This is a genomic window from Salinispora goodfellowii (assembly GCF_059570675.1).
In genome coordinates this window covers 1-107492 of sequence record NZ_JCANTD010000017.1, presented here as the reverse complement: position 1 = coordinate 107492, position 107492 = coordinate 1, and the positions used below count along the sequence as shown (strand labels likewise).

The following is a 107492-nucleotide window of genomic DNA, read 5'->3' as shown; positions in this document are numbered from 1 at the left end:
TTGATGGTGAGGATGCGGAACTGGTTGGTGGTGGCGGCGCGTTCGATGGTGGTGTGTTTGTTGCCGTTGAGGGTGATGGGGGTGGTGATGGCGGGCAGGCCGGCGCCGTCGAGGTCGGCGGTGAGCAGGTAGGTGCAGTTTTTGGTGAGGTTGAGGGTGGCGCCGCCGCGGGCGTTGGCGAGGGTGATGGCGGCGATGAGGGCGTCGGCGCCGCAGGGGACCGGGATGCCCTTCTCCGTCTTCTCTTTGTCCTTGCTCTTCTTCCCCTGGTCTTTGCTGTCGCCTTGGTGGTTGTTGGGGGGTTGGTTGGCGTTCTGGGGGTGGTCGCCGGCGGTGGTGGTGCGGGGTCGTTCGACGGCGTTGGCGTTGTTGTTGTTGTTGTTGCTGCTGTTGCTGCTGGCGTTGGCGGCGGGGGTGAGGCCGGCGGTGGTGAGGGCGAGGCCGGTCACGCCGGCCAGGCCGACGGCCCACCGGCGTCGTCGTCGCGCTGCTGCCTGGCTTGCGCCAGGAGATCTGGTGTGGTGTTGGTGCTTCATCGCGGTGTCGATCTCCTTCCCCGTGTGGTGAGGAGCTGCCAGCGCCGGGGCGGACCGGGCATGGTGCTTCTCGGCTACCAGGCGGGTGGTAGCAGCCGATTCGGACGTTAGGGCTAGGAAAGCTGCGAATGAACATGAACACGAAAAAACCCACGAAACTGGGTGAAAGGGACGTGTGTTGGTCCGGGGGAGGGGGTGCGTAGTGTCCGCGAGCTGCCGGACCTCGGCAGACCGGGCGGAGATCGCTGGCTAACCCGGGTGGAACTCGGCGTGGCTAGGCTCGGCGAGCATGAACGCATCCCCCGCTTTCGCCGCGCCCCTGACCGGGGCGGCCGGCCGATTCTTCGCCGGTGTCGGCCTCTTCCTGCGTGGCATCGGCCTCTACCTCCGCAACCCCGGCCTGATGCTGCTCGGCGTCCTACCAGCCCTGATCTCTGGAGTGTTCTTCGTCGCCGCGTTCGGTGCGCTCGTCTACTTCGTGGACGATCTGGCCGCGGTGATCACGCCGTTCGCCGACGACTGGTCCGCCGCCGGGCGAGGTCTGACGCGGGTAGCCGCCGGCTTGGCGCTGCTCGGGCTGGGTGGCCTGCTCACGGTGGTCGCGTTCACCGCCGTCACACTGGTCATCGGGGACCCGTTCTACGAGAAGATCTCCGAACGGGTCGAGGACGGCCTCGGCGGTACGCCCAACGCGGTGGACGTGCCGTGCTGGTCGTCGCTGCGGCACAGCATTGTCGACTCACTGCGGCTGGTGGGGTTGGCGGTGCTGCTCGGCGTACCCCTCTTTGTCGCCGGTTTCATCCCGGTGGTCGGTCAGACCGTGGTGCCGGCACTCGGTGCGACCATCGGCGGCTGGCTCCTCGCGGTGGAACTGGTCGGCGCCCCCTTCTACCGGCGTGGGCTGCGGTTGTCCGACCGGCGGGCCGCCCTCCGGGCCGACCGGCCGACCGCACTCGGCTTCGGGGTGGCGGTGTTTGTCAGCTTCCTGATCCCGCTCGGCGCCGTGCTGCTCATGCCGGCGGCCGTCGCGGGCGCCGCTCTGCTGGCCCGCCGCGTGCTCGGTCAGCCGATCACCGTCGGGCTGACCGGGGCCGACCAGGACGGCGGGAACGCGCCGTCGCTCAGCTCACCTCCCGGAGACAACTCCACTGGGTGGCGACCGGCCGGTAGCCGAGACGTTCGTTGATCGCGAGCATCGGCTTGTTCGCCTCGTCGTTGCCGGTGTACGCGACCGTCACCCCGCTGGCCGCGGCCCGGTGTAGGGCACCCAGCTTCGCCGCCGTCGCGAGCCCTCGCCCCCGGTGCTCCGGCCGGGAGGCGGTGAAGTCCGACCACATCCGCGAACCGTCCCGTTTGACCAGGCTGATCGCCGCCAGGACGCCGTTGACCTCGACGCCGGTGCTGGCCTCCCGATCCAGGCCGACGTTGTCCCAGGTGTCGGCCCGCCAGTGCTCGTAGCTGAGAGCGTCGACGGCGACGTCCCCCGGCTCGTCGGGGCTGGCGTCGTGCTCCACCTCGTACACCTGGTGTGGGTCAACCTCGGACAGCGGCACCAGCCGAGCGCCCGGGGGGACGGCCGGGAGCGGCAGGTCGGTCAGCCCGAGCACGGAGAAGCGTTCCTCGCGGCTGGGTAGGAAACCGCGCCGCCGAGCGTATGGCAACGACTCGGGTAGCACCCGCCCGCGCAGCAGGGGAAGCCGGAGCGGGGCGAGATGGTCCAGGACGGCGGTCAGCAGCCCACTGCCGAGGCCGTGTCCCCGATACTCGGGGTGGACGTGCAGCAGCGAGATCTCGCCGACGCTTCGGGAAGAACTGGCGTTGCGGAAGGTCGAGACCCAACCGACGATCTCGTCGTCCACCTCGGCGACGAACGCGGTCCAGTGCTGGCCCGGGGCCGGTTGGGAGAGCATCTGGCGGGTTGACGCCACCCCGCGAACCAGGTGCGGAAGTACTCGGGTGCGGAGCGCCACCACGGCGGGCGCGTCGTCGGGCTGCGCGGCGCGGATCCTCACGCGGCGCTCACGCGGCGACCGCCTCGACGCTGGCGTACGCGTACGCGTAGGCGTACGCGTACTCGGCCTCGGCGAGGGCGGAGACGTGGCGGAGTTGGGGCACGAGGTGACGCTAGTACAGTCCCGACGGTTGTTCGATTTGGTTTTCGTCGGTGGGCTCAGCCAGAGTCGCGGAGGATCAGCTCGGTGGGGAGCACCACCGCCGGTTCGATCGGCTCACCGGCCGCGAGACGCAGCAGCTGGCGGGTCATCCGCCGGCCGATCTCCTGGATCGGCTGGCGGACGGTGCTCAGGGGCGGGTCGGTGTATGCGGCGGTTTCGATGTCGTCGAAGCCGATCACCGCGACATCGTCGGGCACCCGTCGCCCTGTCGCGCGTAGTGTCCGCAGGGCGGCGTGTGCCATCAGGTCGGAGGCGGCGAAGATCGCGTCCAGGTCGGGGTGCTCGGCGAGGAGCCGCCGGGTCGCGGCCACCCCCGACTCGCGGGTGAAGTCGCCGTACGCCACCCACTCCGGCAGCCCGGCCGGGGCCATCGCGGCCTGGTAGCCGGTCAGCCGTTCGATCCCGCCCACCATGTCCTGTGGGCCGGCGATGGTGGCGATGCGCCGCCGGCCGCTGTCGATCAGATGTTGGACGGCCCGGTTCACCCCGCCGATGTGGTCAACGTCGACGTAGGGGACCGGGGTGCCGCCGAGCGGCCGGCCGCTGCACACCACCGGAATGCCCAGCCGGGCCAGCCGGCCGGGGAGCGGGTCGGCGCCGTGCAGCGAGGCGAACAGCACCCCGTCGACGTGCCGGCCGGTGGTGTACCGCTCCACCCGCTCGTGCCCGGCCGGCGAACCGGCCAGCATCAGCACCAACTGTTTGTCGGCCGCCTCCAACTCCTGGGCGGTCCCGCGGATGATGCCGGGAAAGTACTGGTCGTCGGAGAAGACCCGGGTGGCCGCCTCCGGCATGACCAACGCCACCGAGTCCGTTCGCTGGGTTACCAGGCTGCGCGCGGCCAGGTTCGGTACGTACCCAAGTTCCGTGATGGCTCGGCGGACGGCCTCGCGGATCGGCTCGGCCACTGTGGTGGAGCCGTTCACCACCCGGGAGACGGTGGCTCGGGAGACACCGGCGCGGCGCGCCACCGCCTCGAGCGTCGGTCGTTGCGCCGTCGTCATCGCCCTCCCCCCGGGGCAGCGCCCGTTCCCGGTTCGACCTCCCGCTCAGAGCCCGTTCCGGGAGATCACCTGGTGGTACCAGCGGGCACTCGCCTTCGGGGTGCGTCGCTGGGTCCGGTAGTCGACGTGGACGATCCCGAACCGTTTCCGATAGCCCTCGGCCCACTCGAAGTTGTCCAGCAACGACCATACGAGATAACCGCGTAGGTCCACCCCACGGGCGATGGCCTCGTGCGCGGCGCGGAGGTGCCCGTCGAGGTAGGCGATCCGGTCGGTGTCGAATACTCCGCTGTCCCCCTCCGTCGCCGGCCGCTCCGGGCCGCCCGGAGGCGTGGCGTGGTCCGGGAAGGCCGCCCCGTTTTCGGTGATCATCAGCGGCACGCCCGGGTGGTCGGTGGCGAGGCGTTCCAGCAGCCGGGTGAGCCCGGCCGGCTCGATCATCCAACCCATGTCGGTCAGCGGTCCAGCGGGCGGCAGGAACTCCACCGCCCCGGCGGTGCCGGGGAACGCCCCGCCACCGCCGGCGCCATCGGGCTTACCAGCGACGTAGAGGGGGGCGTAGTAGTTGACGCCGAGCAGGTCGATCGGGGTGGCGATTACTTTCTCGTCGCCGTCCCGGAGGAACGCCGGCGGCACGATTCGGGCGACGTGCTCCAGCACATCCGCCGGGTACGCGGCCCGGAACAGTGGGTCCAGGAAGATCCGGTTCTGGAGCCCGTCGACCAGGCGTACCGCGGCGGCGTCGGCGGCGCTGACCGCGTCGGCGGGGCGGACGTCGGCCGGGTTGAGCGTGATCCCGACGGTCGCCGCGCCGGCCGCGTGCAGCGCCCGGGCCGCCAGGCCGTGCCCGAGCAGCAGGTGGTGTACGGCGGTGAAGGCGGCGCCCGGGTCCGCGATGCCGGGAGCGTGCACCCCGTTGCCGTAGCCCAGGTACGCCGAGCACCACGGCTCGTTGAGGGTGGTCCAGGAGTCCACCCGGTCACCGAGCCGACCGTGGACGGCGGCGGCGTACCCGGCGAAGTGCTCCGCGGTCTCCCGGGCGGTCCAGCCGCCCCGGTCCTGCAGGGTCTGCGGCAGGTCCCAGTGGTAGAGCGTGACCATCGGGTCGATCCCCCGGGCCAGCAGGGCGTCCACCAGGCGGTCGTAGAAGTCCAGCCCGCGCCGGTTGACCGGGCCGGTGCCGTCTGGCTGGACCCGGGGCCAGGACACCGAGAACCGGTACGTCTGGATTCCCAGCCCGGCCATCAGCTCCACGTCGTCGGCGTACCGGTGGTAGTGGTCGCAGGCGACATCGCCGGTGTGGCCCTGGTAGACCTTTCCCGGTTTACGGCTGAAGGTGTCCCAGATCGAGGGCCCCCGGCCGTCTTCGCGGGCCGCGCCCTCGACCTGGTACGCCGCCGTGGCCGTGCCCCAGCGGAAGTTCGCCGGAAAGTGAAGCGCGCTCATTGGACAGCTCCCTCCGTTCGCGCAGCGTCTCCCGAGGCGTCACCGAATGTCAAGAGAGCGCTCTCCCCGGCCTCAGCTGGTCCGGAGACCAGCCAGGAGCGCGCGTTCGCCCGTCACCGCCAAGGTGTCGAAACTGACCCGCCCCCAGAGCGCGAGCAACAGATCGCTGGCGGTGCCGACGACCTGGACCCGGGCGTGGTGATCGTGGTCATCGAAGATCGTGGCGGTATCCAGCAGGGCGACCCCTTCGCCGCGCAACCGCAGGAACCACTCCTGTCCGGCGTCGGAGGCCGAAAGGTGTACGACTCCGTGCCACTGCCCATGATTCGGACGCCGTCCGGCCGGCAGGCAGGTGTCGAGCACCTCGCTCACCCCGTCGGCAGCGAGTTTCGTCTCGATCGGGTCACCCGCACCGATGGCGAGCTGGGCATCCCAGCGGTGCAGCGCCGTCTCGTGCGCGATCCGGCGAGGCCAGAAGCCGGCCTTCTTCGGCTGCGGTGCCCAGTTCCACGCCGGCGCCTCCACGTCCAGCGCGTCGAAACGCACCAGCAACTCGTCGTACGCCTGCTGCCACAGCTGAAGGTCCGTCTCGCCCGGATCCGGCTCCACCAGCTCGGAGCGGAGGGTCGGCGGGGTAACCGAATTTGCGGACACAGTCCCGTACACCCAGCGGTAGACACTTGCCAGGTGCCGGGTCAGGTCGGTCACCGTCCAGCTGGGACAGGAGAGCACCGGAGCGTCGGCGGGTGCTTCGGCGATCGCCGCGGCGAAGGCCGGCCCTTCCGCCCGCAGCGCCCCGATCCAGAAGTCCTTCGTGCCATGCGTTCTGTTCATCGCCATCCTCCCGGGGGTGACCGGGCCACCAGTGGGTGCCACGGCTACCCCTCAGCTTAGGGTGATGAGCGTGGCAGAGGTTCTCCAGTCGACATCCGGCACCCAACACGACGCCGAGTGTCACTTGTCGCGATACACGACACTGCGCCTCGGCGGCTGGGCGACCCGCGTGGTCACCGCCACCAGCGCGGACGACCTCGTCCGCGGGGTGCGGGAGGCCGGGGAGCGCGGCGAGCAGATCCTGGTCCTCGCCGGGGGCAGCAACGTGGTGATCGGCGACGCGGGCTTCCCGGGGACAGTGGTGTTGGTCCGGTCCCGGGGGCTGCAGGTCGTGGAGTCCGACCCCGACACCGTCACGGTGCGGGTCGAGGCCGGCGAGCCCTGGGACGACCTGGTCGCCCGCACCGTGGCCAACGGGTGGTCCGGCCTGGAGTGCCTGTCCGGGATACCCGGCTCCACCGGCGCGACGCCGATCCAGAACGTCGGCGCGTACGGGCAGGATGTCGCCGAGACCATCACCGGGGTGCAGGTGTACGACCGGGAGGCCGGCACCACCGGTCGGATCGAGGCCCGCGACTGCGGGTTCAATTACCGGTCCAGCATCTTCAAGTACAGCGACCGGTGGGTGGTGCTGTCGGTCGACTTCCGTCTCGCCCGGTCGCCGCTGTCCGGCCCGGTTCGCTACGCCGAACTCGCCCGGGCGCTCGACGTGGCGGTCGGTGACCGGGTACCACTGGCGAAGGCCCGGGCTGCCGTGCTGCGGCTGCGCGCGGGCAAGGGCATGGTGCTCGACCCGAACGATCCGGATACCTGGTCGGTGGGCTCGTTCTTCACCAATCCCGTGCTGGACCGGGCCGACTACGAGCGGCTGCGGGACCGGGCCGGCGAGCTCGGCGAGCCGCCGTCCTGGCCCGGTGCCGACGGCACGGTGAAGGTCAGTGCCGCCTGGTTGATCGACAAGGCCGGCTTCGGCAGGGGCCACCCGGGCCCGGAAGGCGTCGTCACCATCTCCACCAAGCACACCCTGGCGCTGACCCACCGCTCCGGCACCGCCCGGACCGAGGACCTGGTGCGCCTGGCCCGCGAGATTCGCCACGGCGTGCAGGCCCGCTTCGACGTGACCCTGCACCCCGAACCAGTCCTGATCAACTGCGCCCTCTGATCCGGCCGGGGCAGCGGTCAGCGGGGGAGTGTCGCCACCCAGCGACGGCCCGCGGGGCACCACCGCCGCTTAGTCGCCGGGTCAGCGGGGAGCCACCGCCGCCCAGTCAACGGTGACCAGGCCCTGGCGCCAGCGCCGGGGCTGGTACGCCAGCGGCCAGCCCGCGGCGCGGACGGCGGCCACCGTACGCAGCCAGCGGTGGCGGGGACCGAAGGGAGCGTAGGGGGCGGCTGCCCGCCAGGCGTTCTCCAGGGCCTGGAGCAGGGCGTGGATCGGTTCCCCCGCGATGTTGCGGTGGATCAGGGCTTTGGGGAGCCGTTCGGCGAGCCGGGCCGGGCTTTCCAGGGTGGCCAGCCGGGCACCCAGGGTCAGGGTGCGGGGGCCGCCCTCGTCGAGCAGCACCCATCCGCCGAGCCGCCCCAACTCGTCGCAGGTCCCCTCGACCAGCAGTCCGCCCGGGGCGAGCGCGCCGGTCATCGTCGCCCAGGCGCCCGCCACCGCACCCTCGTCGTACTGGCGTAACACGTTGAAGGCGCGGACCAGGGCGGGGCGGAGCCCGGCCAGCTCGAAGCCGCCCCGGGCGAAGGTGAGCCCTGGTGGGTCGGCGACCGGTTGGGCGGCGGCGACCCGGACCGGGTCGATCTCCAGCCCGACCACGCGTACGTCGGGGCGGACCGCATGGGCCAGTCGGGAGCGCAGCTCGACGGCGGTGACCCCGGTGGCGCCGTAGCCCAGGTCCACCACGAGCGGGTCCGCTGCCGTACGCAGCACGTCCCCGCAGGTGGTGGCGATCCAGTTGTCCACCCGGCGCAGCCGGTTGGGGTTCGTCGTCCCGCGGGTCACGACGCCGAGCGGACGTCGTGCCGGCACCGCCACCACCTGGTTCAACCGGCCCGGTGGACCTTGTGCTGCGCGGCCTGCGCCAACGGCCGGACCACCAGCCGGTCCACGTTCACGTGTTGCGGGCGGGTCGCGCACCAGGCGACACAGTCGGCCACGTCGTCGGCGACCAGCGGCTCGGACACCCCGGCGTAGACGGCGTCCGCCCGGTCGGCGTCCCCGCCGAAGCGGACCAGCGAGAACTCTTCGGTCCGTACCATCCCGGGGTCGATCTCGACGACCCGAACCGGCCGGCCGCACAGCTCCAGCCGCAGGGTGCCCGCGACCGCGGTTTGCGCGTGTTTGGCGGCGGCGTAGCCGCCCCCACCCTCGTACACGGTGAAGCCGGCGGTTGACGACACCACGACGATCGTGCCGGCTCCGGAGGAGACCAATGCCGGCAGGAGCGCCTGGGTGACCCGCAGCGTGCCCAGGACGTTCACGTCGTACATCCACTGCCAGTCACCGACCGCGCCGGTCTCCACCGGGTCCAGGCCGCGTGCTCCCCCGGCGTTGTTGACCAGCAGGGTGACCGGACCGGGGGCGGCCGCCGCCGCGGCGGCGAGGCGGGCCACCGACTCGTCCGAGGTCACATCGCAGCCGACCGCGGTGGCCGAGCCCCCGTCGGCTTCGACCTCCCGGACCAGGTCGGCGAGGCGGTCGGTACGCCGGGCGGCGGCCAGCACGTGGAACCCCTCGGCGGCGAGGCGGCGGACGGTGGCGGCCCCGATCCCGCTGGATGCCCCGGTGACGACGGCGACGGAAGTCATCCGCCCATTCTGACCCCGCGCCCGAGCACGGGGGCGATGAGGTCCGTCACGCCCGGGGATGGCCGGGAGGAATTACCGATCCCCGATCGGGAAGATGACACTCGGCGTGGAGGTTGACCGAGAAGCGCCGGTCGTGCGGGACGGCAACCGTGACAGAGGGAGCGGACGTGGCGGAACAGCACACCGGTGTCGGTCGTCAGCGAGGTGCCCGTCCGTGGCCCCGGCCCCGCCGGATCGCGACCCTCTCCGTGCACACGTCGCCGCTGCACCAGCCCGGCACGGGTGACGCGGGTGGGATGAACGTCTACATCCTGGAAGTCGCCCGGCGGTTGGCCGAGGCCAACGTGGAGGTCGAGATCTTCACCCGGTCAACCGCCGCCGACCTGCCGCCGGTGGTCGAGATGGTGCCGGGCGTGCACGTCCGGCACATCATCGCCGGACCGTTGGGTGGGCTGACCAAGGAGGAGCTGCCCGGCCAGCTCTGCGCGTTCACCGCGGGGGTGCTGCGGGCCGAGGCCGCCCGGGCCGCGGGGCACTACGACCTCATCCACTCGCACTACTGGCTCTCCGGGCAGGTCGGCTGGCTGGCCAAGGACCGTTGGGGGGTTCCGCTGGTGCACACCGCGCACACCCTTGCCAAGGTCAAGAACGCGCAGCTCGCCGCCGGGGACCGGCCGGAACCCAAGGCCCGGGTGATCGGTGAGGAGCAGGTGGTGGCCGAGGCCGATCGGCTGGTCGCCAACACCAAGACCGAGGCCGGTGAGCTGATCGAGCGGTACGACGCCGACCCGACCCGGGTCGAGGTGGTCGAGCCGGGGGTGGACCTGGACCGGTTCTGCCCCCCAGCCGGTGATCGGGCCCGGGCGCAGGTCCTCGCCCGTCGTCGGCTGGGCCTGCCCGAGCGTGGGTACGTGGTGGCCTTTGTCGGCCGGATCCAGCCGCTCAAGGCACCCGACGTGCTGATCCGCGCGGCGGCGGCGCTGCGCCAGCGGGACCCGGCGCTCGCCGACGACATGACGGTGGTGGTCTGCGGTGGCCCCAGCGGCAGCGGGCTCGAGCGGCCGACTCGCCTGATCGAACTGGCCGTCGAGTTGGGGATCGCCGATCGGGTTCGGTTTCTGCCGCCGCAGACCGGCGACGACCTGCCGGCCCTGTACCGGGCGGCCGACCTGGTGGCGGTCCCGTCCTACAACGAGAGCTTCGGACTGGTCGCGTTGGAGGCGCAGGCCTGCGGCACGCCGGTGGTGGCGGCCGCCGTCGGCGGTTTGATCACCGCGGTACGTGACGATGTCAGCGGGGTCCTGGTGGAGGGCCACGACCCGGTCGCGTGGGCCCGTTCGCTGGGTCGCCTGCTGCCGGACGTCGGGCGGCGCGCGACCCTGGCCCATGGCGCGCAACGCCACGCCCGCAGCTTCTCCTGGGATCGGACGGTGCGCGACCTGCTGGAGGTCTACGGCGAGGCCGTCGCCGAGTACCAAACCCGATCGTCTGACTTCGCCACCTGTGCCCGGTGAGGACCGCCACCGATCGCCAGCGACGGACGGAGGCCGGACCGGCGTGGGCCGTGGCGGGGCGGGAGCGGTCGTAGAGTGGGGCGGTGAACGGGAGAAGCGAGCTCGGGGCGTTGATCGAGTCGGTCTGCGCGGAGCGGGACCTGGCCTGGGAGGCGACCGGCCCGAACTCGTACGCGGTGACCCTGCCGGGCACCCACAAGCTGCGGACGATCTGCAACCTGATCATCGGCGAGTACGCGCTGCGGGTCGAGGCGTTCGTGATGCGCCAGCCCGACGAGCGCCGCGAGGAGTTGTGGGCGTGGCTGCTGCAGCGCAACGCCCGGATGTACGGGGTGTCGTTCTCCATCGACGCGGTCGGTGACGTCTACCTGACCGGTCGGGTGAATTCGGCGGGCGTGGACGCCGACGAGTTGGATCGGCTCTTCGGGTCGGTGCTCACGTACGCCGACGAGTCCTTCGACACGATGCTGGAGATCGGCTTCGGTAGTTCGATCCGGCGGGAGTGGGAGTGGCGGGTCAGGCGGGGCGAGTCGACCGCCAACCTCGCGGCCTTCGCCCACCTGGTCGCGCCGGCTGACGGCGGGTCCGCGCCGGCTGACGGCGGGTCCGCGCCGACGGCCGGGGCGTCTGCTGCCGACAACCCGGGCGCGGCCGGGACGCCTGTTGCCGGGAACCCGACCGCTGCCCGTGGGGATTCGACGCTGTCCTGACGGGTACGCCCCGGTGTGCGGTGCGGTACCTGGGACCGGCCGCGCGCCGAGGACGGACTGGCGGAGGAGCGTTCCATGGCTCAGCGAAGCAGCGCAGGCCGCGGTGGTACGGCGACCCGGACCGCACGCCGGCCAGGAAACCAGACCCCGAACACGCCGGAGGTGTCCGAAGCCGCGATCTCCCGGATGCGGGTGGACGAGCTCCGGGGGCAGTTGCGCGAGCACGGCGTTTCCGGCACCTCCGCGCTGCGCAAGCCGGAGCTGGTGCGGACGCTGGTGAAGACCTTGCGGGCGGAGCGCCGATCGGGCGGGACGAAGGGGCCGGGCCGCCGGGCGGCGTCCGGCGGGCGGTCGACGGGTGGCGCCGCGGTGCGTACCGGGCCCCGTACCTCGCGGTCGGTGCGGTCCTCGCAGGTCATCGCCGCCCTGACCGATCGGCCGGAGCGTCCGGGCCGGAGCCTGGTCACCACGAACCACGAGGTGATCCGGCGGTGGGCGCGGGAGCGCAACGCGAAGCCGGCGACGATCCGGGGCACCGAGCGGGATGGCCGAGCCGGGGTGCTCACCTTCAACATGCCGGGGTATCGGCAGAGCCCGCGGGTGCGTGAAATCACATGGCAGGAATGGTTCCGGACTTTTGACCTGCGGAAGCTGAACTTGATCTATCAGGAGCGGCTGCGGGACGGCAGAATGAGCAACTTTTTCCGTACCGAGTCACCCGATCGGGAGGACGGATGAGTTGTTTGCCGGAGTTGCCGGCGGGTAGACCGCTGGTGGCCGGAGGGCGGGCCGGACCGCGGGGCAGCCGGTTTGTGACCGGTGAGACAGCCGGTCGATTTGTATCCGCATTCTGGGCGAACTAACTTTATTGCACCGTGCAACGCTCGGTTCCGTTCGGGGGAGCGGAGGATCAATCAGATCCGAGCATCGAGTGTGGCGCGGGGACGGGTGGAACAACACCGTTGGGGGACGGTGTCCACCTGTTGACCGGCGGCGTGAGCGGGCGCCGCTTACGGGGGTGAGTGTCGCCCGCCGCCGCCGGTCGTACATAGCGAAACGCTCACCGTGACGAACTCACGTTGGTCGTAGCAGTGAAACGCCCATCGTGACGAACTCGCGATGGGCGTTCGCGTATTCCGGTGGCCGCGGCACCCGGCTGCGGGAGCTCACCCCACCTCTGTGGTCTGCTGCTGCCCGACCGGGGTTGGCGGCGGTTGGTTGACTGCCCGCAGCGCGGCGGCCCGGCGCTCCCGGGCCGGTCCGGAGATCAGGTGTGCCGCCGCCACCAGTCCGCCGAGCAGGGCGCAGCCCAGCCAGAGTATGGCGTTGCCGGCCCCCTCCCGGACGAGCCCGCCGAGCACCGGTGCCGCGGCGCCGGCGATCTGCCAGGAGAGCGAGAAGACCCCCTGGTATCGACCGCGTAGCTCACTCGGGGAGAGCTCGGCGATCAGGGTGGCGTTGGACGGCGAGTTGAGCATCTCGCCGACGGTCCAGATCAGGACGGTCAGCCCGTAGAACCAGGCGGTCTCGGCGAACGCGGTCAGCCCGAACCCGGCCCCGAGTACCACCGCCGACAGCGCCAACACATGAGACCGGCTACGACCCCTGATCAACCGTGGTACGAGGAGCTGGCCCACCACGATCAGCACCCCGTTGAGTGCGATCACCGAGCCGTAGGTGGCGGGAGTCAGCCCCGAGTCGGCCATCGCGATCGGCAGCATCGAGATGTGCTGGAGCATGACTATCGCGGCGAAGAGGTTCAACGCCACGAACCCGAGGTAGATCCGGTCGGTCAGGATGGTGCGCAGCGCCCCGGTCGGGGCCTTCGGCCCGCCGGTGACGCCCACCGGTTGGCGGGTCTCGCCCACCTTGAGAAAGATGATCAGCGTCATGATCAGGGTGGTGACCGCGTCAACCACGAAGAGCAGCAGGTAGCCGGCCCCGGTCGCGAACCCCGCGAGGATCGCGGCGCAGGCGAAGCCGAGATTGAGTGCCCAGTAGTTCAGGCTGAAGGCACGCAGCCGGTCCTTCGCCGGCACCACGTCGATCATCATGGCGCCGAAGGCGGGCCGGGCGGCCTCGGCGAAGAGCCCGAGTAGGAGGGCGCCGACTGCGATGGACCAGATGCCCCGGGCGAAGCCGAGGGCGAGCATCATGCTCGCGGCGCCGAGGTGTGCGGTGAGCAGGGTGGGCCGGCGGCCCCACCGGTCTGCGAGCGTGCCACCGACGGTGGTGCCCACCGCGCCGCCGACTCCCCACAGCCCCAGGACCAGGCCGGCCTGGGCGGCGGAGAAGTCCCGCTCCTGGGTGAGGTAGATGGCGAGGAAGATGAGGATGAACGAGCCGAGCCGGTTGATCAGGGTGCCGGTCCAGAGGTACCAGAAGGAGCGGGGGAGGCCACCGGCCGTCTCGACTAACCAACCTCGCATCGTTCGCACCCAACGCCCCGCTTCCGTAATGATCAGTGTCCGCGCAACGCGTTACAAACTAGTGCTGGGGCGGAGCCGAGCGGAGGGTCGGGGTGGGCCCGCCGCCGCCCGGTTTCCGGTGCTGGTCAGCACCCCTTCCCGCGCGACGGTTAGGCCGGTGGGGGAGGATGGCCGACATGACTGCAAGTGAAGGGCCCACCATCGGGACGCTGGTCCTGCTGCGACACGGCGAGAGCGACTGGAACGCCAAGAACCTCTTCACCGGCTGGGTTGACGTGGACCTGACCGCCAAGGGAGAGGCCGAGGCGCGTCGTGGCGGCGAGCTGCTGCGGGAGCACAACCTGTCGCCGGACGTGGTGCACACCAGCCTGTTGCGCCGGGCGATCCGCACCGCGGAGCTGGCGCTGGACACCGCGGACCGGCACTGGATCGCGGTGCGTCGGTCATGGCGGCTCAACGAGCGCCACTACGGCGCCCTCCAGGGCAAGAACAAGAAGCAGACCCTCGACGAGTACGGCGAGGAGCAGTTCATGCGCTGGCGCCGCTCGTACGACTCGCCGCCGCCGCCGATCGCGGACGGGGACGAGTGGTCGCAGGTCGGTGACCCGCGCTACCGGCTGCTGCCGACCGAGCTGATGCCGCGGACGGAGTGCCTGAAGGACGTCGTCGAGCGGATGCTGCCGTACTGGTACGACTCGATCGTGCCGGACATCCTGGCTGGCCGGACCGTGTTGGTGGCGGCGCACGGCAACTCGCTGCGCGCATTGGTCAAGCATCTGGACCAGGTCAGCGACGAGGCCATCGCGAAGCTGAACATCCCGACCGGGATCCCGCTGCGGTACGACCTCGACCCGCAGCTGCGCCCGATGACGCTCGGCGGCACCTACCTGGACCCGGCGGCGGCGCAGGAAGCTGCTGCGGCGGTGGCGAACCAGGGCCGCTGACGCGGGTCGAGTGATCCCGCGGCGCCGGGTCCCGGAGGAAACGCCCTGGTGAACGGGGCCGGACGGGGCGGTGAATACCCGCGAAAGTGAGGATGTTTCGTCCTGGTCTGTTCGGGTGCTGGGTTAACCAGGACCTAGGATCGCCCGGTGGAGTGGGTAGTGGTGGTCGTCGCGGTGGCTGCGGGACTGGCGGTCGGTGTGCTGCTGACCCGGCTCGTCCTGGCACGCCGAGGTGGATCGACCGGGTTCGGGAGTCACCAGTCCGGCTCTCCTCGACTCGGTGGGAGGCACGCGATCAACGATGGTTCACCGTCCGGCCTCGGTCGCCGGACGATCGACTCCCTCCGGGTCGGCGTCGTGGTGCTCGCCGACGACGACGGTCCCGTCCTGGTCAATCCGGCAGCCCGGGCGATGGGGCTGCTCCGCGCTGGCGGCACGCCGGGCACGGTCGTTGCCCATCCGTTGATCCGGACCCTTGCGGGGCAGGTGCGGCGGACCGGCGTACGGCGAGAGATCCAGCTGGACCTGCCCCGGGGGAGCGACGGCGTCGCCGCGGAGAATCCGCTCGGCGTGCACCTGCGGGCGGTCGGCCTCGGCGGCGGCCACGTTGCCGTGGAAGCCGTTGACGTGACCGAGTCGCACCGGCTGGCCCGGGTCCGGCGAGACTTCGTGGCCAATGTGAGTCACGAGCTCAAGACCCCGATCGGGGCGCTCCAACTCCTCGCCGAGGCGTTGCTGGACGCGACCGAGCCGGTCGACGAGGAGGAGTCGGAGCTCTCCGAGGATCTGGTCGCCACTCGCCGGTTCGCCGAGCGGATCCGGCATGAGTCGACCCGGCTGGGTCGGTTGGTGCAGGAGTTGCTGGAGCTGACCCGGCTCCAGGGCGCAGACCCGCAGCCCGCGCCGGAGCCGGTCGCCGTGGACGGGGTGGTCGGCGAGGTGGTGGATCGGACCCGGACCGGTGCCAGTGCCCGCCGGATCGACGTGGTGGTGGACGGTGAGCGGGGACTGACGGTGTACGGCAGTGACACCCAGCTGGCCACCGCCGTGTCGAACCTGGTCGAGAACGCCATCAACTACTCGGGTGAGGACACTGCGGTCCGGATCACCGCCCGGCGCGACGACGAACACGTCACGATCTCCGTCACCGACCAGGGCATCGGGATCGGCCCGAGCGACGTGGACCGGATCTTCGAGCGTTTCTACCGGGCCGACCAGGCCCGATCCCGCGCGACCGGCGGTACCGGTCTCGGGCTCGCCATCGTCAAGCACATCGCCAGTAACCACGGCGGACGGGTGGAGGTCGCGAGCACTCCCGACGAGGGCTCGACGTTCACCCTCCGGCTCCCCGCCCGCCCCCCGGACGACCTTTTGGTGATACCGCCCTCGGCTGAGATCGAGGCCGAACCGGCCGAGTCCCAGCAGACGTGACAGTTGAAAGGAAACCTCCGTTGAGCCGCGTTCTGGTGGTCGAGGACGAGGAGTCGTTCTCCGATGCCCTGTCGTACATGCTCCGTAAGGAGGGCTTCGAGGTTTCGGTTGCTGCGACTGGCACCTCGGCCCTCACCGAGTTCGACCGGACCGGTGCCGACATCGTGCTGCTCGACCTGATGCTCCCCGAGATGTCCGGCACCGAGGTGTGTCGGCAGCTCCGGCAGCGGTCGCACGTGCCGATCATCATGGTCACCGCCCGGGACAGTGAGATCGACAAGGTGGTCGGGTTGGAGATCGGCGCCGACGACTACGTGACGAAGCCGTACTCGCCGCGGGAACTCGTCGCTCGGATCCGCGCGGTGCTGCGCCGCAAGAGCGTCGAGACGGTGGAGACCGGCGCGGCAACGTTGGCCGCGGGCCCGGTTCGGATGGACATCGAGCGGCACGTGGTCACGGTTGGCGGCGCCCCGGTGCAGCTGCCGTTGAAGGAGTTCGAGCTGCTGGAGTTGCTGCTGCGCAACGCCGGTCGGGTGCTCACCCGGGGCCAGCTGATCGATCGGGTCTGGGGGGCCGACTACGTCGGCGACACGAAGACCCTCGACGTGCACGTCAAGCGGCTGCGGTCCAAGGTCGAGCCGGAGCCGTCCGCTCCCCGTTACATCGTCACCGTGCGGGGCCTGGGCTACAAGTTCGAGCCGTGACCGGAGGTCCGCGCTGAGCCCCGGCCCGCGCCTGGGTGGTGCGTGGTCAGTCCGGGTCGGCCGGGTGCGGGGCGACCAGCCCGCGGCGGGCGCGGGCGGCACACAACGCGGCCAACTCGGTGTACGCGGGCGCACCGATCAGGGCGGTCAGCTCGGGGGCGTACGAGACGTACATCGGTTCGGCCGCCACGTGCGCGTCCCGGGACGAGGTGCACCACCAGTCCAGGTCGTGCCCGCCGGCGCCCCAGCCGCGGCGGTCGAACTCCCCGAGTGTGGAGAGCAGCACCTTGGTGCCGTCCGGGCGCTGGACCCATTCCTGTTCGCGGCGGACCGGCAGCTGCCAGCAGACATCCGGCTTGTACTCCAGCGGGTGGGCGCCGTCGCGGAGCGCCTGGGCGTGCAGGGCGCAGCCCGCCCCGCCGGGAAAGTCGGTGTCGTTGAGGAAGACGCAGGGGCCGTCGGGCCGGGTGGCCGTTCGTCGGCCGGGCGTCTTCTCGTCCACCGTGTCGGTCTCGGTCCAGTTCTGGAAGCCCCGCCGGTGGTGCTGCCAGGTCTCCGGGGTCAGCCGCTTGACCGCCGATCGGACCCGCTGTTCGTCGTCGGAGTCGGTGAAGAACGCGCCGTGTGAGCAGCAGCCGTCAGCGGGACGGTCGGCGTCGATGCCGTGACAGCCACGCCCGTAGACGCAGGTCCACCGGGATAGCAACCAGGTCAGGTCGGCCCGGATCAGGTGGGTGTCGTCGGCCGGGTCGCCGAATTCGATCCACTCCCGGGGGAAGCCCAGCGGGATCTCCCGGCCGCGTGGATCGTCCGGCCGGGTCCGGAGCTCGATCTGCCCGCTCACCTGACCAGCGTACGCGTCAGCGGATGGCTGGCCCAGCGCGCCGCGGCTGGGTGTTGCCTTTAGGGTTTGCCTCATGCGGCTGGGCGTCCTTGATGTTGGATCCAACACGGTGCATCTGCTGGTGGTGGACGCGCACCGGGGCGCACATCCCTGGCCGGCGCACTCCAAGAAGGCGGTGCTGCGACTGGCCGAGCAGATCGGCCCGGATGGCGCGCTCACCACCGCCGGTGCGGATTCCCTGGTGCGGGCGGTCGCGTCCGCGAAGGAGTCCGCGTTCGGGCTGGGCACCGACGATCTGATCGCGTTCGCCACCTCCGCGGTTCGGGACGCCACCAACTCGGTGGCGGTGTTGGCCCGGGTCCAGGCGGAGACCGGGGTTCGTCTGGAGGTCCTCACCGGCGCCGACGAGGCCCGGCTGACCTTTCTCGCGGTGCGCCGCTGGTTCGGCTGGTCGGCCGGACGGCTGCTGGTGCTCGACATCGGCGGGGGATCGCTGGAGATCGCCGCGGGCATCGACGAGGATCCGGACGCGGCGGTGTCGTTGCCGCTGGGCGCTGGCCGGCTCACCCGCCGCCAGCTCCGGGTCGCTGCGGGCAGTACCACCCTGCCCGGGGCCGAGCAGGTGGAGCGGCTGCGGGCGTACGTGGACGGCGAGCTCGACGCGGTGGCCGGGGAGCTGAACAAGGTGGGCTGGGAGCGCCCGGTCGCCACCTCGAAGACCTTCCGGACCCTGGCCCGCCTCGCGGGGGCGGCCCCCTCCGGGGCGGGCATCTGGGCCCGCCGTCGGCTTACTCGGTCCGGGCTACGGCAGGTGCTCGGGTTCATCCGGCACATTCCCCCGGCGCAGCTGGTCGAGCTGGGCGGGGTCAGCGCCGGCCGGGCGCATCAGCTGTTGGCCGGTGCGGTGGTCGCCGAGGCGGTGATGCGCCGGCTGGACATCAGAACCCTGGAGATCTGCCCGTGGGCGTTGCGGGAGGGGGTGATCCTGCGCCGCCTGGATCAGCTCGCACCGATGTGACACTTCCTCGACATCCGCGGTATTTGCTAAGGTTCATCCGGAAGATCCCTCTCGGTGCCCGCTACCCTCGATACCGTGCCCTCCCGAGTTCCGGTTCTCCTATCCACCTCGTCGGTCTTCCCCGAGCGGACCGCGGCGGCTTTTCAGCTGGCTGCGACGCTCGGCTACGACGGCGTCGAGGTGATGGTCTGGACCGATGCCGTCAGCCAGGATACGGACGCGCTCGCCGGACTGGCCAAGCACTACGGCGTGCCGGTGCTCGCCGTCCACGCCCCGTGCCTGCTGGTTACCCAGCGGGTGTGGAGCGCCGACCCGTGGGAGCGGTTGCGCCGTTCCGGTGAGCTGGCCGAGACGCTGGGCGCGCCGACCGTGGTGGTGCACCCCCCGTTCACCTGGCAGCGGGACTACGCCCGCAACTTCGTCGAGGGCCTGGCCGAGGTCGCCGGGCGGTTCAGCGGCATCAGCTTCCCGGTCGAGAACATGTATCCGGTGCGGATGGCGGGGCGGCAGTTCGTTCCGTACGCCCCGGGGTGGGACCCGACCGGGACGGGATACCCCACCTACACCCTTGACCTGTCGCACTGCGCCGCGTCCCACACCGACGCGCTGGAGCTGGCCGACCGGATGGGCGCCGGCCTGGCCCACGTTCACCTGGGCGATGGCACCGGTGAGGGGCGCGACGAGCATCTCGTCCCCGGGCGAGGGACCCAGCCCTGCGCCGAGCTACTGCGCTCGCTCGCCGGCCGAGGCTTCACCGGCTCGGTGGCGGTGGAGGTGTCAACCCGGCGGGCGAAGAGCCGCGCGGTCCGGGAGACGGACCTACGGGCGGCATTGGCCTTCGCCCGTCAGCACCTCGACCTCCCGGCCGCAACCCGCACCGGGCCGGAACCGACACGGCGGGGCGACCGGGAAGCCGATGCCTAGCCGGCGGAGCGTCCCCGGCGGAAGGCCGACGCTCAGCTGATCGCGGTCAGGTTGTCGGCCGGGGCGGTGGGCTGCGCCGCCACCGTGACCCGGTCGCGGATCGCGGCCCGCTTGCGGGCCCGGTGCGCCGCCACATGGGAGCGGGTGGCGCAGCGCTCCGAACAGAACCGCCGGCAGCAGTTCGACGAGGTGTCCAGATAGACGTTGCCGCACCGCTCGTCCGCACAGACCCCGAAGCGGGCGCTGCCGTATTCACAGAGCCACACCGACAGTCCCCAGACCGCACCGGCCAGGTACTCCGCACTCACCGAGGCGCCGCGGCTGGTGACGTGCATGTGCCAGTTACTGGAGTCATGCCCGGAGATGCGCGGCTGCACCGGATACGCCTCCAGCAGGGCGTTCAGCTCGGCGACCGCGTGCATGTCCCGTCCGGAGGTGCCGTACTCGAAGACGTCGCGAAGTCGCTTCTGTGCCCGTCGGAAGATGGTGAGATCTCGCTCCGACACCGCGTCCCGCATCCACGAGATGTCGTCGGGGAAGAGCGAACGGAGGGCGTCGAGGTCGTCCAGCCGGATATTGATCAAATCAACTCCGGTCCGGGCGTACGCGTCGAAGTTCACGTCACCCACCGTAGACGACTTCCTGGGCATCCGGCGTGTCGATGTAGCGCGATGTGACGGCACCGCCCTTTTGCTGCTATGAGCGCTACTCTTCGACCCATGCTTCGTACCGTCATTCTCGCTGCGGCCCGGTCATCGCGGTGCGAGCGGCTCGTCGCGACATCCCCTTTCACTCGGAACGTGGTGCACCGGTTCGTCGCCGGCCCCCGGCCCGAGGACGCGTTGCGGGTCACCCGCGCCCTCGTTGCCGACGGGCTCACGGTCACCCTCGACAACCTCGGTGAGGACACGGTCACCCCCGAGCAGGCCAGCGCCGTTCGCGACGAGTATGTGGACCTGCTGGCGGCGCTCGCCGCCGACGGGCTCACCCCCGCCGCGGAGGTGAGTGTCAAGCTCTCCGCACTCGGGCAGACCTTCGACGAGCAGCTCGCCTACGACAACGCCCGGGCGATCTGCGCTGCGGCCGAGGCCGGGGGCACCACGGTCACCCTCGACATGGAGGACCACACCACCACCGATTCCACCCTGGACATACTCGACAAGCTGCGCGCGGACTATCCGTCCACTGGGGCAGTGCTCCAGGCGTACCTGCGCCGGACCGAGTCCGACTGCCGGCAGCTGGCCGGCGCCGGTTCCCGGGTTCGGCTCTGTAAGGGCGCGTACCGGGAGCCCGAGTCGGTGGCCTACCAGTCCGCTCGGGACGTGGACCGGTCCTACGTACGCTGCCTGAGCATTCTGCTGGCCGGGACCGGCTACCCGATGCTCGCCACGCACGACCCCCGCCTGATCGCGATCGGCGAGGACCGGGCCCGCTGGTTCGACCGCGGGCCGGACCAGTTCGAGTTCCAGATGCTCTACGGCATCCGCTCCGCCGATCAGGCCCGCCTGATCGGTGACGGATACACCGTGCGCACGTACGTGCCGTACGGCGAGGAGTGGTTCGGCTATTTGATGCGTCGTCTGGCCGAGCGCCCCGCCAATCTGGGGTTTCTCGCCCACGCCCTGGTGGGCCGGTAGCCGAGCCTGGTGGGCCGGTAGCCGAGCCTGGTGGGCCGGTGGCCACGCCCGCGGCGGAGGTCATGATCTACCGGTGTCGGGCCCCGCCGAGCACCCTGACACACTGGTGCCCGCTCCCAGCACGGAGTCCCGGTCCGCGTCCGGAAGCGGCTCGGGGCGCTCGTCCGGTGGCACCGGTGGCGCCACCGGTGCCACCGGGCTCCGTGGAGTTCGACGTCCTCCGAGGCGCGCAGCTTCTCGTCGAAGCCGCCGAGGCCGAGCGGCGCCGCCAGGCGGCTGGGGCGGGCCCACCAGGACTCCGCTGGTGTGAATCAGTACGGTTTGTCCGAAGGGATCGCGCCGGTCACATCGGCCCCGTTACCGTACTGATAACACGCGCGTCGCCGGTCCGTCGGAAGCCCCGTCGGGATTGCACGCGCCGGGCATGGGATGGGTCGGTGAGCCATGGCCGGGTTGCGGTCCGACGGTCAGCTGTCGGGGGTCAGGTTCCTCACCGTCGCCGAGGTGGCGACGGTGATGCGGGTGTCAAAGATGACGGTCTACCGCCTGGTGCACAGCGGCGAGCTCGCCGCAGTCCGGGTCGGCCGGTCGTTTCGCGTCCCCGAGCACGCGGTGCACGAGTACCTGCGCGGCGCCTTCCAGGAAACCGCCTAAGTCGGCGTTCGCGGGCGGGAAGCGGCCGTGACGACCCGCATCGAGGGGCCGCGTTGGTCCTGCTAATGCCTCCCGGCTACCCTGGACCCGACCGTGACCACAGATGCGCTCCGCCGCCCGTCCCGCAGGTCCGGTCCGTTGTCCGCAAGCGGACGCCGGTGTCATCCGGTCCGCCCCGCACATTGCATCGAAAGGCTGTCGTATGGGCTCGGTGGTCAAGAAGCGCCGCAAGCGCATGGCTAAGAAGAAGCACCGCAAGCTGCTGCGCAAGACCCGCGTCCAGCGTCGCCGTCTCGGCAAGTGATGACGGTGCCGGGCTGGTCCCGGCACCGTCATCGCGTGCCAGCTGTCGACCCTCGGAGGCTTAGGTGTTCAAGCCGCGGATGTTCCGGCTCGATCCCGCCTGCCGGGGACGGTGTGCGGCATGACCCCCGGTGGCCCCTCCGGTGCCCCGGGGGTCGTTGTCGTGACCGGGGTGAGCCGCTACCTCGGCGCCCACGTCGCCGCGCGGCTCGCCGCCGACCCGCGGGTCGGGCGGGTTATCGGAGTCGATCCACCCACGGCGGGTGGGGAGCTCACCGACCTGCTCAACGGGGTCGAGCGGGTCCGGGTGGACGCTGGTTCGATCGGTGGCCTCCTCGCCGACCTCGACGTTGACGCCGTCGTGCACCTGGCCCTGGTCAGTGCTCCCGATCCACAGCACGGGGGCCGCGCGGCCATGAAGGAGCAGAACATCATCGGTACGATGCAGCTGCTCGCCGCCGCGCAGCACGCGCCCCGGCTGCGCAAGCTCGTCGTCCGCTCCTCGACCGCCGCCTACGGCGCGTCCTTCCGTGACCCGGCGGTCTTCACCGAGGAGACCGAGCCGCGGGAGGTACCGCGCGGTGGCTTCGGCCGGGACATCCTGGACATCGAGGGGTACGTGCGAGGTTTTCGCCGCCGCCGCCCCGACGTCACCGCCACCGTGCTGCGGTTCGCGCCGTTCATCGGCTCGACCGCCGACACCACGCTCACCCGCTACTTCGCCCAACCGCTGGTGCCCACCGTGTTCGGCCGCGACCCGCGGCTGCAGTTCCTGCACTTCGAGGACGCGCTGGAGGTGCTGCACCGCTCGGTCGTGCGGGACCATCCCGGCACCTACAACGTCGCCGGCTCCGGGGTGCTGGCGCTCTCCCAGGCCATTCGACGGGCCGGCCGGGTCGCGGTGCCGGTGCTGGAGCCGGGCCTCTCCGGGGCGGCCGCGCTGGCCCGTACGCTCGGCTTCGGTCGCTACGGGTTGGACCAGGTCGACCTCTTCGTGCACGGTCGGGTCGTGGACACCAGCCGGCTCCAGCGGGAGTACGGCTTCACCCCACGCTCGACCGCCGCCGCCTTCGACGACTTCATCCGCGCCCACCGCAACGGGATCGTGGTGACCCGGGAACGCCTCGCCGCCGCTGAGCAGCTGGTGCTCGACGGGGTCCGGCAGGTCCGCTCCGCCGCCGCCGGGGAGCGGTCGTGAGCGGCGGGCTGGTCTCCGAGCAGCCCGGCGACCACTGGGACCGGAAGGTGGCGAGCGGGCTGGCCTTTCTGCGCGGACGCCTCGCCGGTGACTATGAGGTGGACGAGTTCGGGTTCGACCCGCAGCTGACCGAATCCGTCTTTCACCCGCTGCTGCGGCTGCTCTACCGCGACTGGTTCCGCACCGAGGTCACCGGGCTGGAGCATGTGCCCGACGCGGGAGCCGGCCTCGTGGTGGGCAACCACTCCGGCACCGTGGCCCTGGACGCGCTGATTCTCTCGGCGGTGCTCCACGACCAGCACCCCCGGCACCGGTTTCTTCGCCTGCTCGGCGCGGACCTCGTCTTCCGGATGCCGGTGGTGTCGGCGGTCGCCCGCAAGGGCGGCGGCACGGTCGCCTGTAACCCGGACGCCGAGCGGCTGCTCGACTCCGGTGGGTTGGTCGGCGTCTTCCCCGAGGGCTTCAAGGGCGTCGGCAAGCTGTACGCGGAGCGCTACAAGCTGCAACGGTTCGGTCGGGGCGGCTTCGTCTCCGCGGCGTTGCGGACGGGAACCCCGATCGTGCCGGTGGCGATAGTCGGGGGCGAGGAGACCTACCCGATGCTCGCCGACGTGAAGCCCCTCGCCCGGCTGCTGAAGCTGCCGTACTTCCCGGTCACGCCGACCTTCCCCTGGCTCGGCCCGCTGGGTATGGTGCCGCTGCCGAGCAAATGGCTGATCGAGTTCTGCCCGCCGATCGCCACCGAGCACCTGACCGACTCGGCCGAGGACCCGCTGGTCGTGTTCAACCTCGCCGACCAGGTGCGGGAGACGATTCAGCAGACCCTGCACCGGCTGCTGGAGCAGCGGCCGGACCCGTTCGGCCCCTGACGGGGCGCCACCGGCGGCGAGCCGGCGGGCGGGCGGAATTCGGTTGCGATCGACCGGTGCCCTCGTACGGTGCTCGGTGTGCGGAGAGTCGTCGAGGCGGTCGCGCCAGCTCGGTTGGGTAGCGGGTTCCGTTGGTTGCTGGCCTCGTCGTGGGCGACGAACCTGAGCGACGGGATCGCGGTGGCGGCCGGGCCGCTGCTGGTGGCGTCGTTGACCACCAACCCGCTCCTGGTCGCGCTGGCGGCCCTGCTGCGCTGGGCACCGCAGCTGGTGTTCGGCCTCTGGGCCGGAGTGCTCTCCGACCGTCTCGACCGGCGGCGCATCGTGCTGGTGGCTAACGCGGTCCGAGTGGGCGCCCTCGGCGTGTTGGTCGGGGCGTTGGTGACCGACCGGGTGTCGGTGCCGGTGGTGCTGCTGACGCTGGCACTGCTCGCCGCCGCCGAGGTGTTCGTGGACAACACGACGGGGACGCTGACGCCGATGCTGGTGCGTCGGGAGGACCTGGCGGTCGCCAACGCCCGCGTCCTGGCCGGGGTCATCACGCTGAACAAACTGGCCGGCCCGGCGCTCGGGGCCGTGCTCTTCGCGGCCGGTCGGTCCTGGCCCTTCGCCACCAACACGGTTCTCCTCGCGGCCGGGCTGCTGTTGGTGTCCCGGGTGTCGCTGCCACCGCGGGAGCGGGAGTCGGCGGGTCAACACCGTGATCTGCGGCAGGACATCGTGGCCGGGTTCCGCTGGACCGTTCGTCATCCGGCCGTTCGTACGCTCTGCCTGACCGCCCTGGTCTTCAACATCACCTACGGCGCGGCCTGGTCCATCCTGGTGCTCTACGCCGAGGCGCGGCTCGGCCTCGGTGCCGTCGGTTTCGGCCTGATCAGTACGGCGATGGCGGCCGGCGGGCTACTCGCCACCGTCGGGTACGGCTGGCTCACCCGCCGGGTGAGCCTCGGGGACATCATGCGGGCCGGGCTGATCATCGAAACCCTCACCCACCTCGGTCTCGCCGTCACCACCTCGCCCTGGGTCGCCTCGGCGATCCTCTTCGGCTTCGGGGCGCACGCCTTTGCCTGGGGCACCACCGCCCTGACCATTCTGCAGCGGGCGGTTCCGATCTACTTTCAGGGTCGGGTCAACAGCATCTACACCATGAGCGGGTTCGGCGGGCTGGTGGTCGGCGCGGCGCTTGGCGGCCCGCTGGTCACCCTGCTCGGGATGACCGGTCCGTTCTGGTTCGCCTTCGCTGGCTCGGCGCTGCTCGTCGGGGGGCTGTGGCGCCAGTTCGGTCACCTCGCCCACGCCGACGAGCCGACGCCAACCCCGGTTCCGGCCGGATCAACCGCCCGGTGACGGCGACGGGAGCGCGGTGGTGGGGGATCATGGCCGGACGGATGAGCGGCGGCGGTGCCGCGCCAGCCCCGCGGTGACCGCTCCGGCGACCAGCCCGACGGCGGCGGTCGAGGGGACGGCGATCTTGACCGCCCGACGTCCGGTACGGAAGTCCCGTACCTCCCAGCCGCGCCGGCGGGCCTCGCGGAGCAGCGCGGAATCCGGGTTGACGGCGACCCCGCGGCCGGCCGCGGCGAGCATCGGTAGATCATTGGCGGAGTCGCTGTAGGCGGTGCAGCGGGACAGGTCCAGCCCTTCCGCCGCGGCGAGCCGGGTCACCGCCTCCGCCTTCGCGGGCCCGTGCATCAGGTCGCCGACCAGCCGCCCCGTGTACGCGCCGTCCACCACCTCGGCGACCGTTCCGATGGCACCGGTGAGCCCCAGCCGGGCGGCGATCACCCGGCCGATCTCCACCGGGGCGGCGCTGACCAACCAGACCCGTTGCCCGGCGTCGAGGTGACTCTGGGCGAGCTGGCGAGCGCCGGCCCAGATCCGGGGCGCCATCAGCTCGTCGAAGATCTCCTCGGCGAGGCGCTCCACCTCCTCCACCCGCCAGCCCTCGACGAACGCGAGCGCGGCCTCCTTGACCTGGGACATGTCGCCGACATGCTCGGTGGCGAGTACCCGGAACCGCAGCTGTTGCCAGGCGAATCGGAGTAGGTCGCTGGTGGTGACGTAGTTGCGCGCGGCGAGTCCGCGGGCGAACCAGTAGATCGAGGCTCCCTGCATCAGGGTGTTGTCCACGTCGAAGAAGGCAGCCGCGGCCCGATCCGGCGGCGGGGTCGGTGCAGCGTCGGCCGAACCTCCCCCGGAGCTGGGACCGCGGGTGTCGGTGCTTACCGGCACCTTCCGACTGGCCACGCGCGCCCCCTCCGTACGACCGGCGCACCGTGCGCCACCTGGCGAGGGTAGCCGGGTGGCGCACCGGGGCGGGACCGCAAGCAGGCAATCGACCCAGGTGTGCGGCGGGCCGGCGGTGGTCGTTGGCTCCGATGCGAAGCGGTGCCGGCCCGCCGTCGGTATCAGCCCTGGTCGGGGCAGTTCGCCGGAGTGGGGCCGAGGTCGTCGCTGCCGCTCGGCGCGGGCAGGCCACAGTCGATGGCGGCGCGCAGCGCGTCCGAGCGCCCAAGGGCGTCATCGAGGAGCGCGAGTGAGTGCCCGGTGCGGTCGCGGTCGGCGCGGGGCCGGTCGCCCACGAGCTCGCGGACCGCCGTCCGCTGCGCGGCGACGAAGGCGTCAACCACGTCCAGCGCGGTCCGGTCGGAAGCCTGCACTGCGGCGGTGGTGAGCAGGCGTACGCCCTGGCGGGTGTCGGCGTCCATATCGTCCAGGACCCCGCTGTAGCCGGCCCGGTCGTCGCGCAGTTGGGCCGCCTCGCTCAGGCGGGTCCGCGCGAAGTCCAGGAAGAGCTGCCCGCGACTGTGGTCCGAGCCGGTCAACGCGAGCTGAGCACGCTCGGTCGACCGCTTCATCCCGTACAGCGCGTCGCCCGGCACCGCGTTCTCACTGGCCGCGGAGATGCCGGAGACGGCGATGGCGCCGGTCGCGACGCCGATCAGGATCGCGCCGCGGGCCCGGGCTCGCCGCGCGGTGACGGCGGGGAGGGGGAAGGAGCGGTGTGGCGTCGGGCGGTTTTCCGTCTGGTCGGTGGTGGCCGCCGGGGCGGGTCGGCCGAGGCCCTCGCGTTCGGCGGTGGCCAGCAGCATCGCCCGTAGGCCGGTCCGGAACTCGGCACTGACCTCGACCGTCGGGGCGGCGGCACCGAGTTGCTGTCCGACCGCGACGAGGTCCGTGAGCTCTTCGTCGATTCGGGATCGGACGTGGTGTCGTCGACCGCCGTTTGCTTCGTCGAGTAGTTGCGCGAAGCGCTCGGCGCGCCGACGGGAGAAAAAGAGGTCGCTGTTCACCGCTGGCACCTCCCTCGCTGGGCGCGGCCGGTCGGCCGCGATCGTCACCGACGACCGAGGACGGTGGGCGTCGCGGGAGGCTCGGGGCCGGCAGTGGAGCCGGACTCGAGAAACCCGGGGGACGCCGGGACTGCATCGGTCGCACCCGGATGAACGCGCCGCGCCGGGTCGGGGTTACGGGGCCAGCGGCGGAGAAAGCACGGAAAGTGACCGATTTCATCGGAGTTTGATCTCCCCGGCTTCGCCGCCGCTGCCAGCGTGGCTATGCCCGGAAGCCGTCCGGGAGCAGCCGGGCGAGGGCCCGAACCGCCCGGTACTGCAGGGCCTTGATGGCGCCCTCGTTCTTGCCCATGGCCCGCGCCGTCTCCGCCACCGAGAAACCTTGGAGGAAGCGGAGCACGATGCACTCCTGCTGTTCCGGGTTGAGCTGCTTGACCGCGCCGAGCAGGGTGACGTTGGTGATGTGTTCGACCACGGCCGCCTCCGGGCTGCCTTCCGGCCCCCGGTCTTCGCGTTCGGCGTCGAGGACGTCGCCGGTGGTCACCTCGAGCCGGTAGCGGCCGGACTTGAAGTGGTCCGCCACCAGGTTGCGGGCGATCGTCACCAGCCACGCCCCGAGGTCTCGGCCCTGCCAGGTGAAGCTGCCGATTCGCTTCAGCGCCCGGAGGAAGGTGTCGGAGGTGAGGTCCTCTGCCAGCTGGCGGTTGCCGACCCGGAAGTAGACGAACCGGAAGACGGTGTCCACGTACCGGTCGTAGATCAGGCCGAAGGCCTCGGCCTCCCCGGCCTGTGCGCGCTCGACCAGCGTCCAGATCTCGATCGCCGGGTCGGACGGGTCCGGACGGCTCGGAAAGCCGGTGGCGGGTGTGCTGGCGGGCAGTGCGGGCAGTACCGCCGTGTCGGTGCCGGCGGAGTCGGTGCTGGCGGGTGGGTCGGTACTCCGGCGGCCCTGTACGGGCATGGCCGGCCGGGCTGGCGAGGCGACCCGGGCCTCGATCGGTTTGGCGTTCGCGCCCGGTGTCCCGCTCCGGGCGGGGGTTTCGTTGGGGTGCGGACGGCTGCGTACCCCGTTGTCGCTCCAGGCGGCGAGCCGGCCGTCATCCCGGGGCCCGCGGGGTGCCAGCCGTTCATTCGTCGCGGATCGAGCGGGCGGGTCACCCAGGCCGATTGGCCGCTGCGCGTAGCCGAAGGTCGTCATCGGGGCACCTCCGTCCCGCGGCCCCGGTCCCCGGCGAGTTGGGGTCGGTCGGGCACGCATGGTGTGGCTAGGGGGTTTGCCGGCGCGCGGCAGCTCCCCTTGAGGTGCTGGTCCAATGCGCTGTCGGGCACGGGGGCCTCCTCGGGCTGAGGGGTTGTCGACTCACGGAAAACGGGGTGAGTCGACCCGAGTGATGATAGGGGTCAACGTCACCCGCGCGTGGCAAGTCCGTTACACAGGGCCAAAGTATTTCCGGTCGTGTCGCACTGCTGCCGGACCAGTTGTCCGTCGTGTGCGGTTGACTTTCGGATTCCTCAGTGTTTGGGGGAGACGCCCAGGTGGGTCGGGGTGTGGATGGTCGCGGCATGGTGGGTGCCGGCCGGCCGGAGGGGACGAGACGGCGGCAGCGGTCGCCTGCGGTGGCAGGTGGAGAGTGCCTTTGCGCTCACGGCAGGTGACGGTTCAGTCCCATGGGTAGGACGGGCCGAGAGAGGTCGCACCGCCCGGCGCGCCGCCGATGGACGCGCCGTGCGCGCTCTTTCGGCGCCGGTGCGGGCGGTCGTTGCCCGCTGTGCCAGACTCGACGGTTGGGCAGGAGGTGGCCGGCGCCGGTGCGAACGCTTCCGCGCGTGCGGGGAAGCTGGTGCCTGCCGGATCACCGAGGTGTGGCGCAGGGCGGTACTGGGTGTGCCGCATCCCGCCAACGGCGAAACTGTCCACGCGTACGCGCCGCTAGACCCTGCTCCGGTCGTCGGGCCGGGGCCGTCCCCACGGAGGAGACCGATGCGTGAACCCCGCCTCACCCTGCTCACCCGGCCTGGTTGCCACCTCTGCGAAGACGCGAAGGCGGCGCTGGAACGGGTGGTGTCGGTCACCAACGACCGGTGGGTGGAGAAGGATGTCACCGACGATGCGGAGCTGGAGCGCGAGTACGGGGACCGGCTGCCGGTGGTGCTGCTCGACGGCAAGGAGCACGGTTACTGGCGGGTCGAGGAGGAGCGGTTGCTCCGCGATCTGACCACTCCGCAGCTCTGAGGCCGCCAGGTAGGGTGCGGCGATGAGTTCTGCGCACCCGCACCTGGTCTGGGACTGGAACGGAACCCTGCTCAACGATCTGGATCTGATCGTGGCATCCACCAATGTCGCCTTCGCCAGCGTCGGTGGGCCGGCGGTGACCGCCGACGAGCATCGGGTGCGGTTTCGTCGACCGATCGCCGACTACTACGCCGAGGTGCTCGGGCAGGCCGTGGACGAGGCGGCGTTCGGCCAGCTGGACAAGATCTTCCACGAGGCGTACCTGGACGGGTTGACCACCTGCGGGCTGGCGCATGACGCGGTGGATGCGATTTCGTCCTGGCCCGGAAGCCAGTCGTTGTTGTCCATGTGGTTCCACGAGGATCTGGTGCCGACCGTGCAGACCTACGGACTGACCAGGCACTTCCTGCGGGTGGACGGGCTCCGGACCGAGGTGGGTGGGGACCGGAAGGCCGAGTCACTGACCCGGCACCTGGCCGAGCTGGGGCGGGACGGCCGGGACGTGGTGCTGATCGGCGACTCGCTCGACGACGCGGAAGCGGCCCGATCGGTCGGTGGCCGCGCGGTCCTCTACGCCGGGGGTCTCACCGACCCCGCCCGGCTGCGGGCCTCCGGCCATCCGGTCGCGGAGACCCTCACCGAGGCGGTCGCGCTGGCCCACCCGTATTGATCATGCGCTCGCCTCAGCCGCGGAGGTAGGCCAGGACAGCGCGGACCCGGCGGTGCTGCTCGACGTCCGGTGGGAGGTCGAGCTTGGTGAAGATGTTGCGGACGTGCTTCTCGACCGCGCCGTCGGTGACCACCAGCGTGCGGGCGATCGCGGTGTTGGAGTGGCCCTCGGCCATCAAACCCAGTACCTCGCGTTCGCGCGGGGTGAGGTCCCGCAGTGGATCGTCGCGGCGGCGGCGGGCGAAGAGCTGGGTGACCACCTCGGGGTCGAGGACGGTGCCCCCGGCGGTGACCCGGTCCAGCGCGTCGAGGAACTCGCCGATCGCGGCCACCCGGTCCTTGAGTAGGTAGCCGACCCCGGCCCCGGTGGCCAGCAGGTCGTCGGAGTAGGAGACCTCGACGTACTGGGAGAGCACCAGGATCGGCGTCGCTGGCACCAGCGCACGTGCCTGCACGGCGGCTCGGAGCCCTTCGTCGGTGTGGGACGGCGGCATTCGTACGTCAACGATCGACACGTCGGGGCGGTGGGCGACCACCGCCTGCACCAGGGCGTCGCCGTCACCGACGGCGGCCACCACCTGATGGCCGCGTTCGGTGAGGAGCCGGATCAGCCCTTCTCGGAGCAGGACGGCGTCATCAGCGATCACGATCCGCATGGCTGTGTTCCTACCACTTTCCGGTCGTCGCGGGGAGTTCGGCGTGGATCTCGGTGGGGCCGCCGGCGGGGCTGGTCACGTGGAGTTGCCCGCCAGCGGCCCGGACCCGATCCGCGATGCCGACCAGCCCGTGCCCCTTGGCCAGGTGCGCGCCGCCCTGGCCGTCGTCGTCGATGCCGACCCGCAGGCGCCGTCCGGCCCGTTCCACGAACACCCGGCACCCGGTGGCCCGGCTGTGTTTGGCGACGTTGGTGAGCGCCTCGGCGACCACGAAGTACGCGGTGCTCTCCAGGGCCGGGTCGAGCCGGCCGCCGGGTTCGCCGAGCCCGGCGTCCACCTGTAGCTCGATCGGGATCAGCCCGCGTCCGGCCAGCGCCGCGAGGGCGCTGGGTAGCCCGCGGTCAACCAGGATGGGCGGTGCGATGCCCCGGGACAGCGCACGCAGCTCGGTGAGGGTCTCCCGGGTTTGGCCGACCGCCTCGTCGAGCGTGTTCCCGGCCGCTACCGGATTGCTGGTGAGCTGCTCGCGGGCCCGGCTGAGATCCATCGCGAGTCGGACCAGTCGTTGCTGTGGCCCGTCGTGGATGTCGCGCTCCAGCTTGCGCAGCGCGTGCGCCTCAGCGGAGGCGAATGCGCGTTTTTGTTCCTCGAGGGTGGTGATCCGGTTGCGTAACTCGGCCACGCCGGTGAGCAGGGCGCGGGCCAGGCCACCCTCGGTCCACGCGCAGGCCCGGGCTACCAGCGGCAGGGTGAGCAGGGCGAAAAGACCGATGGCGGTGTTCAGGAAGATCCGGGCGTCGGCGCCGTCGCCCATCCCGAGGAACTCGCTGAGGGACGAACTGTCCGGACCATGCGGGAGGTAACGGTCATATACCGCGTAGGACACGCCGGCGAGCGCCAAGGCCCACCAGATGACCAGGATGACGAAGGCCGGAGCCGCCACCAGTAGCTTGCTGAACGCGTGGAGCAGATCGAGCCAGGACTGCGGATCGCGTACCGGCGCCAGGGCTCGGCCCCAGAAGCCGGCATTCGGATCGGGGCTCCGGTAGACCGGGCGGATCCGGGGCATCCTTAGCACCGTGGGCAGCCAGAGTCGTTCGAGATCGGCCAGGACCCGTACGGCGTAGAGCGTTCCGGTCAGGATCGGCAGGCCCAGCGTGGTCACCAGCAGGCCGAGGCTGAGGGAGAACCCGGTGGTGGCCACCACGATGCCGACCACGGCGAGGGGCAGGCCGGAGAGGACGTAGCTGGAGTCGCGCAGGAGCTGGCGGAGCAGGTTGCGCAGCGGGCCGGAAGCGGGGGTGGCGGCCCCGCGTGCAGCGGTCATGCCCCGAGGCTAGGCAGTCAGACCGAAGCCGCCCATCCTGCCCGCCGCCGAAAGTCTGGAGGTGCTGGCGCTACCACTCCGGGGCAAGGCGTGGGTGCTACCACGCCGGGGGAAGTGGGCGACGCGCCCCCGTGTGATTGGTCAGGGAAGTCGTAATTGAGCAATAATCGCCGGACGGCGTGGGCGGAGTCGAGACATTGATCTTGTGGAACGGGGGGACGGGTGAAGTCGCGTCGTGGGCGACCAAGATCGCGATTTGTGCGTGTCTTCACAAGCGCTTACTCTGTAGTTCCGACCCGCCCCGCTAGCACAGCCGGTCTCCTCGGTGGCCAGCGGGAGTCCCGACCCGGCCCGGCGGAGTTGGCCCAGGATCCCACTGCACGGAGTCTCATGAGTCAGCACCGTCCGCCCGGCGCGCCCGAACGCCCGGTCGCCGTGCCGGCGTTGCCGGACCTGCCGGAGGCGACCGTCGCCCGGCTTCCCGAATACCTCCGCGCCCTGCACAACCTGGCCGAAAACGGTCACGAGACGGTTTCCAGCGAGTGGTTGGCCACGGCCGCGGGAGTCAACTCCGCCAAACTCCGCAAGGATCTGTCGCACCTCGGTTCCTACGGCACCCGGGGTGTCGGCTACGACGTGGCCCTGCTGATCGATCAGATCGAGTACGTCCTGGGGCTCACTCAGCGCCGGTCGGTCGCCCTGGTCGGGGTGGGTAATCTCGGTCATGCCCTCGCTGGCTACGACGGGTTCGCCACCCGCGGCTTCCGCATCGCCGCGCTCTTCGACGCCGACCCCGTACGGGTCGGTGAGGAGATCAACGGTCTGGTCGTCCGGCATGTGGACGAGCTGTCCCGGGTCGCCACCGAGGAGTCGATCGCGATCGGCGTGATCGCCACCCCGGCCGCCGCCGCGCAGCGGGTCGCCGACCGCCTGGTCGCCGGCGGAGTGACCAGCATCCTGAACTTCGCGCCCTGCGTGCTAACCGTGCCGGACGGGGTTGACGTCCGTAAGGTCGACCTCGCCATCGAGCTGCAGATCCTGTCCTTCCACGAGCACCGCAAGGCGTCTCGGACCGCACTCCCCGCCGCCGGTGAGGCCGCCCTCCCCCCATTGCCGGGTAGCCTCGCCGCCACCAACCCCCAGGAGGCGATCGGCACGTGAAACTGCTCGTCGTCGGCGCGTCTTACCGCACCGCCCCGGTCGCCGCCCTGGAGCGACTCGCGGTCGCCCCCGCCGACCTTCCCCGTGTCCTGACCCGCCTGGTAGCGCAGCCGTACGTGAGTGCGGCGGTGCTCGTCTCCACCTGTAACCGGGTGGAGGTGTACGCCGTCGTCTCCGGTTTCCACGGCGGTCTGGGTGACATCTGCGCTGTCCTAGCCGAGTCGACCGGCTGCCAGCCGGCGGCCCTCGCCGACCACCTGTACGTGCACTTCGACGTCGCGGCGGTCAACCACGTCTTCCGGGTCGTCACCGGGCTGGATTCCATGGTTGTGGGTGAGGCCCAGATCCTCGGCCAGCTCCGCGACGCATACCACCGGGCAGCTGAGGCCGACACCGTTGACCGTCTGCTGCACGAGCTGATGCAGCAGGCGCTCCGGGTGGGGAAGCGGGCCCGCTCCGAGACCGGCATCGACCGGGCCGGGCAGAGCGTCGTCACGGCCGCGCTCGGCCTCGCCACCGAGCTGCTCGACAGTGACCTGGCCGGCCGTCCCGCGCTGGTCGTGGGGGCGGGAGCGATGGGCTCGCTGGGCGTGGCCACCCTCACTCGGTTGGGCGCCGGGCCGGTCGCCGTGGCCAACCGGGGCGCCGACCGAGCCGCACGGCTGGCCGGCTCGTACGGCGCGACCGCCGTACCGATCGCCGACCTCACCGAGACGATTTCCACAGTGGATATCGTAGTGGCTGCCACGGCCGCCCCCGAGGCGGTCCTCACCCGCGCGGTGGTGACTGCGGCACTCGCTGGTCGGGACCCATCCCGGGGGCCGCTGGTCCTGCTGGACCTGGCTGTCCCGCGGGACGTCGAGCCCGGGGTGGCCGACCTGCCCGGCGTCCAGGTGATCGACATCGACCGGATGGCGGCACTGGTCGCCGACGGCCCCGTCGCCGCCGACGTCGCCGCGGTGGAGCAGATCGTCGCCGCCGAGGTCAACGCCTTCCTCACCTGGCTACGGGGAGCTGACGTCGCGCCGACCGTGGCCGCCCTGCGGGGCCGTGCTGACGACGTGGTCACGGCCGAGTTGGGCCGGCTCGCCCAGCGTTGTCCGGACCTGACCGACAACCAGCGGGCCGAGGTTACCCGGACGGTGCACCGGGTCGTCCAGCGGCTGCTGCACCAGCCGACCGTACGGGTCCGCCAGCTCGCTGCCGAGCCCGGCGGCGACCAGTACGCGGCGCTGCTGCGTGAGCTCTTCGACCTGGAGGTGCCGCAGACCTCCCCGGTCGGCACCGTCCCCGACGTGATGGCGCCCGACGTTGACCCCCAACTCGGCGGCGACGCCGATCCGCTCCCCACCGGAGGTGAGTGATGAAGGTCCCCCTACGCCTCGGCACTCGGGGCAGCGCCCTGGCGATGGCCCAGTCCGGGCAGGTCGCGGCGGCCCTCACCGCGGCCACCGGCACCCCGGTGGAGCTGGTCGAGGTGGTGACCACCGGCGACCGCTCCGCGGCCCCGGTGCACCAGCTCGGTGTCGGCGTGTTCGTCTCCGCGCTGCGGGACGCCCTCGCCGCGGGCACCATCGACCTCGCGGTGCACTCGTACAAGGACCTGCCGACCGCGGCGGCCCCCGGCCTGTACGTCGCCGCCGTCCCACCCCGGCAGGACCCCCGGGACGCGCTGGTGGCCACCGGCGGTCGGACCCTCGCCGAGCTGCCGCCCGGCGCGCGGGTCGGCACCGGTGCGCTGCGTCGCATCGCCCAGCTGCACGCGCTCGGGCTTGCGCTCGAGGTCCAGCCGATCCGGGGTAACGTCGGTACCCGGCTGGCGCGGGTGCTCGGCCCGGAGGCCGACCTGGACGCGGTGGTCCTGGCGCGGGCCGGGCTGGCCCGCCTGGATCGCACCGACACGATCACCGAGACGCTCGACCCGATGCTGATGCTGCCCGCTCCCGCCCAGGGAGCGCTGGCGGTGGAGTGTCGGTCCGACGATTCGGCTCTGGTCGAGCTGCTTGCGGTACTCGACCATGCACCGTCCCGCGCCACGGTCGTCGCGGAGCGGGCGCTGCTCGCCACCCTGGAGGCCGGGTGCAGTGCCCCGGTCGCCGCCTACGCCGAACTCGCCGAAGGCGACGTCGGTGAAGAGATCTACCTGCGCGGGGCGGTGATCAGTCCGGACGGCACTCGTGACCTCCGGCTGTCCCGCACCGGAACGCCCGCCGACGCGGTGGAGATCGGTAAGGCCCTCGCCACTGATCTGCTCGACCTCGGCGCCGACTCGATCCTCGGCCAGCAACGGAACCTTGGCCCGGGGACCCAGCAATTTGGGAGCACAGTATGACCCGCACCCGTAAGCCCGTAGGCCGCATCGCGTTCGTCGGGGCCGGTCCCGGCGATCCGGGCCTGCTGACCCGCCGGGGATACGACGCCCTGGTCAACGCCGACCAGGTGGTATACGACCGGGGAGTCCCCGAGGCGTTGCTCGACGTCGTCCGTGCCCAGGCGAAGCAGGAGGCTCAGCTGACCCTGGCCGAGGGCGGATCGGGCGACGTGGCGAAGGCCCTGATCTCGGCGGCCCGCTCCGGGCTGAACGCGGTGCACCTGGTCGCCGGTGACCCGTTCGGCCACGCGGCGGTGGTCCGGGAGGTGCAGGCGGTCGCCCGGACCGCCGGCCAGTTCGAGGTGGTCCCGGGCGTCGGCCAGGCCGAGGGAGTGGCGACCTACGCGGGTGTGCCGCTGCCCGGAGTCCGGACGGCGGCCGACGTCGAGGACGTCACCACGCTCGACTTCGAGGCGCTGGCCGCCGCCGTCGCCCGGGGACCGTTGGCCCTCGCGGTGGACGCCGGGGATCTCGCCGCGATCCGGGACGGGTTGCTCGCCGTCGGAGTCAATGATGCGACCGTGGTCGGCGTGACCGGGGACGGCACCGGCGAGACCCAGTACACGACCACGTCAACGGTGGACTCCTTCGTCGCGGCGGCGCTCGGGTTCACCGGCCGGGTGGTGCTCACCCTCGGCGAGGGTGTCGACCAGCGGGACAAGCTCAGCTGGTGGGAGAACCGCCCGCTGTACGGCTGGAAGGTGCTCGTCCCGCGGACCAAGGAGCAGGCGGGGGTGATGAGCGCCCGACTGCGCGCGTACGGCGCGATCCCCTGCGAGGTGCCGACCATCGCGGTTGAGCCGCCGCGTACCCCCGCGCAGATGGAGCGGGCGGTCAAGGGGCTGGTCGACGGCCGGTACGCCTGGGTGATCTTCACATCGGTGAACGCGGTCCGCGCGGTCTGGGAGAAGTTCGCCGAGCATGGCCTCGACGCCCGGCACTTCGGCGGCGTGAAGATCGCCTGCATCGGCGACGCGACCGCCGACGCGGTGCGCGCCTTCGGGATCCGGCCGGAGCTGATCCCCGCCGGGGAGCAGTCCTCGGAGGGGCTGCTGGCCGAGTTCTCGCCGCACGACGAGGTGCTCGACCCGGTCGGTCGGGTGCTGTTGCCGCGCGCCGACATCGCCACCGAGACGCTCGCCGCCGGGCTCACCGAGCGCGGCTGGGAGGTTGACGACGTGACCGCCTACCGGACGGTTCGGGCGGCGCCGCCGCCGGCCGAGATCCGCGACGCGATCAAGTCGGGTGGGTTCGACGCGGTGCTCTTCACCTCCTCGTCCACGGTCCGGAATCTGGTTGGTATCGCCGGGAAGCCCCACGCGCGTACCGTTGTTGCGGTTATTGGGCCCAAGACGGCGGAGACGGCTACCGAGTTCGGCCTTCGGGTTGATGTGCAGCCACCGCACGCCTCGGTCCCCGACCTGGTGGAGGCGCTGGCCGGCTACGCCGTCGAGCTGCGCGAGAAGCTCGCCGCGATGCCGGCGAAGCAGCGGCGCGGATCGAAGGTGCAGGGGCCGACCGCCCTCCGGTTCCGCTGACCCTGGAGGACCCGTGCCGTATCCCGAGCATCGACCCCGGCGGCTGCGTCGCAGCCCGGCCCTGCGGCGGCTGGTCGCCGAGACCCGGGTCGACCCGGTCGAACTGGTCGTGCCGCTGTTCGTCAAGGAGGGGTTGACCGAGCCCCGGTCGGTGCCGTCCCTGCCGGGGGTGCTCCAGCACTCCCGGGAGTCGCTGCGCAAGGCAGCGGTCGCGGCGGTCCAGGCCGGGGTTGGCGGGATCATGCTCTTCGGGGTACCGGCTGACCGGGACGAGCTCGGCTCCGGTGGGGCCAGGCCGAACGGCATCCTGAACGCCGCCATCCGGGACGTCGTCTCCGAGGTGGGCGACGCCACCGTGGTGATGAGCGACCTCTGCCTGGACGAGTTCACCTCGCACGGGCACTGCGGTGTGCTGGCGTCCGACGGGTCGGTGGCGAACGACGCCACCCTCGCCGCGTACGCCGAGATGGCGGTGGCGCAGGCGCAGGCCGGGGTGCACGTGGTCGGGCCGTCCGGAATGATGGACGGTCAGGTCGGCGCGGTCCGGCGGGCGTTGGACGCCGCCGGCCACCAGGACGTGACCATCCTCGCCTATGCGGCGAAGTACGCGTCCGCGTTCTTCGGCCCGTTCCGGGACGCGGTGGAGTCGACGCTGGACGGCGACCGTCGGACCTACCAGCAGGATCCGGCGAACCTGCGGGAGTCCCTGCGCGAGGTGGCACTGGACGTGGCCGAGGGTGCCGACATGGTGATGGTCAAGCCGGCGCTGCCGTACCTCGACGTGGTCGCCGCGGTCCGCGCTGCCGTTGACGTGCCGGTCGCCGCCTACCAGGTCTCCGGCGAGTACGCGATGGTCGAGGCGGCTGCCGCGAACGGCTGGATCGACCGCGAGCAGATGATGCTGGAGACGCTCACCTCGATCCGGCGGGCCGGGGCGCAGCTCATCCTCACCTACTGGGCGGTCGAGGCCGCGCAGCTGCTGCGCCAGCGCTACTGACGCCACCGCGCCCGGCCGGCCCGCCGCCGGCAGCCGGGTTCGCCGCACCGCAACGGCCCGCCGGCCCGGTCGAGTACCGGGCCGGCGGGCCGTGACGCTTCCAAGGTCGCCGGTGGCGACTTCTTGAGTCGGCCGGTCGCCGGCGGCGACGTCGGTGGCGGCCGAGGTCGCCGGTGGCGACGTCAGTGGGCGGTCAGTCGTCGTTGACGATGGTCCCGGTGCCGAACGGATCGGCGACCTGGAGCCCCGGGCTCCCCACCACCAGCAGAGTCAACCTCTCGTCGGTCTCTCGTTTCCGGTCGCCGTACACCGACACCGGGAAGGTCAGCGTTGTGTGGCCCGCCGGCAGCGTCTGGCAACCGGCGTACGACCGGTAGTCAACGCCCGGCCGTGCGCTTCGACCCAGGGTCAGGGCGCAGACCAGGGCCGGCTCGGAGCGGGGACGCGAGACGGTGACGGTGAAGGCCAGTTCGCCGCGGCCCCGATCGCCCTCGACCACCGAGGCGTCGGCGACGGTCAGTATCGCGCGGGACCGGAACCGGGCCACCTGCGGATCGTGGTCGCTGGCGCCGCGTGAGCCGTCCCCCGCGTACTCCGCCGGCCAGTCGGCGTTGATGTGCGCGGCCCGCATCTGCACCAGATCAGCGTGGAGCGCCGCGGTGACGAAGAGGTGGTCCAGCGTCTGGGCCTGGCCGGCGAAGCCGTACGAGTATGCGGACGACGGCGCGTCGGCGAGCAGGTCATCCCAGAGGTTGCGCAGCCCGGCCTCGTACAGGGGAGCGAGCTGGTCCGACGGGGTCGGGTCCGCGGCCGTCGCGATCGGATCGTCGGGACGGGGAAAGACGTTCAGGTCCCCACCGAACACCACTCGGGCGTCCGGGTCCGCCGCCGTGACCGCGGAGACGATCGCAGCGCCGTACGCCGCCTGCTCCCGGCGCTGCCCCACCCGGCGGTCGGGGCCGGACGAGTAGTGGTTGCTGGCCGCCCAGAGCGTCAGCCGTTCTCCCGAACCGGGGGCGGCTTCGATGGTGAACCGGCCGAGCTGCGGCGCGCGGGTGAAGACGTTGTCGCCGTCCTTGCCGGTGCTGGTGTCCACGTCGGGCGGCAGGACCGCGTTGAGTGCCTTGGGGTTCTGCACGTCGGCGTTGGACGGCAGCCCGGGCGCGCGGTACTCGACGGTCGGGGCGGCGCCGAGTAGTGGATCGTCGGCGGTCGCCTCGGCCAGTGCGACCCGGTCGGTGCGGTAGAGGAAGGCCGAGGTGATGCCCCGGTCGTCGGCGCCGCTGCGGTCGTAGGCGGCCGCGTAGGCCGGGCCACCGTTGTCGGCGATGGTCAGCGCCAGCTCCTGGAGTGAGTCCGGAGCGCCGTCGGCGTCGTCGGTGTCACCGCAGACCAGCGTGCCGCCGTCCACCACGCAGATGTCCTGGTCCTCGGTCTCCTGGACCAGGATCAGGTCGGGGGAGTGCAGGTCGTTGGTGATCTGGTCGGCGAGCGCGGCGAGTTGGTCCCGGTACTCCTGCTCGCTGCCCGGCACGTAGTCGAACGGCGGTCGTACGCCGGTGCAGCCGTCGTTTCCGGCGAAGTCGCAGCCGTCGAAGGGGTCGTCGCGGAAGTCGTAGAGGTTCTCCACGTTGTACGCGGCGACCGCGTACTCCGTCGACCGCTGGGCCGGCTGCGGCGGGTGGTTCGTCGCCGGGTCGGTTCCGGCCGCGAACGCCGCGGACTCGACTTGGACGCCGTACTTCTGGAACGAGTAGTAGAGGCCGCCCACCGCGTCGGCGGTCAGCCTGTCGAAGGTGCGTGCCGGTGCGAGCAGTGTGGTGTTGTCGCCGCTGGCGGCCTTGACGCCCAGGCTGCCCAGCATGATCCGCTGGCCGTTGCCGTCGTCGAAGAGCTGGGTGGGGTCGTTGTCCAGCGGGTGGGCGTCACGGAACACCCGGCGGGTGTCCGGGTCGCTCCGGTCCAGCAGCGGGTCATCCCGGTCGACCAGCCAGGTCTCGGCGTCGGCGCTGGAGGCGAAGACGTTGCGCCCGCTCACGGTCTGACTGTCCGCGCGCACCCGCAGCCGGGCCCCCTCGTGTCGTTCCCAGAAGCGCTGCGCGTCGGCCAGGTCGGCCGGGGGTACCGCGTCGGTCACCGCGACCACCCGGTCCACGTCCAGCCCGGTGGAGATCCGCCGGACCAGCGAGGCGCTGGAGAGCTGCGTCATCTGGTAGTACTCGGAGACCCGGGCGTGGAGCACCACCTCGTCGCCGATGGTCGGCACGTAACCGCCGATGAGTGACGTGTTCGAGCCCATGAAGACGAAGATGCCGTCGGAGCTGGTGGGGTCGCCGTCGGTCGCGTCGGCGCGGCTCTGGAGGAAGAACCCGTGCTGGTCCCGGCCAGCGAAGTCGCGGGCCAGGGTGCGCTGGGTGACCACTCCGCGGACGTCGTACCGCGCGCTGCTGGATCCGTTGCCGCTGGCCGGCGCGAGCGGCGAGCGGTCGGTGTCACCATCCTCGGCGTCGGTGGTCGGGCCCTGCACCTCGCCGACCGTCAGCTCCCGGGTGGCCTGTACCGGCAGGGTGCAGGTCGCGGTGGTGCCGTCGGTGTCGGTCGCTGTCAGGACCACCGAGTACGCCCCGGCGGCCAGGTCGGCGCTCGCGCTGACGGTGGCCCGGGCGGTGCCACCGACCGCTCCGGCCGGGGTGAACGCCGTCCGGCTGATCGCGCCGGTGGCCGGCGTCGGGGAAACTGACGTGACCGCCAGGTCGGCGATCTCATCGTCCGGGTCGGTCGCGGTGACCTCCCGGGACGCCGCGGTGCCCGCCGGCGTGACCAGGGGATCGCCGCAGGCGATGGTGGCGGGGGTGTCTCCCGGATCACCGCCGAGGCGGTGCGCGCCGAGCCCGTCCACCGTGTCGGTGTCGAAGCCGGCCCACTCGGTGGCCGGGTCGAAGCTGTCGTCGGGGTTGGTGTCACCCGAGGCGACGCTGCCCAGCCGGCGGAGGGTGTGGTTGGCGGTGCTGGTCAGGCCGGTGCCCCACCCGCTGCCCGGATCAACGCCCACCTGGCCGATCGCGTCGAGCACGGTGCTGTCGCGGCGCAGCACGACCGCGTCGTCGCCGTTGAAGAGGCCGGCACCGGTGACCTGGTCGGCCTGGGCGAGGATCGCCGCGTTCGCCGATGAGTGGGCGAAGACGAAGACGTCTCCCGCCGCAACCGTGCCGGTCAGGGTGATGGTGGTCGGCGTGGTGGAGCCGTTGAAGTAGAGCAGCAGTTGATAGCCGCCGGTGGCGAGGTCGACCGCGGCGCCGGTGCCGTTGAAGAGCTCGATCGCCTTGTTGTTGGACGAGCCCTCTACGTACTCGGAGATGAACAGGTCGGTTGGGGCGGCGCTGGCGGTGTGGGGCGTGACCCCGACGGCCGCGAGGCTCGCGGTAGCGGTGACGGTGGCGAAGACGGCGAGTGCGCGACGCGGGCGCATGGAGCCTCCACGGTGGGTGGATGGGAACGAGCGAAGGTTTATTGGCGCGTGGCGTCGCGCCGGTGCACCAACTCGGCAACGTCAACGCTGTACTCGTACCACTCCCGGTCGGGGCGGTAGCCCAGCTCGGCGTTGACCTTCAGCATCGCGTCGTTGTCCTGCGCGTTCCAGGTCTGCACCTCGGTGAGCGTCGGCTCGGCCGAGCGTAGCTCCAACAGCATGCGGGCCTTCATCGCCCGGTCGATGTCGTGCCCGCGGTGCGCCGGTACGACGATCGTGTCGTACTGGTCGGCCCGGGTCGGATGCTGCGCCGGCACCACCACCTCGGTCAGGCCGGCCACCTCCCCGGTCTGCTTGTGCAGCGCGAGGACGATGTACGGGGTCATCCCCCGTCGGTGCAGGCAGTCGAGGCTGTCCCGGAGCCGCTGCGGGTCGTAGGAGCTGGGGCGGAGCTCGCCCTCCTCGACGTCGCGCGCCTCCGCCTTGGCCCGCGCGTACGCGTCGATGAGCTGGTCGGGCAGCCCACCGGGGTGGAACTGGATCTCGTACCCCGGACTGATGCCGTCGGCGGTCCTGCCCAGCTCCGCCCAGTCCACTCCGGCCAGGTCGAGCACGCTGCGGGTTTCGACGAACTCTCGGGTGAAGCCGAGCGCCTCGAAGAAGGCGACCGCTGGAGTGTCGCCGACCACCTCCACGCCGATCGCCTGAAATCCCTCCTGGTAGACCCGGCGGGCAGCGGTCAGGACCAGCTCGCGGCCGAGGCCGCTGCGGCGTGCCGACGGGTGCACCAGCACCTCGAGCACGCCGATGCTGCCGAGTAGCAGCACGTTGACCATCCCCGGTATGGCCACCCCGCCGGGCTCGACCGGGTTGGCCTCCGCCACCCAGGCGATTCGTCGCTCGCCCGGCATCATCTCGGTCAGATACTCCCGCAGGAAACTCCCCTGCCAGGGCGGGTCCTGCGGCAGATCGGCGGCGAGGACCGCGTTCAACGTGTCCAGCAGGGACACCATCTCGGCGGACGACGCGGCCTTAAGGTCCCATTCGCGCATCATCACCCGTCTAGCTTGCCGCCTACCGCTGCTCGGGGGAAGTAGGGGAGTCCCCGGAAACGTGGATGATCATGTCAGCTCCGGCTTGCCTGCCCGTACTGGTTGGCCTTGTCAAAGACGTCCTGAGCGTACTGCCGTACGTTGTTGTACGACAGGATGGAATTCCACCAGTCGGCGGCGGAGGTCAGATTCCGGCCGCCCTTGCACAGGTAGTTGGCGGCGGCCAGGGCGGCGTCGTCGATGTCGTGTGGGTCCTTGCGGCCGTCGTTGTCCGCGTCGGCCCCGATCTCCTGCCAGGTGGTCGGAATGAACTGCATCGGCCCGATCGCCCGGTCGTAGGTGGTGTCCTGGTCCAGCGTGCCGCGGTCGGTGTCGCGAATCAGCATCCGCCCGCCCTGCCCGTCCAGTGGCAGGCCGATGATCTCCGGGGCCGCCCGCCCATCCGCGCCGAGCCGGGCGTTGTTGGCCTGCCCGTGCGCCGACTCGACGTGCCCGATCGCGGCGAGCGTGGTCCAGCTCAGGCCACAGCTGGGGGTGGTCTGGGCGAGGACCAGCTCGGCGTAGCCGTAGGCCTGTAACGCGACCGGTGCGATGTCGACCTTCGCGCCGGTCTGGGCTGCCCAACTCGTGAGCGTGTCGGCGGGGCGGCCGAGGTTGGGGGGTGGAGCGGTCAACGTGGCGTCGGAGGGGGGCAGGGCGCCGGCGGATGGCAGTCCGTCCGGCGCGGAGTCCGGCGCGCCGGTGGTGGCGGTAGCGCTGCCCGGGCCGGAGGGCACCACGGCGGGCAACAGCAGAGCGCCGGCCGCCACGGTCGCCGCGACCAGGAGCAGCAGGAAACCGCCAGGGAGGGTGAGCTGGCCGCTGGGGCGGCGCGACCAGCGGTGGATCGATCGGGCCGCGCCGACCGCCAGTCGGTTGGGCGTGACCCGGAGGGCGTGCGCGAAGGGGATCCGGCGGCGCCGGGTGCTCGCGGCCCGCGCCGGCTCCGCCGGTTCGCTGGGACTTTGCGGCTCGTTTGTGTTGGTCGGGTCGGCGTCGGTGGGACTGGACGGCTCGTTTGTGTTGGTCGGGTCGGCGTCGGTAGGGCTGGACGGCTCGTTTGTGCTGGTCGGGTCAGCCTCGGGATGGGTGGGCGCGTGGGAATCGGTCGCCGTTCCGGTGGGGTCGACCCGCGTCGGCTCTGCCTCTGGGGCCGTCGGCGGTTGCCGCCACGGTCGGCGCGGCCGGGGCACCGGCCCGGGCCGTCGACCGGCGGTCACGCCGGATCCACCCGGTGTTCCCCCGCCCGGTGCAGCCGGACGCAGGGGCGGGATGGTCTGGTTCTCCTCGCCGTCCACCACCTGTCGAGTATTACCCATGTTCGGTTGGTCGTCCGGAGCGGTCGTAGGCTGGAAGCATGCCCCGGTACGAGTTTCGTTGCCGCGTCTGCGGCGGCACCTTCGAGGTCAGTCGACCCATGGCCCAGGCCGCCGAGCCGGCTCGCTGCCCGCAGGGGCACGACGAGACGGTCAAACTCCTGTCCACAGTCGCGACAATCGGCCGTAGCGGATCGGGCGGGACCGCTCCCGGCGCAGGTGGGGGCTGCTGCGGCGGGGGCTGCGGCTGCTAAACCGGTTCGATTCGTCAACGTCTCATCCGCGCTTGCCGACGTCGGCGTGGAGTGGCACGTTGGAGCAAGGACCGGGCCGTCATTCTCGCGATATGTGACGGGCTGGGTTCAGGCAGCATGAACCAGACGTCCTGGGCGGAGGTTCCACGCATGTCGCCACGGATCCACCTCCCGACCGGGTGGGTGACCTTCGTCTTTACCGACATTGAGGGCTCCACCCGGCTGGCCCAACTGCTCGGGCCGGACTACCGGCCAGTGCTGCGGGAACACCGGCGCCTGCTGCGCCGGACCATCGTCGCCACCAAGGGGGCGGAGTTGCTCACCGAGGGCGACTCGTTCTTCCTGGCCTTTGCCGACGCGTCCGCCGCGCTGACCGCCTGCCTGGCTGCCCAACGCGCCCTGACCAGCCACGACTGGCCAACCCCGGATGCCACCCCACGGGTGCGGATGGGGCTGCACACCGGGTGGGCGGAGCCCCGCGACGGCGAGTACGTGAGTGCGGAGGTGCACCGGGCCGCTCGGATCGCCGCCGCCGCGCACGGTGGACAGGTGCTCTGCTCGGCGGCGACCGCACGGCACGCCCATCCGTTGCCCGGCGGCGCCTCCCTACTCGACCTGGGCCTGCACCGACTGCGTGGCTTCGACGACCGGGAACGACTCTTCCAGCTGTCCGCCAACGGTCTGGAGCGGCAGTTCCCGCGTCCGCGTACCGCGGACGCGGTGGCGCACAACCTGCCCACCCCGATCACCTCGTTCGTTGGCCGGCAGGCCGAGTGGGCCGAGCTGCGCCGGTTGGTGGAGAGCTACCGCCTGGTCACGGTGGTCGGCGCGGGGGGCTCCGGCAAGACCCGGCTGGCGGTGGAGCTCGCCGCCGACCTGGTCGAGTCCCATCCGGACGGTGTCTGGTTCGTTGACCTCGCCACGGTGGCAGAGCCGGGGCTGGTGGCGTACGCGGTCGCCGCCGGGCTCGGTCTCCGTCCGGAGCCGGGCCGTTCGATGGTGGACACCCTGGTGGAGTACGCCGCTGCCCGCCGGATGCTGATGCTGCTGGACACCGGGGACGCCCAGCTGTCGGCGTCCGCCCAGGTGATCTCCCAGCTGCTCGCCGGTGGGGTGGGGGTGCGGGTGCTCGCGACCAGCCGGGAGTCGTTCGGACTTCCCGGCGAGGTGGTGTGGCGCATTCCTCCACTCTCGGTCGACCCACCGGTGGCCGGAGCGGAGAGCGACGCGGTTGCCCTGCTGCTCGACCGCGCCACGGCGGCGCGGGGTGGCCGGCGGCCCGACCCGGCGGAGTGGGTGGACCTGCGTCGGGTCGTACGGCGGTTGGATGGCCTGCCGCTCGCCATCGAACTGGCCGCTGCCCGGCTGCGGGTGCTCTCGGTCGGGCAGCTCGCCGACCGGCTCGACGACGTTCTGGGTGCCCTCGACGCCGGCCGGGGTGATTCCGAGGCCGGGCTGGTCGTGCGGCATTACAGCATGCGGGCGAACCTCCGCTGGTCGTACCAGCAGCTGGGCCCGGGGGCGGCCCGGCTGCTGCGCTGGCTGGCGGTGTTCGCCGGGCCGGTGGATCTGGCAGCGGTGGAGTGGCTGTTGGACGGCGACCAGCTCGATCCGCTGTCGGTGCTGGTGGAGAAGTCGATGGTGTTGGCCGAGCCGGAGGGCGGTGGCAGCACCTATCGGTTGCTCGACCCGATTCGCGCCTACGCGGCTGGCCGGTTGGTGTCGGCGGGTGAGGAGCAGGCGGCGCGGAATCGACACGTGGCCTGGTCCGCACACGCGCTACAGCGGTTGGGCTTGGGGCCGGACGGCCGGCCGGTAACGCTCTCGCTGCACGCGTTCGACCCACTCGCCGGGGAGCTGCGAGCGGCGCTTCGTTGGTGCGCGACGGGCGGTAGCGCCCGGGCGGGGCTCGCGCTCGTCGTCGGGATGGACCAGTGGTGGCGGGAGCGGGGCCTGGCCGGGAAGGGCCGACTCTGGTTGTCCCGGCTGTACGACCGGAGCGTCGAGACCGATGAGCGCATCCCGGACCCGGAGCTGGCGGCGGCGCATCACACGCATTCCTTGCACGCGGGGGCGGCCGGCGACTTCGGCGCGGAGCTGCGCCTGTCGCAGCGGGCGGAGACGGTGGCCCGCCGGGCCGGCGACGCCGGACTGCTGGCCCGGGTGCTGGCCAGCCGGGCGGCTCCCCTGGTTGACCTGGGGCAGTTCGCCGAGGCGGAACAGGTGTGCCGGGAGGTCATCGATTGGGCGCAGCGGCAGGACGTGGTGGAGGACGCCCTCTTCGCCGTCCTCAGCCTGGCGGAGTTGCTGTGGCGTCGGGGTGCCTTGGACGAGGCGGCGGAGCTGCTCGGCGCGGCCCGCCCGGTTGAGGCGGGACGCCCGGTGGAACGGGGCCGCCGGACGGTGGACATGCTGCTCGGCCTGGTGGCGCTCGCCCGGGGCGACCTGATCGCCGCGCACGAGCATCTGTTGGCCTCGCTGCGGTCCCGGATGGCGCACGGTTTCCACCGCCGTGCCTGTGACACCATGCAGGCGATCGCGGTGCGCTGTGCCGCGGGTGGTGATCCGTTGACCGCCGCCCGTCTCTTCGGCGCGGCACAGGCGCGGGGGGCCGCCCTGGGCGCGGCGCCGGGCATCAACGGCGACTACCTTGCGCGGTGGCAGGCGCAGGTGCGCGCGGAGCTCGGCGATGTCAGCTTCGACCGGACGTACGGCGAGGGCGCGGGGTTGGGCATTCGGGAGGCGGCGGCGGTTGCCCTCGGCGTCGAACACCCGGACCTGGCCGCTGATTCGACCCGTTTCGCCGCTGGGGTCGCCCCATCCGCGCTCACCAGCCCCTTGGAGCGGCCACTGCACGCCCCGAGCACGCCGGATCCCACCCGGGTCGGTCCCGAGCCCGACTGAGCTGTCGGTCCCGAGCCCGACTGAGGTCAGGCGAAGAAGCGGGCCAGGTGGGCCTGGGTGGGGGCGGGCGCACCGGGCGGTAGGAGGGTCAGGTCGGCGAAGACGCTGGCCCCGTCGCAGCCGGCGTGCAGGGGGTACCAGCGCGGCGCGTCCGGCGGGCGTTGGAGGCAGATGCCCTTGATGGTCTGGATGTCGAGCAGCCGTACGTGGGTGGGGTCGGCGACCGCGTTGACATGCCCCCACCAGGGGCTCATCACGTGCAGGACGCCACCGGGTCGGAGCACCCGGTGCGCCTCGTCCACCAACGGTAGGAAGTCGATCAGGTGCTCCAGGATGTGGACGGCGAAGAAGACGTCCACCGAGTTGTCGGCCAGCGGCAGGGTGCGCGACAGGTCGGCTACCGCGTCCACCCCGACCGCCGGAAAGATGTCCAGGCCCAGGTTGTCCGGCCACTGCTTGGTCCCCCCGCAGCCCAGGTCCACCACGACCGGGTCCCGGTCCCCGACCCGGACCCGGGCCCAGATGGCCAGGACCCCGGCGAGCCGGCCGACCTGGTCCCGCACCAGACGTAGGTCCTCCGGCTCATCGACCTCTCCGGTCAGGTGGGCTACTCCCCGGTCGAATTCCACCCCGACGGCGAGATCCCGCAGCCGGCTGTCGTGCCGCGCCTGGTCTGCCCAGGCATCGGCGAGGAACTCGTCAGCCGCCCGCAGCCGTTGGGCTGAGGGCGGGTTCACTGTCAGCGCGACCATGGCACACCTCCGGCCGCCCGTTACCCGGAAACCCGCCCGGTATGCCCCCGGTTTCGGCGCGCTGAATCCGGCCGTGGGTCGCTTCGGGTTCCCGCCCTCGGGCCGGTGAACCTATTCTCAACCGGTAGGCCGGCTGGCTGCCGCCGCCGGTGCAGCGCGCCCACCGTGCCGGTGCCGGTGCCGACACGACATGAGGGGTGGGGCGGATGGATCTGCTGGCCGAGTACCGACGGGCGACCCGCTGCTTCGAAGCTGGTGACCCGTCCGAAGCGGCTCGGTTGCTCGAGCCCATCCTCGCGGCCGAGCCCGGCAACACCGCCGTTCGTCAACTGCTGGCCCGGGCGTACTTCTCCTCGGCGCAGCTCAGCCGCGCCGAGGAGCAGCTACGCGAGCTGGTTGATCGGGACCCGAGTGACCACTACGCCCACCACGTGTTGGGTCGGACGCTGGAGCGGCTGAATCGACCGGTGGACGCGCTGCGGCATCTGCGGATCGCGGCGGCGATGCACCACGGCAACGCCGACTACCAGGCGGCGCTGCGCCGGGTGCAGGCCCGGGTCGGTCGCTGACCCTTACCGGGCGGCTCTTCGCCCGCCCCGACACCTACGATGGTGCTGGCAACGGAATCGACCCGGCGGAGGCCCGGCGGTGAAGCTGAAGCTGGACCTGCACGACATCTACAACCGGGGCACCGACATCGACCGGGCCCTGCGCGGAATCATCGACGAGGCGGTGGCGAAGAAGGCCACCCTGGTGGAGATCATTCCAGGTAAGGGGTCCGGCCAGCTCAAGAAGCGGGTGCTGCGGTTCCTTGATCAGAAGGACGTCAAGGTGCTCTACCACCGGGTGGAGAAGGACTCGAAGAACTTCGGCCGGGTCTTCGTGCACTTCCGCTGGAAGTAGGGTGTTCGGGTTCCGCTCGCCAGCACCAGTGCACAAACCTTTCTCTGAGGTCGGGCCTGGTGCCGTTGAGCTGGGATAGCTGATCAGATGCCTCGGCGAGGAGCTTGCCTTGGTGGGCCAGGAGGGCTGACCTCCGGCCGCGATACTCGGCCAGCAACGCGAGCCGCGCGGGCTGGCAGGGCCAGTCGGCGCCGCAGGCCCGGCACCGCCACAGCGGGCGCATGGGGTCGTGTGCCCTTCTCACCACCGCCGGCTCCCACGCGTGTCGTGGTCACGTAGGCAGCGCTTGAGGTCACCACAGCGGGGGCACCAACTGCCCGAGCGGCTCTTGGTCACCAGGCCCAGGATCACCCCAACGGCGAGCCCAACGACGACGGCAATAGCAGCGACAACCATCGACGTCTCCTCAGTCTCGCCTGTCGGCGCTCTGGACGGGCGGCTGGTGCGCGGTCACCAGCGGCCTCCGTTGGCTCGCCACTGCTGGGCCGGGGTGAGCCAGCCGACGCGGCCTACCTGGGGGGTGGCGACGGTGGGCTGGGTCATCCACGCCGGCAGATTGACCGGCCTAGCGCGCTGCGCCAACGCAGGGCTGCGAGATGTGTTAGCGCAGCGCGCCAGCGCCGGCGGGTTACCCCTTCGACGGCGGAACCAGCGAATTCGCATTGAGTCTCCTTGATGGTGTTGGAGGGATCACCCCTCCGGTTCCAATGAGGTGGGCGGTCCGACAGCGCATCCGGACTGATGGGCGTGGGCTGTCGCTTCGCGGAGGGGTGGAACGAACCTGAGCCCGGTCTACATCCGGGCTTGCGCCCGCAAGAACTCCGTCACACGAGCGGCCGAATCAACAGCCTGCTCGACTGCGGTGCGCAACGGGGAGTACGCCAGATTTCTCAGATCCCGCGCGCTGTCGGCCTGGTCAAGACCAGCCAGCAAGACAGCGGTGTTGGCGAGTACGCGGTTCACGCCTTCCATCTCCCGGGAGAGTTCTCCCGCCTGAAGGTTGGTCGGCGTGACCTGCCTACCCTCACCGTTCATGCCTGCTCCCTCGGTGATAGTCACCCGACAACGCGTAACGTTGGTTTCATACCAACCATTCCAGCGTGCTGGAGCGCAGTCAAGCCCATTCGTCCCACTCGGTTAGATTGGTTGGGACCAAACCAGGAGGGTGGGAGCGTGGCGCAACCCAAGTACCGTCAGATCGCAGATGCCCTCCGAGCACGCATCGTCTCCGGAAATCTTGAGGTGGGCGATTGGCTCCCGACCGAGGCTCAACTTCAAGAGCAGTACGGCGTTTCGCGTAACACGGCCCGTGACGCCACCGCACTGCTCATCAATGAAGGGCTGATCGAGCGGATGCCGGGACGCACCGGCGGTATGCGGGTCCGCGAGAAGATCACGCTGACCTTCCACGCGCACCGTGCGGAGATGCCCAGCCCATGGGCCGAGACGGACGCGTGGCGCTCGGAGGTGGAGCAACAGGGATACGAGGCCAGGCAAGAGTTCCGGCTAACGATCGAGGTCCTGCCCGCGGACGTGGCCAGGCGCCTCCAGGTGGAACCTGAGTCCGCCGCAGCACTGCGCCGATGCGTCCGGTACGTCAACGGCGAGCCATCCTCGGTGCAGGACACCTACTACCCCATGGACCTTGCCGAACAGGTGCCGGAGTTGTTGTCACCCCGGGACATCCCGCAGGGCACCACCAGACTGCTGTCCGAGCTCGGATACCCGCAGGTGGCCTACTACGACGAGTACGCCGCGCGGATGCCCACGCCGGAGGAGGCCACGCTGCTACGGCTACAACCTGGCACGCCGGTGCTGCACTACATCCGCACCGGATACACCGCTGACCGGCCAATACGTGTGTCCGTCACCCCGTTCGCTGGCGACCGGAACCGGATCGTCAGTACCCATGGCGACGCCGACATCATCGCGCGCTTCCGCCCAGAAGAAGCACACAAATGATCATCACTCCTGCGCGGATGAGCGATGTCGACGTCATCATGAGCTGGCGACGCGAACGCGTGGCATGGCTCGCCGAACGAGGTGAGGAGCAGTGGTCGATCCCCCTGCCACGGTCCGGCGTGGCATCAACCGTTTCAGCCGGACAGACATGGATGGTCCGGGATGGTGACACCCCCATTGCCACGGTCACCCTGACCGCGTACGTTGACGTGGACGGACTGTGGAAGCCGGATCGAGACCCCGAGGCGCTGTGGTATCCGGAGGACGACCCCGCCGACGCGCTGTATGCCGCGAAAATGATGATCCCGCTGATCCACTCGGGCAACCACCTGGGCGGCGAAATGCTGGACTGGGCAGGCGGTCGGGCCTATGACGCCGGCCTGACGTGGCTACGATTGGACGCCTGGACAACCAACATGCGGCTACACGACTACTACCGCAGGCAGGGATTCCGCCATGTCCGCACGATTTCCTCGCGAGTGTCGGGGGCCTGCTTCGAGCGGCCAGCCCAGCCCTACGTAAACGGCAAGCTCAAGACTGAGGACGCCTAACGGACGCTTGGCGCACTCCGGCACGGGCACGCTGCCTGGCGGCAGTCGCTCGCTGGTGGCATGACTACACGGAGACGGGGCTACCTCAGTTCTTCGGGTTGTACGTGTCACTGGAGGACAGCGCGGAAACGATCCGACAGTACGAGGTCGAGTTGATCCCTGGCCTGTTACAAACGCGGGCCTACGCAGAGGGCGTCCGGGACAGCAAGGACCCAACCGGGCCGGCGCTGGTGTTCGGTCCGGCGGCGTGGCAGGCGTTCGTAGAGCACGCCCGGCGCTGACACGCAAGCACTTAAGCCCTCCGGCGCTGACGGGCTGGAGGGCTTAAGCATGCCCGGTCCCCGATGTCAGGTATCACCCCCCAGATGGCCGACAGGGGCTTCGAACCCGGCCGGGCGGCTCGGCTGGGATTCCAGGGGCCGCACCCGGCGGGCACCGCGCGATCGTTCTGGGGGGTGTGACTGATCGCGCGGTGCCCGTCACGTCAAGGTGGGTCAGGACACCTTCGTGAGGGTGGCGTGCATGAACGGAACCCAATTGCCGTCCGGCAGCGGGAAGTCGCAGTCGTAGCTGATGGAGCCGTCCTCGTTGAGCTTGCGGACGTACTTCGCCGGGCCGACCAGGACGAGCTTGTCGTCCTCGAACCCGCCGATGTAGTGACTCTGCTGCTCGTTGTACGGCCCGAAGCTGCTGAAGTAGTGCGACCGGAACTTCTGGGTCTCCGGGTCGAAGTCGAAGAACTCGTACCCGACGTCCGGCATCTTGCCCGCCGGCCCCATGTCGATGGCGCAGTTCCACCGGTGGACGAGGAAGAAGCCGCCCTCCAGCCACTCGAAGGTCTCGGTGCCCGACAGTTCGGCCGGTGGGCCCATGGGGCCGGCCTCGGTCTTGCCGCTGAGCTTCCAGGTGCCCACGAGGAAGTCCAGGCGCCGCAGCGCCGGGTCCGGCTGCGGCGGCGGGGGCATCTGCTGCTCGTTCTCAGACATGATCGCTCCTTGGCTTCTAGCAATGCGGATGGGCTATGGCGTGGCACCGGCGCGATCACGAGATCGGGCCGGTGCCGGGTGCACCACTTGACGCGGGCCACGGCCGCAGCCCACCGAATAGCGTGGTGCCGCGACGGTCGCGCCCGTTGACCGACTGGCGCACCTGCCACGTCACTTATGACGTCGGCGCCGCCGGCAACTCATCGGTTTCGGAAGCGATCGTGCAAAGATCGGCCATCCGTCCACCTGGTTGGTGGGGGATCGGTGGGATGAAACGCTGGCGTAGAGCGGGGTCGGCGTCGAGGTCCCACCCGCCGGATAGCGTGCCGCGTATATTTATTCTCCCATGGAGAAAGAGGGACAGATGGCGACCCTTGGTGCAGACGCGTCACAGCCCGGCGCAGAGCGGTCCACCGCCATCCTCGACGACGAAGACGACTTCGCGGCACTCGTCGAGAGGCATCGACGTGAGTTGCACGTCCACTGCTACCGCATGCTGGGGTCGTTCGAGGACGCCGAGGACCTGGTCCAGGAAACCTACCTTCGGGCGTGGCGCAAACGTGAGACGTTCGAGGGACGCTCCAGCGTCCGAGCATGGCTCTACCGCATCGCCACCAACGTCTGCCTCGACTTCCTCCGACGCAATGCCCGCACACCAGTTCCGTACCGCCAGCCAGCCCTGGGCGCCGGACCGTCCACTCCGCCGCCTCCGACGGACGAGGTTCCCTGGCTGCAGCCCTTCCCCGGCCACCTGCTTGAACCCGTCGCGCCGGCCGAGCGGCAGCCCGATTCTCAGATCATGGCGCGAGAGACGATCGAGCTCGCCTTCCTCGTGGCGGTTCAGCACCTACCCCCGCAGCAGCGGGCGGTGCTGATCCTGCGGGACGTCCTCGATTGGCCCGCCACGGAGGCCGCCGCGATGCTGGACATCAGCGTCGCGTCCGCCAACAGCGCACTGCAACGCGCACGGGCGACGCTGAAGGACCGCCTGCCCCCTCGGCCGAGCGACTGGGGCCCTGCGGCGGATCCGGCAGCGGCCGAGCGAGCCCTCGTGCGGCGCTGCATCGAGACGCTGGAGAACGCCGACGCCGAGAACTTCGCGAAGTTGCTCCGCGAGGACGTGCGGGTAACGATGCCACCGGACCCGTTCTGGATCGTTGGCCGGGATGTCTTCGTCGCAGGTCTCGTCGCACAGTTCGATCCGGCCTCGCCGGCGTTCTTCGGAACGTGGCGAGCCCTGCCGGCGCACGCCAACGGGCAACCGGCCGTCGCCGGCTATGTGTGTCGTCCCGGGGAGTCGGTCTACCGTCCGCAGGTGCTCAATGTCTTCCGAATCGAGGACGGCATGATCGCCGAGATCACCGCCTTCTCCCCCGAGGTCTTCGCCTCGTTCAACCTGCCCGAGTCGCTCTGACCTCGATCCGTCAGAGGGTTATGCTCCCTGCCTGACCGTTTCGGCTTGACCGTTTTGTCCGGGGCTTCCAGGCGGTGAATCACCACGTGTCGCTGTGGACGCGCGAGGTCTCCGGTCCTCGGGAACGCGGCCTTTCTGCTGGTAGGTGCTGGGATCTGCTGGTTAGGTGGCTGTTGGTAGCTGGGTGAGGCGTTGCCAGTAGAGGGGTCGGCGACCGGCGGCTCGCCGCGAAGGTGCAGTCATGAGGGACACAGCGATGCTCGATGTGGAGGAGTTGGCTCGCGTCGTGGCCGGCGCGGCACGCGGGCGCCCCAGGGTGCTGGTGGGCATCGACGGACCGGGGGGCTCGGGCAAGAGCACCCTCGCGGCTCAGCTCGGCGAGGTACTCGTCGGTGCGGCGATCGTGCACGTGGACGACTTCTATCTTCCGCCGGAACAGCACGGCAGCCGGGGGGATGCGGTCGGACCGCTGTTCGACCTGCCCCGCCTGGACCGGCAGGTCGTGACACCCGCGGCGGCCGGTGAAGCGCTGCACTATCAACGGTATGACTGGGACACCGCTGCGCTGGCGGACTGGATAGACGTCCCCGCCGAAGCCCCGGTGATCGTTGAAGGTGTGTTCTGCCTTGCGACGGAACTGCGGCAGGCCTACTCGTACACCATCTACTGCCGTGCTGATCCGGCTGTGCGACTTCGCCGCGGTCTGGACCGTGACGGTCCGGAGGCCCGGGCGCAGTGGGTCGATGAGTGGATGCCGGCCGAGGACGCGTACGCCAGCACGCAGGCGCCGGAGAAATTCGCACAGGTCGTGGTCGACAGCACCCTCGGTGGGGACGGCATCCCCCGTTTCCATCTCGTTCGCGGCATGTGACTCGTCGGAGGCCCTGGCTACGGAGCCAGGGCCTCCACGGCGAAGCGCGGGTCCAGCGGGGCCATGATGATTGTTGACGGCGTCTTCACATATAGTGATGAGCGCTACAATGGCGGGCGTCTAAAGCTGACGCAGTAACTGTGGCCGTTGCTGGTGTAGGCGGAGGAGCGGCTGGCGCCTGGGCAGGCGCGTACGTAGGTGGCGCGATGGGAATCGGGAGAAGGATTGGCTCATGGTTCTAGTCCTCCGAACTGCTGGTCCGCATGAAACGGAGGAAGCGTGACCGTGATCGCTGACACGGCAACTACCTACCGTGCCTCTAGTCTCGCTCTTACCCTTGGGCTTTTAATCGCAGCCGGGTCATGGTTCGTCGCCCTCGCATCGTGGTTCAATTGGAAGAATTACTTCGCGGGTGGACACGAGGGTAGAAGCGTAGCTGCAATTGCCTTGGCGTTTACCCTCGGGGCGGCATTCATGGGGACAACCTGGATCGAGCCCACCGCCAGCCTGTCGACGAATCTGATCGACGTTGTCCAGAATGTGTTGGTAGCCCTCATATTGCTGTCGGTGGTCTCAGTCGCCACGATATATTGGTTCAATCGACCTCAATTTCTGGTCCCTGGCCGCTACCGCAACCACCGTGGCCGGTGGGCGGAACGTGCATGGCGTGGACGCTAGGTTCGAGGATGAACTAGCGGATCTAAAGTTGCCGTAACTCATTGCCCCAGTAATGCTTGAGTAATGGAGCAGGCACGCCTATCAGTCTCGCTGCTTGCTGTACATGTACCCGGAGGTACGGCATTATAGTCGGGAGGCCGGCCTCGTGAGCAAAGTCGTCAAGAACTTGATCTGGTGGCTTGTTCACTGGTGTAGTCAGGTCGAATATCGCCGCAACGTCGACCTTGATCAATGCTTTGTTTCCGCGTAGCTCTATCTGCGCACGGAAGATGAACTCACCGTTTGATAGTGCCTGCTGGACATGCAAATCTGAGGAGTCACCGTCGACTGATATCTCTTTCATGTCAAAGCCGTCACGTCGCCGTGCTGACACCTCGTAAACGCGCACGTTCTCGAGGCTGAGAAGCGAGGTGAACTCTGCGGCGGTGGTGACAGTTTTTGAGGTCATGAAGAAAGTTCGATCACGGGGCGCAATTCGGCGGGAGTTTCCATCTCGTCACTTTCGCTGTCGACGGATGCTGGTATGTGGTAGCTCGCCTTCCAGGATGCGGCAAGGCCAGAAACCTCTACTATCAGTCGCACTCGGCCGCCCGACGCCCTCGCGTAGCGTTGGACGGTGGAGATTCTTGGATCCCCACCAGCTCGTTCGAATTTCGAGACGGCCGACTGAGTTGTCTCCATCTCGCTGGCCACGTCCGCCTGGGTAAGGCCTTGACGAACCCGCAGACCGACGAGTGTGTCGATCAGGCGTTCGACGTCTCGGGCGTCTTCCAGGGCTGCTTGAATGTGAGGATTGTCCGAATCTAGGCCGAGTAGACCGAAAAGTTCGTTTCCCATGTCTTGGCTCCCCTTGGTTGCCGCCCCAGCGTATCGCCTGGAAGCGATAATGACACTACTTGTCGTGTCGTGACTTCCAGTCACGGAAACGATCTACCGCGATGTCGACGTGGCGACTCTCGTTCTGGCGCTGCTTCTGGAAGAAGTGGAGCGCCAGTAATACCAGGTTGCTCGCCCCCTCGCCGTAGGCCAACCTCAACTGCCGTTCGCCTACCCGTATGCGCACCTCGAGTACCCCATCGCGCAGCGGTTTGACGTCGCCAGGTCGGGTGCGCCCTTCGGCAACCCGGTCCATGATCGTTTGGAGCTTGGCGATCTCCGCCTTCGTGAGCCTGGCTTTAAGGATCTCGCGGCGCACAGGATCACCCCCGCCGGGCGCCTCGTAGAAGTCCCAATGTCGGCTCATGCACCAGGCTCCGGTGGCCTGGTCAACCAGGCCTGGAAGTGTGAACCAGACCACGTCCGAGGCATAGCCGACAGCTTCGTCGATAGAACGCTGAGTGTCCAACTCGGTCCTGTCGGGCGACGTAGGCAAAGGTCAGGGCCGTTACCGCCGTCAAGGCAAAGATCGGGGTCGTGGTGTTCCCGCCGCCTTGAGCCAGCCCCTAGGCGGCACCAGCTCGGCGGCGCAGTCACCCGATTCGACCGGATGTGCCCGGTACTGGATCAATACCGCTGTAAGTAGCACCGGCATGCTCCCTGACCTGCGTCGCAAGTCGTTCAGAGGGGTCTTTAGGCAAGATCGTGTCGTTCCCCGCCGTCTACGGGCTCCGAAGGGTCGTCGTCCTTTTGGTGCTCGCCCAGCGCCTTGTCGATGGCTCCTCGGGTGCGGTCCTCGCTCGTCGGCAGCAGGTGCGTGTGGGTCCGGAGGGTGAAGCCGGGGTCCGCAGGCCCTACCCACTCCACAGATGCGCGGACGAAGGCCGACGGGATGGCCGAGGCGGTGCCTCTGGTGGTCGACGCGCTCATGCAGAGGTGCCGAAGATGCGGCGACTGAGGCCGTCGAGGGACTGGCGGCAGCGTAGCGATCTGGAACAGTGCCGGAGTGATCGAACACCAGGAACTCGGCTTTACCGACTTTCGGCGGCGGCAGGATGTCCCGCCGATGCTCAGGCAGGACCTAATCGACTGCTGGGTGGAAGTGACCAACGCGGGTGGGGCCGCTGGCTTCCCATTCCCGCCGGTGACGGCCGTCGAGGTCGCGGCGGCCACCGACGCCATACTTGCTGAACTCCAGCCACAGCGTGGCCGGCTATTGATCGCCTCCTGCAAGGGTGCGCTCACCGGATGGGTGCTGCTCCGTCGCGACCCGAGCCCCTTGATCCGTCATTGGGGAAGCGTCCACCACCTACAGAGCCGTCCTGGTTATCGCGGCCGGGGGATCGGTGTGGCCTTGATGCGCGAACTGCGCTGCGTCGCCCGTGACGAACTCGGGCTGGAGCAACTCCACCTGGCCGCCCGGGGTCGGATGGGGCTGGAGGACTTCTATTGTCGGCTCGGGTGGCGCAAAATCGGCCGATGGCCGAACAAGCTGCGCTTGGCACCCGACGACACGAGAGACGAAGTGCTGATGACGCTCAACCCGCTGTGACGATGGGGGGACAAGGTCCAGACTGTCCCCATGGGACGGCGACTTCATGACAGAATCTCCTCCGTGGAAAGCTTTCGCTCCTATGACGGCACCGAGCTGGCTTATCGGTCAGTCGGCTCCGGTCCTCCGCTGATCTGCATCCCTGGTGGCCCTGGGCAGGCGGTGGAGTATTTGGGAGAGCTGGGTGGGCTCAGCAGCTGTCGCACCCTGATCCTGCTGGACAACCGGGGCACTGGCGCCTCGAGCGTCCCCGCTGACCCGGCCACCTATCGTGTCGACCGCTTGGTTGACGACGTCGAGGCACTACGGCAACACCTGGGCTTCGACAGCGTTGACCTGCTCGGGCATTCCGCCAGCGGCGGGACCTGCCTGCTCTATGCCGCCCGGCATCCGGAACGGCTGAACCATCTGGTGCTGGTCGCCCCGTCACTGCGGGTGGTCGGGTTGCAGTCGGACATCGAGGTTGACAGCGTGCTCGCCCGGCGGGCGCACGAGCCGTGGCACCATGCCGCGGTGACGGCGCTGCATGCCGAGGCGAAGAGCCGGGAAGAGCTTGAGCGGTACCGCTGGCAGGCGGCGCCATTGTTGTACGGCCGCTGGAATTCGGCGGCTCAGGCGCAGGCAGCGGCCGAGCCGGTCCAGTTCGCGCAGGCCGCCACCGACGGGTTCTACGAGGAGTACCAACCCGACCCGACGCTGCCCGCGCGCCTGGCGGAACTTAGCGCACCGACCCTGCTTCTTGCTGGTGAGTACGACATCTGGCCGACCGTCGCAGCGGTACGGCAGCTCGCCACTCTGTTCGACAACGTAGAGCTGGTGACGCAGCCGGAATGCGGCCACTTCCCCTGGGTCGACGATCCGGCGGCCTTCGTGGCATCAGTCGACGCGTTCCTGGCCAGCTGATGCCGCTTCTTTAAGGGCGTTGGATCGTCATCGTCCTGGTCCTCACCGAGTTCCTTGTCTGAAAGTAGGCACAGGAAGAATTGTCGCTAAGCGGAGGGCGCGGCGCGGCCTGCCTCTTTACCCTATTCGTGCTGATGCTGGCGGACCTCATGCCGCCGCAACGTCAACCCTAATTACTGCTTCGCTTCCACGTGGGCTCTATCTGCGCACGAAAGATGAAGTCACCATCTGATAGCGCTTGCTGAACATGCAAATCTGAGGAGTCGCCGTCGACCCGCCATTCGTGTGCGGTCAAACAAACAAGCCGTCTCTCTGCTGCTTATCTCGGCACCGGCTCGAGCGTGGCCTCGCCCCGGATCTGGTCAGCCCGCCGGGTATCTTCCCGGCTAAGCATCTGCTGCTGGAGCGACAGGTTCTTGGCTTCGAGCGATGCCAGCTGCGCCTGCATCACCGCCTGACTCTGTTGCTGCGCGATAAGCATCTGCTCAGCCTGCCGACGAGCTGCCTCCGACTTCTGTGTGAAATTGAGCGCCGTACTACCCGCGCTGGGTCTGACCGGTGGCCTGCTCTTTGCTGCCGGTTGCACTCAGGCGACGGAGCCCACGCGGACCGAGAGTCCGGCCCCGGCGGAAACCGTGGCCCCGTCCCCAACACCCGACGTTCGCGACGAGTTGGTCGCGGCGCTGGAGCGGTCTCAGGGGGCTGCCCACTGGTATGCGGTGCGCGGTAGCCTGCCCGAAGGGAAAAGCGTCGAGGCCAGCGGTGCCTTCGATCCGAAGCAGCAGCGCTTCCAGACCACCATCTCGGTCACCGGCGGGGAGAAACCGTCGGCGGGGAGCCGGGTCGTCGTTGGCACCGACAGTTAACCAGCGGCCGTCCGACAACGAGGAATGGGTGCACGTCGATCTGACTCGGGTGGAGCCGGACGATATATTCGTGGGCTTTGACTGGGCCGACCCGACCGGCATGAAGGCGTTCACCGCGTCGATCTTCTCCGCGCAGCGCACCAACACCCACACCTACACCGGCCAGTTCCGGCCCGACGGCAGCAGCATCAAGCCGTTCCTCCCCGTGGGCGCTCCGAGCATCGTCACGATCGCCATGCCCCCGTCGCCCTTCACGATCACCACTGACGACCAGGGCGGGTCACCTCGATCGAGGTGGAGCTGATCCCCAGCGACGGCCCGAAGCTGACGACAACCACCACGATGAGTGACCATGGAAAGCCATTGAAGATCAACGCGCCCGCACGTTCCGTTGAGGCCGCTGACTTCTACTACCGCGAGTGACAGCTCGACCGTAGCGGACCGGTCCGCCCGGCCGAATCCCTCCACCAAGGCAGGAAGGACCCCATGGCTCCGGGGCCGGATGCCGCCGTGGGTCGGTGGGGGATTTCCCGGACGAGCCCGGCGGGTGCCGGGAGGCGGTAGAACGGGGGCATGAGGAAGACGGTGGCCCGGGAAGCGGTCGAGAAGCGACGTCCGTCCCGTGACTGAGAACCTGTTCGACGAGGTCGGCACGCTGCTGCGGACGGCGGCTGACCAGGTCGTGCTGCCGCTGTTCCGCCAGCTGGACGACGCCGACATCGAGGAGAAGGCCCCCGGTGACCTCGTTACCGTCGCCGACCGGCGGGCGGAGGAGCTGATCTCGGCGGGTCTGCGCCGGCTGCGGCCCGAGTCGGTGGTGGTCGGTGAGGAGGCCGTCGCCGAGGACCCGGAGCTGCTGCGACACCTGAGTCGGCCCGGCCCCGTGTGGCTGGTGGACCCGATCGACGGCACCGCCAACTTCGCTGCCGGTCGCCCGCCGTTCGCGCTGATGGTGGCCCTGCTGATCGACGGAGAAACGAGCGCCGCGTGGATGTTCGACCCGGTGGTCGGCACGCTCGCTGCCACGCGTTCCGGAGTGGGGGCGTACGTGAACGGGCGTGCGGTCCGCACCGCCGGAGCGCCGGCTGACCTGGGCCAGCTACGGGGCGCGGCGATGGCTCGCTACCTGCCGGCGGCCTTGCGTCCGCGGGTGGAGGCGGCCGGTGTGCGGTTGGGCGAACTCCTTCCCGGGCAGCACTGCGCCGGGCGGGAGTATCTGGACCTGCTCCTCGGGGTGCAGCAGTTCGTGCTCTACTGGCACACCCTGCCCTGGGACCACGTACCCGGCACTCATCTGGTCCGGGCCGCCGGTGGGGTCGCCCGGCGCTTCGACGGAGCTGAGTACCATCCGGGCGTCGAGGGGCAGGGCCTGCTCGTCGCGGCGGATGAGCGGGTCTGGGAGGCGGTTCGGGAGGTATTCTTCGGCGGAGCGTGACGACGCGCGCCACCCAGCGTCAGGTGGCGTGGGGCGGTGTCCGTCACCCGGCGCTTAGCACCCTGTAACGGCGTGCGCCACCCAGCGTCAAGCCGCGCGAGCCGGCGGATTTGGGGGTCTCGCAGCGCTGGTCGGTCCGGTATTGTGGCCGACGGTCTCCGCCCGCTGGCCGCCGGCTTGGGCCGGGCGTCCACGCCCGCCTCCAGGTGCGGCGCCGATGGGACCACCGACCAGCGGGGATCGCGGGGGCTGACGGCACTCGGGAAGGATCCACTGTGCGCACAGTCCTGCCCCGCGGGGGCTCCCGTCCGCTGACTGTCCTCGCGGTGGCGGTGGTGGTGGCCGTGGCGGTGCTGCTCGGCGCCGTGCCGGCCCAGGCCGAGCCCAATGAGGGCGGCAGCGAGAAGTTGCGGAAAGCGCTGACCGCCGCCGCCAAAGCACACATCGACGCCACCGCCGAGCTGAAGAACTCCAAGCGTCGGCAGGAGGAGCTGACCACGGAGCTGAAGGCGGTCGAGGTGCAGCTGGCTGACCTGACCGCCCAGGTGGGCGAGGTGGCCGCGCAGTCGTACCGGTTGGGTCGACTCGGCCCGATGGCGACGTTGTTGGAGAGCACGTCGCCCGACGAGTTCCTGAATCGGGCGATGAGTCTGGACGTGATGGCCCAGCGGGACGGCCGTCGGGTGCGCGAGCTGACCGAGGTCCGGGAGACAGCGGAGAACGCCAAGATCGCGATTGACTCCGAGATCCGCGAGCAGAAGAAGCAGCTGGACGTCCTGGCCAAGAACAAGAAGGCGGCGGAGGCGGCGCTCGCCGCGGTCAGCTCGGGTGGCGGCTCCGGGTTCGGTGGCGGCTCGGCCAGTGCCGCGCCGGCGTCCCGGAACCCGGACGGCTCCTGGCCGTCGGAGTCCTGCTCGGTCAACGACCCGACCACCTCCGGCTGTATCTCTCCGCGCACCCTGCACATGCTCAAGCAGTCCCAGGCGGACGGTTTCAAACGGCACGTCTCCTGTTATCGCAGTGGCGGCGGTGGCGAGCACCCGAAGGGGAGGGCCTGTGACTTCTCCGCCGCCCCTGGTGGGTTCGAGAACGTCACGGCGACCGGCGGCGACAAGGCGTACGGTGACCAGTTGGCGACCTATCTGAAGAACAACGCGAGCCGACTCGGCGTGATGTACGTCATCTGGTATCGACAAATATGGATGCCGAATACTGGTTGGCGGGCATACAGCGGCGGCGGGAGCCCTGCCGCTGACCACACCAATCATGTTCATGTTTCGATGTACTGACTCGGGCGGCCCGCCACGCTGCGTACTATCGCGCGGGTGAACTCTGCCTCGTCCCAGACTCCCGTCCGGTCGACCCGACTCGGGTCGGCGACTGGTCCCGCCCTGCCCAAAGGGCTGGCCGCGTTTCTGGTCTTCTTCTCCAGCGGCGCGGTTCTGGTGCTGGAGACGGCCGCGCTGCGCCTGGTCGGTCCGTACGTCGGGGTGACCCTCCAGGTGACCAGCTCGGTGATCGGCATCGCGCTGGCCGCGATCGCGTACGGGGCCTGGGCCGGCGGGTGGCTGGCGGACCGCCGGGACCCGCGTACCCTGCTCGCCCCGGCGCTGGTGCTGGCCGGGATCGCCACCGCGGTGACCCTGCCCGCGGTCCGCTACGCCGGGGAGGTGCTGCGGGGCGGGGCGGCGTCCGCGATCCTGCTGCTCGTCGCGTTGGCCGTCTTCGTACCGGCGATGCTGCTGTCGGCGGTCACCCCGATGGTGGTCAAACTCCAGCTGTCCGACCTGCGCCGTACCGGCCAGGTCGTCGGCCGGCTCTCCTCGATCGGCACCCTGGGTGCGGTCACCGCCACCCTGGTCACCGGCTTCGTGTTGGTGGCCGCGCTGCCCAGCACGGTGATCCTGCTCGGCTTGGCGGTCTCCCTGGGGCTGAGCGGCCTGATCCTCGGCGGGTGGCTCCGGCGGACGGCGGGCGAGCAGCTGACCGGCCCGGCCCGGGTATCGGCCAGCCTGGCCGTGCTGGGCCTGCTCGGCGCCGGCCTGACCACGGTCGCCCCGAACCCGTGTGACATCGAGACGGCCTACCACTGCGCCCGCGTCGAGACCGACCCGGGCCGGGCGAGCGGGCGTACGCTGCTGCTCAACTCGGCCCGGCACTCGTACGTGGACCTGGCCGACCCGACCCATCTGGAGTTCGCTTACACCCGGTGGATCGGGGCGGTCGCCGATGTCATCGCACCGGCGGGGCGCCGGCTGGACGCGCTGCACCTGGGCGGAGGAGGTTTCACCGTGCCGCGGTATCTGACCGCCACCCGGCCGGGCACCGAGAACGTGGTTTTCGAGATTGACGGCGGGCTGGTCGAGTTGGGCGAGGAGAAGCTCGGCCTGCGGCAGGGGCCGGAGTTGCGCGCGGAGGTGGGGGACGCCCGGATGTTGGTCGCGGCGGAGGCGGCGGAGAGCCAGGACCTGGTGGTGGGGGACGCGTTCGGGCATCTGGTGGTGCCGTGGCATCTCGCCACCCGGGAGATGGCCGCGGAGGTCCGCCGGGTGATTCGTCCCGGCGGCGGGTACGTGCAGAACGTGATCGACTACCCGCCCCTGCGCTTGATCCGCAGTGAGGTGGCCACCGTCGCGGCCGAGTTCCGGCAGGTGGCCCTGATCGCGCCGCCGGCCGCGCTCGCCGGTGAGCAGGGCTCCAACTTCGTCATTGTCGCCTCGGACGCGCCGTTGCCGCTGGCCGCGGTCCGGGAGCGGCTGAGCGAGGTTGACCCGGCCGCGGTCGTGCTGGACGGCGCGGCGCTGCGGGAGTTCGTCGGCGACGCCTTGGTGTTGACCGACGACTACGCCCCGGTGGACCAGCTACTCGCGACCGCGTGATCCCCGCCGGCTGGCTGGCCTCGCCGCGGTCAGCTGAGCGCAGCAAACGACTGCACCTGCTCGATGCTGCCCTCCACGATCAGCATGCTGCCAGCGGCCAGTACGGTCTCGTCGGTGGCCGCCTGGAACCGTTTCCCGGCCAGTTTCGCCGCCACCACCCGTACTCCGTGGCGGTCCTCCGGGTTCAGCTCGTGTAGCCGGCGGCCGGTGATGCTCTCCGGGGTGCGGACCTTGGCGATGGCGAAGTCGTCGCCGAACTCCATGAAGTCCAGCATCCGGCTGACGATGAGATGGGCCAGCCGTTCGCCGGCCTCCGCCTCGGGGAAGATTACGTGGTGCGCACCGACCGAGGTGAGGATCTTCGCGTGCTCCGGCGAGCGGGCCCGCGCCCAGATCTGCGGTATCCCCAGGTCAACTAGGGCTAGGACGGATAGGATGCTCGCCTCCATCGAGGCGCCGATGGATACCACGGCGCGTTCGAGGTCTTCCGCGCCGAGCTGTTGCAGCGCCCCCTCTTCGGTGGCGTCGGCCTGCACCACCCGGTCGATCCGGTTGGCCCACCGCTGCACCAGCTCCGCATCCTGGTCGATGGCGAGTACCGGATGTTCGAGTTGCACGAGCGTGTCGGCGACCTGGGAGCCGAAGCGTCCGAGCCCCACCACGATGACCCCGCTGTGCTGGTCTGTCCTAGCCGACAAGGGGTTGCTCCTCCGGGTAGCGGTACAGCCGTCGTCGGGTGTTCAGCGCGAGTGCCGACCCCAGGGTCAGTGGACCGACCCGGCCGATATACATCAGGACAATAAGTGCATATTGTCCACCGTCGGGAAGGTCGGGGGCGGCGCCGAGGGAGAGGCCCGCCGTACTGAAGGCGGAGGTCACCTCGAAGAGCGCCACGTGGTGGGGCATCCCCTCGGTCAGCAGGATCAACGTCACCGTGCCGACGACCACGATGGCCACGCCGAGCAGCGCAACCGTGACCGCCTGCCGCTGGCTGGCCGTGGCGACCCGGCGGTGGCGGATGGTGACATCGGGCTCGCCCCGCAGTTCGGCCCAGATCACGAAGGCGAGGAGGAAGAAGGTGCTGACCTTGATGCCGCCGGCGGTGCTGGCGCTCCCGCCGCCAATGAACATCAGTGCAATGATCAACGGGATGCCCTCTTCGCCGAGCGCCTCGATGTTGATCACGTTGAATCCACCGGTACGAAAGAACGCGTTCTGGGCGAACGCGGCGAGGAGCTTCTCCGGCCACGGGCGGATGCCCAGCGTGTACGGATTGGACCATTCGGCGGCTAGGAGGGCGAGGAAGCCAACGATCAGCAGGGTCACGCCGCCCCAGATGGTGAGCTTGGTGGAGATGGACCAGTGCCCCGGGCGCCGCCGGCTGCGGACGGCCTCGAACAGGGCCGGGAAGCCGAGCCCGCCGAGGAGCGCCCCGAGCGCCATCGGCAGGATGAGCCAGGCGTCGCTGGAGAGCCCGATCAGCCCGTCGCTGTACAGGCTGAAGCCGCCGTTGTTGAAGGCCTGTACGGCATGGAAGAGGCCGACCCAGAGCGCCTCGCCGAAGGGGTGGTCGTACCGACCCCACAGCCGCAGGGTCAGGATGATGGTGATGATCGCTTCGACGGTCAGTGAGATGGCAGCGATCCGAAACAGCAGCCGGCGGACATCGCCGAGGCCGAACTGGGCGGTCTCGGCCTGCACGAGTAGCCGGTTACGCAGCCCGAGTCGGTGGGATACCAGCAGGATGACCAGGGTGGCGCCGGTCACGATGCCGAGGCCGCCGATCTGGGTGAGGATGGTGATCACCGCCAGGCCGAAGCCGTTCCAGTAGTTTGGCGTGTCCACCACGGCCAGGCCGGTCACCGAGACCGCGGAGGCCGAGGTGAAGAGAGCGGTGACGAAGGGCGTGTGCCGCTGCTGGCCGGTCGCCCACGGCAGCATCAGCGCGAGGGTGCCGATGAGGATCGTGGTGCCGAACCCGATCGGCACCAGCCGAACGGGGCGCCGCAACAGCCAATGCACCCGACAATCTTCACTTTTCGCCATCGGTGGTGGGGTGGAAACGGCAGTCAGGAGGGCTGGCCGGCGCCGATAAATCGGCCTTATGTGGGCGTTTCAGGCTGACCTGTGGCCGGTGGCCCCCCCGGTATGCGCGGACCCCGCTAATCTCCTGATCGACGAGGGCTTCGAAGGGGGACAGTGGATGGGCGAACGGCTGGCCGTGATCAGTGGGGGTGGCACCGGGATCGGGGCAGCCACCGCAGAGGCGCTCGCCGTTGACGGTTTCGATGTGCTCGTCGTGGGCCGGCGGGAGGAGGCGCTGCGGGCGACCACGGCTCGACTCTCCTGGGATCTCGCCCGACCCGGCGCGGTCCGGGCGGTGGTGGCGGACCTGACCGACCCGCAGCAGGTTCCCCGGGTGATCGAGGCGGTCGAAGGCCGGGCCGTTGACACGGTCGTCAACAACGCCGGCGGCTACCTCGGTGGGGAGGCCGAAACGCTGGTCGGGATCGCCGAGCAGTGGCGGGCCAATCTCGACGTGAACCTGCTCACCGCCGTCCTGCTCACCGAGGCGCTGCGGCCGGCACTGCGGCGCCCCGGCGGCCGGGTGATTCTGGTCAGCTCGAGCGCGGCGCAGCGGGGCGGCGGTGGGTCGTACTCCGCGGCGAAGGCCGCGCTACACGGCTGGGCGTACGACCTTGCGGTGCGGCTCGGGCCGGACCAGATCACGGTCAACGTGGTCAGCCCCGGGTACGTCGCGGACACCGAGTTCTTCGGCGGTCGGATCACTCCCGAGGGACACGACCGGCGGGTCGCAGACACGTTGGTCGGGCGGGCCGGCACCCCGGACGACGTCGCCGCGGCCGTCCGCTACCTCGCCAGCCCCGCCGCCGGCTACGTCACCGGGCAGGTACTCGGTGTCAACGGCGGGTCGGTCCTGGGCCGGTGAAGGTGGTGGCGCTCCGCCGCCGTCCGCTCACCCACCCAGGATCTCGTACGCCGCGTCCGGCGCTGGCGTCACGTCGCCAGTGGGGGAGGCGACCGCCGGGGCGTTGCCGTAGTCGTAGTACCGCACCAGGTACTCGGCGGCCGGTTGCTCGTCAACGGCGGGGAGTTCCATCGTCAGCGTGTCGAGGTGTCCGTCGCTGCCGATCACCGCGGTGAACGGGATCGACGTCGCCTGTTCGCCCAACGCGGCGACGTCCACCTCCGCCACCGCTTCGGCGATCTCCGGCCCAGCGGTCAGGTCGACCGTGCCGGTGTACGCGCCATCGGCCTGCTGTTGCACCGCGTCGGCCGCCCGTATGATCACGCCGACGTTGCCGATGTCGGCGCCGTCATACACCTGCGGGTTCGACAGCTTGCTCTGGTCAAGCTCCATCCACTGCTGCGGCAACTCGAGTAGTTCGTTCAGCTCGGCCGCGTCCTCGAAGTGCACCTTCAACCAGGAGCGTTGGTCAACCACCCGGAAGGACATCGCCAGGCTGAAATCCGCCTCGTTCTCGGCCTCGTTCCCGGCCTCGGCTGGGGCGATGTTCAGTTCCATCCCCTTGCCGGTTGGATCGACGGCCCCGGTGATCCGCCGGCCCGTGGCGTCCACGCCGGAGAAGCGGAACGCCGGTGTCTCCTCGCCCGGCACCGCGGCGAGCAGGGCGTCCTTCGGCTCAGGGGGCGGTGGCGGCTCGCTACTGTCCGATCCGCACCCCGCCAGCAGAAAACCGGCGGCCAGGACGGTGGCTGAGCCGACGGTGACCCGCCGGGCCAGGGGGGTGGCGCAGGTTCGCCGCGTCATGCGTGCTGCCTCTCCAGCAAAGGGACTACCGCAGTCGATCCTCACATAGCCGGGTAGGCCGATGGCCGCCGGCCAGCGTGGGGGCACTGGTAGAAATGCCGGATGGGCCAGGATCGAACGGCGGTACGCGAGCAGGCTGAGGCAGTCCTGCAGCGGTTGGCTGGAGCGCACGCCCGGCTCCGTGAAGACCAGTGGCGGGCGATTGAAGCACTGGTGGTGGACCGACGGCGGGTGCTCTGCGTCCAGCGCACCGGTTGGGGTAAGTCGGCCGTCTACTTCGTCGCCACCGCGTTGCTGCGGACGGCCGGCGAGCACGGACCGACGGTGATCGTCTCCCCGTTGCTGGCGTTGATGCGCAACCAGGTCGACGCGGCCGCCCGGGCCGGGATCCGAGCCCGGACCATCAACTCCGCGAACCTCGACGAGTGGGACGAGATCACCGGGGAGATCCACGCGGGGGCGGTGGACGTGCTCCTGATCAGCCCGGAACGGCTCAACAACCCGGACTTTCGGGACGCCGTACTGCCGAAACTGGCCGCCACCACCGGGCTGCTCGTGGTGGACGAGGCGCACTGCGTCTCCGACTGGGGGCACGACTTCCGCCCCGACTATCGCCGGCTGCGGACGTTCCTCGGTAACCTGCCGGCCGGTACGCCGGTGCTCGCCACCACGGCCACCGCCAATGCCCGGGTCACCCAGGATGTCGCCGAGCAACTCGGTGCGGCGTCCGGGCCCGATGCGGCGTCCGGGCCCGATGCGGCGTCCGGGCCCGATGTGGCGTCCGGGGCCGGTGGGGGGCCCGAGACCCTGGTGCTGCGCGGCAGCCTGGACCGGGAGTCCCTGCGACTCGGTGTGGTTGACCTGCCCGGCCCGGCGCACCGGCTGGCCTGGCTCGCCGATCACCTGGATGAACTTCCCGGCTCCGGCATCATCTACACGTTGACGGTGGCCGCGGCGGCGGAGACCGCCGAGTTCCTCCGGTCCCGGGGCTACTCCGTGGCCTCGTACACCGGCCAGGCCGACGACGCGGATCGCCGCGCCGCCGAGCAGGATCTTCTCGACAACAAGATCAAGGCGTTGGTGGCCACGAGCGCGCTCGGGATGGGTTTCGACAAGCCCGACCTCGGGTTCGTGGTGCACCTCGGCGCGCCACCGTCGCCGATCGCGTACTACCAGCAGGTCGGCCGGGCCGGCCGCGCCGTCGCCCACGCCGAGGTGCTGCTGCTGCCCGGCGGTGCCGAGGACGCCGCGATCTGGCGGTACTTCGCCGCGCTGGCCTTCCCGCCAGCGGATCAGGTGCGGTCGGTGCTGGCTGCCCTGTCCACCGACCGCCCCCGCTCCACACCGGCGCTCGAGCCGATCGTGGACCTGCGCCGTACCCGGTTGGAGCTGATGCTCAAGGTTTTGGACGTTGACGGTGCGGTCCGCCGGGTACGCGGTGGCTGGATCGCCACCGGCGAACCCTGGACCTACGACGAGGCCCGGTTGCGTCGGGTCGCCGCGGCCCGCACCGCCGAACAGGCGGCGATGCGGGAGTACGCGACCACTGCCGGCTGCCGCCTGCGCTATCTGCGGGAGTGCCTGGACGACGCTGCGGCAACCGATTGTGGTCGATGTGATCGGTGTGCCGCACCGACCTTCGCCGCGGAGTTGTCCGAGGACACCCTACGGGCGGCCGAGGCGTTCCTCGGCCGCTCCGGTGTCGGGATCGCCCCCAAAAAGCTCTGGCCAACCGGCCTTGCCGCGGTGGATGTCCCGCTCCGGGGGCGGATCGCCCTCCCCGAGCAGGCGCTGCCCGGCCGGGCCATCGGGCGCCTCTCTGATCTCGGCTGGGGCGGGCGGTTGCGCGGACTCGTCGGGCCGGGCACGGCCGACGTGGAGGCGCCCGACGATGTGGTTGCCGCCGTAGTGGAGGTGCTCCGGGAATGGGCGCACGGCACCGACCCCTGGCCGCGTCGCCCCGTCGGGGTGGTCGCGGTCGGCTCCCGTCACCCGCGACTGGTTGCCTCGCTCGCCGGGCGGGTCGCCGCGGTGGGGCGAATGCCACTGCTCGGCACCGTCGCGGTGGCCGCCGGGGGCGGAGCACGCGGCAACAGCGCCCAACGGGTACGCACCCTCTACGGCTCGGTGACCCTGTCGTCGGAGCTGACCGGTGCCCTGGCCGGACTGGCCGGGCCGGTGCTGCTCGTTGACGATCTCGTCGACTCGGGGTGGACCATGACTATGGTGGCCCGGGAACTGCGTCGGGCGGGAGCGCCGGAGGTGCTTCCGCTCGCCCTGGCGGTCGCCGGTTGAGAGCTCAGTCCGGTTGGTGGATCGGCCGCTGGGCCAGGTAGCGCAGCAGGTCCCGGATGTGGTGCTTCTCCTCGACCGACACCGCCGGGTCGGCGAGGCGCTCGCGGATCGCGCGGATATCCGCCTCGAGCGGGCCGTCGTTGCCGCACCGAGGCGGCGTGGAGCCGGCCTCCGGCAGACCGAGAGCGCGGAAGGCGGCGGCGACGGGCAGGCCGAGCGCGACGCAGAAGCCCTGCACCTTGGCCAACTCGGGGTAGTCGTGCCAGTCACCGGCGAGCCAGCGGAAGACGGTGGAGCGGCCGACCCCGGTCTGGGCCGCCAGGTCGGTCACCGTCCAGCCGCGCTCGGCGCGGGCATTGTCGATGGCGCGCCGGACGAAGCGGGCGAACGCTTCCTGTGCGGTTCCCTTTCCCGAAGCCATCCCAGCTGATCTTCCTCCCCTCGGCCTGGTGCGGCCTTCGCGTCACCGAGAATCGACATTCGACGGTGCGTGGGTTGAGGGTAGTACGGCGGCCCCGGTTGGGGGCTGGCCACTGTGGAGGAAATCAGTCGGTCGGGTCGGTGGTGCGTACCTGGCGGCTGGTCGCATTGGTCGCCGTCGCGCCGGCCGGGTCGCCGAGCAGGGTCGCCAGCCGCGGCGTGACCCGCCAACCGTCGACCAGGGACCGGTACTGAGACCAGTGCTCACCAGTCGGGGGCGCCCCGGTGTGGCGGGCCCGGATGAGTAGGTTGCGCGGCGTGTGGCGGGAGTCGACGAACTCGACCACCTCGGCCCGGTATCCGTGCAGCCGCAACAGCCCGGCCCGGACCGCGTCGGTGAGCACGTCGGCGAAGCGCTCGCGGAGGATGCCCTGCCGAGTCAGCAGCTCGTACGGGGGTGGGGTGGGCTCGGAGCGGAGCTGGGCGGCGAGGTCGTGGTGGCAACAGGGAGCCGCGAGCACCCAGCGAGACCCCCACTGCACCGCCCGCGCGAGCGCCTCGTCGGTGGCGGTGTCGCAGGCGTGCAGGGCCAGCACCAGATCGGGGTTGGGCCCAACGGCCGCGTCGGTGATCGTTCCCGCCACGAAACGCACCTGATCGGCCCAACCCAGCCGGCGCGCCAGCTCGGTGTTGCGTTGGCGCTGGTCCTCGCGGACATCCACGCCGACCAGGTGGACATCGATGCCCTGTTGGGTCAACCAGCGGTACGCGGCGAAGGTGAGATAGGCGTTTCCGCAGCCCAGATCGGCGACGCGCAGTGGGCCGCGGAGCCCGTCCGGGAGCGTCGCGGCGAGCGCGCGCAGAAAGGCGTCCACCTGCCGCCGCTTGGCCGCCGACCCGCCGATCACGGTGAAGATCGGGTCACTGGGATCGAGTAGGTGGGCCTTCGTCCGGTCGTGGCTGACCGGCTCGGCTATCGGCTCGGCTACCGGCGGGGCCGCCGTGCGGTGCACCTGTGCCGTACCGGATTTTGTGACCCGGAGCTGCAGGGTCGTCGTTGCGGTCTCGACGTGCCAGTTGCCGAAGGGTTCGGCCAGCAGCGCGTCCACCGCCGCCTCCGCTTCCGCGCCTCGGGCGAGGTTGCGAGTGCGGGGCGCACTCCCGTTCGCGGTGATGACCTGGAGTCGGGGCCCGGACCTGAGGGTGACCGGCCGTAGCTCCGCACGGTGCACCGACGGGCGAAGCCCCCGGCGACGCCCAGCGGCCACCGCCCGGTTGAGCCCGGCGTCGAGCAGCAGTGTCCGCACTTCGGCGAGCGCGGCGGGCAGGGGTTCCGGCATGGTGTCATCCTCCGGGGGTGGGGGTGGGCGCTCAGCTGGCACCAGCGCCCGACGTCCCCCGCTGGTGCCAGCGAGGGACGTCGGGCGCGGCATGCTCTGCTCAGTCGGCGGTTGTCTTGGCCGCCGTGCCGGTGTCGGTTGTCTTGGCCGCCGTGCCGGTGTCGGAGCCACCGCCGCGGCGCCGCCGACGACGTCGTGGCTTCGGCGCCGCACCGCCCGCCGAGTCGGCGGTGGCCGCTTCGCTGGTCTCGGCGGCCGGCACCACGGGCTCGCCCGGGGTGACCACCTCGCCGCCCCGGCGGCGCCGCCGCCGGGGGGTACGCTCCGCGGCCTCGCCCGGCTCGGTGGCGGCACCAGCGCCAGAACCGGCGTCACCGCCGCGGCCCCGGCGGCGGTCCCGGCCGGTGCCACGGCGGGGTCCGCGGCCATCGCCGCGGCGGGATCGTCCGCCGAGGTCCTCCTCGGCCTCGGCGGAGAGCCCGGCCCGGGTTCGCGCGCCGGTGGGCAGAGTGCCGGTGACCTCTGGGGAGATGTCCAGCTCGGCGTAGAGGTGCGGGGAGGTGTGGTAGGTCTCTGGCGGCTCCGGCATCTCCAGGCCGAGGGTCTTGTCGATGATTCGCCAGCGGGGCATGTCGTCCCAGTCAACGAAGGTCACCGCGACGCCGCTCGCCCCCGCCCGGCCGGTCCGGCCGATCCGGTGGGTGTACGTGTCCTGGTCTTCCGGGCAGTCGTAGTTGAGGACGTGGGTAACGCCGCTGACATCAATGCCCCGGGCGGCCACATCGGTGGCCACCAGGGTGTCGATCTTGCCGGTGCGGAAGGCGCGCAGTGCCCGCTCGCGGGCGCCCTGGCCGAGGTCGCCGTGGACAGCAGCCACGGCGAAGCCGCGGAAGTCCAGATCCGCCGCGACCCGGTCGGCCGCACGCTTGGTCCGGGTGAAGATCATGGTCAGCCCGCGCCCCTTGGCCTGGAGGATCCGCGCCACAATCTCGATCTTGTTGAGGGAGTGGGTGCGGTAGGCCAGCTGCTGGGTCTGCGGCGAAGGGCCGGTCTCGGCGGTGTGCCCGGCGTGAATCGTCATCGGTCGGCGCAGGAAGCGCCGGGACAGCGCGACGATCGGGTCCGGCATCGTGGCCGAGAAGAGCATCGTCTGCCGCTCTTCCGGCAGCATCGCCAGGATCTTCTCGACGTCGTCGAGGAAGCCCAGGTCCAGCATCCGGTCGGCCTCGTCCAGGACGAGCGCGCGGACCCGGTCCAGCTGCAGCTGCTTCTGCTTGGCCAGGTCGAGCAGGCGGCCGGGGGTGCCGACCAGGATCTCCACACCCGTGCGGAGCGCCTCGATCTGCGGTTCGTACGCCACCCCGCCGTAGATCGGCAGCACCCGGACACCACGGGTACTGCCCGCGGCCTTGAGGTCTTTGGCGACCTGGATGCCCAGCTCGCGGGTGGGTACGACGACCAGCGCCTGTGGGGTGCCGTCGCCGCCCTCGGCGGGCGCGAAGACCCGCTCCAGCAGCGGCACGCCGAAGCCGAGGGTCTTGCCGGTGCCGGTCGGGGCTTGGCCGATCAGGTCGACGCCGCGCAGCGCGATCGGCAGCGCGTACTCCTGGATGGCGAAGGCCCGGGTGATTCCGGCGGCCTTCAGCGCGTCAACGGTCTCTTGCCGCGCGCCCAACTCGGCGAAGGTGGGCGCTTCCGGGCTTACCGGTGCGGTGGCGGCGAGTTCGGCGCCGTCCATGAGGTTGTGGGTGAGTTCGCTCATCTCGGTTCGGGGGTGCCCTCTCGTGGGTGCGCCCCGTTGAGTCCTCGAGGCGCGGACGGTGTGGCGCGGGCCACACGGTCGGGTGGCGAAATCGCCGAGCCGGACCGGGCCGCACGCGCGCCGCGGGCCGGCAGCGACCAGATCGAAACGGGAACTAATCGATCGTTGGACCAGATCGATTGTTGGACCAGATCGAGATCGAACGTCGGTCGGTGCCCACGGCAACTGTTCTATTCTACCTGAACCTCCCCGGCGCTGTTTAGATTCCGGCAGGTGGGGCCGGGAAAGGCCGGGGAGAGCCGACACCGAGCGGCAGGTAGCCGGCCCGCCGTGCACCGAGCGGCAGGTAGCCGGCCCGCCGTGCACCGAGCGGCCTTCGGGCCGGTCGAAGCCCTTGCCGGTTGGCCACGACTGCGGGGTGGCCACGGCTGCGGGGTGGCCACGGCTGCGGGGTGACCACGGCTGCGGGGTGACCACGGCTGGGGAGGCGGCGCCGGTCGTCCGCCGGCCCCGGGGCGGACCGTAGGTTTCCCCAGGGCTGGCTCGCCGCTACCCAGCGCCCCGCGCGCTGAGCGGGGCGTCGCGTGCGGCCTGCCGGGCACGCGCACGCCACGGCAAGTGCCTCGGCACCTGCCGTGGCAGGGTTCTGGTCAGCGGACGGTAAACCCGACCGCCCGGGATGACGCCTCGGCGATCTCGACGTACGCGACCTTGTCGACCGGGACGATGACCCGTCGCCCCTTCTCGTCGGTGAGGGAGAGGGTGCCGCCGTCGCCGGCGATGGCGTCGGTCACGATCCGCTCGATCTCGGCCGGCGACTGTGCGCTCTCCAGAACCAGCTCGCGCGGCGCGTACTGCACGCCGATCTTGACCTCCACTGTGCCTCCTCCACTGGGGCGAGAATGCCGCCTTGCGAAGGCTATCCGATCACGGGGGCGGCGGTCAGGCTGACTCACCTTGCAGTGGAAAGCTCGCGATGCCTCGCCAGGAGAGCGCGGCGACCAGCGCCTCGGCCTCCGCCTTCGCCACCTGCCGCCCGTGGGCCAGCCAGAACTGTGCCGCCGTCTCGGCTGCCCCGACCAGGCCGGATGCGAGCAACTCGGCGTGGGCCCGGCTTACGCCGGTATCCGAGATGATCGTGTCGGTGATCGCCGCGATACAGCCTTGCTCGACCCGTTCGACCCGCTGGCGTACCGCGGGGTCGTTGCGCAGGTCGGACTCGAAGACCAGGCGGAACGCCTCACTCTCGTGGTCAACGAAGTCGAAGTACGCGCGGACCGAGGCGCTTACCCGCTCCTTGTTATCGAGGGTCCCGCGCATCGCTTCCTGCACCTTGGCCACGAGCGTGTCGCAGTGGGTGTCAAGTAGCGCCAGGTAGAGCTCCATCTTGCCGGGGAAGTGTTGGTACAGCACCGGCTTGGAGACCCCTGCGCGTTCGGCGATGTCGTCCATCGCGGCTGCGTGGTAGCCCTGTGCGACGAACACCTCCTGTGCCGCAGCGAGCAGTTGTCTGCGGCGGGCGGAACGGGGCAGGCGGGTGGGCCGGCCGGCGGTCTGGGTGCCGTTCCCCACAGCGGTCATGGGAGCCTCCGAGTTCTTCATACGAGCTGGCATATCACCCGAACCGGTCAAGGGTTACCGCCTGTCCCGGAATTGGCCCGCCGCCGTAACTTATCGCCACTGTCACCACACGGTAGCCTCAGCGGGGGCGACCAAGGAGCGCGCGGTGAGTGATGCAGAGCAACCCGGTGCCGCCACCCCGGGAGAGCACGGTGACGAGACCGGTCCACAGCCGGTGCACTCCCGTTCCGACGGTCCGTGGGTTCCCCCCACCGGAGGCTGGGCGCCGGAATCGACCACACCCTGGCGTCGGTCTGACTCGTCTGCTGGTTGGGCCGACTCCGCTCCGCGTCATGGCGACCTGCCTGCTCCGCTGCCCGGCGCGGCCGAGACCGGTTCTCGGCCGCACCGCACCGGATACCGGACCAATGGTCACCGATATCCACACCCCGAGCCGGAGGTACCGGCCAGCCGGCCTGGTCCGGTGAGTGCGCCGCCGGGTCGTTCCGGCGTGCCAGCCCAGGAAGCGGGTGGCGGCCGGCCGACGGCGTCCGTGCCCGCCGCCGAGCAGCCACCCATGGCGGCCGGAGGCCGGTCCTCCGAGGCCGGCCGGGACGACCGGCCAGACCCGCCCGCCGAGTTCGGCCCTCGGCCGGTGGTCGACCAGCCCGCACCGCCGCCGGAGGGCTGGTCCGGCCCGAGTTTGGGAGCCGAGTGGGCGCCCGTGCAGCCCGGCGCCGAGCCGCCGCCGCCCGACCGCTGGGCTCGGGCGGAATCGGATGGGTGGGACGAACTGGAGCCGCCGGGGCGTCGGGCTCGGGCGGAATCGGATGGGTGGGACGAACGGGAGCCGATCAGCCCGCGGTTCCAGGGCGGGACTTCGCGGGACGCAGCGGGGGAGCCGCGGGAGTCCTCCGGGCGCCGGTTCCGTCCGGACCCGGACGCGACCGAGGCGGGCGAGGGTCGCCAGCCGAGCATTCCGCGTCCGGCCTGGGCGGCCGAGCCGCAGCGGGCCTACGAGCCGGGTCATCGCTCCGACAACCGGCCGAAGCATCAGCCCAGCACCGAGTCGGCGCACCAGCCGCCGGACGGCCCCGCGCCCTGGGCCGCGGAGCAGCCGGCCGGGCCGGCGCCGTTGGCCGACGTCGACCGACCGCCGGAGTCCGCGTCCGCGATGTTGCCGCAGCGTGTTCCCGCTGAGCCGGATCTGCCGGTGGTGTCGGAGCTGACAGCTGCCGAGGCGCCCACCCAGACCCCGGAACTCGCCCGGATCGCCACCCACCTCCGCCAAGCCGACGAGCCCGCTGGGCTGCGCGAACGTCCAGAGGTCTTCGACGTGGACGCCATTCTCGGTGCGGTCCGTGGGGTAACGGGTGTCCGCGACGCGGCGTTGCGCCGTACCAGGTCCGGTGCACACAGCCTTCGGCTGGAGCTCGCCGACGGTGCCGACCCGGCCGAGGTGAGTCGGCACGTCGCCCGGCTCCTCCAGGAACGGATGGGCCTCGCCGCCGCCCCGCAGAATATGCCCGAGGGGCCTGCCGACGTGGCGTCGTCCGCCCACCGGCAGCCGGACGGGTCGGCCCACGACCGGCCGGCGGCCCGGGCTGGCCTGCCGTCGCGGAACGAGCGCCGGGATGCGGGCCGGCCGGAGCCGCCGCGTCGCCGATGGCACTCCGGCGGACCGGATCGGGTCCGGCCCGCCGCCGTGGCCCCGCCGACCCAACCGGTCAGCGGGGCCGCCGATGGCCCGGCGAGAGCCGAGACGTCGTACGGCGGGGGGCAGGACGGCGCAACCGAACTGGCCCCGTCCCGCCCGCTTGACACCGGTGGCCGGCCTGGACCTCGGGTGGTGCTCGACCACGTGCAGGTGAGCACCTTCGGGCTCGACGCGACCGTCGAGGTCCGCCTGCTCGCCGCCGGGTCACCCGCGGCCGGCTTTGCGACCGGGCCGGCGGTGGATGGCTACATGCTCCGGCTCAGCGCGGCGGCAGCCGCCGGCGCAGTGGATCAGCTGCTGCGTGCGCCGGGGCCGCAGCCGGACCGAGGGCGTTGCTTCGTCGAGCACGCCACGTTGGTGCCCCTGGGCAACTGCGAGGTGGCGACGGTCGTGGTGTTGCTGGTCTGCGACGGTTGGGTCGAGCAGCTCGCCGGCTCCGCGCTGGTCGCCGGCGACCCCCGCCAAGCGGTCGTCCGGGCCACCCTGGCCGCGGTGAATCGTCGCCTCGAGGCGTTGCTCGTCGACACCGGGAACGCCGGATAGCGCATCCGCCCCGCCGGCCGGCCCCCCGCCGGCGGGTTATTCCCGTTCCCGCAGTTCGGACGACGTGTCCCCGCTCATGGCCGTTGGCCGGCCCAGCGAGCGACAATGGCGCGGTTCGCCACTGCCGATCCCCGGGGAGTTCACCGTGTCGCTGCCCCCGCTCGTCGAGCCCGCCGCCGAGCTGACCGTTGACGAGATCCGTCGCTACTCGCGCCATCTGATTATCCCGGACATCGGGGTCGAGGGGCAGAAGCGGTTGAAAAACGCGCGGGTGCTCTGTGTGGGCGCCGGTGGTCTCGGTTCTCCGGCGCTGATGTATCTCGCCGCTGCCGGCGTGGGGACGCTCGGCATCGTCGACTTCGACACCGTTGACGAGTCCAACCTCCAACGTCAGATCATCCACGGCGTCTCCGATGTCGGCCGGGCCAAGGCCGAGTCCGCCTCCGCCAGCATCCGGGAGATCAACCCGCTGGTCGAGGTGAAGATCCACAACACCGCGTTGGACCGGGATAACGTTCGGGAAATCTTCGCCCAGTACGACCTGATCGTGGACGGCACCGACAACTTCGCCACCCGGTACCTGGTCAACGACGCGGCGGTGCTGCTCGGCAAGCCGTACGTGTGGGGGTCCATCTACCGGTTCGACGGGCAGGCGTCGGTGTTCTGGGCCGAGCACGGCCCCTGCTACCGCTGCCTCTACCCGGAGCCGCCCCCGCCCGGCATGGTGCCCTCCTGCGCGGAGGGCGGCGTGCTCGGAGTGCTCTGCGCGTCGATCGGCTCGATTCAGGTGAACGAGGCGATCAAGCTCCTCGCCGGCGTCGGTGAGCCGCTGGTCGGCCGACTCATGGTCTACGACGCTCTGGAGATGAGCTACCGCAAGATCAAGGTGCGGAAGGACCCGAACTGCGCGCTCTGTGGCGAGAATCCCACGGTCACCGACCTACTGGCCGACTACGAGGACTTCTGCGGTGCGGTGTCAGCCGAGGCCCAGGAAGCCGCGGCGGACGCGACGATCACCGCGGGCGAGCTGAAGGCATGGCAGGACGCGGGCAAGGAGCTCTTCCTGGTTGACGTGCGGGAGCCGGCCGAGTTCGAGATCGTCCGGATCCCGGGCGCCACACTGATCCCCAAGGGAGAGATCATCTCTGGGCAGGCGCTGGTCAAGCTCCCGCAGGACCGACAGATCGTGCTGCACTGCAAGTCTGGTGTCCGGTCCGCGGAGGCGCTCGCCGCGCTGAAATCCGCTGGCTTCCGGGACGCGGTGCACCTCCAGGGGGGTGTGCTGTCCTGGATCAAGCAGGTCGATCCGTCGCTGCCCGCGTACTGATCAGGCCGGAGGTGGCCCGCGCGGGAACGCCCCGGTGCTCGACGTTGCGGCGATCACCGGGCGGCGGCCGGCGGGGCTGCGGGTGGTCGATTCCCCGGAGCCGTATCGCATCTGCCCAGGTAGCGTGACCGCCGTGGTGGATATCGAGGCCGCGATCGGTTATGTGGTGGCGCGGGGAGACGTGGTGGAGCGTGCCCGGCTTGCCCGAATACGCACCGGTGCGCCGCCGGCCGAGGAGGTGCTCGCCGTCGCCGAGGCCGGGCAACTGCCGGCGGGCGGCTGGCCGGCATACGTCGAGGGGGAGACCGCCTCCGTTGACGCGACCTGTTTCCGCCTCGGCGAGCTCGACGACCTCGGGGCCCTCGGCCGGTCGGCGGCCCGACGGGCGCTGGACTGGCTCGCCGCGCGCCAGCTACCGGAGGGGGGCTGGGAAGAAGACGCCGCGCTGGCCGACACCGCCCCCGAGTGGGCCCGACCGGGGGACCCGGAGGCGGGTTTCTACCTGACGGCGAGCGCGGCGTTCTGGCTCAGCGTCGCCGGCCTGGACGCTCGGGCGGCCGGGCCGTTGGACGCTCGGGTCGGCGGGGCGTACGCGGGCGTCGTGCACGGCGCCGCGCTCTCCCTCGCGGCCCGGCTGAACCCGGACGGCACCTGGCCATCGTTCCTCGCCGCCGGGTGGCTGAGCGCGGCGGTGCTGTTCCGGCAGGAGATGTACCAGGAGTCCGCCCGGATCCAGGTGGCGCTCGCCGAGCGGATCGGCGACATGGCCCCGACCAACGTGGCCTGGCTGGCCGCGACGCTGCGCCGGGTCGGCGTGGACCCACAGGACTTGGTCCTGGTGCGCGCCCGCCGCCGGCTCGCCGAGACCCAACGCAGCGATGGGGGCTGGGAGAGTGCGGACGGGCACCAGTTCGACGTCCACGCGACGCTAACCGCGATCCGCGCCTGCCGTTGACCGCTCAGCGCAGCTGACCGTCGCCGGTGACCACGTACTTTGTGCTGGTCAGCTCCGGCAACCCCATCGGCCCGCGGGCGTGCAGCTTCTGGGTGGAGATGCCGATCTCGGCACCGAAGCCGAACTCCCCGCCGTCGGTGAACCGGGTCGAGGCGTTCACCATCACCGCCGCCGCGTCAACCCGGGCCACGAACTCGCGGGCAGCCGACTGGGAGTCGGTCACGATCGCCTCGGTGTGGCCGGTCCCGTACCGCTGGATGTGGGCGACCGCCGCATCCAGCGACTCGACGACGGCGACCGAGATCTCCGCCGACAGGTACTCGGTGGCGTAGTCCTCCTCGGTGGCCGGCAGCACGGCGGTGGAGTGCCGAGCGACCCGCGGGCAGCCGTGTACGGTCACACCGGCCGCCGCGAACGCGGCCAGCGCCGGGGGCAGGAAGGCGTCCGCGACCGCGGCGTGCACCAGCAGCGACTCGGCTGTGTTGCAGGTGGAGAGGCGCTGCGTCTTCGAGTTCAGGGCGATCGCGACGGCCTTTGCCACGTCCGCGGCGGCGTCAACGTAGACGTGGCAGTTGCCCACCCCGGTCTCGATCACCGGGACGGTTGACTCCTCGACAACCGTGCGGATCAGCGCCGCACCGCCGCGCGGGATCAGGACGTCAACCAGGCCCCGGGCACGCATCAGCTCCTTCACCGACTCGTGGGTCGTGGCGTCGAGGAGCTGCACCGAGTCCGCTGGCAGGCCGGTGCCGGCGACCGCGTCCCGCAGCACCGAGACCAGCGCGGCGTTCGACCGGGCCGCGGAGGAGGAGCCCCGCAGCAGCACCGCGTTGCCGGACTTCAGGCAGATGCCGGCCGCGTCAACGGTGACGTTCGGCCGCGCCTCGTAGACGATCCCCACCACCCCGAACGGCACCCGAAGCTGCCGCAACTGCAGGCCATTGGGGAGGGTCGAACCCCGGACCACCTCGCCGACCGGGTCGGGGAGCGCGGCCATCTGGCGGAGCGCGTCGGCGATGCCGGCCACCCGCGCCGGGTCGAGGGCGAGCCGGTCCAAGCTGGCCGCGCTCAGCCCACCGGCCCGTCCGGCGGTGAGGTCCGCGCTGTTGGCGGCCAGGATCTCGGCGGTCCGCGCCACCAGCGCGTCGGCCATCGCGTGCAGCGCGGCATCCTTGCCGGCCCGGGTGGCGACGGCCAACTCGGCCGCTGCCGTCCGGGCTCGTCGTGCCTGCTCGACCACGCTCATCTGCACTCCTCGGGATCTGGGAACGGACTCGTGCCGGGCGTGCGCCCGGCCCTACAACAGCACCAGGTCGTCGCAGTGGACGACCTCCCGTTCGTAGCCGGGGCCGAGGGCCGTGGCGAGCTCAGCGGTGGAGCGTCCGAGCAGGCCGGGCAACTCCACCGCGTCGTAGTTGACCAGCCCGCGGGCCACCGGCACCCCGTCGGCGTCAACCAGGTCAACCGGATCGCCGGCGGTGAAGGCGCCCCGCACCGCGGTGATCCCCGCGGGTAGCAGCGACTTGCGCCGGTTGACGATGGCCGCGACCGCGCCCGGGTCCAGCTGCAGCCGGCCGCGCGGCGAGGTGGCGTGCGCCAGCCAGAACAGCCGGGCAGCCGGCCGGCGTTGCCCGGGGTGGAAGAGCGTGCCGACCGGTTTGCCGCCCAGCGCCGCGGCCGCCCGGTCGGCGGCGGTCAGGACTACTGGGATGCCGAAGCCGGTGGCGATCCGGGCTGCCTCCACCTTGGTCACCATGCCCCCGGTGCCGACCCCGGCCCGGCCGGCACCGCCGATCGTCACCCCGGACAGGTCCCGCTCGTCGTGGACCTCGGCGATCCGGATCGATCCGGGGCGGGCCGGATCCCCGGTCCAGAGCGCGTCCACGTCCGAGAGCAGCAGGAGCAGATCGGCGTCGACCAAGGCAGCCACCAGGGCGGCGAGTCGATCGTTGTCGCCGAACCGGATCTCCTCGGTGGCGACCGTGTCGTTCTCGTTGACGATCGGCACCGCGCCCAGGTCGAGGAGCTTGCGCAGGGTCCGGTACGCGTTGCGGTAGTGCGCCCGCCGGGTCAGGTCGTCCACGGTGAGCAACACCTGACCAACGGTGCGCCGGTGCCGGGCGAAGGCGGCGGCGTACCGGCGGATCAGCAGCCCCTGGCCGACGCTGGCGGCGGCCTGCTGGGTGGCCAGGTCCCGGGGGCGGCGGGTCAGCCCCAGTGGAGCCAGCCCCGCGGCGATCGCGCCGGAGGAGACCAGCACGACCTCCCGGCCCTGGGCGGTAAGCGCGCCGAGGGTGTCCACGAGCGCGTCCACCCGCCCGTCATCCAGGCCGCCCGCGGCCGTGGTCAACGAGGAGGAACCGACCTTGACGACCACCCGCCGGGCCGCCGTCACCTTGTCGCGCACCCGCCCATTCTGCGATGTCGGTCGGTCAACCCCCGTCCCGGTTCCCATATCGTGGCGCGTCGTGGAACCCGAGGAGTACGTCGAGGCGGTGCTGGAACTGGTCGAGCGCATCCCGCCCGGCCGGGCGATGTCGTACGGGGCGGTGGCCGACGCGCTCGCCGAACGGTCGGGGCGGGCGTCGCCCCGGCTCGTCGGTGCGATCCTGGCCCGCCACGGTGGGGGCGTGCCCTGGCATCGGGTGGTGAACTCGGCCGGCCGGCTTCCCCCCGGGCATGAGCTCTCGGCCCGGGCCCGGCTGCTCGCCGAGGGGACACCGCTGCGCGGCGACCGGGTTGACCTGCGGGCGGCGGGCTGGTCGCCGGAGTAGGGATGTGACCGCCGCCATACTTGTGAGTAATATTCGGCGCCATGGACGCGCCGCCGGCTGGAACCGGTCCACCTGCTGCTGGCTCCACCGCCCGCCCGGCGCCGGCCGGCGACCCTGCCGGTTCACCCGGAGGCGAGGCGCTGCCCCGCCGGGTGCACCTGGGCTACGCCACCGGGTCGCTGGCCACCGGGGCCTTCGGCACCGTGCCCGGGCTGCTGCTACTGCCCTACCTGACCGACACGCTGGGCGTGACGGCGGGAATCGCCGCCCTGCTCGTGCTGCTGCCGAAGGCGTGGGACGTGCTGGTCAACCCGGTCGCCGGCCGGATCTCCGACCGCACCCGCTCCCGGTGGGGAGCCCGCCGCCCGTACCTCCTCGGCGCCGGGATCGCGCTCGCCGTCTGCTTCGGCGCGATCTTCGCAGCGCCGTTCGGCGCCGGGGCGGCGGCCGGCGGCTACGTGGCGTTGGCCTTCCTGGCCACCGCGACCGCGTTCGCCTTCTTCCAGGTTCCGTACGTGGCGATGCCGGCCGAGCTGACCACCGGCTACACCGAACGCACCCGGTTGATGACCTGGCGGATCGCGGTGCTGGCGCTGGCCATTCTGATCTCCGGCGCGGTGGCCCCGCTGGTGCGGGACGCGGGCGGCGGCGGTATCACCGGACACCGCTGGATGGGGCTCTTCGTCGCCGTCCTGATCCTGCTGGGCGCGGTCGGGGCGTTCGTGGGCACCCGGTCCGCGCCGGTCGGCGTCGTGCACGAGAGCGAGCCCTCGTTGCGGGTCCAACTCCGGACCGCCGGCCGGAACCGGCCGTTCCGGGTGCTGCTGGCCTGCTTCGTGATCCAGTCCGCCGGGGTGGCGACGATCCTGGCCGGCGTGAACTACTTCGCCACCCAGATCCTGCGCAACCCGGAGAGCGGGCCGACCGTCCTGTTCGCCTGCTTCGTCGGGCCGGCGCTGCTGGTCATGCCGCTGTGGAGCCGGGTCGGGCAGCGGTTCGGCAAGCGCACCGGGCTGGTCACCGCCGCGCTCCTCTTCGCCGGCGGTGCGCTGGCCCTGGTCGCCGCCGAGGTGCTCCCCGCCGTCGGGATCTACCTGCTGGTCGCGCTGGTCGGCGTCGGATACGCCGGCCAGCAGGTCTTCGCCCTCGCCATGCTGCCCGACTGCATCGCCTACGACGAGGCCCGCACCGGCCGGCGGCAGGCGGGCGTCTTCACCGGGGTGTGGACCGCCGGGGAGACCTTCGGGTTGGCGCTGGGCCCGGGCATCTTCGGGCTGGTGCTCCAGCTCTCCGGCTACCTCTCGTCGGACACCGGAGCCGCCGCGACCCAGCCGGATTCCGCCCGGCTCGGCATCCTCCTCGGCTTCACCGTCCTCCCCGCCATCCTGGTCGGTGCCGCCACCCTGCTGCTGCGCCCCTACTCCCTCACCCCCGCTGACCTCGATGCCGTCACGGAGGAGCTACCTTCTCGCGAATCCGGACCTTCGGCGGCGACCACGGTCGCCGACACCCACGGAAAGGGCACCACTGAATGATCGACGAAGCGGGACTGCCCGCCCACGGACTGCCGGCGGAGCGCGTTCTGGCCGGAATCCGGGCACTGCGCAACGGGGACCGGCCCACCCACGGCGGCCGGCTGTTCGCCTACGTCTACGACCCGGCGGTTCCCGGGCTGGATGAGCTGACCGCCGCCGCGCACGCGGAGAGCGCCCACGTCAACGGGCTCGACCCGACCGCCTTCCCGTCCCTGCTCGCGATGGAGAACGCGTTGGTCGGTGCCGCCGCCCAGCTACTCGGGGGCGGGCCCGGCACCGCCGCGCCGGACGTGGTGGGCTCGGTCACCGGCGGGGGCACCGAATCGCTGATCCTGGCGGTGAAGGCCGCCCGGGACGCCCACCCCGAGATCACCGAACCCCGGATCGTGATGCCGGTCACCGCCCACGCCGCGTTCGTCAAGGCCGGCCAGTACCTGCGGGTGGCCGTGGACATGGTGCCGGTGTCGGCGGAGACCCTGCGCCCCGACCCGGCCGCCATCGCCGCCGCGATTCGCCCCGAAACCGTGCTGGTCGTCGCCTCCGCCCCGGGATACGCCCACGGGGTCATCGACCCGGTCGCCGAGATCGCGGCGGCCGCCGCCGACGCCGGGGTGCGCTGCCACGTGGACGCCTGCTTCGGCGGCTGGGCCCTGCCCTGGCTCCGCCGCCTCGGCGAACCGGTGCCGGCGTTCGACTTCGCCGTACCCGGGGTCACCTCGATCTCGGTCGACCTACACAAGTACGCGTACGCCCCGAAGGGCGTGTCGATCCTGCTGCACCGGGACCCGGAGCTGCGGAAGCCGCAGTACTTCGCGCACGCCGACTGGCCCGGCTACACGATGATCAACCCGGTGATCGCCTCCACCCGTTCCGGCGGGCCGATCGCCGCCGCCTACGCGACCCTGCGTCACCTGGGCGAGGACGGCTACCTACGGCTGGCGGCGGCGACCCGGGACGCGGTGCGGGAGCTGGCCGACGCCGTCCGGGCTGCGGGCGGGCTGCGGCTCGCGGCCGAGCCCGAGTCGACCGCGATCTGCTTCACCGCGACCGATCCGAAGCTGGACCTCTTCGTGCTCGTGGACGAGTTGGCCGCGCGGGGCTGGCACACCCAACCGCAGCTCGCCTACGCCGGTCTGCCGCGCACCGTGCACCTGACGGTGACCGCGTCGGTGGCGCCGGTGGTGGCGAAGTTCGGTCCCGACCTGGCCGACGCCGTCGCGGCGACCCGGGCGGCCGGGCCGGTCATGCTCCCCGCGGAACTACTCGCCCTCGCCCGCTCACTGACCCCGGAAGGGCTGACCCCGGACCTGGTGGCCGGCCTGGCCGGCGGGCTCGGTCTCGGGCTGGGCGAGGCGGCGGACGCCGGGCCGGCCGAGCCGGTGCCGGACCGGATGGCCGTGGTGAACACCCTGCTCGAAGCGGTGCCGGTGGCGCTGCAGGAGCGCCTGCTGATGGAGTTCGTCGGCCTGCTGCAACGACCCACCTGGTCCCACGACTGACGGCGGGGCGCCCGAGCGGCGCCGCCGGCAGCTGCCGGCGCAACCGGGCCGACGCCGGCCGGTTGCGCCGGGCGCCGCCGCGGGCGCTGTGGTTGACTGTCGTACCGGGAACGGATGAGGGAGGCTGCGAGGTGCAGGTGCCGGCTGTGCTGGGCGAGCCGATCCGATTCGTGCTGAACTGGGGCCGGCGCTACTCGCTCTGGGTCTTCAACTTCGGCCTGGCCTGCTGCGCCATCGAGTTCATCGCCACCAGCATGAGCCGGCACGACTTCATGCGCCTCGGGGTGATCCCGTTCGCGCACGGTCCCCGGCAGGCCGACCTCATGGTGGTGTCGGGCACGGTCACCGACAAGATGGCCCCCGCCATCAAGCGGCTCTACGACCAGATGCCGGAGCCGAAGTACGTGATCTCCTTCGGTGCCTGCTCGAACTGCGGCGGGCCGTACTGGGACTCGTACTCGGTCACCAAGGGCGTTGACCAGCTCATCCCGGTCGACGTCTACGTACCGGGCTGCCCACCCCGGCCAGAGGCGCTGCTGCACGGCATCCTGCGGCTACAGGAGAAGATCGCCGCCGAGGAGGCCGGCGTCGGCGGGGTCTCCCGCCCGGACGCCCTCGCCGCACCGGCCGACGCCCCCGCCCCCCGCTCCGCCGAGTCGCTGACCGCCCCGCCGGTCCGTCCGCCCGACCCGTCCTGACCCGACCCGACCCGACCCGACCCGACCCGACCCGACCCGTCCTGACCCGTTCCCTTGCTGAGCGTCCCCGGCTCAGGCGGTGAGGTCCAGGACCACCTTGATTTTCTCGTCGCTGACCTCGTACGCGCTCGTGAAGTCGGACATCGGTATCCGGTGGGTGATCAGGGAGTCCAGCCACGAGTGGTCGGCCCGGGTCAGCGCCGCCACGGCCTGTTCCCAGTGTCGGCGGTTTCCGGTGACCGACCCGAAGACCACCTTGTTCTCCAACACGAGCGTCCCGTTCAGCGCCCCGGCATCAACGTCGATTGTCCGGCCACCGCTGGACATGCCGGTCAGGCAGACGATGCCGTTCGGGCCGACCTTGCACATCGAGTCCAGCACCACCGTCGGGTTGCCGGTGCACTCCACCAGCACATCCGGCTGGAAGTCCAGCTCGTTGACCGACCCGGTGTGGTAGCTGGCACCAAGCGCCCGGACCATCTCCGGCTTCGGCCCCGTCGTGTTTCGGTCCAGTACGTGCACGGTCAGTCCACGTTGGGTGGCGAGCAGGGTGGCGAGCAGGCCGATTGGCCCGGCGCCGGTGACCAGGACGGTTCGCGCGTCCCACCGAGCGCGCTGGCCGATCCGCTCGATCTGCTCCCACGCCTTGGCGACCACGCTGGTGGGTTCCAGCAGCACTCCCACCCGAACGAAGTCGGCACCGAGCGGCACCGCGAACCTCGGCTGCACCCGCCACCGGTCCCGCGCGAAGCCGGGGAGCCCTTTGATGCCGTGCTCGGTGAACAGCCCATTTCGGCACATGTCCCACTCGTCCACGGCGCAGCTCCGGCAGGGCACCGGGTCGGGATGCCGTACGACCGCGGCCACCAGGTCCCCACGGCGCAGGGTGCCGGTCGGGTCCGCCAGCACCCGGCCCAGCGACTCGTGCCCGATGACCAGCCGCTCCTGGCCGGAGGGTGCCTCGCCGTAATGGCCGGCGACTATTTCCTGGTCGCTCCCGCAGACCCCCACCGCCAGCGCCTCGACCAGGATCGCGCCCTCCTCAGCGGCCGGCTCGGGCCAGTCCTCGACCAGGCGGAGCGAGCCGGGAACCCGGGGAGAAACCGTCACCGCGCGCATGATCCTGATCTTCGCCGAGGGAGGCGGGCGCCGGGCGTCGAATACCGCGCGGCCCCCCGATCGAGCCATCGGCCGGCCGATGGTCCGCGGTCAAGCTATCCCTGCGGTCCGCGCGGTGGAGATTGGCCGCCGCTGCGCAACGCACGCCGACCGCAGCGGTCATAGGATCGGCGACATGACTCTGGACGAGGTAGGCCAGCGGATGGCCGCGTTGCTCGCCCCGGTCGAGGTCACCACCTCGGTCTCCGGCGGTCAGGCGTACGCCCGCGCCACCGTTGACGTGCCCGCGGAGAGCTGGCCCGACGCGCTGCGTGCGGCCCGGGACGACGCTGAACTGGCCTGTGACTTTTTCGACTGGCTCTCCGCGGTGGACGAGTTGGCCGCCGGGTTCGACGTGGTGGTGCACCTGTGGTCCAGTACGTGCCGGCATGGGCTGCTGCTGCGCACCCGGGTGTCCCGCGCGGCGCCACGGGTCGCCTCGGTGGTCGACATCTTTCCGGGTGCGGCCTGGCACGAGCGCGAGACCCACGAGATGTTCGGCATCGACTTCGTCAACCACGTCGGCCTCAAGCCGCTGCTGCTGCCCCCGGAGTTCGAGGGGCATCCGCTGCGTAAGGAGTTCGTCCTCGCCTCCCGGGTGGCCAAACCCTGGCCGGGGGCGAAGGAGCCGGGCGAGGCCAAGGCCGGGGGCGGTCGCCGGCCGATGCGCCCACCGGGCGTGCCGGCGCCGGGGGAGTGGGGCCCGGCGCCGACTCCCCCCGAGAACGGGGGGACGGCCTGATGCCGCTCTGGGTAGAACTGCTACTCCGGGTCGGCGCGGTGCTGGTCGCCTTCCTCACCCTGCCGCTGCTGGTCGGCCAGGCCGAGCACAAGATCATGGCGCACATGCAGGGCCGGCTGGGCCCGATGTACGCCGGCGCCTTCCACGGCTGGGCGCAACTGATCGCCGACGGCGTGAAGTTCGTCCAGAAGGAGGAGATCACCCCCACCGGGGCGGACCGTCCGGTGTTCCGGCTCGCCCCGGTGGTGGCCCTGGTGCCGTACCTGCTGGTGCTGCTGGTGATCCCACTCGGGCCGGGTGACCTGGTCGGGCAGCCGCTGGACATCGGGCTCTTCTTCGTGCTCGCCGTGGTCGGTGTCGGCGTGGTCGCCGTGCTGATGTCGGCGTGGGCCTCCGCCAACAAGTACAGCCTCCTCGGCGGTCTGCGCGCCGCGGCCCAACTACTCGGCTACGAGTTGCCGTTCGTGCTCGCCGCCGCGTCGGTGGCGATGGCGGCCGGCACCCTGAGCCTGCCGGGCATCGTCGAGGCGTGGCAGCCCTGGTGGCTGATCTGGCAGGCCCCCGCGATGATTGTCTTCTTTGTGGCGGGGCTCGCCGAGATCCGGCGGCCGCCGTTCGACATGCCGATCGCCGACTCGGAGCTGGTGTTCGGCTACCTGACCGAATACACCGGCCTGCGCTTCGCGTTCTTCCTGCTCGCCGAGTACGTGGGGGTCGTGGTGATCGCCGCGCTCACCACCGTGCTGTTCCTCGGCGGCTGGCAGGGGCCGTTCGCCGACGCGCAGCTCGGCTGGCTCTGGACCCTGCTCAAGGTCGCCGCGGTCAGTTTCGTGATCATTTGGTTCCGGGTCAGCTACCCACGGCTGCGTGCCGATCAGCTCCAGCGGCTCTGTTGGCTGGTGCTGGTCCCCGTGTCGTTGGCCCAGCTTGTCCTGACCGTCACCGTCCGCATCGCCCTGTAGCGCGTTTCCGTGCCTTAGCGTTGCACAGTGACGCCTCGCAAGCTCGGCTACCTGTACGGGATCGGCGCGTACGTGCTCTGGGGCTTCGCCCCGCTCTACATGAGGCTGCTGCGGCCGGCGGGCCCGCTGGAGATCCTGGCCCACCGGATCGTCTGGTCCGTCGTCTTCGTCGCGCTGGTGCTGGCGGCGATGCGCAACCACAGTTTCCTGCGTGCGCTGCTGCGCAGACCGCGTGCCCTGGCCGCGCTCGGCATCGCCGCCGCACTGGTCGCCCTCAACTGGGGCACCTACATCTATGGGGTCAACTCCGAGCGGGTGGTGGAGACCTCCCTCGGATACTTCGTCAACCCGCTGGTCGTGGTGCTGCTCGGAGTCTTCGTACTGCGGGAGCGGCTGCGCCCCGCGCAGTGGGCGGCACTGGGCGTGGGCGGGGCGGCGGTCGTGGTGCTGACCGTCGACTACGGCCGCCCACCGTACCTGGCGCTGGTCCTCTCGTTCACCTTCGCCGGGTACGGGCTGGTCAAGAAGCGCCTCGGCCTGCCCGCCGCCGAGGGGCTCTTCGTCGAGTCGGCGGTCCTCGCCCTGCCCGCGCTGGCGTACCTGGCCTGGCTGGGCGGCACCGGCGGGGCCGCGTTCGGGGCGGTGTCGGCGGGAAACACCGCCCTGTTGGTCTCGGCCGGAGCGGCGACCGCGATTCCCCTGCTGATGTTCGCGGGTGCGGCCAACCGGCTGCCGTTCACCAGCCTCGGGATGCTCCAGTATCTCGCCCCGATTCTCCAGCTCGGCTGCGGCGTCATCATCTTCCGCGAGCCCATGCCTCCCGCTCGCCTGGCCGGCTTCGCCCTGGTCTGGATGGCCCTGGTCATCTTCACCGTCGATGCCGTCCGCGCCGCCCGCCGTCTCCCCCCGCACCCTGCGGAAGGGGCTTTGGCCGCAGTTCAACCCAGATCGGGTACTTCACCGCCCCTGCGTCGCTAACCCTATCGATGATGATCACCATTGAAGCGGCTCCCGTCGGTAGAACAACTGCCCAGTGGGACCGCCGTCTGGCAGTGTCGCCAGCCAAGCGAAGGTGTCGGCAGCCTCGTCCGGAGTCTGCTCTGCCTTCCCGTACGCCATCCGGGTGGCGACCTTGCCTGGTGAGGCGGCGTTAACCAGGATGTTCGCCGCATGGAGTTCCGCGGCCAGGATGCAGGTCAAGGCGTTCAGCCCAGTTTTGGAGATTCGGTAGGCCACGCTGCCAGAATTCATCTGCCCGAAGGTGCTCATATGGGTAGTGACGTTTACGATGCGGCCATACCCGAGTCTGCGCATTTCGGGTATGGCGGCTGTGCAGCAACGCCAGGCTCCCATCAGGTTGGCATCAATTGTTGCTCGAACCTTCTCCATGTCTGCCGCACTTGCTTGCTGGCCTCGGTCGATGGCTATGGCGGCATTGTTTACCAGCACGTCCAGCCGACCATAAGTGACTCCAGTATCTGCCATGACGCGGACGACGCTCGCCGGGTCGGTCACGTCGAGTTGGTGCGACGAAACCGACAGCCCTTCCTCGCGAAGCTTCGCCGCAGCCTGTTCGGCGGCCTGTTCACTTCGGGCCGTCAGCACCGCATGTAGGCCCTGCTCGGCCAGTCGCTGCGCGATCGCGTAGCCGAGTCCTCGGTTGGCTCCCGTAACGACCGCTACGCGCTTCCCAACGTTGTTCATCCGACTATGTGATCAAACCGTGGAGCTGATCGTCCAGAGCTCCCACGGCCGGGTGTCGATATTTCTTGATCTTGGTGTGGATGCCAGCAAGGCGCTTCCGGTTACGGACAGACCGGGCGCCGACGACGTCAGGGGCTGCCCGACTTACTAGCTCACAGGCGTGTTCCACGTCGCCTAGCCCGAGCGCGCTGTCCGCTCGCCAGATAAGGTATGTCGCTCGGTCGCGGCGACGTTCTATTGACTGCACAGCAAGCGACTGGGCTAGCCAGTAGTCCGCTGCCTTGTGCTGTTCTAATGCCAGATAGCTTCCGGCGACCTGGGCGCAGTACTCTGCCCGGTCAAAGTAACCTGCCCACGCGGGGGTTACCTCCTCGTCGGCCCGGTCCATGTTCCGTTCAGCCACGATAAGTAACCGTTCGCAGTCCCGAACCTCGTCGCGAACGGCATGGGTGCGTGCCTGTCGGACAGCCAGCATGGCCAAAACGCGGGCCGGCGCGGATTTTGCTCCTTCGCGTGCCGCTTGCGCGAGAGACAGCGCCTCGTCGGTGCGATCGGTGTCCATCCGTTGCAGGCTCATGCATTTGAGAATGTTGGCACCAGCTGCTCGATCGTCCGCAGTGTGAGCAGCGCGTAGTGCGGCTATCCAATACCTCTCGGCCGCAGCATGATAGCCACTGTCAAAGCTCGTCCACCCTGCGATGCGACCTAGCTCCGCGGCGACTGAAAAGACGCGCTGGCCCAGGTGCTCCGTGTACGCGCCTTTTGTCAGCAAGTCGGTCACCAGCCGTAGCTCCGCGTCTACAACGTTGCGGATGTGCCCTCCGCCAAGCGCAGCGTCCATCTGGCGAAGGGCGGGCAGGCGCTGTTCCAGGCAGGTCACAAGCTCCGCGTCAATGTGCCCGCCGCGGAGGACAGAAGCCAACTGGGGCGGGTCGATGCTGAGCCACTGATCGGCTAGGACGGCGGCACCCCCGACGCCGAGTACCAGGAAACCGCGTCGATCTAGCACGGCTCTGCCCGCCGTCTCGTCCATAGCTTGGACGCAATTTTCAACCGACCATGGGGCATCAATTTTGACCCTCTCGCCGATGGGGAGCCAGTGTGGCCAGCCCAGGGTGTGCACTGCTTCGACCGAAACCCCAAGCTCCGCGGCCAGGGCGAGCTGTGAAGCCGAATCAGGTACCACCCCCCAGTGTTCCCACCGCCACGCCTTCTCCCGCCGAGCGGCACTGTTGCCCACGCGCGTGGCGATGACATGGGCCAGGTCTTGATAGGTCCATCCATGCTCCTGCCGAACGTAGCTCAGGGGGTGAATGAGCGGCGACCGTTGGCTGCCGGGTTGACGCGCTGCCATTTCGACCTCCCTCGACTGCAGAGCGCGGTAGTGCTGGCGCTTCTGTATATCGACCCCGCCACGGAGCTTGCTCTGGTCGTTGCTGTGAGACAACAGCAGGACTACGGGACACCGCTAGACCCGCATAGTTCCACGGGGTTTGCTGGGCTCAGATCCGTTCCCGTGGCGCTGGCGTAACTCCCCGTACAACGTTAGGGCCGTGTCGCCAGAATGCGTCGCACACCGCACAGCACCGCTCAGCTGGGCGCTGGGGAGGTACTTCGCTCCAGGTCCGGGAGGCTTCAGCGTGGCGGAGCTGCCCAACTAGCGGAAGAGGAGACTGCCATGCGTGTCCGTTGGTTCCGCTGCAAAGAGCCGGATCTGCCCGCCTTGCCGCAGCGAGTCCGGAGTACGACCCCGCCGGCTTGGATGACGCAGCCGACCTGCTTCTACCCCCGGCCGGGTAGCGTCGGCCGGCTGACCCCCGCCCAGCAGTGGCGAGCCAACGGAGGCCGGTGATGAACCTCCATCAGCTTCCGCAGCCGAGGCTCGGTCCGTATCCGGAGCACCCTCAGCACTGCATCGGGAATCGACCAACCCACACACCGCTACGGCCCATGTGGGCGTGTCGCGCCTGCTGCCAGCCATGGCCCTGCGCCGAGGCCCAGCTCCTCCTCCGAGTCGAATTCGAAGGTCGAAGATCAGGTCTGTTGATCTACCTTGCCGGCCTGCTCTACGAGGCGATGCACGACCTCTACCACCTCAGCCCGGATGATCAGGTCGAGCCCCACGAGTTGTTCGACCGGTTTGTGTCGTGGGCGTAGTCGCCGGAGCTTCGATGACGCGGCCAAGAGCTCCGCCGGCCCACCTCTGCCAGATGACCCCAGATCGTTCGGTAAGGCAGGAGATCGGAGACAGCATGATGGTTAGCGAGAGTGAACGTTTTGCAACGAGGCGCACCGTAGCCGCAATGAGTGACAGCCTTCCGTCCGAGCGGGGCGTACGCCCTTTCGGGCTGAGCTTCGCACAGCCGCTGGACAGCGCCGACCGCGTCGTCCGGCCTGAGTGGCGGTGGTGCGATGACCACCAGATCGGCGTCACCCCCAACGGTGAACCCTGGCACCGGTCGGTCCAGGCCGGAACCATGAAAACGACTGGGCCATCGCCCGACGGAGGCCCCAATACCGGGGGCGAAGAGTGGACTCCGGACTTCATGCCGGACCAGCCGAGCTGACACATGACCGTTCTGGTGCTTGCCGCGGATGTCGACCCGACGGCGGACGCGGTGGTGGAGATGCTGAACCGGCGGGGTGTTCCCGTGTTTCGTTGTGATGCCTCGTGGTTTCCCAACCGCCTCAGTCTGGATGCTGAGCTGACCGAGGCGGGTTGGCGCGGCGTACTTCGTACCGAGCGCCGGACGGTGGCATTGGAGGGGTTGCGGTCCGTGTGGTACCGCAACCCCACCACGTTTGCTGTCTCGGACGGTATGTCTCCGGCCGAACGGTGGCACGCCACCCACGAGGCGAAATTCGGGTTCGGCGGGGTCTTGTGGTCTTTGCCGGTGCGCTGGGTAAACCACCCGGGCCGGCAGGCTGACATGTACAAGCCGATACAGCTTGCTGTGGCCCAACGGTGTGGTATCCCGGTCCCAACGACTTTGGTCACCAATCAGGCTGATGCCGTACGCCGCTTTGCCGATCACCACCCCGGTGGCATGGTGATGAAACCTCTCGGGTTCGGCTCCATTCTCGAAGAGGGGCGTCGGAAAGCGCTGAACACTCACCTGCTGTCTAGCGCGGACTTAACCGACATGCGCGGGGTCGAGGCAACGGCTCACCAGTTCCAGCCCTTCATCGATAAGGCATACGAGGTGCGGCTGACGGTGGTGGGTGAGCGGATGTTCGCGGCAGCCATCACCGCGCACAGCAGGAAGGCGCGGATAGACTTTCGAGCCGACTATGATGCCCTCACCTATGAAATCATTGACGTTCCCGGTCGGGTGGCCGCTGGGGTTCGAGCATTCCTGTCTCACTTTGGGATCGTGTTTGGTGCCTTCGATTTCGTGGTCGACCCAAGCGGCAAGTGGTGGATGTTGGAGTGCAATCCAGCTGGACAGTACGGGTGGATTGAAGGCGCAACCGGGCTGCCAATAGCCCCCGCGTTGGCTGACTTACTGGAGAAAGGGTGATGAATTGACTGATTGGCAGCCGTGGGCGGCTACGTTGACGGACAAGCTCGCCGCTGATTCCGCGATAGCGGACGACCAGTGGCGGGCGGCATTCGAGGGCACCCCGCGACACGTGTTCGTACCCCGATATTGGGAACTTGACGAGTACAACCGCCCCAGCCGGCTCGTGGACGGCGCTGTCTCCACCCACCGCCCCGAGTGGCTGAAAGCCGCGTACACGGACCGGTTTTTGGTTACCCAGTGGGTGTCGGACGAGGGCAGGAGGGTCGTTTCAAGCTCAGCCTCCCTACCGTCACTGGTGGCCAGGATGCTGCACATCCTTGACGTTGCAGACGGTCACCGCGTCTTGGAGATCGGTACCGGTACCGGCTACAACACCGCACTACTGTGCCACCGGGTGGGCGCGGCCAACGTCACCAGTGTGGACATCGATGCCGGGCTGGTAGCCGAAGCCGCCGGCCGCTTGGACACCGTGGGTTACGTGCCCACGGTGGTTGTCGGAGACGGTGCGCAGGGCGTGGAGGAGCACGGCCCGTATGACCGCATCCTGTCGACCTGTGCGTCCCGAGGAGTGCCACCAGCGTGGATCGAGCAGCTCGCTGACGGCGGACGGATTGTCACCCCGTTAACCATGGGTGGAGCGCTCGCGGTGCTGACCAAATCTGGCCCCGACGAGGTGTCCGGCCATTTCGACGTGGAGCAGGCGTGGTTCATGGCGATGCGCCCTGCCGCCCGGGCGACGCCGGCCGGCTTCCTCGCCGACCAGCCCGAACCCGTCTCTGATGATCTCGCGGGCCTCGGCGTCAGCGGCCTTGATCCCGGGGCGCTGGCTGACCCTGACTTTCGGCTGTGGCTTCTCCTCCACCAGCCGACGCTGCATTTTGTCGAGCACTTCGACGAGGAGTTGGCGAATGTGGGCCTCACAGTCCACGACGGAGTTGATGTCGCCACCGCACTGCGGTGCGTTGACGGGCCGCTACTCGTCCGGCAGTCGTCTCCCCGGCGGCTGTGGGACACCGTCGAGTCGGCGTGGCGGTCGTGGGTTGACCATGACAAGCCGCGGCGCGATCGTCTCGGGATCACCGCCACCACTGGTGGCACCCAGTACGCGTGGCTCGATCTCCCGGACCAGGGTGGAGGTGGCCGTGGCGGTGTCTTCCGCTGGCCACTGCCCACCCGAGGCTGGTAGTCCGAGGGTGTGCGGGCTCGGCCACCGGTCAAGGGCTCAGCCGATCGTCCGACGAGTGTCCTTCTCTGGTCTGCGGTTCAGTCAATGTGGCGACGGCAACCTCGGCGCGGTGCTTGTCTATTTGGCCAGGCTGGACGCGTCTTAGTTGTGAATAAAACCTGATCAACTCGTCATTAGTGGCTTCCCTGGCAACCCTCGCGAATCTACCTACTGTCCTCTTGCTACACCAACTGTCCTTTTGCTACCGTGAGTGGGCTTTTGCTGCAATAATGCATGACAGGAGAGTTTTGTGAAGCCAGTCCTTCGGCTGCCTGCGGTGGCCGGCCTGGCCCTCGCGCTGATAGCGTCTGGGTCATCAGTTGCCACAGCCGGGCCGAGCACGACCAGCCCGGATGACCCGATCGTCATCAATTTCGAAACCCAGGAAGGCCAGCCTGTCGCCACGACCGGTGCACTGGTCACTGACTACTGGACCCCAGAGCGGATGGCCGCCGCTGCTCCCTTGGCGGGACCCACCGTGACTGGCGCTGCCGGCGAGCGTGCCGCCGCGGGCGCGGAGGCACAGACGAACACCGCGGGCGCGGAGGCACACACGAACACCGCGGGTAAGATCTTCTTTACCTTGGCAAATGGTGTCGACAGTTACTGCTCGTCGAGCGTGGTGGACAGTCCCAAAAAGCGACTGGTCCTGACGGCCGCGCACTGTGTGTATATGTCGGGTGTTGGCGGAGCGTCCGAGAACATTGTGTTCGTGCCGGGGTGGCAAGATGGTGACGAGCCACTGGGCAAGTTCGGTGTCACCACCGTAACCATCAGCCCGCACTGGCCGGACCACGCCTCGAATGACTACAGCAAGGACTTCGCCGTCCTCACCACTGCAAACGGTGATCTCTGGCCTAATCCGGTCGGCAGTGTTGTTGCACCTTTCGCTGTGCAATGGGACCCGGGCTACGACCACGAAGACGTGGTCCTTATCGGGTACCCGCAGGACGTAAATGGCGGTGCGACTCAGCATCACTACGAGAAGTCGCCGACCTCGAAAGGCTACCCGTTCGGCGTCGACGGGGCTGCAATGGTCCAGTTGGACGAGTCTACATCCGGTGGGGCCAGCGGCGGCCCCTACGTGAAGAATTTCGACGGCGTTGGCGGGACTATTGTCAGCGTACATTCACTCGGTGGTGGTGCTGCAGCCTATGGGCCGTATCTCGGCGAAGAATTCAAGGATGCCTTCGATTGGGCGGAGGGCTGGTCTCCGGAATAGGCCGTAAATCCTGACGGAGTCTCGGGAACTACTTCCGGGACTCCGCTTCCGGCATAGGTGACTGAGCCCTTCGGGGAGCGCCGCGTCGCGTCGTCGCCGTTGCCCGTCAGCGCAGTGGGGTGTGTGCGGGATCAACCCGCTCAGCCGGTGGGGGTGGCGGTGGGGCGGTGCCGTCGCCGAAGGGGCGACCACCCAGTTCCTCCCGACCGTGCGGTGTTAGCCAGTTCGCCAGGTCCGGGCCGAGCGGGACGATCCCGGTCGGGTTGAGGTCCCCCTGCACCTCGTAGTAGTGCCGTTTGATGTGATCGAAGTCGATGGTGTCGCCGAATCCGGGGGTCTGGAACAAGTCCCGGGCGTACGCCCAGAGCACCGGCATCTCGGCCAACTTGCTCCGGTTGCACTTGAAGTGGCCGTGGTAGACCGGGTCGAAGCGCACCAGCGTGGTGAACAGCCGTACGTCCGCCTCGGTGATCGTCTCCCCAACCAGGTAGCGGCGTCCGGCGAGCCGGTCGCTGAGCAAGTCCAGCCGGTCGAAAAGCCGTTGGTACGCCCGGTCGTACGCCGACTGGCTGCCGGCGAAGCCGCAGCGGTAGACCCCGTTGTTGACATCGGCGAAGACCACCGCGTTCACCTCGTCGATCTCGTCCCGGAGCCGTTGCGGGTAGAGCTCCGGTGCCCCGTCGCGGTGGTATGCGGTCCACTCGGTGGACAGGTCGAGACTCATCTGCGCGAAGTCGTTGGTCACCACCTGCCCGGTCGGCACGTCGATGATCGCGGGGACCGTGATCCCCCGGTCGTAGCCGGGGAAGCGCGCGAAGTAAGCGTCCGCGAGCCGTTCGATGCCGAGCACCGGATCCCGCCCGCCGGGGTCGAGGTCGAAGCTCCAGCTACGCCGGTCGTGGGTCGGGCCGGCGATCGCCATCGAGAGGGCGCCCTCCAGCCCGAGTAGCCGTCGGACGATGATCAGCCGGTTCGCCCACGGGCAGGCACGACTCACCGCGAGCCGGTACCGCCCCGGCTCCACCGGCCAGCCGTCCCCGCCGTCGGCGGTGATCCGGGTGGCGATGTAGCGCTGATCCCGGGTGAACTCGCCGCCCGGCTCGACGTATCTGCCGCCGGTGCGGCGCAGCGCCGCCTCGCCGCTGCCCGCGGTCGCACCCTCGGTCACGCCGCCCCCCTCTGGTCGTCGCGATGCGCCTACCACCCATCATCGCCGGATCAGACGGTGCGCGAGGCGCCGCGCCGTAACCCAGCCGTGCCTCGCCTCGGGCCGTCCGCCGCAGCCCGCGCCGGGTGGTGGTCGCGCCCGCCGGGGGGCGCAGGGCAGGATGGTCGGCATGACCGACCCCAGCGAGCGCAGCGACCCGGCCGACGGTGAGCGCGGCCTGCCCGGCGTGGGCCTGGTCAAGGGGCTCGCGGTCACGCTGAAGACGATGACCCGCCGCTCGGCCACCCAGCAGTACCCGGATGTCGCCCCGGCGTTGCCGCCGCGCTCGCGCGGCGTGATCGCGCTCCTCGCGGAGAACTGCACGGTCTGCATGCTCTGCGCCCGCGAGTGTCCGGACTGGTGCATCTACATCGACTCGCACAAGGAGGAGGTGGTGGTGCCCGGGGCGGCCCGTGCCCGGCAGCGCAACGTGCTGGACCGGTTCGACATCGACTTCTCGCTCTGCATGTACTGCGGGATCTGCATCGAGGTCTGCCCGTTCGACGCGCTCTACTGGTCCCCGGAGTTCGAGTACGCCGAGTACGACATCAAGGACCTCCTGCACGACAAGGAGCACCTGGGCGAGTGGATGGGCACCGTCCCGCCGCCGCCGGCGCACGACCCGAACGGCGAGCCGGCCAAGGAAGAGACCGCCGCCGCGCGTAAGGCCGCGATCCCGGCCAGCCCCGCCGAGCCCCCGGCGGCCGCCCCGGCCCGCTCCACCGAACGACCGGCGGCCGCCCCGGCCCGCCCTGCCGAACAGCCCCCGCCTCGCCCCGGGCCCAGACCAGCCGGGGATACCGCCACCGGGGAAGGCCCGACCCCGTGACCGGCACCGACGTGCTGCTGCTCGCCCTGGGCGCGCTGGCGGTCGGCTCCGGCGCCCTGGCGGTGACCACCCGACACCTGGTCCGGGCCGGCCTCTACCTGGTGCTCTGCCTCGCCGCCGTGGCCGGGATGTACCTGGTCCTCACCGCCGAACTGGTCGCCTGGGTGCAGGTACTGATCTACGTGGGAGCGGTGGTGGTGCTGCTGCTCTTCGCGGTGATGCTCACCCGTGCTCCGATCGGCGCCTCCACCGACCTGGACCGACCGGGTTGGCCGGCCGCCCTGATCGGCGGCGGCACCGGGCTCGGGCTGGCCGCGCTGCTGGTGGACGCGTACCGGTGGTCGTCGGTGCCGCTGCCCACGGCCGGCAGCGCCGAACGGATCGGGGAGCAGATCTTCGGCAGTTGGGTGCTGCCCTTCGAGGTGCTCTCGGTGCTGCTGCTCGCCGCCCTGGTGGGGGCGATCATCCTGTCCCGCCCGGACATCGGACGGTCACCGGTGGACCAGGCCGGCGTCAGCAGGGCGGACGAGGCCTCCGCCGAGACCTCCACCGAGACCTCCACCGAGGGCGGGCGGTCCCGGTGAGGCCGGTCATCCCCTACGTCACCGCCGCCCTGCTGTTCGGGCTCGGCACGTACGGGGTGCTGCGCCGGCGCAACGCCATCCTGGTGCTGATCGCGGTCGAGCTGATGCTGAACGCGGTGAACCTGATCCTGGTCACCGCCGACACCACGGTGCGCTCCCAGCTGCCGCATGGCGGCCAGGTCTTCGCGCTGTTCGTGATCGTGCTGGCCGCCGCCGAGGTGGGCGTCGGATTGGCCATCGTGCTGCAGCTCTACCGGCTGCGCGCCAGCGTGGCCGTGGACGAGGTGCCGCTGGCCGAGCCCCCGTCGCCGAACTCCCCGGCCGAGGACCCGTCGGCGAATGCCCCGGCCGAGCCGTCAGCGCCGCGGCCCACCAAGGCGCCGCCGCCCACCAAAGCGCCCCCGCCCGCCTCGGCGGCCACCCCTGGGGAGGCAGACCGGTGAGCACGCCCGTCCTGCTCGGCACGCTGCTGCCGGCCGTACCCCTGGTGACCGGCCTGCTCGGGCTCCTGCTGCCGCCGGCATCCCCGCAAGCCGGTGCGGCGCGGCGACGGGCCCGCCGGGCGGCGATCACCCTCGGGACGACCGGCGCGGCCCTGTCGTTACTCCTCGCGGTCGCGCTGCTGGCCACCCTCGACGCCCCGGCCGAGGCCACCCGGACCTGGATTGACTTCGGCAGCCTGACGGTCACCCTCGGCGTCCGGCTGGACTCGACGGTGGCGCTGGTGGCGGTCGCCGTCGCCGCGGTGGCCCTCGCGGTGCAGGTCTACTCGATCGGCTACCTCCGGAGCGGCCCGCACGACGAGGTGGACGTCGACCACCGCTACCCGCCGTACGCGGCCCAGATCAGCCTCTTCACCGCCGCGATGCTGCTGGTGGTGGTCGCCGGGGACCTCATCCTGCTGCTGGTCGGCTGGGAGGTGATGGGCCTCTGCTCGTACCTCCTGATCGCCCACGAGCGGCGGCTGCCCGCAGCGCCCGGCGCCGCGATGAAGGCCTTCCTGGTAACCCGGGTGGGCGACGTCGGCTTCCTGCTCGGGATCGCGCTGCTCGGCGTCTCCGCGGGCAGCTTCCGGATCGCCGACGTGCTCAGCCACGACCACGCCACCGGTCTGCTCACCGCCGCCTGCCTGCTGTTGCTCGCCGGGGTGGCCGGCAAGAGCGCCCAGTTCCCGCTGCACACCTGGCTGCCCGACGCGATGGCCGGCCCCACCCCGATCTCCGCCCTGATCCACGCGGCGACCATGGTGGCCGCCGGTGTCTACGTCGTCGCCCGGCTCTTCCCCCTCTTCGGGCAGGTGCCGGTCGCCCTGGCGGTGCTCGGCGTGCTGGCCTCGATCACCCTGCTGCTCGGCGCGTTCGCCGCCATCGCCCAGGACGACCTCAAGCGGGTCCTGGCCTGGTCAACGGTCTCCCAGCTGGGCTACCTGACCGGCGCGCTGGCCGTCGGCGCGCCCGCGGCGGCCCTGTTCCACCTGCTCACCCACGCCGCCTTCAAGGCGCTGCTCTTCCTCGCCGCCGGGGCGGTGATCCACGCCGCGGGTACCGCGCTGATGCCCCAGCTCGGCGGCCTGCGCCGCACGATGCCGGTGACCTTCTGGTCCATGCTGATCGGCCTCGGCGCGCTGGCCGGGCTGCCGCCGCTGTCCGGCTTCTTCAGCAAGGACTCCGTGCTGTACGCCGCCGAGGAGGCGGCCCGGCACGGCGGCCCCGCGCCAGCCTGGGTGGGCTGGTCGGTCTGGCTGGCCGGGCTGGTCGGGGTCGCCCTCACCGCCGGGTACGCCACCCGGCTGCTGCTGCGCACCTTCTTCGGCGCGCCCCGCACCCCGCTGCCTCAGCCGCACGACCCGCCCGCGGTGCTGCGCTGGCCGGTGCTGCTGCTGACCGTCCCGGCGGCGCTGCTCGGTCTGGCCGGATTCTCCGGAACCTTCGCCGGGTGGCTCGAACCGTCCTGGTCGGCCACCCGGGAGCCGGAGCTGCTGCCCGCCGACCCGTTGGTGCACCTCGGCCCGACGGTGCTGCTGCCGCTCGGTCTGCTGGCGCTCGGGGCGGGGCTCGCCTGGGCCCGCTGGCGGCGAGATCCGGCCGGTGACCCGGCCGGGCTGTTGGGTCCACTGCGACCGCTCTCCGCCCGCGCGTTCTGGCTCGACGACCTCCAGCACACCCTGGTGGTACGCCCGATCGGCCGGCTCGCCGCCGGCGCGCGTACCGCCGACGAGGTGGTGGTGGACGGAGCGGTCACCGGCAGCGGTCGGATCGCCTGGTGGCTCGGGGGCGGGCTGGCGGCGTGGCACCGCGCCACGCTGCCCCGGGCCGTAGCCGGTGTGCTGGCCGGCGCGTTGCTGATCGGGCTGGCGGCGGTGCTGATCGGAGGCGACGCATGAGCGGGGTCGTGGGGCAGGTTCTGCTGGTCGCGGTGCTGGCGGTGCCGGCGGCCGGCGCGGCGGTCGTCGCCGCGCTCCGGCACGACCGGGCCGCCCGCCTGGTCGGTACGGTGGCCGCCGGGCTGACCCTGCTCGCCGCGCTACCGCTGGTCGCGGGCGGTGACGACGGCGGGGCGGGTGCCGACGCCAACCCCGCGGTACGCCCCTGGCACCAGGTGGACCTGCCCTGGGTGCCCGGCCTGGACCTGCGCTTCCACCTCGGCGTGGACGGTATCTCCTGGCCACTGGTCGTGCTGACCGCGCTGCTGACCCTGCTCTGCTGCGGCTACACCCTGTGGAAGGTCCCCAGTGGGGGGAGCGGGCGGGCCCTGGTGGCGCTGCTGCTGGTGGTCGAGGTGGGCATCCTCGGCACCTTCCTCGCCCTCGACCTGGTGCTCTTCTTCGTCTTCTTCGAGGTCGTCCTCCTGCCGATGTACGCCATCATCGTTGGCTGGGGTGGGCCCGACCGGCGCCGGGCGGGCCGAAAGTTCGCCCTCTACACCCTCTTCGGTTCAGTGCTGCTGCTGGTCGGCGTCCTGGTGGTGGTGACCGCTGCCGGCACCGCGGACATCGTGGCGCTGACCGGCGGCACCGGGCTCTCCCGTGGGCCGCAGCTCGCCGCGTTCACCCTGCTGGCCCTCGCCTTCGCGGTGAAGAGCCCGCTGTGGCCGCTGCACTCCTGGCTGCCCGACGCGCACACCCAGGCGCCCACCGTCGGCAGCGTGATCCTCGCCGGGGTGCTGCTCAAGATGGGCACGTACGGGCTGATCCGGGTCGCGGTCGGCGTCGCCCCCGAAGGCGCCGAATGGGCCGCGCCGGTACTCGGCGTGCTCGCGGTCGCGGCGATCCTGGTCGGCTCCCTGGTCTGCCTGGCGCAGACCGACCTGAAGCGGCTGATCGCGTACTCCAGCGTGGGGCACATGGGCTTCGTGCTCCTCGGCGTCGCCACGCTCACCGGTACCGGGCTGCGGGCCGCCCTGATCGGCAACATCGCGCACGGGATCATCACCGGCCTGCTGTTCTTCCTCGCCGGCGCCATCAAGGACCGGGCCCACACCGGGGACCTGGCGGACCTGTCCGGGTTGCGGGAGACCGCGCCCCGGCTGGCCGGGCTGCTCGGCTTCGCCGCCGTCGCCTCGCTGGGCCTGCCCGGCCTGGCCGGCTTCTGGGGAGAGGCCTTCGCCGTGGTCGCCGCGGTCCGGGTCGGTGGTCCCCTCTGGCTGACCCTCGCCGTCCTCGCGGCGTTCGGTGGTGCACTCACCGCCGCGTACCTCCTGCGGCTACTCCGCCAGGTCACCCACGGCCGGGCCAGCTCGGCGGTGGCGCAGGTCGGGCCGGGTGTGGCGAGGGCGGAACTGCTGACCTGGGCGCCGCTGGTGTTGCTCACGCTCGCCGTGGGGTTGGCCCCGATCCTGGTCCTAGGCGTGGCCCAGGCGCCGGTGGACGCCCTGCTGCCGGGGCGCCCGTGAGCTGGGTGGAGGTACGGGCATGAGCATGGTGCAGACCGTCGACAACGTGGCGCTGCTGCCGGCGTACCTGGCCGCGGGGACGGCGGTGCTGGTGCTCCTCGCCGACCTGCTGGTGGCCCGGACGCGGGTCACCGTCTCCGCCGCCGCGCTCGGTGCGCTCGCCACGGCCGCCAGCGCTGCCTTCGTCGGCGGCGGCGGCGAACGCCGTACGTTCTGTGTCGGCGCCGACTGCTCGTACGTCTTCGGTGGCCGGGCGGCCCTGGTCGCCGTACTCGTCGCGTTGCTCACCCTGGGCGTGTTGGGGCTCTCCGGGCCGCTGCTGCGGGCCGGGGCGACACCGGTGGGCGAGTACTGCTTCCTGCTCGCCGCGTCGATGACCGGTGGGGTGGTGCTCGGTGCGGCCGGTGACCTGATCACCCTGATCGTGGCGTTGGAGACCCTCACCCTTCCGCTGTACGTCCTGGTGGGCCTGCGCCGGGGCAGCCTGGCCAGCATCGAGGCGGCGGTGACCTTCTTCGTGGTCAGCGTGGTCGCCACGACGGTGACCCTGCTCGGGGCGGCCCTGCTCTACGCGTCCACCGGCGCGCTGCACCTCCGGCAGCTCGGGATGCTCTTCGGCGAGCAGCCAGGGCTCCTCGACATCCCGCTGACCACGGTCGCCGTGGCGCTGGTCGTGGTGGGGCTGACGGTCAAGGTGGCGGCGGTGCCCTTCCACGCCTGGGCGCCCACCACCTACGACGGCGCGCCGCTGCCGGTGGCCGCGTACCTCTCCACGGTCTCGAAGCTCGGCGGGGTGGTGGCCCTGCTCGCGGTGGTGCAGCACGCCCTGCCGGCCCGGACCACCGGACCGGTGCTCGCGCTGCTCGCGGTGTTGACCATGACTGTCGGCAACCTGGTGGCGCTGCGCCAGCGCCGCACCGTACGGCTGCTCGCCTGGTCCTCGGTGGCCCAGGCGGGCTACATCCTCGCGCCGCTCGGCGCGCTGGCCCTCGCCGCGGGCCGCACCGCCGACGCTCGTGCCGCCGGGTACGCGGCAGCGGTGGCGTACACGATCTTCTTCGTGGTTCTGGAGCTGGCGGCGTTCGCCGCCGTGGTCGCGCTGCGACCGGCGGGCGCGGACGGCGGCACCCTCGACGAGTTGCGGGGCGCGGCCCGGCGCCGGCCCTGGGCGGCGGTGGGGCTGGCGCTGGCACTGGTCGGCCTGGCCGGTCTGCCGCCCGGACTCGCCGGGCTCTTCGCGAAGGTCACCGTGGTCCGCTCGCTGCTCGACGGCGGCGCCGGCTGGCTGGCCCTGGTGGTGGCGGTCAACGCGGTGCTCGGCCTGGCCTACTACCTCCGGGTCGTCGCCGCGCTCTGGTCCACCGACCGACCGGCGGTGGTACCGGCCGACCCGGTGATGGCGGCGACCGACCCGGCAGTGGCGGCGGCGGGTCCGGCGACGGCGACGGGTCCGGCGGCGGCGGCCGACCCGGCGGTGGTGCCGAGCGAACCGGCAGCGGTGCTGGTTCGGGCCAAGCCGGTCGCGGCGGTCCTGGCGGCGGCGACGGTCGTGGCGCTGGTGGTCGGCTTCGCCCCGCAGCTCGTGCTCGACCTCGCCGCCCGCTGACCCAGCGGGCCTACACCCCTCTTTACCAGGCATTTCACAGCCATATGACGGATGGTTGACGGGTACCGGTGGTGTTGAACCGGTCAGCGGATCGACGCGGTCCGCGCACCGAAGGAGTGACCGTGCACCATAACCGTCTGAAGACCGCCGCGCTGCTCGGCCTGCTCACCGCCCTGATCTTGGCGGTGGGCTACTGGTTTGGCGGCAGTGGCGGACTGGTCATCGCCGTCGTCATCTCGTTGGGGATGAACGGCGTCAGCTACTTCTACTCCGACAAGCTCGCGCTGCGCGCGATGCGGGCGGAACCGGTCAGTGAGGCACAGTTCCCCGAGCTTTACCAGATGGTGCGGGAACTGGCCAGCAAGGCCCGGCAGCCGATGCCCCGGCTCTACGTGAGCCCGACCAGACAGCCCAACGCGTTCGCGACCGGTCGGAACCCGCAGAACGCGGCCGTCTGTGTCACCCAGGGCATCGTCGAGATCCTCGACTACCGCGAGCTGCGTGGAGTCATCGGGCACGAACTGTCGCACGTCTACAACCGGGACATTCTCATCTCCAGCGTGGCCGCCGGGCTGGCCGGCATCATCACCGCGCTGGCCAACCTGGCGTTCTTCATCCGGCTCGGGGGCGACGACGAGGAGGGGCGCAACCCGGTGGTGCTGCTGTTGACCATCATCCTGGGCCCGATCGCCGCCACGCTGATCCAGCTGGCGATCGGCCGTAGCCGCGAATTTCAGGCGGACGCCTCCGGCGCCCAGCTCACCCGGGATCCGTTGGCGTTGGCCAGCGCCCTTCAGAAGATCCACAAGGGCACCCAGGCGCGCCCGCTGCCGCCGCAGGGGCAGCTCACCAGCGCCGCCCACCTGATGATCGACAACCCGTTCAAGGGCGGCGGCATGGCGGCGCTCTTCTCCACCCACCCTCGGATGGAGGAGCGGGTCGCCCGGCTGGAGCAGATGGCCGGTAACACGGGCCCGATCCAGTACCGCTGACTCGGCGCACTTTCGGCGCACTTTCGGCACGTACCGAGGCCGGCGGCGCAAAGGTGGGCGGCTCGGTTCAGGCACCGACTCCTCCTGGGGTCGGTGCCTGAACCAGTCAGCGGTGGGTACCACGACCTCCGTGTTCGTCTTCTTCTCCAATCGCCTGGGCTGCCTCGGCTCGGTGCTGATCAGCGCGATCCTCACGGTGATCCTGCTGCTCATCTTCGCCCGGTGATCACTCGTCTTCGCCCGGTGATTGCTTGTCTTCGCCCGGTGAGCGCGACGGCAGCCGGCGGCGTGACCGGCTGATGGCGATCGCAGTGGCCAGGACCGAGGCCACCAGCGCGGCGGCGAGCGCCGGTGCCCAGAGCGGCGCGACCCGCAGCACCACCGCGCCGAGCACCGCCCCGCCGAGGAGCCCCACCAACCGGGTCACGCCGGCCGCACCCGCCGCGAACCGGTGCGGGTCGAAGACCACCCCCCGCACGATGGAGGTCAGCGATCCGGTGAGGTACGTCGTGGCGGCGTGGGGTATTCCGGAGCTGATCGTCACCACGCTCTGGATCCCACTGGCGACTGCGGCGGCGAAGAGCAGAACCAGCGAGGCGGGGTATCCGGGCTGCCCTCCGCTGGCACACCAGCCACCCGCCACCCCGACCAGGATCAGCACCTGGGCTGCGGTGACCACGTGGGTACGGGAACGCCAGCCCAACCCGGCGTGACGCAGCGGTAGGGTGCCGCCGGCCACACCGACTGCGTAGCCGCCGACCGCAGCGGACCCGCCGCTGAGCAGGCGAGGGTCGGCGGCGACGAGATTGTGGCCGAGCTGGACCAGATTGCCGGTGATCACGCTGGCGAAGAACCCGCCGAGTTGGGTCACGCAGAACACGTCGAGGCAGCCGGAGGCGGTGGCGAGCACGACGAGTAGCCGGGCAACGGCCCGGTGGGACAGGTCCGGGCGGACGAACTCCGCATCCTGCGCCCTCGCCCCCCGCATCCGGCTGCCTTTCCCGGCCCGTCACTCTTTCTGGCCCGTCACCCTTCGCGACCATCGCCGGGATCGCTTCTTCCCCCGTTGTCGGCTTTCATGCTCCGGACCAGGCACGGGCGCATCCGAAGGGGCGCCGCCGGTGACCCCACTCTTGACGTCAAGTCAGCTTCAACTGCCTGATCTTGTGGTGAATTTCGACGGACTACGGGTTGCTGTTACCGGCGCCGGGCGCGACTCCGGACGCCTCCTGGCGACCGCCTTCGCTGAGCTCATCCGTGAGTTCCGCTTCGAGCAGGTCGTGGGCCCGGAGCGCTGACCGGAAGACGACCGGACAAGATTCGTGGAGTTGTTCCAGCGGCACTACGGCGCCGTCATGCGGTACGCGGTACGCCCCGTGGGGCAGGATCGGGCGTCCGACGTTGTCAACGAAGCGTTTCTCGTCGCCTGGCGACGGTTGGCCGATGTCAGGGCGGTTGCGTAGTCGGTTGAAGGGTCTGTGAGCTGGGGTTTTTGGCGGCTGAATGGGTGGGGCCGGGTCCATGTAGGACGGGTGCGGCCTGTTCGTGATCATGGTGTTTGCGAAGACAACCGTGATCGAGAACTGGACGCACCCGCTGATGTCATCATCACTGACCGAGATCGTGCTGCCGCAGCGACCCCCGCACCTGCCGTGCCCGACCGTGGTCACCGATGGTGACCGGCGGAGCTTGTTCGTCGCGTTGGCAGCGGTGGACGACCCGCGGGATCCGCGGGGC

General features: G+C 70.6%; 101 protein-coding genes and 5 pseudogenes. 65 read left to right on the top strand and 41 right to left on the bottom strand.

The genetic code is table 11. From position 1 onward, the window contains the following. Positions 1-536 (bottom strand): annotated as a pseudogene (locus T398_RS16810) (right-handed parallel beta-helix repeat-containing protein); the annotation flags it as partial. Positions 537-825: 289 nt separating this feature from the next. On the opposite strand from T398_RS16810, the gene T398_RS16805 reads away from it, so the two are divergent. Continuing rightward, positions 826-1722 (top strand): EI24 domain-containing protein, encoded by an 897-nt coding sequence (locus tag T398_RS16805; protein WP_496448054.1) that lies wholly within the window; start codon positions 826-828, stop codon positions 1720-1722. Here T398_RS16805 and T398_RS16800 read toward each other — a convergent pair. The 4 genes from T398_RS16800 to T398_RS16785 all read right to left on the bottom strand — a co-directional run bounded on the left by T398_RS16800 (position 1658) and on the right by T398_RS16785 (position 5994). After that, the gene (locus T398_RS16800; protein ID WP_496448052.1) at positions 1658-2548 is read right to left on the bottom strand and encodes a GNAT family N-acetyltransferase; all 891 of its coding nucleotides are present in this window, start codon (positions 2546-2548) and stop codon (positions 1658-1660) included. The genes T398_RS16805 and T398_RS16800 overlap by 65 nt on opposite strands. Before the next feature lie 158 nt (positions 2549-2706). Next, positions 2707-3714 carry a LacI family DNA-binding transcriptional regulator gene (locus tag T398_RS16795; protein ID WP_496448050.1) on the bottom strand — a complete coding sequence of 336 codons (1008 nt, stop codon included), beginning with the start codon at positions 3712-3714 and terminating at the stop codon, positions 2707-2709. A gap of 45 nt (positions 3715-3759) precedes the next feature. After that, entirely contained in the window at positions 3760-5160 is a 1401-nt protein-coding gene (locus tag T398_RS16790) for a GH1 family beta-glucosidase (RefSeq protein WP_496448049.1), read from the bottom strand. 72 nt (positions 5161-5232) lie between these two features. Beyond that, complete coding sequence (locus T398_RS16785; protein WP_496448047.1) at positions 5233-5994, bottom strand: maleylpyruvate isomerase family mycothiol-dependent enzyme; 762 nt, start codon at positions 5992-5994, stop codon at positions 5233-5235. 64 nt (positions 5995-6058) lie between these two features. Between T398_RS16785 and T398_RS16780 the strand changes: the two genes are divergently transcribed. Next, positions 6059-7156, top strand: coding sequence for a UDP-N-acetylmuramate dehydrogenase (locus T398_RS16780; protein WP_496448046.1), 1098 nt, complete (start codon positions 6059-6061; stop codon positions 7154-7156). A gap of 81 nt (positions 7157-7237) precedes the next feature. Here T398_RS16780 and T398_RS16775 read toward each other — a convergent pair whose 3' ends face one another. Then, positions 7238-8035: a class I SAM-dependent methyltransferase gene (locus tag T398_RS16775; protein ID WP_496448063.1), complete on the bottom strand. Its 798-nt coding sequence runs from the start codon at positions 8033-8035 to the stop codon at positions 7238-7240. A gap of 5 nt (positions 8036-8040) precedes the next feature. Then, positions 8041-8805 carry an SDR family NAD(P)-dependent oxidoreductase gene (locus T398_RS16770; RefSeq protein WP_496448045.1) on the bottom strand — a complete coding sequence of 255 codons (765 nt, stop codon included), beginning with the start codon at positions 8803-8805 and terminating at the stop codon, positions 8041-8043. 167 nt (positions 8806-8972) lie between these two features. Between T398_RS16770 and mshA the strand changes: the two genes are divergently transcribed. The 3 genes from mshA (at position 8973) to T398_RS16755 (ending at position 11767) form a co-directional block, all read left to right on the top strand. Continuing rightward, complete coding sequence (gene mshA, locus T398_RS16765; protein ID WP_496448044.1) at positions 8973-10319, top strand: D-inositol-3-phosphate glycosyltransferase; 1347 nt, start codon at positions 8973-8975, stop codon at positions 10317-10319. Between the two features lie 83 nt (positions 10320-10402). Then, positions 10403-11029, top strand: coding sequence for a type III secretion system chaperone family protein (locus tag T398_RS16760; RefSeq protein ID WP_496448043.1), 627 nt, complete (start codon positions 10403-10405; stop codon positions 11027-11029). Positions 11030-11104: 75 nt separating this feature from the next. After that, positions 11105-11767 (top strand): hypothetical protein, encoded by a 663-nt coding sequence (locus T398_RS16755; RefSeq protein ID WP_496448041.1) that lies wholly within the window; start codon positions 11105-11107, stop codon positions 11765-11767. A gap of 428 nt (positions 11768-12195) precedes the next feature. Here T398_RS16755 and T398_RS16750 read toward each other — a convergent pair whose 3' ends face one another. Next, positions 12196-13458 carry an MDR family MFS transporter gene (locus tag T398_RS16750; RefSeq protein ID WP_496448039.1) on the bottom strand — a complete coding sequence of 421 codons (1263 nt, stop codon included), beginning with the start codon at positions 13456-13458 and terminating at the stop codon, positions 12196-12198. 176 nt (positions 13459-13634) lie between these two features. Here T398_RS16750 and T398_RS16745 point away from each other — a divergent pair, with 176 nt between their 5' ends. The 3 genes from T398_RS16745 to T398_RS16735 all read left to right on the top strand — a co-directional run bounded on the left by T398_RS16745 (position 13635) and on the right by T398_RS16735 (position 16537). Beyond that, the gene (locus tag T398_RS16745) at positions 13635-14402 is read left to right on the top strand and encodes a phosphoglyceromutase (protein ID WP_026322589.1); all 768 of its coding nucleotides are present in this window, start codon (positions 13635-13637) and stop codon (positions 14400-14402) included. 147 nt (positions 14403-14549) lie between these two features. Continuing rightward, on the top strand, positions 14550-15833 hold the full coding sequence (locus T398_RS16740; RefSeq protein WP_496448037.1) for a sensor histidine kinase: 1284 nt from the start codon (positions 14550-14552) through the stop codon (positions 15831-15833). A gap of 20 nt (positions 15834-15853) precedes the next feature. After that, positions 15854-16537, top strand: a complete 684-nt coding sequence (locus T398_RS16735; protein WP_026322591.1) for a response regulator — start codon at positions 15854-15856, stop codon at positions 16535-16537. Positions 16538-16583: 46 nt separating this feature from the next. Here T398_RS16735 and T398_RS16730 read toward each other — a convergent pair whose 3' ends face one another. Beyond that, positions 16584-17381 (bottom strand): DUF3109 family protein, encoded by a 798-nt coding sequence (locus tag T398_RS16730; protein WP_496448034.1) that lies wholly within the window; start codon positions 17379-17381, stop codon positions 16584-16586. 73 nt (positions 17382-17454) lie between these two features. On the opposite strand from T398_RS16730, the gene T398_RS16725 reads away from it, so the two are divergent. Continuing rightward, a complete protein-coding gene (locus tag T398_RS16725) occupies positions 17455-18399 on the top strand; it encodes a Ppx/GppA phosphatase family protein (protein WP_496448033.1) in 945 nt (314 codons plus the stop codon). Positions 18400-18474: 75 nt separating this feature from the next. Beyond that, the gene (locus tag T398_RS16720) at positions 18475-19323 is read left to right on the top strand and encodes a sugar phosphate isomerase/epimerase family protein (RefSeq protein ID WP_496448032.1); all 849 of its coding nucleotides are present in this window, start codon (positions 18475-18477) and stop codon (positions 19321-19323) included. Between the two features lie 32 nt (positions 19324-19355). On the opposite strand, the gene T398_RS16715 is transcribed toward T398_RS16720, so the two are convergent. Continuing rightward, a complete protein-coding gene (locus T398_RS16715) occupies positions 19356-19943 on the bottom strand; it encodes a CGNR zinc finger domain-containing protein (protein ID WP_496448030.1) in 588 nt (195 codons plus the stop codon). 99 nt (positions 19944-20042) lie between these two features. On the opposite strand from T398_RS16715, the gene T398_RS16710 reads away from it, so the two are divergent. The 7 genes and pseudogenes from T398_RS16710 to T398_RS16680 all read left to right on the top strand — a co-directional run bounded on the left by T398_RS16710 (position 20043) and on the right by T398_RS16680 (position 25331). Then, complete coding sequence (locus tag T398_RS16710; RefSeq protein ID WP_496448028.1) at positions 20043-20960, top strand: proline dehydrogenase family protein; 918 nt, start codon at positions 20043-20045, stop codon at positions 20958-20960. 55 nt (positions 20961-21015) lie between these two features. Further along, positions 21016-21168, top strand: a pseudogene (locus T398_RS16705) (ABC transporter ATP-binding protein); the annotation flags it as partial. 236 nt (positions 21169-21404) lie between these two features. Beyond that, the gene (locus T398_RS16700; protein WP_018221542.1) at positions 21405-21614 is read left to right on the top strand and encodes a helix-turn-helix domain-containing protein; all 210 of its coding nucleotides are present in this window, start codon (positions 21405-21407) and stop codon (positions 21612-21614) included. Positions 21615-21816: 202 nt separating this feature from the next. Next, entirely contained in the window at positions 21817-21918 is a 102-nt protein-coding gene (locus T398_RS16695) for a 30S ribosomal protein bS22 (RefSeq protein ID WP_007465623.1), read from the top strand. 120 nt (positions 21919-22038) lie between these two features. Next, positions 22039-23115 carry an NAD-dependent epimerase/dehydratase family protein gene (locus T398_RS16690; protein ID WP_496448026.1) on the top strand — a complete coding sequence of 359 codons (1077 nt, stop codon included), beginning with the start codon at positions 22039-22041 and terminating at the stop codon, positions 23113-23115. Further along, positions 23112-23984, top strand: a complete 873-nt coding sequence (locus T398_RS16685; RefSeq protein ID WP_496448024.1) for a lysophospholipid acyltransferase family protein — start codon at positions 23112-23114, stop codon at positions 23982-23984. The genes T398_RS16690 and T398_RS16685 overlap by 4 nt, the downstream gene beginning before the upstream one ends. 78 nt (positions 23985-24062) lie before the next feature. Next, the gene (locus tag T398_RS16680; RefSeq protein ID WP_496448022.1) at positions 24063-25331 is read left to right on the top strand and encodes an MFS transporter; all 1269 of its coding nucleotides are present in this window, start codon (positions 24063-24065) and stop codon (positions 25329-25331) included. Between the two features lie 27 nt (positions 25332-25358). Here T398_RS16680 and T398_RS16675 read toward each other — a convergent pair whose 3' ends face one another. The 3 genes from T398_RS16675 to T398_RS16665 all read right to left on the bottom strand — a co-directional run bounded on the left by T398_RS16675 (position 25359) and on the right by T398_RS16665 (position 28475). Beyond that, entirely contained in the window at positions 25359-26231 is an 873-nt protein-coding gene (locus T398_RS16675) for an HAD family hydrolase (RefSeq protein ID WP_496448020.1), read from the bottom strand. 161 nt (positions 26232-26392) lie between these two features. Continuing rightward, on the bottom strand, positions 26393-27277 hold the full coding sequence (locus T398_RS16670) for a DUF5667 domain-containing protein (protein ID WP_496448018.1): 885 nt from the start codon (positions 27275-27277) through the stop codon (positions 26393-26395). 262 nt (positions 27278-27539) lie between these two features. Beyond that, complete coding sequence (locus T398_RS16665) at positions 27540-28475, bottom strand: ECF subfamily RNA polymerase sigma factor, BldN family (protein ID WP_496448016.1); 936 nt, start codon at positions 28473-28475, stop codon at positions 27540-27542. A gap of 783 nt (positions 28476-29258) precedes the next feature. Between T398_RS16665 and T398_RS16660 the strand changes: the two genes are divergently transcribed. Both T398_RS16660 and T398_RS16655 read left to right on the top strand, forming a co-directional pair. Further along, on the top strand, positions 29259-29510 hold the full coding sequence (locus T398_RS16660) for a glutaredoxin family protein (RefSeq protein WP_018733772.1): 252 nt from the start codon (positions 29259-29261) through the stop codon (positions 29508-29510). A 22-nt stretch (positions 29511-29532) separates the two neighbouring features. Continuing rightward, positions 29533-30180, top strand: a complete 648-nt coding sequence (locus T398_RS16655; RefSeq protein ID WP_496448015.1) for an HAD family hydrolase — start codon at positions 29533-29535, stop codon at positions 30178-30180. Positions 30181-30193: 13 nt separating this feature from the next. Here the strand turns inward: T398_RS16655 and T398_RS16650 are convergent, their stop codons facing one another. Together T398_RS16650 and T398_RS16645 are read right to left on the bottom strand one after the other, a co-directional pair. Beyond that, positions 30194-30835, bottom strand: coding sequence for a response regulator (locus T398_RS16650; RefSeq protein ID WP_496448013.1), 642 nt, complete (start codon positions 30833-30835; stop codon positions 30194-30196). Positions 30836-30845: 10 nt separating this feature from the next. After that, on the bottom strand, positions 30846-32162 hold the full coding sequence (locus T398_RS16645) for a sensor histidine kinase (protein WP_496448011.1): 1317 nt from the start codon (positions 32160-32162) through the stop codon (positions 30846-30848). 390 nt (positions 32163-32552) lie between these two features. Here T398_RS16645 and T398_RS16640 point away from each other — a divergent pair, with 390 nt between their 5' ends. The 5 genes from T398_RS16640 to hemB are packed head-to-tail and all read left to right on the top strand — an operon-like array spanning position 32553 to position 38229. Continuing rightward, the gene (locus tag T398_RS16640; protein WP_018726484.1) at positions 32553-33323 is read left to right on the top strand and encodes a redox-sensing transcriptional repressor Rex; all 771 of its coding nucleotides are present in this window, start codon (positions 32553-32555) and stop codon (positions 33321-33323) included. Next, positions 33320-34687: a glutamyl-tRNA reductase gene (locus tag T398_RS16635; protein WP_496448009.1), complete on the top strand. Its 1368-nt coding sequence runs from the start codon at positions 33320-33322 to the stop codon at positions 34685-34687. The genes T398_RS16640 and T398_RS16635 overlap by 4 nt, the downstream gene beginning before the upstream one ends. Next, positions 34687-35655, top strand: coding sequence for a hydroxymethylbilane synthase (gene hemC / locus T398_RS16630; protein WP_496448008.1), 969 nt, complete (start codon positions 34687-34689; stop codon positions 35653-35655). The genes T398_RS16635 and hemC overlap by 1 nt, the downstream gene beginning before the upstream one ends. Next, the gene (locus T398_RS16625) at positions 35652-37232 is read left to right on the top strand and encodes a bifunctional uroporphyrinogen-III C-methyltransferase/uroporphyrinogen-III synthase (protein WP_496448006.1); all 1581 of its coding nucleotides are present in this window, start codon (positions 35652-35654) and stop codon (positions 37230-37232) included. Before hemC ends, T398_RS16625 begins: the two co-directional genes overlap by 4 nt. Before the next feature lie 13 nt (positions 37233-37245). Continuing rightward, complete coding sequence (gene hemB / locus T398_RS16620; protein ID WP_496448004.1) at positions 37246-38229, top strand: porphobilinogen synthase; 984 nt, start codon at positions 37246-37248, stop codon at positions 38227-38229. Between the two features lie 193 nt (positions 38230-38422). On the opposite strand, the gene T398_RS16615 is transcribed toward hemB, so the two are convergent. From T398_RS16615 to T398_RS16605, 3 genes are all read right to left on the bottom strand, one after another. After that, positions 38423-41698, bottom strand: coding sequence for a lamin tail domain-containing protein (locus T398_RS16615; protein WP_496448003.1), 3276 nt, complete (start codon positions 41696-41698; stop codon positions 38423-38425). 38 nt (positions 41699-41736) lie between these two features. After that, positions 41737-42753: a GNAT family N-acetyltransferase gene (locus T398_RS16610; RefSeq protein ID WP_496448061.1), complete on the bottom strand. Its 1017-nt coding sequence runs from the start codon at positions 42751-42753 to the stop codon at positions 41737-41739. A 71-nt stretch (positions 42754-42824) separates the two neighbouring features. Then, entirely contained in the window at positions 42825-44108 is a 1284-nt protein-coding gene (locus T398_RS16605) for a lytic murein transglycosylase (protein ID WP_496448001.1), read from the bottom strand. A 38-nt stretch (positions 44109-44146) separates the two neighbouring features. Between T398_RS16605 and T398_RS16600 the strand changes: the two genes are divergently transcribed. Further along, complete coding sequence (locus tag T398_RS16600) at positions 44147-44359, top strand: FmdB family zinc ribbon protein (protein WP_496447999.1); 213 nt, start codon at positions 44147-44149, stop codon at positions 44357-44359. A 117-nt stretch (positions 44360-44476) separates the two neighbouring features. Next, positions 44477-47263 carry an ATP-binding protein gene (locus T398_RS16595; protein WP_496447998.1) on the top strand — a complete coding sequence of 929 codons (2787 nt, stop codon included), beginning with the start codon at positions 44477-44479 and terminating at the stop codon, positions 47261-47263. A gap of 26 nt (positions 47264-47289) precedes the next feature. On the opposite strand, the gene T398_RS16590 is transcribed toward T398_RS16595, so the two are convergent. Further along, a complete protein-coding gene (locus T398_RS16590) occupies positions 47290-48015 on the bottom strand; it encodes a methyltransferase domain-containing protein (protein WP_496447997.1) in 726 nt (241 codons plus the stop codon). Between the two features lie 206 nt (positions 48016-48221). Between T398_RS16590 and T398_RS16585 the strand changes: the two genes are divergently transcribed. Beyond that, positions 48222-48584, top strand: coding sequence for a tetratricopeptide repeat protein (locus T398_RS16585; protein ID WP_018811550.1), 363 nt, complete (start codon positions 48222-48224; stop codon positions 48582-48584). Positions 48585-48663: 79 nt separating this feature from the next. Further along, on the top strand, positions 48664-48918 hold the full coding sequence (locus T398_RS16580; RefSeq protein ID WP_496447994.1) for a Smr/MutS family protein: 255 nt from the start codon (positions 48664-48666) through the stop codon (positions 48916-48918). On the opposite strand, the pseudogene T398_RS16575 reads toward T398_RS16580, so the two are convergent. Next, positions 48914-49141: pseudogene (locus tag T398_RS16575) on the bottom strand (flavin reductase); the annotation flags it as partial. The gene T398_RS16580 and the pseudogene T398_RS16575 overlap by 5 nt on opposite strands. A 569-nt stretch (positions 49142-49710) precedes the next feature. Beyond that, entirely contained in the window at positions 49711-49977 is a 267-nt protein-coding gene (locus T398_RS16570; RefSeq protein WP_026275732.1) for a hypothetical protein, read from the bottom strand. Between the two features lie 114 nt (positions 49978-50091). Here T398_RS16570 and T398_RS16565 point away from each other — a divergent pair, with 114 nt between their 5' ends. The 3 genes from T398_RS16565 to T398_RS16555 all read left to right on the top strand — a co-directional run bounded on the left by T398_RS16565 (position 50092) and on the right by T398_RS16555 (position 51712). Further along, positions 50092-50880, top strand: a complete 789-nt coding sequence (locus tag T398_RS16565) for a GntR family transcriptional regulator (RefSeq protein WP_496447992.1) — start codon at positions 50092-50094, stop codon at positions 50878-50880. Further along, positions 50877-51431 (top strand): GCN5 family acetyltransferase, encoded by a 555-nt coding sequence (locus T398_RS16560; RefSeq protein ID WP_496447990.1) that lies wholly within the window; start codon positions 50877-50879, stop codon positions 51429-51431. Before T398_RS16565 ends, T398_RS16560 begins: the two co-directional genes overlap by 4 nt. Before the next feature lie 104 nt (positions 51432-51535). After that, positions 51536-51712, top strand: coding sequence for a DUF397 domain-containing protein (locus T398_RS16555; protein ID WP_496447989.1), 177 nt, complete (start codon positions 51536-51538; stop codon positions 51710-51712). A gap of 213 nt (positions 51713-51925) precedes the next feature. On the opposite strand, the gene T398_RS16550 is transcribed toward T398_RS16555, so the two are convergent. Further along, entirely contained in the window at positions 51926-52417 is a 492-nt protein-coding gene (locus T398_RS16550; protein ID WP_496447988.1) for a DUF1579 family protein, read from the bottom strand. A 364-nt stretch (positions 52418-52781) separates the two neighbouring features. Between T398_RS16550 and T398_RS16545 the strand changes: the two genes are divergently transcribed. Both T398_RS16545 and T398_RS16540 read left to right on the top strand, forming a co-directional pair. Beyond that, positions 52782-53831, top strand: coding sequence for an RNA polymerase subunit sigma-70 (locus T398_RS16545; protein ID WP_496447987.1), 1050 nt, complete (start codon positions 52782-52784; stop codon positions 53829-53831). Between the two features lie 241 nt (positions 53832-54072). Continuing rightward, positions 54073-54702 carry a uridine kinase family protein gene (locus T398_RS16540; RefSeq protein ID WP_496447985.1) on the top strand — a complete coding sequence of 210 codons (630 nt, stop codon included), beginning with the start codon at positions 54073-54075 and terminating at the stop codon, positions 54700-54702. 700 nt (positions 54703-55402) lie between these two features. On the opposite strand, the gene T398_RS16535 is transcribed toward T398_RS16540, so the two are convergent. From T398_RS16535 to T398_RS16525, 3 genes are read right to left on the bottom strand one after another with little or no spacing between them, the layout of a single operon-like run. Next, a complete protein-coding gene (locus T398_RS16535; RefSeq protein WP_496447983.1) occupies positions 55403-55828 on the bottom strand; it encodes a hypothetical protein in 426 nt (141 codons plus the stop codon). Beyond that, positions 55825-56217: a helix-turn-helix domain-containing protein gene (locus T398_RS16530; protein WP_491639600.1), complete on the bottom strand. Its 393-nt coding sequence runs from the start codon at positions 56215-56217 to the stop codon at positions 55825-55827. Before T398_RS16530 ends, T398_RS16535 begins: the two co-directional genes overlap by 4 nt. A gap of 55 nt (positions 56218-56272) precedes the next feature. Then, positions 56273-56725: a hypothetical protein gene (locus T398_RS16525; protein WP_496447981.1), complete on the bottom strand. Its 453-nt coding sequence runs from the start codon at positions 56723-56725 to the stop codon at positions 56273-56275. A 537-nt stretch (positions 56726-57262) separates the two neighbouring features. On the opposite strand from T398_RS16525, the gene T398_RS16520 reads away from it, so the two are divergent. Together T398_RS16520 and T398_RS16515 are read left to right on the top strand one after the other, a co-directional pair. Then, positions 57263-57808: a GNAT family N-acetyltransferase gene (locus T398_RS16520; RefSeq protein ID WP_496447979.1), complete on the top strand. Its 546-nt coding sequence runs from the start codon at positions 57263-57265 to the stop codon at positions 57806-57808. Between the two features lie 63 nt (positions 57809-57871). Continuing rightward, the gene (locus tag T398_RS16515) at positions 57872-58711 is read left to right on the top strand and encodes an alpha/beta fold hydrolase (RefSeq protein WP_496447977.1); all 840 of its coding nucleotides are present in this window, start codon (positions 57872-57874) and stop codon (positions 58709-58711) included. A 319-nt stretch (positions 58712-59030) separates the two neighbouring features. Here the strand turns inward: T398_RS16515 and T398_RS16510 are convergent, their stop codons facing one another. After that, positions 59031-59192, bottom strand: a complete 162-nt coding sequence (locus T398_RS16510; protein WP_496447975.1) for a hypothetical protein — start codon at positions 59190-59192, stop codon at positions 59031-59033. A gap of 37 nt (positions 59193-59229) precedes the next feature. On the opposite strand from T398_RS16510, the pseudogene T398_RS16505 reads away from it, so the two are divergent. The 4 genes and pseudogenes from T398_RS16505 to T398_RS16490 all read left to right on the top strand — a co-directional run bounded on the left by T398_RS16505 (position 59230) and on the right by T398_RS16490 (position 63891). Beyond that, a pseudogene (locus T398_RS16505) lies at positions 59230-60000 on the top strand (hypothetical protein). A 199-nt stretch (positions 60001-60199) separates the two neighbouring features. Continuing rightward, the gene (locus T398_RS16500; RefSeq protein WP_496447973.1) at positions 60200-61012 is read left to right on the top strand and encodes an inositol monophosphatase family protein; all 813 of its coding nucleotides are present in this window, start codon (positions 60200-60202) and stop codon (positions 61010-61012) included. A 275-nt stretch (positions 61013-61287) separates the two neighbouring features. Next, on the top strand, positions 61288-62301 hold the full coding sequence (locus T398_RS16495; protein ID WP_496447971.1) for a coiled-coil domain-containing protein: 1014 nt from the start codon (positions 61288-61290) through the stop codon (positions 62299-62301). Positions 62302-62337: 36 nt separating this feature from the next. Continuing rightward, entirely contained in the window at positions 62338-63891 is a 1554-nt protein-coding gene (locus T398_RS16490) for a fused MFS/spermidine synthase (protein ID WP_496447969.1), read from the top strand. Positions 63892-63920: 29 nt separating this feature from the next. On the opposite strand, the gene T398_RS16485 is transcribed toward T398_RS16490, so the two are convergent. Continuing rightward, positions 63921-64589, bottom strand: a complete 669-nt coding sequence (locus tag T398_RS16485; protein ID WP_496447967.1) for a potassium channel family protein — start codon at positions 64587-64589, stop codon at positions 63921-63923. Continuing rightward, entirely contained in the window at positions 64579-65913 is a 1335-nt protein-coding gene (locus T398_RS16480; RefSeq protein ID WP_496447965.1) for a TrkH family potassium uptake protein, read from the bottom strand. Before T398_RS16480 ends, T398_RS16485 begins: the two co-directional genes overlap by 11 nt. A 181-nt stretch (positions 65914-66094) precedes the next feature. Between T398_RS16480 and T398_RS16475 the strand changes: the two genes are divergently transcribed. Beyond that, a complete protein-coding gene (locus tag T398_RS16475; RefSeq protein WP_496447963.1) occupies positions 66095-66841 on the top strand; it encodes an SDR family NAD(P)-dependent oxidoreductase in 747 nt (248 codons plus the stop codon). A gap of 27 nt (positions 66842-66868) precedes the next feature. On the opposite strand, the gene T398_RS16470 is transcribed toward T398_RS16475, so the two are convergent. Beyond that, entirely contained in the window at positions 66869-67684 is an 816-nt protein-coding gene (locus tag T398_RS16470; protein ID WP_496447961.1) for a hypothetical protein, read from the bottom strand. Positions 67685-67786: 102 nt separating this feature from the next. Here T398_RS16470 and T398_RS16465 point away from each other — a divergent pair, with 102 nt between their 5' ends. Continuing rightward, a complete protein-coding gene (locus T398_RS16465) occupies positions 67787-69979 on the top strand; it encodes a RecQ family ATP-dependent DNA helicase (protein ID WP_496447959.1) in 2193 nt (730 codons plus the stop codon). A gap of 4 nt (positions 69980-69983) precedes the next feature. Here T398_RS16465 and T398_RS16460 read toward each other — a convergent pair whose 3' ends face one another. From T398_RS16460 to T398_RS16440, 5 genes are all read right to left on the bottom strand, one after another. Further along, entirely contained in the window at positions 69984-70400 is a 417-nt protein-coding gene (locus tag T398_RS16460; protein WP_496447957.1) for a helix-turn-helix domain-containing protein, read from the bottom strand. A gap of 124 nt (positions 70401-70524) precedes the next feature. Next, positions 70525-71739 carry a class I SAM-dependent methyltransferase gene (locus T398_RS16455; protein WP_496447955.1) on the bottom strand — a complete coding sequence of 405 codons (1215 nt, stop codon included), beginning with the start codon at positions 71737-71739 and terminating at the stop codon, positions 70525-70527. A gap of 100 nt (positions 71740-71839) precedes the next feature. Further along, positions 71840-73501 carry a DEAD/DEAH box helicase gene (locus T398_RS16450; RefSeq protein WP_496447953.1) on the bottom strand — a complete coding sequence of 554 codons (1662 nt, stop codon included), beginning with the start codon at positions 73499-73501 and terminating at the stop codon, positions 71840-71842. Between the two features lie 650 nt (positions 73502-74151). Next, positions 74152-74379, bottom strand: coding sequence for a DUF3107 domain-containing protein (locus T398_RS16445; RefSeq protein WP_018218186.1), 228 nt, complete (start codon positions 74377-74379; stop codon positions 74152-74154). 64 nt (positions 74380-74443) lie between these two features. Next, entirely contained in the window at positions 74444-75103 is a 660-nt protein-coding gene (locus T398_RS16440; RefSeq protein WP_496447951.1) for a TetR/AcrR family transcriptional regulator, read from the bottom strand. A gap of 535 nt (positions 75104-75638) precedes the next feature. Between T398_RS16440 and T398_RS16435 the strand changes: the two genes are divergently transcribed. From T398_RS16435 to T398_RS16425, 3 genes are all read left to right on the top strand, one after another. Next, positions 75639-77321 carry a hypothetical protein gene (locus T398_RS16435; RefSeq protein WP_496448059.1) on the top strand — a complete coding sequence of 561 codons (1683 nt, stop codon included), beginning with the start codon at positions 75639-75641 and terminating at the stop codon, positions 77319-77321. 76 nt (positions 77322-77397) lie between these two features. Further along, a complete protein-coding gene (moeZ, locus tag T398_RS16430; protein ID WP_496447950.1) occupies positions 77398-78648 on the top strand; it encodes an adenylyltransferase/sulfurtransferase MoeZ in 1251 nt (416 codons plus the stop codon). A 124-nt stretch (positions 78649-78772) separates the two neighbouring features. Beyond that, entirely contained in the window at positions 78773-79603 is an 831-nt protein-coding gene (locus T398_RS16425) for a prenyltransferase/squalene oxidase repeat-containing protein (RefSeq protein WP_496448057.1), read from the top strand. Positions 79604-79607: 4 nt separating this feature from the next. Here the strand turns inward: T398_RS16425 and T398_RS16420 are convergent, their stop codons facing one another. Together T398_RS16420 and proB are read right to left on the bottom strand one after the other, a co-directional pair. Continuing rightward, positions 79608-80849 carry a glutamate-5-semialdehyde dehydrogenase gene (locus T398_RS16420; RefSeq protein WP_496447948.1) on the bottom strand — a complete coding sequence of 414 codons (1242 nt, stop codon included), beginning with the start codon at positions 80847-80849 and terminating at the stop codon, positions 79608-79610. Between the two features lie 51 nt (positions 80850-80900). Further along, entirely contained in the window at positions 80901-82058 is a 1158-nt protein-coding gene (proB, locus tag T398_RS16415; RefSeq protein WP_496447946.1) for a glutamate 5-kinase, read from the bottom strand. Positions 82059-82071: 13 nt separating this feature from the next. On the opposite strand from proB, the gene T398_RS16410 reads away from it, so the two are divergent. From T398_RS16410 to T398_RS16395, 4 genes are all read left to right on the top strand, one after another. Beyond that, positions 82072-82377, top strand: a complete 306-nt coding sequence (locus T398_RS16410; RefSeq protein WP_496447944.1) for an MGMT family protein — start codon at positions 82072-82074, stop codon at positions 82375-82377. Between the two features lie 41 nt (positions 82378-82418). Next, positions 82419-83912 carry an MFS transporter gene (locus tag T398_RS16405; protein WP_496447942.1) on the top strand — a complete coding sequence of 498 codons (1494 nt, stop codon included), beginning with the start codon at positions 82419-82421 and terminating at the stop codon, positions 83910-83912. Further along, positions 83909-85411, top strand: coding sequence for a pyridoxal phosphate-dependent decarboxylase family protein (locus T398_RS16400; protein WP_496447940.1), 1503 nt, complete (start codon positions 83909-83911; stop codon positions 85409-85411). The genes T398_RS16405 and T398_RS16400 overlap by 4 nt, the downstream gene beginning before the upstream one ends. Before the next feature lie 131 nt (positions 85412-85542). After that, positions 85543-86109 carry an NADH-quinone oxidoreductase subunit B gene (locus T398_RS16395; protein ID WP_019870551.1) on the top strand — a complete coding sequence of 189 codons (567 nt, stop codon included), beginning with the start codon at positions 85543-85545 and terminating at the stop codon, positions 86107-86109. A 72-nt stretch (positions 86110-86181) separates the two neighbouring features. Here T398_RS16395 and T398_RS16390 read toward each other — a convergent pair whose 3' ends face one another. Next, positions 86182-87228 (bottom strand): glucose 1-dehydrogenase, encoded by a 1047-nt coding sequence (locus T398_RS16390; protein ID WP_496447938.1) that lies wholly within the window; start codon positions 87226-87228, stop codon positions 86182-86184. Between the two features lie 175 nt (positions 87229-87403). On the opposite strand from T398_RS16390, the gene T398_RS16385 reads away from it, so the two are divergent. Genes T398_RS16385 through rarD form a run of 3 tightly spaced genes read left to right on the top strand, consistent with a single transcriptional unit; the run spans position 87404 to position 89949 of the window. Then, entirely contained in the window at positions 87404-88009 is a 606-nt protein-coding gene (locus T398_RS16385; protein ID WP_496447937.1) for an NADH-quinone oxidoreductase subunit C, read from the top strand. Continuing rightward, a complete protein-coding gene (locus T398_RS16380) occupies positions 88009-88971 on the top strand; it encodes a complex I subunit 1/NuoH family protein (RefSeq protein ID WP_496447935.1) in 963 nt (320 codons plus the stop codon). Before T398_RS16385 ends, T398_RS16380 begins: the two co-directional genes overlap by 1 nt. Positions 88972-88998: 27 nt before the next feature. Then, positions 88999-89949: an EamA family transporter RarD gene (gene rarD / locus T398_RS16375; RefSeq protein ID WP_496447934.1), complete on the top strand. Its 951-nt coding sequence runs from the start codon at positions 88999-89001 to the stop codon at positions 89947-89949. A 15-nt stretch (positions 89950-89964) separates the two neighbouring features. Here the strand turns inward: rarD and T398_RS16370 are convergent, their stop codons facing one another. Both T398_RS16370 and T398_RS16365 read right to left on the bottom strand, forming a co-directional pair. Continuing rightward, complete coding sequence (locus T398_RS16370) at positions 89965-90675, bottom strand: SDR family NAD(P)-dependent oxidoreductase (protein WP_496447933.1); 711 nt, start codon at positions 90673-90675, stop codon at positions 89965-89967. Positions 90676-90679: 4 nt separating this feature from the next. Beyond that, a complete protein-coding gene (locus tag T398_RS16365) occupies positions 90680-92029 on the bottom strand; it encodes an NsdA family TPR-like regulatory protein (protein WP_496447932.1) in 1350 nt (449 codons plus the stop codon). A gap of 497 nt (positions 92030-92526) precedes the next feature. Between T398_RS16365 and T398_RS16360 the strand changes: the two genes are divergently transcribed. From T398_RS16360 to T398_RS16340, 5 genes are all read left to right on the top strand, one after another. After that, entirely contained in the window at positions 92527-92832 is a 306-nt protein-coding gene (locus tag T398_RS16360) for a hypothetical protein (protein ID WP_496447930.1), read from the top strand. 14 nt (positions 92833-92846) lie between these two features. Then, positions 92847-93242: a putative ATP-grasp-modified RiPP gene (tgmA, locus tag T398_RS16355; RefSeq protein WP_496448055.1), complete on the top strand. Its 396-nt coding sequence runs from the start codon at positions 92847-92849 to the stop codon at positions 93240-93242. 3 nt (positions 93243-93245) lie between these two features. After that, positions 93246-94196, top strand: a complete 951-nt coding sequence (gene tgmB, locus T398_RS16350) for an ATP-grasp ribosomal peptide maturase (protein ID WP_496447929.1) — start codon at positions 93246-93248, stop codon at positions 94194-94196. 4 nt (positions 94197-94200) lie between these two features. Beyond that, on the top strand, positions 94201-95385 hold the full coding sequence (locus T398_RS16345; RefSeq protein ID WP_496447927.1) for a methyltransferase domain-containing protein: 1185 nt from the start codon (positions 94201-94203) through the stop codon (positions 95383-95385). Positions 95386-95701: 316 nt separating this feature from the next. Then, positions 95702-96646 (top strand): trypsin-like serine peptidase, encoded by a 945-nt coding sequence (locus T398_RS16340; RefSeq protein WP_496447925.1) that lies wholly within the window; start codon positions 95702-95704, stop codon positions 96644-96646. A gap of 106 nt (positions 96647-96752) precedes the next feature. On the opposite strand, the gene T398_RS16335 is transcribed toward T398_RS16340, so the two are convergent. After that, a complete protein-coding gene (locus T398_RS16335) occupies positions 96753-97814 on the bottom strand; it encodes a glutathione S-transferase family protein (protein ID WP_496447923.1) in 1062 nt (353 codons plus the stop codon). A 169-nt stretch (positions 97815-97983) separates the two neighbouring features. Here T398_RS16335 and T398_RS16330 point away from each other — a divergent pair, with 169 nt between their 5' ends. The 7 genes from T398_RS16330 (at position 97984) to htpX (ending at position 105755) form a co-directional block, all read left to right on the top strand. Beyond that, positions 97984-98682: a NuoI/complex I 23 kDa subunit family protein gene (locus T398_RS16330; protein ID WP_496447922.1), complete on the top strand. Its 699-nt coding sequence runs from the start codon at positions 97984-97986 to the stop codon at positions 98680-98682. Continuing rightward, complete coding sequence (locus tag T398_RS16325) at positions 98679-99266, top strand: NADH-quinone oxidoreductase subunit J family protein (protein ID WP_496447920.1); 588 nt, start codon at positions 98679-98681, stop codon at positions 99264-99266. Before T398_RS16330 ends, T398_RS16325 begins: the two co-directional genes overlap by 4 nt. Further along, positions 99263-99709: an NADH-quinone oxidoreductase subunit NuoK gene (gene nuoK, locus T398_RS16320; RefSeq protein ID WP_496447918.1), complete on the top strand. Its 447-nt coding sequence runs from the start codon at positions 99263-99265 to the stop codon at positions 99707-99709. The genes T398_RS16325 and nuoK overlap by 4 nt, the downstream gene beginning before the upstream one ends. Further along, positions 99706-101649, top strand: a complete 1944-nt coding sequence (locus T398_RS16315; RefSeq protein WP_496447916.1) for an NADH-quinone oxidoreductase subunit 5 family protein — start codon at positions 99706-99708, stop codon at positions 101647-101649. The genes nuoK and T398_RS16315 overlap by 4 nt, the downstream gene beginning before the upstream one ends. Then, positions 101646-103157: a complex I subunit 4 family protein gene (locus T398_RS16310; protein ID WP_496447914.1), complete on the top strand. Its 1512-nt coding sequence runs from the start codon at positions 101646-101648 to the stop codon at positions 103155-103157. Before T398_RS16315 ends, T398_RS16310 begins: the two co-directional genes overlap by 4 nt. 19 nt (positions 103158-103176) lie before the next feature. Beyond that, on the top strand, positions 103177-104763 hold the full coding sequence (locus tag T398_RS16305; protein ID WP_496447913.1) for an NADH-quinone oxidoreductase subunit N: 1587 nt from the start codon (positions 103177-103179) through the stop codon (positions 104761-104763). 122 nt (positions 104764-104885) lie between these two features. Next, positions 104886-105755 (top strand): zinc metalloprotease HtpX, encoded by an 870-nt coding sequence (gene htpX, locus T398_RS16300; protein ID WP_496447911.1) that lies wholly within the window; start codon positions 104886-104888, stop codon positions 105753-105755. A gap of 226 nt (positions 105756-105981) precedes the next feature. Here the strand turns inward: htpX and T398_RS16295 are convergent, their stop codons facing one another. Continuing rightward, the gene (locus tag T398_RS16295; protein ID WP_496447909.1) at positions 105982-106743 is read right to left on the bottom strand and encodes a YoaK family protein; all 762 of its coding nucleotides are present in this window, start codon (positions 106741-106743) and stop codon (positions 105982-105984) included. A 181-nt stretch (positions 106744-106924) separates the two neighbouring features. Between T398_RS16295 and T398_RS16290 the strand changes: the two are divergent. Together T398_RS16290 and T398_RS16285 are read left to right on the top strand one after the other, a co-directional pair. Beyond that, a pseudogene (locus T398_RS16290) lies at positions 106925-107005 on the top strand (SDR family NAD(P)-dependent oxidoreductase); the annotation flags it as partial. A 295-nt stretch (positions 107006-107300) separates the two neighbouring features. After that, the coding region (locus tag T398_RS16285) for a hypothetical protein (protein WP_496447907.1) at positions 107301-107492 on the top strand (192 nt) is incomplete at its 3' end.

Coding starts and splice junctions, on each gene's coding strand:
- T398_RS16755 (WP_496448041.1), top strand. CDS start 11,105: ATGGCTCAGCGAAGCAGCGCAGGCCGCGGTGGTACGGCGACCCGGACC.
- T398_RS16470 (WP_496447961.1), bottom strand. CDS start 67,684: ATGACGCGGCGAACCTGCGCCACCCCCCTGGCCCGGCGGGTCACCGTC.
- T398_RS16700 (WP_018221542.1), top strand. CDS start 21,405: ATGGCCGGGTTGCGGTCCGACGGTCAGCTGTCGGGGGTCAGGTTCCTC.
- T398_RS16390 (WP_496447938.1), bottom strand. CDS start 87,228: ATGCGCGCGGTGACGGTTTCTCCCCGGGTTCCCGGCTCGCTCCGCCTG.
- T398_RS16360 (WP_496447930.1), top strand. CDS start 92,527: ATGAACCTCCATCAGCTTCCGCAGCCGAGGCTCGGTCCGTATCCGGAG.
- T398_RS16770 (WP_496448045.1), bottom strand. CDS start 8,805: ATGACTTCCGTCGCCGTCGTCACCGGGGCATCCAGCGGGATCGGGGCC.
- T398_RS16540 (WP_496447985.1), top strand. CDS start 54,073: ATGAGGGACACAGCGATGCTCGATGTGGAGGAGTTGGCTCGCGTCGTG.
- T398_RS16655 (WP_496448015.1), top strand. CDS start 29,533: ATGAGTTCTGCGCACCCGCACCTGGTCTGGGACTGGAACGGAACCCTG.
- T398_RS16585 (WP_018811550.1), top strand. CDS start 48,222: ATGGATCTGCTGGCCGAGTACCGACGGGCGACCCGCTGCTTCGAAGCT.
- T398_RS16645 (WP_496448011.1), bottom strand. CDS start 32,162: ATGACCGCTGCACGCGGGGCCGCCACCCCCGCTTCCGGCCCGCTGCGC.
- T398_RS16550 (WP_496447988.1), bottom strand. CDS start 52,417: ATGTCTGAGAACGAGCAGCAGATGCCCCCGCCGCCGCAGCCGGACCCG.
- T398_RS16610 (WP_496448061.1), bottom strand. CDS start 42,753: ATGATGCGCGAATGGGACCTTAAGGCCGCGTCGTCCGCCGAGATGGTG.
- T398_RS16455 (WP_496447955.1), bottom strand. CDS start 71,739: ATGCCGGAACCCCTGCCCGCCGCGCTCGCCGAAGTGCGGACACTGCTG.
- T398_RS16615 (WP_496448003.1), bottom strand. CDS start 41,698: ATGCGCCCGCGTCGCGCACTCGCCGTCTTCGCCACCGTCACCGCTACC.
- T398_RS16590 (WP_496447997.1), bottom strand. CDS start 48,015: ATGGTCGCGCTGACAGTGAACCCGCCCTCAGCCCAACGGCTGCGGGCG.
- hemC (WP_496448008.1), top strand. CDS start 34,687: ATGAAGGTCCCCCTACGCCTCGGCACTCGGGGCAGCGCCCTGGCGATG.
- T398_RS16420 (WP_496447948.1), bottom strand. CDS start 80,849: ATGAGCGTGGTCGAGCAGGCACGACGAGCCCGGACGGCAGCGGCCGAG.
- proB (WP_496447946.1), bottom strand. CDS start 82,058: ATGGGAACCGGGACGGGGGTTGACCGACCGACATCGCAGAATGGGCGG.
- T398_RS16510 (WP_496447975.1), bottom strand. CDS start 59,192: ATGCTTATCGCGCAGCAACAGAGTCAGGCGGTGATGCAGGCGCAGCTG.
- T398_RS16785 (WP_496448047.1), bottom strand. CDS start 5,994: ATGAACAGAACGCATGGCACGAAGGACTTCTGGATCGGGGCGCTGCGG.
- T398_RS16595 (WP_496447998.1), top strand. CDS start 44,477: ATGAACCAGACGTCCTGGGCGGAGGTTCCACGCATGTCGCCACGGATC.
- T398_RS16475 (WP_496447963.1), top strand. CDS start 66,095: ATGGGCGAACGGCTGGCCGTGATCAGTGGGGGTGGCACCGGGATCGGG.
- T398_RS16465 (WP_496447959.1), top strand. CDS start 67,787: ATGGGCCAGGATCGAACGGCGGTACGCGAGCAGGCTGAGGCAGTCCTG.
- T398_RS16545 (WP_496447987.1), top strand. CDS start 52,782: ATGGCGACCCTTGGTGCAGACGCGTCACAGCCCGGCGCAGAGCGGTCC.
- T398_RS16330 (WP_496447922.1), top strand. CDS start 97,984: ATGACCGACCCCAGCGAGCGCAGCGACCCGGCCGACGGTGAGCGCGGC.
- T398_RS16450 (WP_496447953.1), bottom strand. CDS start 73,501: ATGAGCGAACTCACCCACAACCTCATGGACGGCGCCGAACTCGCCGCC.
- T398_RS16370 (WP_496447933.1), bottom strand. CDS start 90,675: ATGAACAACGTTGGGAAGCGCGTAGCGGTCGTTACGGGAGCCAACCGA.
- T398_RS16530 (WP_491639600.1), bottom strand. CDS start 56,217: ATGGGAAACGAACTTTTCGGTCTACTCGGCCTAGATTCGGACAATCCT.
- T398_RS16535 (WP_496447983.1), bottom strand. CDS start 55,828: ATGACCTCAAAAACTGTCACCACCGCCGCAGAGTTCACCTCGCTTCTC.
- T398_RS16640 (WP_018726484.1), top strand. CDS start 32,553: ATGAGTCAGCACCGTCCGCCCGGCGCGCCCGAACGCCCGGTCGCCGTG.
- T398_RS16600 (WP_496447999.1), top strand. CDS start 44,147: ATGCCCCGGTACGAGTTTCGTTGCCGCGTCTGCGGCGGCACCTTCGAG.
- T398_RS16695 (WP_007465623.1), top strand. CDS start 21,817: ATGGGCTCGGTGGTCAAGAAGCGCCGCAAGCGCATGGCTAAGAAGAAG.
- T398_RS16690 (WP_496448026.1), top strand. CDS start 22,039: ATGACCCCCGGTGGCCCCTCCGGTGCCCCGGGGGTCGTTGTCGTGACC.
- T398_RS16665 (WP_496448016.1), bottom strand. CDS start 28,475: ATGACGACCTTCGGCTACGCGCAGCGGCCAATCGGCCTGGGTGACCCG.
- T398_RS16780 (WP_496448046.1), top strand. CDS start 6,059: ATGAGCGTGGCAGAGGTTCTCCAGTCGACATCCGGCACCCAACACGAC.
- T398_RS16365 (WP_496447932.1), bottom strand. CDS start 92,029: ATGGCAGCGCGTCAACCCGGCAGCCAACGGTCGCCGCTCATTCACCCC.
- T398_RS16710 (WP_496448028.1), top strand. CDS start 20,043: ATGCTTCGTACCGTCATTCTCGCTGCGGCCCGGTCATCGCGGTGCGAG.
- T398_RS16310 (WP_496447914.1), top strand. CDS start 101,646: ATGAGCGGGGTCGTGGGGCAGGTTCTGCTGGTCGCGGTGCTGGCGGTG.
- T398_RS16305 (WP_496447913.1), top strand. CDS start 103,177: ATGAGCATGGTGCAGACCGTCGACAACGTGGCGCTGCTGCCGGCGTAC.
- T398_RS16795 (WP_496448050.1), bottom strand. CDS start 3,714: ATGACGACGGCGCAACGACCGACGCTCGAGGCGGTGGCGCGCCGCGCC.
- T398_RS16400 (WP_496447940.1), top strand. CDS start 83,909: ATGATCGACGAAGCGGGACTGCCCGCCCACGGACTGCCGGCGGAGCGC.
- T398_RS16745 (WP_026322589.1), top strand. CDS start 13,635: ATGACTGCAAGTGAAGGGCCCACCATCGGGACGCTGGTCCTGCTGCGA.
- T398_RS16435 (WP_496448059.1), top strand. CDS start 75,639: ATGGCGGCCGGAGGCCGGTCCTCCGAGGCCGGCCGGGACGACCGGCCA.
- T398_RS16405 (WP_496447942.1), top strand. CDS start 82,419: ATGGACGCGCCGCCGGCTGGAACCGGTCCACCTGCTGCTGGCTCCACC.
- T398_RS16440 (WP_496447951.1), bottom strand. CDS start 75,103: ATGAAGAACTCGGAGGCTCCCATGACCGCTGTGGGGAACGGCACCCAG.
- T398_RS16605 (WP_496448001.1), bottom strand. CDS start 44,108: ATGGGTAATACTCGACAGGTGGTGGACGGCGAGGAGAACCAGACCATC.
- T398_RS16660 (WP_018733772.1), top strand. CDS start 29,259: ATGCGTGAACCCCGCCTCACCCTGCTCACCCGGCCTGGTTGCCACCTC.
- T398_RS16295 (WP_496447909.1), bottom strand. CDS start 106,743: ATGCGGGGGGCGAGGGCGCAGGATGCGGAGTTCGTCCGCCCGGACCTG.
- T398_RS16790 (WP_496448049.1), bottom strand. CDS start 5,160: ATGAGCGCGCTTCACTTTCCGGCGAACTTCCGCTGGGGCACGGCCACG.
- T398_RS16625 (WP_496448006.1), top strand. CDS start 35,652: ATGACCCGCACCCGTAAGCCCGTAGGCCGCATCGCGTTCGTCGGGGCC.
- T398_RS16385 (WP_496447937.1), top strand. CDS start 87,404: ATGACTCTGGACGAGGTAGGCCAGCGGATGGCCGCGTTGCTCGCCCCG.
- T398_RS16725 (WP_496448033.1), top strand. CDS start 17,455: ATGCGGCTGGGCGTCCTTGATGTTGGATCCAACACGGTGCATCTGCTG.
- moeZ (WP_496447950.1), top strand. CDS start 77,398: ATGGCCGTTGGCCGGCCCAGCGAGCGACAATGGCGCGGTTCGCCACTG.
- T398_RS16750 (WP_496448039.1), bottom strand. CDS start 13,458: ATGCGAGGTTGGTTAGTCGAGACGGCCGGTGGCCTCCCCCGCTCCTTC.
- T398_RS16460 (WP_496447957.1), bottom strand. CDS start 70,400: ATGGCTTCGGGAAAGGGAACCGCACAGGAAGCGTTCGCCCGCTTCGTC.
- T398_RS16805 (WP_496448054.1), top strand. CDS start 826: ATGAACGCATCCCCCGCTTTCGCCGCGCCCCTGACCGGGGCGGCCGGC.
- T398_RS16650 (WP_496448013.1), bottom strand. CDS start 30,835: ATGCGGATCGTGATCGCTGATGACGCCGTCCTGCTCCGAGAAGGGCTG.
- T398_RS16560 (WP_496447990.1), top strand. CDS start 50,877: ATGATCATCACTCCTGCGCGGATGAGCGATGTCGACGTCATCATGAGC.
- tgmA (WP_496448055.1), top strand. CDS start 92,847: ATGACGCGGCCAAGAGCTCCGCCGGCCCACCTCTGCCAGATGACCCCA.
- T398_RS16380 (WP_496447935.1), top strand. CDS start 88,009: ATGCCGCTCTGGGTAGAACTGCTACTCCGGGTCGGCGCGGTGCTGGTC.
- tgmB (WP_496447929.1), top strand. CDS start 93,246: ATGACCGTTCTGGTGCTTGCCGCGGATGTCGACCCGACGGCGGACGCG.